The sequence below is a fragment of the Ruegeria halocynthiae genome, from assembly GCF_000743705.1.
Lineage (GTDB): Bacteria > Pseudomonadota > Alphaproteobacteria > Rhodobacterales > Rhodobacteraceae > Ruegeria > Ruegeria halocynthiae_B.
In genome coordinates this window covers 342,345-457,687 of the sequence record NZ_JQEZ01000001.1, presented here as the reverse complement: position 1 = coordinate 457,687, position 115,343 = coordinate 342,345, and the positions used below count along the sequence as shown (strand labels likewise).

At 58.4% G+C, this 115,343-nt stretch carries 108 protein-coding genes and 1 tRNA gene (2 of these 109 cut by a window edge); 55 read left to right on the top strand and 54 right to left on the bottom strand.

Annotated elements, in window-relative coordinates; genetic code table 11:
• From JT51_RS02175 to metG, 3 genes are all read right to left on the bottom strand, one after another.
• A protein-coding gene (locus JT51_RS02175; protein WP_037307291.1) for an efflux RND transporter permease subunit crosses the window boundary here: on the bottom strand, positions 1 to 446 show its 5' portion. 2,692 nt of this gene lie to the left of the window's left edge; the window shows 446 of its 3,138 coding nt (coding positions 1-446); it begins with the start codon at positions 444 to 446; its stop codon lies off the left edge, out of view.
• Between the two features lie 3 nt (positions 447 to 449).
• Positions 450 to 1,628 (bottom strand): efflux RND transporter periplasmic adaptor subunit, encoded by a 1,179-nt coding sequence (locus JT51_RS02170; protein ID WP_037307288.1) that lies wholly within the window; start codon positions 1,626 to 1,628, stop codon positions 450 to 452.
• Between the two features lie 288 nt (positions 1,629 to 1,916).
• Positions 1,917 to 3,635 (bottom strand): methionine--tRNA ligase, encoded by a 1,719-nt coding sequence (metG, locus tag JT51_RS02160; protein WP_037307284.1) that lies wholly within the window; start codon positions 3,633 to 3,635, stop codon positions 1,917 to 1,919.
• A 256-nt stretch (positions 3,636 to 3,891) separates the two neighbouring features.
• Between metG and JT51_RS02155 the strand changes: the two genes are divergently transcribed.
• Both JT51_RS02155 and JT51_RS02150 read left to right on the top strand, forming a co-directional pair.
• Positions 3,892 to 4,608 carry an OB-fold-containig protein gene (locus tag JT51_RS02155; RefSeq protein WP_037307282.1) on the top strand — a complete coding sequence of 239 codons (717 nt, stop codon included), beginning with the start codon at positions 3,892 to 3,894 and terminating at the stop codon, positions 4,606 to 4,608.
• A gap of 33 nt (positions 4,609 to 4,641) precedes the next feature.
• Positions 4,642 to 6,315: a flotillin family protein gene (locus JT51_RS02150; RefSeq protein ID WP_037307280.1), complete on the top strand. Its 1,674-nt coding sequence runs from the start codon at positions 4,642 to 4,644 to the stop codon at positions 6,313 to 6,315.
• 38 nt (positions 6,316 to 6,353) lie between these two features.
• On the opposite strand, the gene JT51_RS02145 is transcribed toward JT51_RS02150, so the two are convergent.
• The 7 genes from JT51_RS02145 to JT51_RS02115 all read right to left on the bottom strand — a co-directional run bounded on the left by JT51_RS02145 (position 6,354) and on the right by JT51_RS02115 (position 13,290).
• Entirely contained in the window at positions 6,354 to 7,574 is a 1,221-nt protein-coding gene (locus tag JT51_RS02145) for an MFS transporter (RefSeq protein WP_037307278.1), read from the bottom strand.
• Positions 7,575 to 7,644: 70 nt separating this feature from the next.
• Positions 7,645 to 8,241 carry a YceI family protein gene (locus tag JT51_RS02140; protein ID WP_037307276.1) on the bottom strand — a complete coding sequence of 199 codons (597 nt, stop codon included), beginning with the start codon at positions 8,239 to 8,241 and terminating at the stop codon, positions 7,645 to 7,647.
• Positions 8,238 to 9,452, bottom strand: a complete 1,215-nt coding sequence (locus JT51_RS02135) for a CynX/NimT family MFS transporter (protein WP_037307274.1) — start codon at positions 9,450 to 9,452, stop codon at positions 8,238 to 8,240. Before JT51_RS02135 ends, JT51_RS02140 begins: the two co-directional genes overlap by 4 nt.
• A 64-nt stretch (positions 9,453 to 9,516) precedes the next feature.
• Entirely contained in the window at positions 9,517 to 10,137 is a 621-nt protein-coding gene (locus JT51_RS02130; protein WP_037307271.1) for an ImuA family protein, read from the bottom strand.
• Between the two features lie 59 nt (positions 10,138 to 10,196).
• A complete protein-coding gene (locus JT51_RS02125; RefSeq protein WP_037307269.1) occupies positions 10,197 to 10,778 on the bottom strand; it encodes a retropepsin-like aspartic protease family protein in 582 nt (193 codons plus the stop codon).
• Positions 10,779 to 10,819: 41 nt separating this feature from the next.
• Complete coding sequence (locus JT51_RS02120; protein ID WP_037307267.1) at positions 10,820 to 11,440, bottom strand: MarC family protein; 621 nt, start codon at positions 11,438 to 11,440, stop codon at positions 10,820 to 10,822.
• Positions 11,437 to 13,290 (bottom strand): ABC-F family ATP-binding cassette domain-containing protein, encoded by a 1,854-nt coding sequence (locus tag JT51_RS02115; protein WP_037307265.1) that lies wholly within the window; start codon positions 13,288 to 13,290, stop codon positions 11,437 to 11,439. Before JT51_RS02115 ends, JT51_RS02120 begins: the two co-directional genes overlap by 4 nt.
• A gap of 107 nt (positions 13,291 to 13,397) precedes the next feature.
• On the opposite strand from JT51_RS02115, the gene JT51_RS02110 reads away from it, so the two are divergent.
• From JT51_RS02110 to rpiB, 3 genes are all read left to right on the top strand, one after another.
• Positions 13,398 to 14,600, top strand: a complete 1,203-nt coding sequence (locus tag JT51_RS02110) for a multidrug effflux MFS transporter (RefSeq protein ID WP_200876055.1) — start codon at positions 13,398 to 13,400, stop codon at positions 14,598 to 14,600.
• A gap of 107 nt (positions 14,601 to 14,707) precedes the next feature.
• Positions 14,708 to 15,130, top strand: a complete 423-nt coding sequence (gene ndk, locus JT51_RS02105; protein WP_037307263.1) for a nucleoside-diphosphate kinase — start codon at positions 14,708 to 14,710, stop codon at positions 15,128 to 15,130.
• Between the two features lie 123 nt (positions 15,131 to 15,253).
• Positions 15,254 to 15,703 (top strand): ribose 5-phosphate isomerase B, encoded by a 450-nt coding sequence (rpiB, locus tag JT51_RS02100; protein ID WP_037307261.1) that lies wholly within the window; start codon positions 15,254 to 15,256, stop codon positions 15,701 to 15,703.
• Positions 15,704 to 15,708: 5 nt separating this feature from the next.
• Here the strand turns inward: rpiB and JT51_RS02095 are convergent, their stop codons facing one another.
• The gene (locus JT51_RS02095) at positions 15,709 to 16,056 is read right to left on the bottom strand and encodes a TfoX/Sxy family protein (protein WP_037309282.1); all 348 of its coding nucleotides are present in this window, start codon (positions 16,054 to 16,056) and stop codon (positions 15,709 to 15,711) included.
• Positions 16,057 to 16,295: 239 nt separating this feature from the next.
• Here JT51_RS02095 and JT51_RS02090 point away from each other — a divergent pair, with 239 nt between their 5' ends.
• From JT51_RS02090 to JT51_RS02080, 3 genes are read left to right on the top strand one after another with little or no spacing between them, the layout of a single operon-like run.
• A complete protein-coding gene (locus JT51_RS02090; RefSeq protein ID WP_152563282.1) occupies positions 16,296 to 17,867 on the top strand; it encodes a CHAD domain-containing protein in 1,572 nt (523 codons plus the stop codon).
• A 2-nt stretch (positions 17,868 to 17,869) separates the two neighbouring features.
• Positions 17,870 to 18,625, top strand: a complete 756-nt coding sequence (locus JT51_RS02085) for a ParA family protein (protein ID WP_037307259.1) — start codon at positions 17,870 to 17,872, stop codon at positions 18,623 to 18,625.
• Complete coding sequence (locus tag JT51_RS02080; protein WP_037307257.1) at positions 18,622 to 19,089, top strand: CYTH domain-containing protein; 468 nt, start codon at positions 18,622 to 18,624, stop codon at positions 19,087 to 19,089. The genes JT51_RS02085 and JT51_RS02080 overlap by 4 nt, the downstream gene beginning before the upstream one ends.
• Here JT51_RS02080 and JT51_RS02075 read toward each other — a convergent pair.
• The 9 genes from JT51_RS02075 to JT51_RS22045 form a co-directional block, all read right to left on the bottom strand.
• Entirely contained in the window at positions 19,086 to 20,456 is a 1,371-nt protein-coding gene (locus JT51_RS02075) for a sensor histidine kinase (protein WP_037307255.1), read from the bottom strand. The genes JT51_RS02080 and JT51_RS02075 overlap by 4 nt on opposite strands.
• Positions 20,449 to 21,129 (bottom strand): response regulator transcription factor, encoded by a 681-nt coding sequence (locus tag JT51_RS02070; protein WP_037307253.1) that lies wholly within the window; start codon positions 21,127 to 21,129, stop codon positions 20,449 to 20,451. Before JT51_RS02070 ends, JT51_RS02075 begins: the two co-directional genes overlap by 8 nt.
• 182 nt (positions 21,130 to 21,311) lie before the next feature.
• Positions 21,312 to 22,748 carry a Do family serine endopeptidase gene (locus JT51_RS02065; RefSeq protein WP_037307251.1) on the bottom strand — a complete coding sequence of 479 codons (1,437 nt, stop codon included), beginning with the start codon at positions 22,746 to 22,748 and terminating at the stop codon, positions 21,312 to 21,314.
• A 748-nt stretch (positions 22,749 to 23,496) separates the two neighbouring features.
• Entirely contained in the window at positions 23,497 to 24,102 is a 606-nt protein-coding gene (locus JT51_RS02060; protein ID WP_037309277.1) for a nucleotidyltransferase family protein, read from the bottom strand.
• Between the two features lie 31 nt (positions 24,103 to 24,133).
• Positions 24,134 to 26,551 (bottom strand): GcvT family protein, encoded by a 2,418-nt coding sequence (locus JT51_RS02055; protein ID WP_037307249.1) that lies wholly within the window; start codon positions 26,549 to 26,551, stop codon positions 24,134 to 24,136.
• Between the two features lie 121 nt (positions 26,552 to 26,672).
• Complete coding sequence (locus JT51_RS02050; RefSeq protein ID WP_037307247.1) at positions 26,673 to 27,980, bottom strand: HlyC/CorC family transporter; 1,308 nt, start codon at positions 27,978 to 27,980, stop codon at positions 26,673 to 26,675.
• Between the two features lie 63 nt (positions 27,981 to 28,043).
• A complete protein-coding gene (locus JT51_RS02045) occupies positions 28,044 to 29,000 on the bottom strand; it encodes a site-specific tyrosine recombinase XerD (RefSeq protein ID WP_037307245.1) in 957 nt (318 codons plus the stop codon).
• Between the two features lie 2 nt (positions 29,001 to 29,002).
• The gene (locus tag JT51_RS02040; protein WP_037307243.1) at positions 29,003 to 30,526 is read right to left on the bottom strand and encodes a hypothetical protein; all 1,524 of its coding nucleotides are present in this window, start codon (positions 30,524 to 30,526) and stop codon (positions 29,003 to 29,005) included.
• Entirely contained in the window at positions 30,516 to 30,665 is a 150-nt protein-coding gene (locus tag JT51_RS22045; protein WP_200876054.1) for a hypothetical protein, read from the bottom strand. The genes JT51_RS02040 and JT51_RS22045 overlap by 11 nt, the downstream gene beginning before the upstream one ends.
• A gap of 79 nt (positions 30,666 to 30,744) precedes the next feature.
• Between JT51_RS22045 and JT51_RS02035 the strand changes: the two genes are divergently transcribed.
• On the top strand, positions 30,745 to 31,332 hold the full coding sequence (locus tag JT51_RS02035) for a shikimate kinase (RefSeq protein WP_037307242.1): 588 nt from the start codon (positions 30,745 to 30,747) through the stop codon (positions 31,330 to 31,332).
• Complete coding sequence (aroB, locus tag JT51_RS02030; protein ID WP_037307240.1) at positions 31,333 to 32,445, top strand: 3-dehydroquinate synthase; 1,113 nt, start codon at positions 31,333 to 31,335, stop codon at positions 32,443 to 32,445.
• Here the strand turns inward: aroB and JT51_RS02025 are convergent, their stop codons facing one another.
• Complete coding sequence (locus JT51_RS02025; protein WP_037307238.1) at positions 32,446 to 33,516, bottom strand: site-2 protease family protein; 1,071 nt, start codon at positions 33,514 to 33,516, stop codon at positions 32,446 to 32,448.
• Positions 33,517 to 33,534: 18 nt separating this feature from the next.
• Positions 33,535 to 34,047, bottom strand: coding sequence for a single-stranded DNA-binding protein (ssb, locus tag JT51_RS02020; protein ID WP_037307235.1), 513 nt, complete (start codon positions 34,045 to 34,047; stop codon positions 33,535 to 33,537).
• Positions 34,048 to 34,254: 207 nt separating this feature from the next.
• Here ssb and JT51_RS02015 point away from each other — a divergent pair, with 207 nt between their 5' ends.
• Positions 34,255 to 34,833, top strand: a complete 579-nt coding sequence (locus JT51_RS02015; protein WP_037307233.1) for a lytic transglycosylase domain-containing protein — start codon at positions 34,255 to 34,257, stop codon at positions 34,831 to 34,833.
• Here the strand turns inward: JT51_RS02015 and JT51_RS02010 are convergent.
• The 6 genes from JT51_RS02010 to miaA form a co-directional block, all read right to left on the bottom strand.
• Positions 34,830 to 36,029, bottom strand: coding sequence for an MFS transporter (locus tag JT51_RS02010; protein ID WP_051927386.1), 1,200 nt, complete (start codon positions 36,027 to 36,029; stop codon positions 34,830 to 34,832). The two genes, JT51_RS02015 and JT51_RS02010, sit on opposite strands and share 4 nt — an antisense overlap.
• 128 nt (positions 36,030 to 36,157) lie before the next feature.
• Entirely contained in the window at positions 36,158 to 38,245 is a 2,088-nt protein-coding gene (locus JT51_RS02005; protein ID WP_037307231.1) for an ABC transporter ATP-binding protein, read from the bottom strand.
• A gap of 94 nt (positions 38,246 to 38,339) precedes the next feature.
• A complete protein-coding gene (locus tag JT51_RS02000) occupies positions 38,340 to 39,803 on the bottom strand; it encodes an ABC transporter permease (RefSeq protein WP_037307229.1) in 1,464 nt (487 codons plus the stop codon).
• Positions 39,804 to 39,815: 12 nt separating this feature from the next.
• A complete protein-coding gene (locus JT51_RS01995; protein ID WP_037307227.1) occupies positions 39,816 to 40,862 on the bottom strand; it encodes an ABC transporter permease in 1,047 nt (348 codons plus the stop codon).
• A 136-nt stretch (positions 40,863 to 40,998) separates the two neighbouring features.
• Positions 40,999 to 42,669, bottom strand: a complete 1,671-nt coding sequence (locus tag JT51_RS01990; RefSeq protein ID WP_037307225.1) for an ABC transporter substrate-binding protein — start codon at positions 42,667 to 42,669, stop codon at positions 40,999 to 41,001.
• Between the two features lie 346 nt (positions 42,670 to 43,015).
• On the bottom strand, positions 43,016 to 43,909 hold the full coding sequence (gene miaA, locus JT51_RS01985) for a tRNA (adenosine(37)-N6)-dimethylallyltransferase MiaA (protein ID WP_051927430.1): 894 nt from the start codon (positions 43,907 to 43,909) through the stop codon (positions 43,016 to 43,018).
• Between the two features lie 97 nt (positions 43,910 to 44,006).
• Between miaA and pyrH the strand changes: the two genes are divergently transcribed.
• The 9 genes from pyrH to JT51_RS01940 all read left to right on the top strand — a co-directional run bounded on the left by pyrH (position 44,007) and on the right by JT51_RS01940 (position 53,738).
• A complete protein-coding gene (pyrH, locus tag JT51_RS01980; RefSeq protein ID WP_037307222.1) occupies positions 44,007 to 44,759 on the top strand; it encodes a UMP kinase in 753 nt (250 codons plus the stop codon).
• Positions 44,760 to 45,009: 250 nt separating this feature from the next.
• Entirely contained in the window at positions 45,010 to 46,236 is a 1,227-nt protein-coding gene (locus tag JT51_RS01975; protein WP_037307220.1) for an aminotransferase class V-fold PLP-dependent enzyme, read from the top strand.
• A gap of 102 nt (positions 46,237 to 46,338) precedes the next feature.
• The gene (locus tag JT51_RS01970; RefSeq protein WP_037307218.1) at positions 46,339 to 47,547 is read left to right on the top strand and encodes an SAM-dependent methyltransferase; all 1,209 of its coding nucleotides are present in this window, start codon (positions 46,339 to 46,341) and stop codon (positions 47,545 to 47,547) included.
• A 16-nt stretch (positions 47,548 to 47,563) separates the two neighbouring features.
• Entirely contained in the window at positions 47,564 to 48,004 is a 441-nt protein-coding gene (locus JT51_RS01965; protein ID WP_037307216.1) for a TrgA family protein, read from the top strand.
• Between the two features lie 30 nt (positions 48,005 to 48,034).
• Complete coding sequence (locus JT51_RS01960; RefSeq protein ID WP_037307214.1) at positions 48,035 to 49,150, top strand: NUDIX domain-containing protein; 1,116 nt, start codon at positions 48,035 to 48,037, stop codon at positions 49,148 to 49,150.
• 68 nt (positions 49,151 to 49,218) lie between these two features.
• Positions 49,219 to 50,253, top strand: coding sequence for a cysteine synthase A (locus tag JT51_RS01955; protein WP_037307211.1), 1,035 nt, complete (start codon positions 49,219 to 49,221; stop codon positions 50,251 to 50,253).
• Positions 50,253 to 52,697 (top strand): DUF3772 domain-containing protein, encoded by a 2,445-nt coding sequence (locus tag JT51_RS01950; RefSeq protein WP_037309272.1) that lies wholly within the window; start codon positions 50,253 to 50,255, stop codon positions 52,695 to 52,697. The genes JT51_RS01955 and JT51_RS01950 overlap by 1 nt, the downstream gene beginning before the upstream one ends.
• A 90-nt stretch (positions 52,698 to 52,787) precedes the next feature.
• Positions 52,788 to 52,877: transfer RNA gene (locus JT51_RS01945), tRNA-Ser, on the top strand.
• Between the two features lie 210 nt (positions 52,878 to 53,087).
• The gene (locus tag JT51_RS01940) at positions 53,088 to 53,738 is read left to right on the top strand and encodes a YrbL family protein (RefSeq protein WP_037307209.1); all 651 of its coding nucleotides are present in this window, start codon (positions 53,088 to 53,090) and stop codon (positions 53,736 to 53,738) included.
• A 23-nt stretch (positions 53,739 to 53,761) separates the two neighbouring features.
• Here the strand turns inward: JT51_RS01940 and JT51_RS01935 are convergent, their stop codons facing one another.
• Positions 53,762 to 54,640: a LysR family transcriptional regulator gene (locus JT51_RS01935; protein ID WP_200876053.1), complete on the bottom strand. Its 879-nt coding sequence runs from the start codon at positions 54,638 to 54,640 to the stop codon at positions 53,762 to 53,764.
• Positions 54,641 to 54,765: 125 nt separating this feature from the next.
• Here JT51_RS01935 and JT51_RS01930 point away from each other — a divergent pair, with 125 nt between their 5' ends.
• Positions 54,766 to 55,020 (top strand): hypothetical protein, encoded by a 255-nt coding sequence (locus JT51_RS01930; RefSeq protein WP_037307207.1) that lies wholly within the window; start codon positions 54,766 to 54,768, stop codon positions 55,018 to 55,020.
• A gap of 49 nt (positions 55,021 to 55,069) precedes the next feature.
• Here the strand turns inward: JT51_RS01930 and JT51_RS01925 are convergent, their stop codons facing one another.
• From JT51_RS01925 to JT51_RS01905, 5 genes are all read right to left on the bottom strand, one after another.
• Positions 55,070 to 55,630, bottom strand: a complete 561-nt coding sequence (locus tag JT51_RS01925) for a sarcosine oxidase subunit gamma (protein WP_037307206.1) — start codon at positions 55,628 to 55,630, stop codon at positions 55,070 to 55,072.
• Positions 55,623 to 58,568, bottom strand: coding sequence for a sarcosine oxidase subunit alpha family protein (locus JT51_RS01920; protein ID WP_037307204.1), 2,946 nt, complete (start codon positions 58,566 to 58,568; stop codon positions 55,623 to 55,625). Before JT51_RS01920 ends, JT51_RS01925 begins: the two co-directional genes overlap by 8 nt.
• Positions 58,565 to 58,852, bottom strand: a complete 288-nt coding sequence (locus tag JT51_RS01915; RefSeq protein WP_037307202.1) for a sarcosine oxidase subunit delta — start codon at positions 58,850 to 58,852, stop codon at positions 58,565 to 58,567. Before JT51_RS01915 ends, JT51_RS01920 begins: the two co-directional genes overlap by 4 nt.
• A 13-nt stretch (positions 58,853 to 58,865) precedes the next feature.
• Positions 58,866 to 60,116 carry a sarcosine oxidase subunit beta family protein gene (locus JT51_RS01910; RefSeq protein WP_037307200.1) on the bottom strand — a complete coding sequence of 417 codons (1,251 nt, stop codon included), beginning with the start codon at positions 60,114 to 60,116 and terminating at the stop codon, positions 58,866 to 58,868.
• 84 nt (positions 60,117 to 60,200) lie between these two features.
• Positions 60,201 to 61,058 (bottom strand): LysR family transcriptional regulator, encoded by an 858-nt coding sequence (locus JT51_RS01905; protein WP_037307198.1) that lies wholly within the window; start codon positions 61,056 to 61,058, stop codon positions 60,201 to 60,203.
• Between the two features lie 107 nt (positions 61,059 to 61,165).
• Between JT51_RS01905 and JT51_RS01900 the strand changes: the two genes are divergently transcribed.
• Genes JT51_RS01900 through JT51_RS01875 form a run of 6 tightly spaced genes read left to right on the top strand, consistent with a single transcriptional unit; the run spans position 61,166 to position 66,854 of the window.
• Positions 61,166 to 61,765 carry an amino acid synthesis family protein gene (locus JT51_RS01900; RefSeq protein WP_037307196.1) on the top strand — a complete coding sequence of 200 codons (600 nt, stop codon included), beginning with the start codon at positions 61,166 to 61,168 and terminating at the stop codon, positions 61,763 to 61,765.
• The gene (locus JT51_RS01895; protein ID WP_037307194.1) at positions 61,737 to 62,516 is read left to right on the top strand and encodes an alpha/beta fold hydrolase; all 780 of its coding nucleotides are present in this window, start codon (positions 61,737 to 61,739) and stop codon (positions 62,514 to 62,516) included. Before JT51_RS01900 ends, JT51_RS01895 begins: the two co-directional genes overlap by 29 nt.
• Complete coding sequence (locus tag JT51_RS01890; protein ID WP_037307192.1) at positions 62,513 to 63,421, top strand: flavin reductase family protein; 909 nt, start codon at positions 62,513 to 62,515, stop codon at positions 63,419 to 63,421. Before JT51_RS01895 ends, JT51_RS01890 begins: the two co-directional genes overlap by 4 nt.
• A 12-nt stretch (positions 63,422 to 63,433) precedes the next feature.
• Positions 63,434 to 64,468 (top strand): LLM class flavin-dependent oxidoreductase, encoded by a 1,035-nt coding sequence (locus JT51_RS01885; RefSeq protein WP_037307190.1) that lies wholly within the window; start codon positions 63,434 to 63,436, stop codon positions 64,466 to 64,468.
• Between the two features lie 8 nt (positions 64,469 to 64,476).
• The gene (locus tag JT51_RS01880) at positions 64,477 to 65,955 is read left to right on the top strand and encodes an aldehyde dehydrogenase (protein ID WP_037307188.1); all 1,479 of its coding nucleotides are present in this window, start codon (positions 64,477 to 64,479) and stop codon (positions 65,953 to 65,955) included.
• A 32-nt stretch (positions 65,956 to 65,987) separates the two neighbouring features.
• Positions 65,988 to 66,854 carry an urea carboxylase-associated family protein gene (locus JT51_RS01875; RefSeq protein ID WP_037307186.1) on the top strand — a complete coding sequence of 289 codons (867 nt, stop codon included), beginning with the start codon at positions 65,988 to 65,990 and terminating at the stop codon, positions 66,852 to 66,854.
• Here the strand turns inward: JT51_RS01875 and argE are convergent.
• The gene (gene argE / locus JT51_RS01870) at positions 66,851 to 68,008 is read right to left on the bottom strand and encodes an acetylornithine deacetylase (RefSeq protein WP_037307184.1); all 1,158 of its coding nucleotides are present in this window, start codon (positions 68,006 to 68,008) and stop codon (positions 66,851 to 66,853) included. The genes JT51_RS01875 and argE overlap by 4 nt on opposite strands.
• A 222-nt stretch (positions 68,009 to 68,230) precedes the next feature.
• Between argE and JT51_RS01865 the strand changes: the two genes are divergently transcribed.
• The 8 genes from JT51_RS01865 (at position 68,231) to JT51_RS01830 (ending at position 77,500) form a co-directional block, all read left to right on the top strand.
• Positions 68,231 to 69,274, top strand: coding sequence for a pyridoxal-phosphate dependent enzyme (locus JT51_RS01865; protein WP_037307182.1), 1,044 nt, complete (start codon positions 68,231 to 68,233; stop codon positions 69,272 to 69,274).
• On the top strand, positions 69,271 to 70,416 hold the full coding sequence (locus tag JT51_RS01860; protein WP_037307180.1) for a M24 family metallopeptidase: 1,146 nt from the start codon (positions 69,271 to 69,273) through the stop codon (positions 70,414 to 70,416). The genes JT51_RS01865 and JT51_RS01860 overlap by 4 nt, the downstream gene beginning before the upstream one ends.
• The gene (locus JT51_RS01855) at positions 70,413 to 71,120 is read left to right on the top strand and encodes an aspartate/glutamate racemase family protein (RefSeq protein ID WP_037307178.1); all 708 of its coding nucleotides are present in this window, start codon (positions 70,413 to 70,415) and stop codon (positions 71,118 to 71,120) included. The genes JT51_RS01860 and JT51_RS01855 overlap by 4 nt, the downstream gene beginning before the upstream one ends.
• Positions 71,121 to 71,269: 149 nt before the next feature.
• Positions 71,270 to 72,361, top strand: coding sequence for an ABC transporter ATP-binding protein (locus JT51_RS01850; protein WP_037309268.1), 1,092 nt, complete (start codon positions 71,270 to 71,272; stop codon positions 72,359 to 72,361).
• Between the two features lie 111 nt (positions 72,362 to 72,472).
• A complete protein-coding gene (locus JT51_RS01845) occupies positions 72,473 to 73,564 on the top strand; it encodes an extracellular solute-binding protein (RefSeq protein WP_037307176.1) in 1,092 nt (363 codons plus the stop codon).
• A gap of 66 nt (positions 73,565 to 73,630) precedes the next feature.
• Positions 73,631 to 74,902, top strand: a complete 1,272-nt coding sequence (locus JT51_RS01840) for an ABC transporter permease (RefSeq protein ID WP_037307174.1) — start codon at positions 73,631 to 73,633, stop codon at positions 74,900 to 74,902.
• A 5-nt stretch (positions 74,903 to 74,907) separates the two neighbouring features.
• Positions 74,908 to 76,119: an ABC transporter permease gene (locus JT51_RS01835; protein WP_037307172.1), complete on the top strand. Its 1,212-nt coding sequence runs from the start codon at positions 74,908 to 74,910 to the stop codon at positions 76,117 to 76,119.
• Between the two features lie 160 nt (positions 76,120 to 76,279).
• Positions 76,280 to 77,500, top strand: a complete 1,221-nt coding sequence (locus JT51_RS01830; protein WP_037307171.1) for an aminopeptidase P family protein — start codon at positions 76,280 to 76,282, stop codon at positions 77,498 to 77,500.
• Positions 77,501 to 77,544: 44 nt separating this feature from the next.
• On the opposite strand, the gene speB is transcribed toward JT51_RS01830, so the two are convergent.
• Positions 77,545 to 78,519 carry an agmatinase gene (speB, locus tag JT51_RS01825; RefSeq protein WP_037307169.1) on the bottom strand — a complete coding sequence of 325 codons (975 nt, stop codon included), beginning with the start codon at positions 78,517 to 78,519 and terminating at the stop codon, positions 77,545 to 77,547.
• A gap of 162 nt (positions 78,520 to 78,681) precedes the next feature.
• Here speB and JT51_RS01820 point away from each other — a divergent pair, with 162 nt between their 5' ends.
• From JT51_RS01820 to JT51_RS01810, 3 genes are all read left to right on the top strand, one after another.
• On the top strand, positions 78,682 to 79,524 hold the full coding sequence (locus tag JT51_RS01820) for a glycosyltransferase family 25 protein (protein WP_160175157.1): 843 nt from the start codon (positions 78,682 to 78,684) through the stop codon (positions 79,522 to 79,524).
• Between the two features lie 129 nt (positions 79,525 to 79,653).
• On the top strand, positions 79,654 to 80,022 hold the full coding sequence (locus tag JT51_RS01815; RefSeq protein WP_037309265.1) for a group I truncated hemoglobin: 369 nt from the start codon (positions 79,654 to 79,656) through the stop codon (positions 80,020 to 80,022).
• On the top strand, positions 80,019 to 81,077 hold the full coding sequence (locus tag JT51_RS01810) for an adenylate/guanylate cyclase domain-containing protein (protein WP_037307165.1): 1,059 nt from the start codon (positions 80,019 to 80,021) through the stop codon (positions 81,075 to 81,077). The genes JT51_RS01815 and JT51_RS01810 overlap by 4 nt, the downstream gene beginning before the upstream one ends.
• 7 nt (positions 81,078 to 81,084) lie before the next feature.
• On the opposite strand, the gene JT51_RS01805 is transcribed toward JT51_RS01810, so the two are convergent.
• The 10 genes from JT51_RS01805 to guaA all read right to left on the bottom strand — a co-directional run bounded on the left by JT51_RS01805 (position 81,085) and on the right by guaA (position 90,496).
• The gene (locus JT51_RS01805; protein WP_037307164.1) at positions 81,085 to 81,699 is read right to left on the bottom strand and encodes a TetR/AcrR family transcriptional regulator; all 615 of its coding nucleotides are present in this window, start codon (positions 81,697 to 81,699) and stop codon (positions 81,085 to 81,087) included.
• Positions 81,700 to 81,804: 105 nt separating this feature from the next.
• Positions 81,805 to 82,674 carry a polyphosphate kinase 2 gene (gene ppk2, locus JT51_RS01800; RefSeq protein ID WP_037307163.1) on the bottom strand — a complete coding sequence of 290 codons (870 nt, stop codon included), beginning with the start codon at positions 82,672 to 82,674 and terminating at the stop codon, positions 81,805 to 81,807.
• A gap of 49 nt (positions 82,675 to 82,723) precedes the next feature.
• Complete coding sequence (locus JT51_RS01795) at positions 82,724 to 83,677, bottom strand: alpha/beta fold hydrolase (protein WP_037307162.1); 954 nt, start codon at positions 83,675 to 83,677, stop codon at positions 82,724 to 82,726.
• Positions 83,667 to 84,584, bottom strand: a complete 918-nt coding sequence (metA, locus tag JT51_RS01790; RefSeq protein ID WP_037307161.1) for a homoserine O-acetyltransferase MetA — start codon at positions 84,582 to 84,584, stop codon at positions 83,667 to 83,669. Before metA ends, JT51_RS01795 begins: the two co-directional genes overlap by 11 nt.
• Before the next feature lie 39 nt (positions 84,585 to 84,623).
• Complete coding sequence (locus JT51_RS01785) at positions 84,624 to 85,496, bottom strand: hypothetical protein (RefSeq protein ID WP_037307160.1); 873 nt, start codon at positions 85,494 to 85,496, stop codon at positions 84,624 to 84,626.
• A gap of 50 nt (positions 85,497 to 85,546) precedes the next feature.
• Positions 85,547 to 86,443 carry a DMT family transporter gene (locus JT51_RS01780; RefSeq protein ID WP_037309262.1) on the bottom strand — a complete coding sequence of 299 codons (897 nt, stop codon included), beginning with the start codon at positions 86,441 to 86,443 and terminating at the stop codon, positions 85,547 to 85,549.
• Positions 86,444 to 86,544: 101 nt separating this feature from the next.
• The gene (locus JT51_RS01775) at positions 86,545 to 87,672 is read right to left on the bottom strand and encodes an OmpP1/FadL family transporter (protein WP_037307159.1); all 1,128 of its coding nucleotides are present in this window, start codon (positions 87,670 to 87,672) and stop codon (positions 86,545 to 86,547) included.
• Between the two features lie 119 nt (positions 87,673 to 87,791).
• The gene (locus JT51_RS01770) at positions 87,792 to 88,685 is read right to left on the bottom strand and encodes a DMT family transporter (RefSeq protein ID WP_037307158.1); all 894 of its coding nucleotides are present in this window, start codon (positions 88,683 to 88,685) and stop codon (positions 87,792 to 87,794) included.
• Positions 88,682 to 88,846: a hypothetical protein gene (locus JT51_RS21940; RefSeq protein ID WP_160175156.1), complete on the bottom strand. Its 165-nt coding sequence runs from the start codon at positions 88,844 to 88,846 to the stop codon at positions 88,682 to 88,684. Before JT51_RS21940 ends, JT51_RS01770 begins: the two co-directional genes overlap by 4 nt.
• A 90-nt stretch (positions 88,847 to 88,936) precedes the next feature.
• Entirely contained in the window at positions 88,937 to 90,496 is a 1,560-nt protein-coding gene (gene guaA, locus JT51_RS01765; RefSeq protein WP_037307156.1) for a glutamine-hydrolyzing GMP synthase, read from the bottom strand.
• Positions 90,497 to 90,586: 90 nt separating this feature from the next.
• On the opposite strand from guaA, the gene JT51_RS01760 reads away from it, so the two are divergent.
• Positions 90,587 to 91,033, top strand: a complete 447-nt coding sequence (locus tag JT51_RS01760) for a GNAT family N-acetyltransferase (RefSeq protein ID WP_037307153.1) — start codon at positions 90,587 to 90,589, stop codon at positions 91,031 to 91,033.
• A gap of 107 nt (positions 91,034 to 91,140) precedes the next feature.
• A complete protein-coding gene (locus tag JT51_RS01755) occupies positions 91,141 to 92,685 on the top strand; it encodes a trimethylamine methyltransferase family protein (RefSeq protein WP_037307152.1) in 1,545 nt (514 codons plus the stop codon).
• Here the strand turns inward: JT51_RS01755 and JT51_RS01750 are convergent, their stop codons facing one another.
• Entirely contained in the window at positions 92,686 to 92,985 is a 300-nt protein-coding gene (locus tag JT51_RS01750; RefSeq protein ID WP_037307150.1) for a DUF6477 family protein, read from the bottom strand.
• Between the two features lie 240 nt (positions 92,986 to 93,225).
• On the opposite strand from JT51_RS01750, the gene JT51_RS01745 reads away from it, so the two are divergent.
• Together JT51_RS01745 and JT51_RS01740 are read left to right on the top strand one after the other, a co-directional pair.
• Positions 93,226 to 94,347 (top strand): DUF6456 domain-containing protein, encoded by a 1,122-nt coding sequence (locus tag JT51_RS01745; RefSeq protein ID WP_037307148.1) that lies wholly within the window; start codon positions 93,226 to 93,228, stop codon positions 94,345 to 94,347.
• A gap of 57 nt (positions 94,348 to 94,404) precedes the next feature.
• A complete protein-coding gene (locus JT51_RS01740) occupies positions 94,405 to 95,328 on the top strand; it encodes a hydrogen peroxide-inducible genes activator (RefSeq protein ID WP_037307146.1) in 924 nt (307 codons plus the stop codon).
• 52 nt (positions 95,329 to 95,380) lie between these two features.
• Here the strand turns inward: JT51_RS01740 and JT51_RS01735 are convergent, their stop codons facing one another.
• On the bottom strand, positions 95,381 to 95,929 hold the full coding sequence (locus JT51_RS01735; protein ID WP_037307144.1) for a peroxiredoxin: 549 nt from the start codon (positions 95,927 to 95,929) through the stop codon (positions 95,381 to 95,383).
• Between the two features lie 262 nt (positions 95,930 to 96,191).
• On the opposite strand from JT51_RS01735, the gene lipA reads away from it, so the two are divergent.
• Both lipA and JT51_RS01725 read left to right on the top strand, forming a co-directional pair.
• Positions 96,192 to 97,142 (top strand): lipoyl synthase, encoded by a 951-nt coding sequence (gene lipA / locus JT51_RS01730; RefSeq protein WP_037307142.1) that lies wholly within the window; start codon positions 96,192 to 96,194, stop codon positions 97,140 to 97,142.
• A complete protein-coding gene (locus tag JT51_RS01725) occupies positions 97,139 to 98,281 on the top strand; it encodes an amidohydrolase (RefSeq protein WP_037307140.1) in 1,143 nt (380 codons plus the stop codon). Before lipA ends, JT51_RS01725 begins: the two co-directional genes overlap by 4 nt.
• Positions 98,282 to 98,466: 185 nt before the next feature.
• Here the strand turns inward: JT51_RS01725 and hpt are convergent, their stop codons facing one another.
• Positions 98,467 to 99,009 (bottom strand): hypoxanthine phosphoribosyltransferase, encoded by a 543-nt coding sequence (hpt, locus tag JT51_RS01715; RefSeq protein ID WP_037307136.1) that lies wholly within the window; start codon positions 99,007 to 99,009, stop codon positions 98,467 to 98,469.
• A gap of 72 nt (positions 99,010 to 99,081) precedes the next feature.
• On the opposite strand from hpt, the gene JT51_RS01710 reads away from it, so the two are divergent.
• Both JT51_RS01710 and JT51_RS01705 read left to right on the top strand, forming a co-directional pair.
• Positions 99,082 to 99,528 (top strand): type II toxin-antitoxin system RatA family toxin, encoded by a 447-nt coding sequence (locus tag JT51_RS01710; RefSeq protein ID WP_037307134.1) that lies wholly within the window; start codon positions 99,082 to 99,084, stop codon positions 99,526 to 99,528.
• A 37-nt stretch (positions 99,529 to 99,565) separates the two neighbouring features.
• The gene (locus tag JT51_RS01705) at positions 99,566 to 100,903 is read left to right on the top strand and encodes an MmgE/PrpD family protein (RefSeq protein WP_051927385.1); all 1,338 of its coding nucleotides are present in this window, start codon (positions 99,566 to 99,568) and stop codon (positions 100,901 to 100,903) included.
• Here JT51_RS01705 and pyrC read toward each other — a convergent pair.
• Complete coding sequence (gene pyrC, locus JT51_RS01700; RefSeq protein WP_037309258.1) at positions 100,857 to 101,894, bottom strand: dihydroorotase; 1,038 nt, start codon at positions 101,892 to 101,894, stop codon at positions 100,857 to 100,859. The genes JT51_RS01705 and pyrC overlap by 47 nt on opposite strands.
• Positions 101,895 to 102,030: 136 nt before the next feature.
• On the opposite strand from pyrC, the gene JT51_RS01695 reads away from it, so the two are divergent.
• Together JT51_RS01695 and JT51_RS01690 are read left to right on the top strand one after the other, a co-directional pair.
• Positions 102,031 to 102,939: an AAA family ATPase gene (locus JT51_RS01695; protein WP_037307132.1), complete on the top strand. Its 909-nt coding sequence runs from the start codon at positions 102,031 to 102,033 to the stop codon at positions 102,937 to 102,939.
• Entirely contained in the window at positions 102,939 to 104,195 is a 1,257-nt protein-coding gene (locus JT51_RS01690) for a vWA domain-containing protein (RefSeq protein ID WP_037307129.1), read from the top strand. The genes JT51_RS01695 and JT51_RS01690 overlap by 1 nt, the downstream gene beginning before the upstream one ends.
• Positions 104,196 to 104,198: 3 nt before the next feature.
• Here the strand turns inward: JT51_RS01690 and JT51_RS01685 are convergent, their stop codons facing one another.
• Positions 104,199 to 104,699, bottom strand: coding sequence for a hypothetical protein (locus JT51_RS01685; protein WP_152563281.1), 501 nt, complete (start codon positions 104,697 to 104,699; stop codon positions 104,199 to 104,201).
• A 234-nt stretch (positions 104,700 to 104,933) separates the two neighbouring features.
• On the opposite strand from JT51_RS01685, the gene JT51_RS01680 reads away from it, so the two are divergent.
• The 5 genes from JT51_RS01680 to JT51_RS01660 all read left to right on the top strand — a co-directional run bounded on the left by JT51_RS01680 (position 104,934) and on the right by JT51_RS01660 (position 110,837).
• Positions 104,934 to 105,902, top strand: a complete 969-nt coding sequence (locus JT51_RS01680; protein ID WP_037307127.1) for an XdhC family protein — start codon at positions 104,934 to 104,936, stop codon at positions 105,900 to 105,902.
• A complete protein-coding gene (locus JT51_RS01675) occupies positions 105,899 to 106,900 on the top strand; it encodes a molybdopterin-binding protein (RefSeq protein ID WP_037307125.1) in 1,002 nt (333 codons plus the stop codon). Before JT51_RS01680 ends, JT51_RS01675 begins: the two co-directional genes overlap by 4 nt.
• A 151-nt stretch (positions 106,901 to 107,051) precedes the next feature.
• Positions 107,052 to 107,537 (top strand): (2Fe-2S)-binding protein, encoded by a 486-nt coding sequence (locus tag JT51_RS01670; protein ID WP_037307123.1) that lies wholly within the window; start codon positions 107,052 to 107,054, stop codon positions 107,535 to 107,537.
• A gap of 53 nt (positions 107,538 to 107,590) precedes the next feature.
• The gene (locus tag JT51_RS01665) at positions 107,591 to 109,951 is read left to right on the top strand and encodes a xanthine dehydrogenase family protein molybdopterin-binding subunit (RefSeq protein WP_037307122.1); all 2,361 of its coding nucleotides are present in this window, start codon (positions 107,591 to 107,593) and stop codon (positions 109,949 to 109,951) included.
• A 94-nt stretch (positions 109,952 to 110,045) separates the two neighbouring features.
• Entirely contained in the window at positions 110,046 to 110,837 is a 792-nt protein-coding gene (locus JT51_RS01660; RefSeq protein WP_037309254.1) for an FAD binding domain-containing protein, read from the top strand.
• 32 nt (positions 110,838 to 110,869) lie between these two features.
• On the opposite strand, the gene JT51_RS01655 is transcribed toward JT51_RS01660, so the two are convergent.
• Complete coding sequence (locus tag JT51_RS01655) at positions 110,870 to 111,769, bottom strand: MurR/RpiR family transcriptional regulator (RefSeq protein WP_037307120.1); 900 nt, start codon at positions 111,767 to 111,769, stop codon at positions 110,870 to 110,872.
• A gap of 88 nt (positions 111,770 to 111,857) precedes the next feature.
• Between JT51_RS01655 and JT51_RS01650 the strand changes: the two genes are divergently transcribed.
• Positions 111,858 to 112,637, top strand: coding sequence for a 3-keto-5-aminohexanoate cleavage protein (locus tag JT51_RS01650; RefSeq protein ID WP_051927384.1), 780 nt, complete (start codon positions 111,858 to 111,860; stop codon positions 112,635 to 112,637).
• Positions 112,634 to 113,950 (top strand): aspartate aminotransferase family protein, encoded by a 1,317-nt coding sequence (locus tag JT51_RS01645; protein ID WP_037307118.1) that lies wholly within the window; start codon positions 112,634 to 112,636, stop codon positions 113,948 to 113,950. Before JT51_RS01650 ends, JT51_RS01645 begins: the two co-directional genes overlap by 4 nt.
• An 89-nt stretch (positions 113,951 to 114,039) precedes the next feature.
• On the opposite strand, the gene infC is transcribed toward JT51_RS01645, so the two are convergent.
• Positions 114,040 to 114,588 (bottom strand): translation initiation factor IF-3, encoded by a 549-nt coding sequence (gene infC / locus JT51_RS01640; RefSeq protein ID WP_037309249.1) that lies wholly within the window; start codon positions 114,586 to 114,588, stop codon positions 114,040 to 114,042.
• Positions 114,589 to 114,747: 159 nt separating this feature from the next.
• Positions 114,748 to 115,343: the 3' portion of a ferredoxin--NADP reductase gene (locus tag JT51_RS01635; RefSeq protein WP_037307116.1), read on the bottom strand. It continues 238 nt past the right edge of the window; 596 of the gene's 834 nt are visible here — the last part of the coding sequence; its start codon lies off the right edge, out of view; its stop codon occupies positions 114,748 to 114,750.

The window sequence follows — 115,343 nt, the reverse complement described above, 5'->3', positions numbered from 1 at the left end:
GTGCCGTTGGGCGAGGTTAGTGTCACCAGCAGCAGCATGTTGGTCGACGCTTTTTGCGTGACCACGCCCGACGAGGTTACCTCGGACGGTAGGGACGACATGGCCTGCGCCACACGGTTCTGCACGTTGACCGAGGCGATATCCGGATCGGTACCCACCTCGAACGTAATGTTCAACGAATACGAGCCGTTATCGGATGATGTGGACGTCATGTAGATCATGTCGTCGACACCGTTCACCTGCGCCTCGATCGGGGCGGCGACGGTGTTTTCCACGGTCTCGGCGTTGGCGCCGGTATAGGTGGTTGTCACGCTGACCACGGGCGGCGTGATGTCCGGGAATTGGGCGACCGGCAAGACCATGTAGCCGATCACGCCCATGATGGTCAGGACAAGTGAGATTACAAGCGCCAGCTTAGGCCGGCTGATGAACAGGGCTGAGAACATCGGTTATTCCCCCGGCTGCTCGGATGCGACGACCGCATCCACTGCGACACCGGGGCGAACCCTTTGCAAACCCTCGACAATCACGCTTTCGCCCTCACGCAGACCGTCCTTGACGACAATGGCTGTGTCCACTGTGTCACCAGTGGTGATATAGCGCTGTTCGACCATCTGCTGATCATTTACCACCAGCACAAATTCGCCCCGTTGATCGCGTTGCAACGCGGCTTGCGGGACCAGAACCTCAAGCGTGGGTTCCAGCGCTTCGATTTGTACGCTCAGGAACGCGCCATCAATGATCAGCCTGTCAGTATTGTCGAATTCAGCGCGCAGGGTGATTGCGCCGGTCAACGGGTCGATCCGGTTATCGACAAAGACGATTTGGCCGGTTTCCTCAAGCTCAGTGCCATTGGGCAGGATCACTCTGACCACCGGGCTTTTATCGCTTTCGGCCAGGGTGGACGCGCTTTCGCCGACGGTTTCAAGAACCGTGGTAAACTGTTTTTCATTCAGGGAAAAATTAACATAGATAGGTGCTTCGCTGACGATATTGACCAGCGCGGGATTGGTCGGCCCGACAACGTCGCCGACACTGGTCGCAACCCGTCCGATGCGGCCGGAAAAGGGCGCGTGGATCTCGGTATAGCTCAGGTCCAGCTTGGCCTGCCGGATCGCAGCTTTCGCGGCCTTGACCTGCGCCTCGGCCACCAGTTCATTGGCGCGCGCAATGTCGCGTTCCGATTCCGGCGTCGCGTCGCGTTTGTACAGTTCTTCCTTCCGGGCCAGATCGACTTTGGCCAGTTCCAGATTGGCTTCGGCACGGTCCAGATCCGCGTTTCTGGCTTCTAAAGTGGCCTGATAAAGATCGGGCTCAATGGTGAAAAGCAGATCGCCCTCTTTCACCAGAGCGCCGTCTTCCACATCCTGACTGTCAAGAAAGCCGCTGACACGCGCAACGATGTCGACCTTGTCCAATGCCTCGGCACGTCCGATAAACACGGCTTCTTCGGTGATTTCCTGAGAATAGGCGGCCGCAATCGACACTTTGGGTGGCGGGGCGTCGCTTTGGTCCTGCGCTGCGGTGGGTTGTGCGAACCCCAGAAAGATCAAAGCGGCAGAGGGGACAACAATTCTGGCGACAGGGCTGCGCTGTCGAAGGAAGGAAAGCGTCGAAACAAGGGACATGGCAATCGCCTTTTTGAAGTAAACTTGCGTACGAACTGAACCGCCGAATGCGGACCGAGTCGCTGGAACTATGCGGCAGGATGGCGGGTTTGGACGTAATTCTCAACCATGTTGATACTTCGCACCCACAGAGAAGTCCTGAAATTATACTGGAAGGTCGCGGGTTTACACACACCGCCCGACAGTTGAGGGCGGCTCAGTGGCGCGATTTCAAGTTGGGGCAGGGCGTTTTTGTGAAAAAAACGGGGGGCGCATGGCCCCCCCCGTTTGCTTAACCTGTGGCGCGTATCAGTCGCGGGTTCCTGCAAACCGCGTCTGCCAGTCTTCGCGTTGTTCGTCGGTGATTTTGGCGAACAGAACGTCCGGCACTGCGAATGCGTGCCCGGCGGGCAGGGCGTTCAGCGCGGCGGCGACATCGTCGGGCCAGCTGGTGTCCAGCGTGTTCATCGCGCTCAGCATCCGGGCCGAGGTTTCGGGGATGAATGGCGCGCTGAGCACGGCATAGAGACGGATCAGGTTCAGGCCCAGACGCACCTGCGCCGCCGCTTGTTCGGGGTCTTCCTTGAAGGTCGACCAAGGGGCAGCGGCCTGAAGGTATTCGTTGCCCGCCACCCAGATCGCCCGCAGTTCCTGTGCGGATTTGCGGACGTTCATCGATTCCATATGTCCTTCATAAGCGCGGACGCGTTTGGTCAGCTCTTCGATCAGGGCCTGCTCGCGCGTGCCATAGCTGCCGCCTTCGGGCACGGCCTCGGTGAATTTTGAGCGGCAGAACTTGGTGATCCGGCTGACGAAGTTGCCCAGCACATCCGCCAGGTCCTTGTTCACCGATTGCTGGAAGTTCTCCCAGGTGAACTCACTATCGCTGCTTTCGGGCGCATGGCTCAGCAGCCACCAGCGCCAGTAGTCGGCGGGCAAAAGCTCTAGCGCCTGATCCATGAACACGCCACGGCCCTGGCTGGTCGAGAACTGGCCGCCGTCATAGTTCAGGTAGTTGAAGGATTTCAGGTGGTCGACCAACTTCCACGGCTCGCCCGAGCCCAGAATGGTCGCCGGGAAGGACAGAGTATGGAAGGGCACGTTGTCCTTGCCCATGAACTGCACGTAACGCACATCGTCGGCACCCTTATCGGTGCGCCACCAGCGTTCCCAATCGGCATCTGTCTTGCCGTTGGCATCGGCCCATTCCTTGGCACAGGCGATGTATTCGATAGGCGCATCGAACCAGACGTAGAAGACCTTGCCTTCCATCCCCGGCCAGTCCTGATCGCCTTTCTTGACCGGGACGCCCCAGTCCAGATCGCGGGTAATCCCACGGTCCCGCAAGCCATCGCCGTCATGCAGCCATTTCTTGGCAATCGACGTGGTCAGGATCGGCCAGTCGGCTTTGCTGTCGATCCAGGCATCCAGCTGATCCTTCATCGCGGACTGGCGCAGATACAGGTGCTTGGTTTCGCGTACTTCCAGATCGGTGGACCCCGAGATGGCCGAGCGCGGCTCGATTAAATCGGTCGGGTCCAGCTGTTTGGTGCAGTTTTCACACTGGTCACCGCGTGCGCGTTCGTAACCGCAGTTGGGGCAGGTGCCCTCGATATAGCGATCGGGCAGGAACCGGCCATCGGTATTGGAATAGACCTGCTTTTCGCTGACTTCGCGGATCAGCCCGGCGTCATCCAGCTTGCCCGCGAAATGCTGCGTCAGCACCTTGTTCTGTTCGCTGGACGACCGGCCAAAGTGATCAAAGCTGAGGCCAAATCGGTTGGCGATGTCGGCCTGAACCGCATACATATCGGCGCAATATTCAGCCACCGGTTTGCCCGCCTTGGCTGCCGCCAATTCCGCCGGGGTGCCGTGTTCATCCGTGGCGCACAGAAACATGACCTCATTCCCTCGGCCACGCTGATAGCGCGCATAAAGATCGGCAGGCAACTGCGAGCCGATCAAATTGCCGAGGTGCTTGATCCCGTTGATATAGGGGATCGCCGAGGTGATGAGAATTCGGGCCATTTTGCGTTTCCACGTAACTGTCTGCGCGCCCGTCTACCTTATGTCACCGGTCAGCAAAAGCCCGGCTTTCGTCAGGATGTCATTTTAAACACGTAAGGTCAGGAAATTCACCGCGACACAGGGTTGCGGATTGCGCGCGTTTTCTGCGCGGTAATACCCTTGGGTTGTAAATTGGAATCACAATCACTTGAAATTTCGCAATCACTTCCCATATTGAGTGTATACAAAAGTATACAATGACGAGGGCTGCTAATCGATGTTCGACTTCTTACTCGAGGGTGCAGTTGCGCCTTTTACTCTGGCGCTTGCGCTTCTGTTCGGCCTCTTGGCGCTGGAACTGATCGCCTTGGTTCTGGGGGGCAGCCTTTTGGCTGGCGAGGGCGAGGTTGATCTGGATATGGTGGATGCGCCGGATCTGGATATTGGTGATCTCGGTCTGGACATCAACCCGAATGTCGATCTGGGTGACTTCGAACTGGCAGAGGTCGAAACCGATGTGCCTGAGACCGGTGCGATAGGTCCTTTGGCGTGGCTGGGTATTGGTAAGATACCCTTCATGATCTGGCTGGTTGTGCTGCTGGCGGGCTTCGGTCTGTCCGGTATGGGCCTGCAACTGACGCTGCGCGATCTGCTGGGCTTTGACCTGCCAAGCTGGATGGCCGCGATCCCGGCTGGTATCTTTGGCCTGTGGTTTGCCCGTGGCTTTGGCGGTGTCCTTGCCCGTTTGTTGCCAAAGGTAGAGACAGAATCGGTGTCCGAGCGGATGCTGGCGCGCCGTCGTGGTGTGATCACTCAAGGTACTGCGACCCGCGGTCGTCCGGCTGAGGTTCGAGTCATGGATCGTTTTGGCAATACCCACTACCTGCGCGCTGAACCGCTGCAGGACAAGGATGCGCTGAACCAAGGCACGGAAGTGCTGGTTCTGCGCGACCGACGGCGCGACCGGTTCGTTCTGGTCGGCTTGTCAGACTAACTAAATTTTAAACCCAATCCTGGAGGATTTTGCATGGGACTTGAGTTCCTGATCACTGTTGTTGCGATTGTAATAGGCGTACTCGTTTTCCTTGGATTAGCGCTAAAACGATTGTACCGCCGAACTACCCGAGAGATTAGCCTGGTCAAAACCGGGGCAGGCGGCAAAAAAGTCATCATGGACGGTGGCACTTGGGTTATCCCCCTTCTGCACGAGGTCAGCCCCGTCAACATGAAGACCTTGCGCCTTGAAGTGCAGCGCAGCGACGAGGCAGCCCTGATCACACAAGACCGTATGCGTGTGGACGTTGGCGTGGAATTCTACGTCTCGGTCATGGCCACGGACGAGGGCATCGCGCGGGCGGCGCAAACACTGGGTGATCGGACCTTCCATGTCGACCAATTGCGCGAGATGATCGAAGGTAAGCTGATCGACGGTCTGCGCGCCGTGGCCGCGCAGATGACCATGGATGGGCTGCACGAAAACCGCGCCGATTTTGTGCAAGAGGTGCAGAACGCGGTGTCCGAAGACTTGCTGAAAAACGGTCTGTCGCTGGAATCCGTCTCGCTGACCGCGCTGGACCAGACCCCGTTTGAGGCATTGGACGAGAATAACGCCTTTAATGCCGTCGGTATGCGCAAACTGGCCGAGGTGATTGCGACTTCGAAAAAAGAGCGGGCGCAGATTGATGCGGATGCCGAGGTCGAAGTGCGTCGCGCGTCGATGGAGGCGCAACGCCAGAAACTGTTGATCGAAAAGGATGAAGAACAGGCGCGCATCGAGCAGACGCAACAGGTTGAAACCCTGCGCGTCGCGCAAGAGGCCGAGATCGCCGCGCGGACCGAAGATTCTGTGCGTGAAACCGAACGTGCCCGTATCGCCCGTGAAGAGGCCATCCGCGCTGCTGAAATCGAACGTGAACGTACGATCCGCGACGCCGAGATTTCGAAAGAGCGCGAGCTGGAAGTGGCCGAGCAGGAGCGTCAGATCATCATCGCGCAGAAATCCGAAGAGGAAAGCCGCGCCCGCGCATCTGCCGATCTGGCCCGTGCCGAAGCGACCAAGGCGACCGAAGCGGTGGTAACCGCCCGACAGGTTGCCGAAGCCGAACGCCAAAAGCAGATCACTTTGATCGAAGCCACGCGTGAGGCCGAGCGTCAGGCAACTGCCATCCGTCTGGCCGCGCAGGCTGATAAAGAGGCCGCCGTCGACCGTGCTGAAGCCCGCCGAGAAGAGGCGCAGGCCGAAGCAGATGCGCTGAATATTCGCGCCGAGGCCAAGAAGAACGACATGCTGGCCGAAGCGGAAGGTAAGCGCGCGATTGTCGAGGCCGACAATGCGTTGTCATCGGAACAGATTCGCATGAAGGTGGACTTGACCCGGATTGAGGCCATGCCCTCGATCATTGCGGAAATGGTCAAACCGGCCGAGAAAATCGACTCGATCAAGATCCATCAGGTCGGTGGTATCGGTGGCGGTGGCGCTGGTGGCACCGCGTCAAACGGCGACAAGCCGGTAGTCAATCAGGCGCTGGATTCGATCATGGGCATGGCGGTGCAGATGCCCGCGCTCAAGAAACTGGGTGAGGAACTGGGCCTGTCGATGGAAAACGGTGTCGGCGGTGTCGTGAACGGCGCGTTGGAGCCGACACCCGAGCCTGAACAAACAGTCGAGATCGTGGAAGACGAGACGCCTTCGACACATTGATCAGCAGAAGGGTCGGGATTTTCCCGGCCCTTTTTGTTTCACCTCTCTCGCGACCGCTTTAGCAACCGGCCAATGGTGAACGACGTGCGGGGGGCATAGACGTAGTTGGTTCGTTCCTCCGGTGTCGGCCGCGAACGCATCCGGGCCAGGCCAAATCCGATCAGGAACACATGCCCGACTGCGACAAAGGCAAATAAAGCACCCGGGCCGAACTGCTGTATCAGCGTCGATGAGATGTAGGGTGAAGCGATCGCACCCAAAGCGAACCAGAACATCAGGGCCGCCGACAGCTCGACCCGTTCTTCGGTGGTGGCGAAATCGTTGGCATGGGCCGAAGACACCGAGAAGATCGGGAACGTCGTCAGCCCAAAGAACACCGCTGCCAGCATGACACCCAATGTGCCGGTGCCACTGGCCGCCATGGTTATCCCGCAACTCAGAACAGCAGCGCCAGAAAGCCAGATCAACACCCAGCGCCGGTCGTATTTGTCGGCAAGCCATCCCACCGGGTACTGAGCCATCGCGCCGCCCAAAACGAAAGACGCCAGAAAGAACGCGATCTGATCGACATCCAGCCCGACCTCCTGCCCATAGACCGGGCCGACCATTCGAAACGATGCAGAGCTGAGCGCGGCAACGATCACTCCGGCTACCGCCAGGGGCGAACTGCGCCACGCCAGCTTGGGGCGCAGGCGCGGAGCGTCCGGTGTTTTGGGCTGGCTGGCCCTTGTCAGGGTCAGCGGCAGCAGGGCAGCGCAACACAGAATGGCCAGTAGATTGTACGAGACGTATGACGCCGGCGGCAGCACCGCGATGATCAACTGCGCACCTAGTGACGCGCCCATATCGACAATGCGATAGGTGCCCATGGCACGTCCGCGCGTCTCATTCGTGACTTTGGCGTTCAGCCACGCCTCGATCACCGTATAGCAGCCAGCGACACAGGTGCCCGATGCGATCCGCAGCGCGGCCCAGATATAGGGGTTGTCGGTCAGCGTATGGCCGATCAACCCCATTGCACCCAATGCGGTGCAGACGGCAAAGGCGCGGGAGTGGCCGACACTGCCCATCAGGCGCGGTGCCCACCAGCAGCCCACGAAAAAGCCGACAAAATGCGCCGAACCCAGCAGGCCGATCTGTTCGGTAGAGAAATCCAGCGTCAGCCCTGAAATCGCATCCAGTGGCCCAACGCCTCCGGTTGAGAGTTGCAGCAGAATGACCGAAAAAAACAGGGCGGCAAATGAAATGAGCGTACGCATGGTGGTCTCAGACTGACTGTATCTGCTTGTATTGCGCGCGACTAATCGACCTTACCGCGTCGTTTTCTGCCTATTCGGACCGTTTGATTTCGGCGCGTATATCCAGACCGACCTGATCCTGGACCAGATCAGGGTATCCGGTGGCGCCAAAGTCCGTTCGATTCAGTGTTCCTGTCAGGTTTATATACAACCGGTCCAGCGCATCAACCGCGCTTCCTGCTTCGCGGTACAAGTTGGCTTGCAGGGTCAGCGGTCTGGTCACGCCACGCACGGTCACGTCGCCTGAAATGCTTGCACCCTTGGAAATGCGTCCACCCGGGCCCAGCTTTACCCCTGTCGATGTAAATCGGATCGTGGGAAAGGTTGCGACGTCCAGAACGCTGGGGCCCAGCATCGGCTTGCGCGCAAAGGGCAGCTTTGTTCGCGCATTGGCGACGTCAAGGACCACATCGACCTTGCTGTTCTGCAACTGCTGGGGGTCGATCAATATGTCTGCCGACCGCACTGGCATTGTGCCGGACTGGGCGATTCCCGACAGGGCAAAGGTAAAGCTGACCGAGGTGCCCTGAGGAACCAAAGCGTATGGGCTGAGCTTGGCAAATGCCGGTCGCGCCAAAACCAAAGACGTTGCACCAGCGATAAATCCACGGCGAGAGAGTACGCTCATGCAATGGCCTCCTGCCTGTGGGGTCGGGATCGGTTCAGCAGCATCAAAAGAATGGCGATGTTCATCCCGTTCCAGAGAATGCCATTGATGAAGGCCAGTTGGTAATTGCCGGTCACGTCGTAAATCCAACCCGACATCCACCCACCCAGCGCCATGCCCATGATGGTCATCATCATGACGAAACCGACCCGTGCGCCTGCTTCTTGTGGCGGCATGTATTCACGGACAACCAAAGCATAGCTGGGCACGATACCGCCCTGTGCCAGCCCGAACATCAGGCTGATGACATAAAGCGAGACCATCCCGTTGTAGGGCAGGAACAAAAACAGCGCGATGCATTGCAGGACCGACCCGATCAGCAGCGTGTAGACACCGCCCAGTTTGTCTGCGACCAATCCGGAAATCACACGGCTGACCACACCCCCCAGCAGCATCAGCGACAGCATCTCGGCCCCGACGGCGGGGCCATAACCCAGCCCGACGCAATAGGACACGATATGAACCTGTGGCATCGACATCGCCACGCAGCAACCGATCCCGGCCAGACCCAGAATGTACTGCAGGGCGCGCGGCGATACACCGACGCTGCGCGCGTTGGTCTGCGCATTGGCGGCGGCGGTGCTGTGGGCCTCGACCGGAACTTGTCGGCGCAACAGAAGGGATAATGGAATAACGGCGGCCAGCGTTATGACTGCCAGTGTCAGATACACCTGTTGCCAGCCATCGCGGGCCAGAATGCCAGCCAGCAGTGTGGGCCAGATCGCCCCTGACAAATAGTTCCCGCTGGCGACCAGCGCGACCGCAAGCCCCCGCCGCCGCATGAACCAGTGTGAAATGTCGGCGATCAGCGGGCCAAAACCGACGGACGTGCCCAGCCCCAGCAAAAGATGTGCGAGGGATAGTAGAACCATATTCGGCGCAAATGTCGCCAGCACATAGCTGACAGCGCTTAGCGTGGCGGCCCCAACCAGGGCCTTGGTTACGCCCAACCGATCGACCATCCGCCCCAGCCACATGTTCCCCAGGGCAAAGCCGATCATCGACAGGACATAGGGCAGGGATGCCTCGGCCCGCCCTGCGCCAAACTGCGTCTCGATTGCGGGCATCACCACGATCACCGCCCACATGCCCACATTCGCCACCGTTGCGATGGCCAGCGTGATCAGAAGGCGTAGCCAGGAATAGCGGCTGTCATGGATTGGATGGCTCATGCCCGAACGCTAGGGCGCGGGTCGGGCTTTGACCAGTCACAACTTCCGTGATCGGTTCGGCGCGTTATGCCAAGGTATCTGTGACCCCGGTCTTTTGCAGGTTCAGCCCGGCGCGCGGTTTGGTCTGTGTCGCCTGCCATGTCACCGGGGGCAGGGCGCGGGCGCGGCGGCGGGTCAGGGTCCAGCGCCGCGCCTCACCCTGATGGGTGGCGGCCATGTGCCAGCGGGTTTCGACCCCCTGCGCGCCGCCATCGCCGGGCGTCAGCAGCAACCCCAGCGGGGCCCGCCCCATCGTGCCGCCCTGTTCGGCGGCCAGATGCATCCGCCGCACCGGCGTCAGGCCCGGCGCACCGGGTAGATCGCCAATGATCAGCGGAATGGCCCCGCTGCGCAGCGCCTCTTCGATACACCACAGCAGATCCTCGGCGCGGGTGGGGCGGACGAAGATGAACCGGGCGGGATCGGCAAAGGCCATCATCCCGTCTGGGTTCATCTGGCCGGGCTCCCATGCGGGGGCAATCCACAGCACCGGCCCCTGCGTCTGACCGGCCAGCCACATGGCAAAGCTGCGCCGGGCAGGGCCGCAGGCCTCGTGCACGCGGGCCAGTTGCAGGGTGATCTGCGGGTGGAGGTTTATCCCCGGCGCCGCACGCGCGGGTTTATGGCCAAGCAGGTGTGTAGACATGCCGTCAGGTTAGCATGTTCCCTCTTTGTTCTCAATCGAGGATTGTCGTCGCTGACCCGTCAACGTGACAGGATCAGGCGGCCATCGGTGAACTGGATATTCGAAAAACGATGCAGGTAATCCATACCCAGCAGCGATTGACGCAATTCCCCCTCGTTGATCCAGGCCGAGACATTGCGGTCGGTAATTGGCCCCAGTTCCAGGCTGTCCAGCCGCACAGGCGCAGTTCGGACCTCTCCGTTTGCGGTGGCGGCGCGACCGAAATAATTCAGTTGATCGGGATCAATGCCAATACGCGTGGCATCCTGTTCGCTCAGGACAATCTGGCTGGCACCGGTGTCGACCAGAAAAGTGATCGGCTCTCCGTTGACCACAACAGGCAGGTAATAGTGCCCATCGTACGAGCGGGGCACCTCGATCGTTTCCCCGATGACAGTCATCTGCGGGGCAGGGCCGACCGTTGTGCGGATGTCTTCCCACAGGCCGACAATGGCAATGACACCGATGAAAATGAACACCCAGGCCATCATATGCTGAAGCGTCTTGTTCAGCGTTTGGCGGTTTTGCGAGATAAACCAGGCCACCATCGCCGCACCAAGCAATCCCAGATACGCGAAACGTGCAATGCTGTCACCGTCCATACCGTTACCTCAACCAGATTACAGGATGATTATATGGGGATTTAGGACGCAAAACCAAAGGCCTTGAGGCCATCCAGAATGAACTGAACCGAAAGGGCTGCCAGCAACATGCCCAGCAGGCGGGTCAGCACGTTCAGCCCGGTTTTGCCCAGAATGCGCGCGATCAGACCGCCGGACAAAAAGAAGATCAGAACCACGGCCATCACCGCCAGCATGACGATGCAGGCCTCGAAGATACCCAGAATACCCGGATGCTGCCCGGCCAGCAGGATGATTGTCGCGATCGAGCCCGGCCCGGCCACCAGCGGAATGGCCAAGGGGAACACCGACGGGTCCGGGTGTTCCTCGACCTCGGCCCGATCCTCGCGCCGTTTGGTGCGGCGTTCGAACAGCATGTCGAGCGCGGTCAGGAACAGCAGTGCGCCGCCTGCCACGCGAAACGCCTCCATCGAGATGCCGACAAAGCCCAGCACCGCCTCGCCAAAGGCCGCAAAGGCGATCAGGATACCCGATGCCGTCAGACATGTGCGAAACGCGATCCTGCGGCGGGTGCTGGCGTCCATATCCTGCGTCAGCGCCACGAAAATCGGTGTCGTGCCGAACGGGTCAATCACCACGAACAGAGTGGTGAAGGCGGTGATGAAAAAGGCGGCGTCGATCATGCGGCGCGCTCGGCGACTTCAAGACGCTCGGCAGCGGCGACCCAAAGTGCCTCGGCCTTTTGCATGGCTTCTGTAACTTCTGCGAATTTGTGGTTCCAGACTTTAAGATCGTTGGCCCGGTCGTCTTCATACAGGGCCGGGTCCGCCAGTTTGGCCGAAAGCTTGTCGTGCATCTCGGTCAGTTTTTCGATCCGGTCTTCGCATTTGCGCAGATCTGCGCGCAGGACCTGCATCGTATCGCGAGAGGTGCGTTTGGGCTTGGCGGTCTGGGGTTTTTCCCTGACCGGCTTGTCGCGGCCCAACAGCATGGTGCGATAAGCCTCAAGATCACCCTCAAACGGCTTGACCGTCTTGTCGGATACCAGCCAAAGGCGGTCGGCGACCAAACTCAGAAGGTGCATGTCGTGGCTGACCAGAACCACAGCACCGGAATAGGCGGTCAGCGCCTCGACCAATGCCTCGCGGCTTTCTATGTCCAGGTGGTTGGTCGGCTCGTCAAGAATCAGCATATGCGGTGCGTCGATGGTGGCGATCAGCAGCGACAGGCGCGCCTTTTGCCCGCCCGACAGGCGACCGACCAGAGTATCCGCCTGATCCGCGTTCAACCCGAATCCGGCCAGACGCGACCGCCATTTGCCCGGCGTCTCGTTCGGGCGCAGGCGGCGCAAATGGTCCAATGGGGACTCGTCCACATGCAGTTCATCCACCTGATGCTGCGCGAAATAACCGATGCGCAGCTTGTTGCTGCGGGCCATTTTGCCCGCCATAAGGGGCAGGCGGTCTGACAGCAGCTTGGACAGGGTGGATTTACCCTGACCGTTCTTGCCCAACAGCGCGATGCGGTCGTCCTGATCAATGCGCAGGTTCAGACCGCGCAGTACCTCGGTATCACCATAGCCTGTGACACCACCTTCGATCTGGATAATCGGGGGCGACAGCTCCTCGGGCTCGGGGAAGGAAAATGCGCGCAGCGCGGCCTCTTGCGGGGTCGAGACCAGTTGGATGCGTTCGATCATCTTAAGGCGCGACTGCGCCTGAACGGCCTTCGATGCCTTATAGCGGAAGCGGTCTACAAAGCTTTGCAAATGCGCGATGCGGGCCTTGGACTTGGTGTTCTCTGCCTCGGCCTGTGCCAGACGTTCGGCCCGGCGTTCGGCAAATTTGTCATAAGGCACCGCGTAATAGGTCAGCTTGCGGTCTTCCAGATGCAGGATCGACCCAACCGCGCGGTTCAGCAGGCCCCGGTCGTGGCTGATGATGATGACCGTGTGGGGGTATTTTGCCAGATAGGTTTCCAGCCACAGCGCGCCTTCCAAATCCAGATAGTTGGTCGGTTCATCCAGCAGCAGCAGATCGGGCTGCGAAAACAGCACTGCCGCCAGCGCGACACGCATCCGCCACCCACCCGAGAAATCGGAACATGGGCGCAGCTGATCCTTGTCGTCAAACCCAAGCCCCTTGAGGATCGAGGCCGCACGCGCCTCGCCCGACCAGGCGTCGATGTCGACAAGCCGGGTCTGAATCTCGGCGATGCGATCGGGGTCAGTGGCGCTGTCGGCCTCGGCCATCAACGCGGCGCGTTCGGTGTCGGCGGCAAGCACCGTGTCGATCAGCGAGACTTCCGAGGACGGAACCTCTTGCGCGACACCGCCGATCCGCGCCCGCTTGGGCAACGTGATATTGCCTGATTCCAGCGCCAGCTCACCCCGGATCAACCGGAACAGAGTGGTCTTTCCGGTGCCGTTGCGGCCCACCAGGCCAACCTTGTGGCCATCGGGAATGGTTGCGTTTGCCCCATCTAACAGGGGGCGGCCTTCGACGGCATATGTGATGTTTTCGATCCGTAGCATGGGCCGCTCTTAGCAGAGCATGTTTGGCGCCGCCAGCGGCTTGGCATTTTCATCGCAAGACCTATGTGCTAGCGCTGATCCGATTGGCATATTCTGGCGGTCTCATAATGCGCGCGGCCTCTTCGCCCCCTTCTTTGGTTACTCTGGTGTTTGCCACGGCATTGTCGGTGCTGTCGCTGAACATGTTCCTGCCGTCGCTGGCCCGAATGGGCGAGGATTTTCAGGCCGATTACGCATTGGTCAACCTGTCCGTCGCCGGCTATCTGGCTGTGTCAGCAGTGCTGCAGCTGATCATGGGGCCACTGTCCGACCGGTTTGGACGCAGGCCCATCCTGTTGATCTGCATGGCGATCTTCGCCTGCGCGTCGGTGGGCTGTGTGCTGGCCGAGTCGATCTGGGTCTTCCTTGGGTTTCGCCTGATGCAGGCAGCGGTGGTCGCGGGGCCGGTGCTGTCCAGCGCATCCATCCGGGACATGTATTCACCAAATGAGGCGGCCAGCAAGCTGGGCTATGTCGCCATGGCAATGGCGCTGGCCCCGATGCTGGGGCCGATGCTGGGCGGGGCTATGGATATGCTGTTCGGCTGGCGCGCGGGTTTTGTCCTGTATTCAGCCTTTGGCGTGGGAATGTTGCTGCTGCTTTGGGCGGATATGGGTGAGACCAACACCAACCGTTCCGCGACCTTTGCCGCGCAACTGCGCGAATACCCGCATCTGTTTCGCGCCCGCCGCTTTTGGGGCTATACGCTGTGTGCCGCGTTTTCGATTGGCGGGTTCTTCAGCTTTATCACCGGCGCACCGCTGGTTGCTGCGGCGTGGTTTGATCTGAGCCCGGCCATGCTGGGGCTGGGCATCGGGATCATCACTGGCGGCTTCATGGTGGGCAATTTCATCACCGGGCGCATTGCGGCCAAAACGCGCCTGACGACGATGATCCTGATCGGACGGATAGTTGCATCCACGGGTCCGCTTTGTGGGTTTGTTCTGTTTCTGGGCGGACAGGGGTCGGTTTGGGTGTTCTTCGGCGCTGCCGTGTTCGTGGGGTTCGGCAATGGGCTGACAAATGCCAATGCCGCCGCCGGTCTGATGTCCGTGCGGCCACAGCTGGCAGGCAGCGCGGCCGGGCTGTCGGGGGCGATGACCGTCGGTCTGGGCGCTGTTCTGACATCGTTGACCGGCGTATTTGTCAGCCCCGAAAATGGTCCGTATCTGGTGCTGGGAATGATGTGCGCCAGCAGTTTCATGGGCCTGCTGGCCGTGCTTTACGTGCGTTGGGTAGACCAGCGCCACCCGCTGCCCGACGCAATATGACCAGGCGTTCCATCATTGCACTTTTCATGGCGTAAATACCGTGTTAGGCGGCGCGCGATGGATTTCGGCGCGGGGCTGTCTGCGCCTTTACTTAAGGAGAGGCCGACATGGCACTGGAACGCACATTCTCGATCATCAAACCTGATGCAACCCGCCGCAATCTGACTGGCAAGATCAACGCCAAGTTCGAAGAAGCGGGCCTGCGCATCGTCGCGCAAAAGCGCATCCACATGACCAAAGCGCAAGCTGGCAAATTCTACGATGTGCACGCCGAGCGCCCGTTCTATGACGAACTGTGCGAATTCATGTCGTCCGAGCCGGTTGTTGTTCAGGTTCTGGAAGGCGAAGGCGCCATTGCCAAAAACCGCGAAGTCATGGGCGCAACCAACCCAGCAGACGCAGCCGCCGGCACCATCCGCGCCGAGTTCGCTGAATCGGTTGGCGAAAACTCGGTCCACGGTTCCGACGCACCTGAAACCGCAGCGGTTGAGATCGCCTACTTCTTCTCGGGCATCGAACTGGTCGGCTAAGCCGGTGATTGCAGTTTGAAAAAGGGCCGTACCCGGAAACTGGTACGGCCTTTTTCGTGGAAAAATGACAGGTGGGGATGCCGGAAACATCTGGCGGACCCAATGGAAAACGGGTGAACAAATATGACCGACAGCAAGCGCATCGTACTTTCCAGTGATCATGCGGCCATCGCGCTGCGCCAGACCATCGCCAAACATATTGCGGCGCAGGGCTGGGATGTGGTCGATATCGGCCCGACAACACCCGAAAGCACGCATTACCCCAAGCATGGCGAAGCCGCCGCACAACGTGTCGCATCGGGCGATTTCCGGTTCGGCATCATTCTGTGCGGCACGGGGCAGGGCATCATGATGGCGGCCAACAAAGTCAAAGATGTCCGATGCGGTGTTTGCAGCGACACGTTTTCCGCCCGCATGATCCGGCAGCATAACGACGCCAACATGCTATCCCTTGGTGCGCGCGTGACAGGCGAAGATCTGGCCCTTGAAATCGTGGACGCGTTTCTGTCCGCCGAATTCGAAGGCGGCCGCCACGGCACACGCGTGGACATGATCAAAGCGCTGGAGCGATAGGCCCGTCAGGCCAGCTTTAGGTCCTGCGGGGTAACACGAACCCCGATCGCGTCCAGATCAGCGATCATCTGCGATTGCAGCGGGGTGCTGACGCTTGCCTTGATCGCATCAAAGCGGTCGCGCAGGGCCATTTTCTCGGCCCCTTTGCAATCGTTCCACGGACGACCCTGCAATCCCATGACCAACACGTAATACCCGATGAAATGCGGCTTGGTCCCGGCCTGCAACAACCGGGTATAGGCAGCATCGGCACCCAGATCGCGCAGCTCTTGCGCCGAATGGATACCGGCGGTCGCGCAAGCCTGTTCAAAGGCCGGGCCCAGGTTTCGGATTGAGGAGACAGGATCTGACATACCCTCACTCTTAGCCACCTCGGCAGGCGCTGTCACCCGGTTGTCGGGGAACAAGTCCACCGCCGTGTGACGTTGCGGGGGTAAGCGGTAGATTGGTGTTGATCGTCTTATGAATATCCGGTCTCATGACCTCATGCTGTCAAGAGGTTATCCATGCCCAATAGCAAGGAAGCCCGGGGGAACTTGGGTGAACGCGTTAACACTAGATTTCTGGCGATGGGTGGCACAACGCGAATGACTTGCAGGATACTGGCACCGGGCATTGGTGCGCCGTCCCGGAAAGGGTTTTGGTGATGGGGCGGGGCAACCGGGTTTTTATCATTTGCGAAGGTTTCGATCTGGGCTCATTTTCCAGATCAATCAAAGACCTGACGCTGATATCCGAAGCTGCACACGCACCTTGTCAGTTCGATCTTTTGGATTGCCACGATCAATCTCTCAGGGCTGGTGGGCGGCTATTGATCGACGCTGGCGACACGCTGCAACTGATGCGGGACGACGGCGAAATTTTGTCTCAGAAAGGTTCAGGAAAAGGGCGGTTCGTCCAGGATTTGCCTGACGGCCCGGTCCGCAGTGCCTTGAGTGGTTTCCCCCGACTGCGCGCGTTGATGAGCATTGGTTCCGGAGCGATTGAATCCTTCACCTTTGCCGGCCTCGACGATCTGCAAAAGACCCAAGTGCGCGGGCGTGTGATGACCTTATCCTCGAACGATGGGCAGGTGACAATCGCTGTGGTGCAGCCGATGCAAGGGTATCGCCACGCGTTCAAAACAGTCTGTGCGGCGCTAGAGCGGGTTGCTATCAAGGAACACGGAATCGCGCCTGTGTTCCAAAACCTGATACCCTTTGCCGTACCCTATCAAGCCAAGCCAAAAATCAGGCTGGAGGCTGAGGAGCCCTCAATTCAAGTGGCTTCGGACATCATTCGCTCTTATCTGGCCGTCGCGCGCCAGAATGAGGCTGGGGTGATCGCTGATACCGACACCGAGTTTCTACACGACTACCGTGTCTCGCTGCGCCGTATCCGATCAGTGCTGAGCCTGTTCAAGGGCGTGTTTACACCCACACAAACGGCCGTACTTAAACAGGAATTCTCGGACCTGATGACACCCACCGGGCGGGTTCGGGATTTGGATGTGTGGCTTCTGAAAAAAGAACAATATTTCAATCTGCTACCGGAAAATCTTCATGCCGGTATGAACGTTCTGTTCGCCCAGTTCGCGAAAGAACGTCTGCGTCTTTGGTCTGAGCTTTTCAACCGATTTCGTAGCGCGCCCTATGAAAAACAGATGAACCGGCTTGCCGCGCAGTTTGCCGATACCGGTACGCTGCACCCCGGGCCCGACGCGGATCGCGGGGCTTATGATTATGCCCGCGCGCTGATTTGGAAGCGATACGGCAAGCTATGCAAACAGGCGCGCCGCATCACCCCGAAAACCCCGGATGAGGCCATCCACGATTTGCGCATCGACTGCAAGAAACTGCGCTATCTGATGGAGTTTTTTGCCCCGCTGTTCGACTCAAAGGCATTCAAGAAGATTATCAAGCCTTTGAAAAAGCTTCAGGAAAATTTAGGTCTGTTCAACGATTGCTCGGTTCAGCAAGACGCGTTGCTAAGGTTTGTGGCGGATCAAAGCAACACCAAGGGCCGCGTAGATGCGCAACTGGCACTGGCGGTTGGCGGGCTGATCGCCGTACTAGGTCAGAAACAAAAAGCTGAGCGCGCTTGTGTGATCGCCAGCTTTCAGCATTTTGACAGCCCGAGTATCCAGCATCTTTTTCACAGCTTGTTTCACAACCCGGAGGACTGAGATTGAAAATCATTGCCTGCTACAGCAACAAGGGTGGGGTGGGAAAGACCGCAACCTCGGTCAATCTGGCGTACGCCTATGCCCATGCAGGGCATACAGTATTGTTGTGCGATCTGGACCCACAGGGGGCGTCGGGGTTTTACCTGCGTGTTAAGCCGTCCAAAAAGCTGACGGATGCGCGGTTTTTCGAAGATGTCGAACGGTTTACAAAATCAATTCGCGCCAGTGATTTCGATGGGCTGGACGTGCTGCCCGCCAATCTGACCTTCCGTGATTTTGATGTGTTTCTGTCGCGGATGCGGAACAAACGCTCGCGGTTGAAAAAGGCGCTGACCATGGCCGGCAGCGACTATGACGTGGTCATTCTGGATTGCCCGCCCAATTTTTCGACCTTGTCCGAGAACGTGTTCAAAGCCGCTGACCAGATCGTGGTGCCGGTAATTCCGACAACCTTGTCCGAAAGGACATTCGATCAGCTTGTCGGATTTTTTGACCAGCGCAAGCTGCCCAAGAAAAAGCTGAGCGCCTTCTTTTCAATGGTTCAGGGGCGCAAGACCCTGCATCAGGATACGATAGAGGCCATGCGGCAAAAGTATCCCAAACGGTTCCTGCAAACATCGATCCCTTTTGCGGCGGATATCGAGCGTATGGGTCAAAACCGAGCCCCGGTCAGCATCTATGCCGGACGCAGTGCGGCAAGTCTTGCGTATCAATCGTTGTATGAAGAGTTAGAAAATACAAAGGGTTCCGCCAAATGAGCACCGAGATTGAACGCAAATTTCTGGTCGCGGATATTCCTGATCTGGATAAAACCGAAAAAGCCGTTGTGCGTCAGGGATATCTGACAGCGCCCGACGATTCCACCGAGCTGCGCCTGCGGCAAAAGAACGACAGGTTCTATCTGACGCTCAAGGGCAGGGGTACTCTGGTTCGGGTCGAGCGCGAGGCTGAAATTTCAGCGGAACAATTCGAAACCTTCTGGCCGGAAACGGAAGGGCGTCGGTTGGAAAAAGAACGTTACACCGGACGGTTGGTCGACGGGCGGATTTTTGAGCTGGACGTGTTTCTGGGCGCGCTTGCGCCGCTGCGCCTGGTTGAGGTCGAATTCGCAACCGAAGCCGAGGCGCAGGACTATACCCCTCCGGACTGGTTCGGGGCTGATGTGACTGCAGATAAACGTTATAAAAACAAGATGATGGCGATCAGCGGTGTACCGTCTTAGGGTTTGCCGGCCAGTTTTATCACCGCCTCCAGCCCCGGATCACGGTTGTGCGCCTCAAACGCCCCGCCATGCATGTGAGAGATGGCAGCAACCAATGCCAACCCCAGCCCGGAATTGCGTTCGGTTCGGGCGGGGTCCAGCGTGACAAACGGCATCTGCAAACGCGACAGGTCTTCCTGCGATACGCCCGGACCGCAGTCGCGGACGCTGAGACAGGTAAAAGGGCCATCGTTAGACAGGTGTATCGTGATTGTCGTATCCTGCGGCGCATAGCGCATCGCGTTTTCCAGCAGGTTGGACAACGCCTGAGACAACAGCGGGCGATGCCCAAGAATGGGCGCCACCGTTCCGGTGACCTCTAACCTGATACCCTGATCGGCGGCGACGGGATCGTAAAGTTCGGCGACGTCTTCGACCAACTGCCTTAGATCAACATGATCAAACTGTTCCCGGCCAACACCCGCCTCTGCCCGCGAGATTTCGGTCAACTGGCCCAAAACCCGTAGTACGTGGTCGATTTCCGCAGTCGCGCGGGCAATATCGACCTCGCGATCCTGATCGGTCTTCACGGGGTCCGACAGCGCTTCGACCCGTTGTTTGAGACGCGACAGGGGCGAGCGCAGGTCGTGCGCGATCGAATTCGATGTGGTGCGCAGATTGCTGACCAATTCCTCAATCCGATCCAACATGGTGTTGAGCGTTCCGGCGACCTGATCGAATTCATCCCCGTTGCCGCGCAGGGGCATCCGGCGCGCAAGATCGCCCGAGACGATGTTTTCCGCGGTGTTGGCGATGTCTGACAGGCGCGAAAACACCAGCCGGGTAAACAGCCAACCGGTCAGAACGCTCAGCGCCAGGGCAATCGCCAATGCGATACCGACCGAACGCAACAAAACCCGGTCGAACTGCTGGCGGGCCAGGGCATCCCGCCCAACCAGCAAGCGTTCGCCGCCGGGCAGACGAACCGAGGCCGCCGAGATTGGCACCAATTGGTCGTTGTCGGCCCGTCGCAGTTCCAGATCGACCCAGCCACTGCCGGCGGTGATATCTTCGGGCCATTGCTTCAGGTTTCCCGCCAATTTGGCCCCGAACCGGTCGGTCAGCAGATACAGTGCGTCCCGGTCGGACGCCGTGGGAATGCGTCTTTCGATCGCCCGCATCAGGCCGATCAGGCCGCGCCGTTCATATTCGTCCGCCAACCCGGTCAGTTCGGCTGAAACAACCGAGCGGGTTTCGCCTTCGATGCTGCGGTTGGCCGTAACATAGACCAATGCAAGCACCGTCGCCGTCAGCAACGTGCTGAGGGCCATGCTGGCCAGTACAAGACGGGTTCGGGAATTGTTGAAGGAAAGTCGCAGGTTATCCATCAGATATCATGTACCCGGCGCCCCGGACGGTTTCAATCAACGGTGCCTCGCCGCCTTCGTCCAACTGCCGCCGCAGCTTTGAGATATGGACGTCAACCACATTGGTATTGGGGTCGAAATGATAATCCCAGACGCCTTCCAGCAGCATGGTGCGCGACACCACGCGATTTTTCCGGCGCAAAAAGAATTCCAGTATCTGAAACTCGCGCGGGGTCAGGGTGACTTCGCGGCTGTTGCGGGTGACCTTGCGGGTCAAAAGATCCATCTCAAGGTCGCGGCATGTCAGGGTCGGGCTTTCCTCAGATTCTTGCGGGCGTCGTAATAGGGCCTCGATCCGGGCGTGCAGTTCCTGAAAGGAAAACGGTTTGACCAGATAATCGTCAGCCCCAGCGTGCAACCCTTTGACTCGCTCGTCGACGGCGCTCATCGCGGTCAGCATCAGAACCGGGGTTTTCACACCTGCGGCGCGCATCGACTTGATCAGCGAAAGACCATCCAGGCCGGGCAACATTCGATCCAGCACCACCGCATCAAATCCGCCATCGGTGGCGTGATACAGGCCCTCGCGGCCGTCAGCGGCCATTTCGACCACATATCCTTCTTCGCCAAATCCCTTGGCGATAAAGTCCCGGGTGTCTTCGTCATCTTCAACGATCAGCAGTCGGCGGCTCATGATCCGAGTTCCTTTCTACCGGGATTTAAACACAAATTTTTGATAATGCACATGGTTTAGGGCAGGGGACATGCCGGGTGCGTCGCAGCGCACCCGGCCGTTCTGGCGGTTTGCGGACAATTCAAACCCGCCAGAGAGGCGCCCGCCAGATTTCCCCATCAGTGGCGCGCGCTGGTGTCAGATCAGGCGATTTCCACCGCCACAAAGATCTGGTTTCCGCCGCGGTTGATCAGCACAAGCGCGGGATCGGTCTTTTCGCTGTCCAGCGCGGCCTTCAATGCGTCCGGCGTCGCGGTTTCCTGACCGCCCAGCTTGACGATCACATCCCCACGCTGAAGACCGGCCTTGGCTGCGGGGCTGTCGGGCTTCAGGTCTGTCACGATCACACCATTGACGTTTTCGCCAATACCCACATCCGACCGGTTCGTTTCCGTCAACGGGGCCACGGTCACGCCCAAAGCGGTGCCAGACACGGTTTCATCCACGGATTTGTCAGCTTCGACTGACGCGCTTTGATGCTGGCCGATGGTCAATTCAAGCTGCTGTTTGCTGCCATCGCGCAGAACGGTCAGAACACTGTCAGAGCCGACTTTGGTCGTGCCGACAAGGATCGGAAGATCGCTGCTGGTCTCGACCGCTTCATCGTTGAACGTCAAGATGACATCGCCTTGCTGCAGCACGCCTTCGGCCGGGCTGCCCGATACGACATCCGAGACCAGCGCCCCGGTCGAGGCGTCGATGCCCATGGCGGCCGCGATTTCCGGGCTGACGTTCTGGATTGATACACCCAACCAGCCCCGGCTGACCTGACCGTCGTCACGCAGATCGGCTGCGATATGTTCGACAATGTTCGACGTCACAGCAAAGCCCAGCCCCACAGATCCGCCGCTGGGCGAATAAATGGCAGAGTTTACGCCGATCACTTCGCCTTGCATGTTGAACAATGGACCGCCCGAGTTGCCCTTGTTGATGGCGGCGTCGGTTTGAATGAATTCGGCATATGGCCCCTGTGAGATATTGCGCCCTTTGGCCGAGACGATCCCGGTGGTGACGGTCGAATGCAGGCCAAACGGGTTGCCGATTGCCACAACGTCTTCACCAACGCGGATCACTTCGCTGTCACCCAACTGTACCGCTTGCAGGCTTTCGTCGGCGTCGATCTTCAGGATTGCGATATCGGTTAATGGATCGGTGCCGATGACTTCGGCCTCGTACGACCGGTCATCATTCAGTCGTACAGTCACAGTCGTGGCGTTGTCGACCACGTGGTGATTGGTGACGATGTAACCGGCTTCGTCCAGCACAAAGCCTGAACCCAGACCTTGTGACGGCCCACGTTGCGGCGTGTCGAACCCTTCGGGTGTGCCAAAGCGCTTGAAGAATTCGCCGAACGGATGCTCGTCGGGGTTAAAGTTTTGTCCTCTGGCCGGGGCAGGCGCGGCTTTCTGTTCGGCGACAATCGTCACGACCGAGGGCGATACGTTCTCGACAAGATCGGCCAACGCCTCATCCGCGAGTGCGGGCAGGGCGGTTGTCGCCAGCATTGCAGCGCCCAACGCGCTGATGCCAACCCAGTTGGATGTGCCTGTAATAAGACGAGGGGATTTGCGGATGCTCATTTTGGTCTCCTGTTTATCTCACGCGAATGGGGCCGCGCGTTGAAACAGGAGATGATGCGTCAGTCTTTTTCTTTCCTGACTAAAAGATTAAGAAATCTTAATTTCGCCATAAACGACCTGTTGTATGCCGCCGACCCACAGAAGGGAATCGGAGGATTTGCGCGAATCAGATACCGCGAATCGGTGGATTGTTGCCGATATGGGCGTCAAATGACGAAAAGCATTGAATTGAATCAGATTTGTTAACAAAACAGCCGTTGATTTTCTGCCTTTCCAGACGATCCACTTTGGGTTGTAGGGGTGTATGCGCGGAGCAGAATATATCCACAACAATTCTTTACATAACCACCAGAACGGACATTAGGTCTGATCATAACATGGGGTGACGCCGGGTCACTTGATGAAATAAATCCCCCTTAGGTTGAGTGACGCATGGTTGCATGTTGCGGAAAAACCATTCTGACATGCTGAAAATTAACCTTTATCTCTAATTTATCGTTGTTTGAACGTAACGGATCGGTGACGATGAATGTGCCCAAGCGAGGGGGAGCCGGCGGCACTAGGGGGTGCCAACGGCTTGTCACAGTTACTGGAAGCGCTGAGCGGCATGTTAACGAGGGGGTCTTGTTTAGGTTCAGCGGCAGATTAGCCGGATTGCGAATAGCTTTTTGGTAGCGCTTTTAGGATTGGTGAAAAGTGGTAGTCCTAATTTGGGCAATCGGCCCGGTCGACTTCGACCGGGCCGTGTTCATTTCTGAGGAGTGTTTACTGTTCGCCACTTCGCCCAATCTTCGGGTGTATCCAAATCCAGCAGAGCGTTTCGGTCGGGCAGAGGGTGCAGGTACACCTTGTCTGAATGCGCGCGCACGACGGCCCGCGCACCATCGTCTCCGGTCAGGCGGCTGAGAGAGGTGAACAGACTGCAATCAAAGATCACCGGATGCCCTGGTTCGCCCGCTGAGGTCGCGCCGCGCCAGATCAGGTTATCCGGATAGGAGCGGACCGAAGCCATCAGCGCGTTCAGATCGTCCGTGGTGAGATCCGGTAAATCCGCCAGCAATACCATAACGGCCCGCGCGTCGGCTGGGACATGCGCCAGCGCCCCTCGCAGGCTGGCATTTATGCCTTCATCTGCATCTGGAATGGCTACTTTCTGGACGGGCAGCCCCAAAAGTGCCTCGTACCGGGGGTGCGGCCGCGATGGTAGGGCAACAATGACCGGTGCACACGCCAACGCTGTCTGCGCCGAGCGCCGCAACAACGGTACGCCGTCAATGGTTTGCTTCAGCTTGTCCCTGGCCCCCATACGGCTGGAACGTCCGGCGGCCAACAAGATGATGGGTATTTGTGTCATGCCGCCACCATGCCGCCGGATCGCGGCCAAGTCATCCCCGCATTCGCGCGCCATCCGCATCAAACAGCGGGGTAGAGATCACACGGGCCTTGCGCAATTGCCCAAGGATTTCGATTTCGACCTTTTGCCCGTCAATGGCGCGACCTGCGGGCAGAAATCCCATGGCAATGGATTTTTGCGCATAATGGGAATACCCGCCTGATGTACAGAAGCCGACGACGCCGCCATCCAGCCAAATCGGTTCATAGGCATTGACGTCCGCGTCATCGGCGTCGACCTCGAACGCGACCAGCTTGCGTTTCGGCCCTTGGGCTTGTTCAAGCTCAACCGCAGCACGGCCGATAAAGTCGACGTTTTTGGCAAGCGATACAAAGCGGTCCAGCCCCGTTTCAGTTGCTGTATAGTCGGGCGAGAACTCTCGCATCCACGAACCAAAGAATTTGTCCAACCGCAGGCTCATCATGGCGCGCATCCCAAAGGGTGTCATTCCGTGGGCTTTGCCTGCCTGCCACAATGTCCACCACAATTGCCGCTGGGCCATCGGATCGCAGTAGAATTCATACCCAAGATCGCCTGTGTAGCTGACCCGCTGCACAGTGCATTCTGTCATGCCGACAGTCATGCGCCTTACGTCAAGGAATTTGAACCCTGAAAGGTCTGCACGGGTGCACGCGGCCAGCACCTTAGTGGCGTTGGGGCCAGCGATCTGAAATCCGTTCAGGCGGTCGCTGATGTTTGCAATGTTCACCCCGTCGGTTTGGTGTTGCTGAAACCAGCGCATGTGAAAGGCCTGGCTGCCATACGATGCGGTAAGCTGAAATTCGGTTTCAGCCAGACAGAACACAGTGAAATCCCCGATCAGTTTGCCTTTGGGCGACAGCATGGGCGTCAGCGACAAACGCCCCGGTTGTGGAATGCGCCCGGCCATGATCCGGTCCAGCCAGCCACGGACACCGGGGCCAGAGATGCGGTATTTTCCGAAATTGTGAACCTCGTTTATACCGACGCCGGAACGTACGGCCCGCACCTCGCGCCCTGTGGCGTCAAAAGCGTTAGAGCGCCGGAATGACGGTGTTTCGTACCCGGGCTCATTATCCTGTGCAAAGTAATTGGGGACCTCAAGACCATATTGCTGACCCCAAACCGCGCCCAGATCGCTGAAGATGTCATACATCGGGGTGGTCCGGTTCGGGCGTGCGGCGGGTAACTCTTCGTTCGGGTAGGCGACGCTGAACCGCTTTTGATAATTTTCGATCACCTTGGGGCGCGTATAGCCGGGGCTGATCCAGTCCCCGAACCGGGCCACGTCCATGGCGAAAACGTCGCGTTCAGGCTCACCTTCGATCATCCATTGTGCCAATGTCAGGCCAACACCGCCGCCCTGGCTGAATCCGGCCATCACGCCGCAGGCTGACCAGTAATTGCGCAGACCCGGAACAGGTCCAACCAAAGGGTTGCCGTCGGGCGCAAAGGTGAACGGCCCGTGGATCACGGATTTCACACCTGCCTTTTCCAATACGGGAAAGCGTTTATAGGCGAATTCGATGCTGTCGGTGATCTTGTCGTAATCGTCGGGCAGCAGCTCGTGGCCGAAATCCCACGGCGTGCCATCCACGGCCCAGGGCTTGCAGGGCTGTTCGTAGAATCCGATACACAACCCGCGCCCTTCTTGCCGCAGATAGCTTTCCCCGGCCGGGTCCATGACGTGCGGGTGCTCGGCGCCGGTGTCGATGATGGCTTCAATTTCGGGGATGGCGTCAGTCACCAGATACTGATGTTCCATCGGATGCAGCGGGAAGTAGACGCCCGCCATTGCTCCGACCTCGCGCGCCCACAGGCCACCTGCGTTGACCACATGTTCTGCGTGAAGCGTGCCCTTGTCCGTCACGACGTCCCAGGTGCCATCCGGGCGCTGGTTGGTTTCGCGTACCATGCAGTGGGTTTCGATGGTCGCGCCGCCCATACGGGCCGCTTTGGCATAGGCATGTGTGGTTCCGGATGGGTCCAGATGCCCGTCCAGCGGATCGTACAGCGCGCCGATAATCCCGTCGGTGTTGGTGATCGGAGCGATTTTCTTGATTTCGTCCGGCCCGATGATTTCAGTTTCCAGACCCATGAAACGATGCTTGGCACGCTCGGCCAGCAGCATGTCGAACCGATCCTGATTATCGGCCAGTGTCACCCCGCCAACGTGGTGCAGGCCACAGGACATGCCAGTGATCTCTTCCAGTTCCTTATACAGCCGGATTGTATAGCCCTGCAGTGCGGCCATATTGGTGTCGCCATTCAGCGTGTGAAATCCGCCCGCAGCGTGCCAGGTTGATCCGCTGGTCAGCTCGGACCGTTCCAGCAGGGTTACATCCGTCCAGCCCAGCTTGGTCAGGTGATACAGAACCGAACAGCCGACAACGCCCCCGCCAATCACAGCTACCTGAGTTGTGGTTTTCACGACATACCTCCGTGGATTTTGGAAAATCCTGCAAGAGCGTCGGGGGCATTACTGCTCTGTTCACGACATCAGCTGTCGTTGCTTTTGGTTTTCCCTGAACGCCGTGCGCTTGGGTCGCTGGTTACAACGGGCGGATTTTCAGCTCGGTTATCCGGTTCCCAAGGCGGTCTGTCACCTCAAAGCGGAAGCCGTGGAAGGCAAAGACCTGACCGACCGTGGGGATCATCTGTGCCTCATGGATGACCAGACCGGCGACGGTGTTGGCCTCATCATCGGGCAGGGACCAATCCATCGCGCGGTTCACGTCGCGGATTGTCATCGCGCCTTCGACCAGAAACTGCCCGTCCTCGGTGCGTGTCACGGGAACGTCTTCGTCGATGTCAAATTCATCGGCGATCTCGCCCACGATCTCTTCAAGGATATCTTCAAGCGTGATGAGCCCGCGCAGCGAGCCGTATTCGTCAACCACCAGCGCGAAATGGCTGTGCATCCGCAGGAATTCGCGCATCTGATCGTCCAGAGTGGTGGTCTCTGGTACGAAATAGGGGTCGTTCGCCACCTTCGCGATGTCAAACTTTTGCAGTCGCCCGGTGTCACGTTCACTGCCGCCGGCATGGGCATACATGGCGCGGAACAGATCCTTTGCGTGGACAACGCCCACGATGTTTTCCTGTTCGTCCCGGAACACGGGCAGCCGGGTGTGCGGGCTTTCCAGACATTGCTGCAGGATCGCTTCTGGCGCGGCATTCGCATCAATCATCTCGATGTTTGAGCGGTGCAGCATGATCTCTTCGACCGTTCGGTCACCCAGGTCCAATGCGCCAAGAATGCGGTCGCGATCTTCTTTTTCGACCACGCCTTCGGAATGACCCAGTTGCAGGGCACCGGCAATTTCCTCGCGCACGGCAAGGATATTGCTGTCGGGGTCAATCTGGACGCCAAACAGGCGCAGCACACCGCGAACCAACAGGCGCACCGCTGCAACGACCGGCGAGAATACAGTGACCACAACGCCGATAATCGGAGCCACAAGGGCCGCGGCTTTTTCGGCATTGGTGATGGCGTAGGTTTTGGGCAGAACCTCGGCAAAGATCAGAACCAGCAGTGTCATCACCAGCGTCGCCAGCGCCACACCGCTTTCGCCGAACAGCCGCGTGAACATGGCCGTCGCCAATGAGGCGGCAAGGATGTTCACCAGATTGTTGCCCAGCAAAACCGAACCGATCAGGCGTTCATTGTCGTCGGTGATGTCCAGCGCCTTTTGCGCGCCGCGCGACCCCTTGTCGGCCTGCGCACGCAACTTGCCGCGCGATGACGCGGTCAATGCCGTTTCAGAACCCGAGAAAAAGCCCGACAGGACGAGCAAAAGCAAAATAGCGCCGGTGGTAAACCAGAATGCGCCGTCGATCAGAGAAGAAGAGGGTTCCATCGGTCCTTGGTTGTTCGTGTTGTTGCATCCGTTATGGAGGCGCGGCCCCGCCGGATCAAGGGGTTAGCCCTTATCGTTTTTGCTGTCTTTGGCCAAAGGGTGATGCTGCAACACCAACTCTGACAACCGTTCGTCCAGAACATGTGTGTAAATTTCGGTGGTTGCGACATCGGCATGGCCCAGCAATGTCTGGATCGACCGCAGATCAGCCCCATTGGCCAGCAAATGCGTGGCAAAGGCATGGCGCAAGGTGTGCGGGGTAACTTTATCCGGCGATACACCGCCGTGAACTGCCAGATCCTTGATCAGCAGAAAGAACATGTGCCGTGTCAGATGTCCGGATTTACCGCGCGAGGGGAACAGGAACCGCGAGGGATGCCCGCCATCAGCCACCAATTGTTCTTCGGCCTGATCCCGGGTTTCCAGCCAGCTGGCCAATGCCTCACGCGCAGGGGGCGACAGCGGGACCATGCGTTCTTTGCCGCCTTTGCCCAGCACCAGCAGCATACGCGGATCACCCCGCGCGGACGAAACCGGCAGCGACACCAGCTCAGTCACGCGCATCCCGGTGGCGTATAGCAGCTCCATCAAACAGGTGTTGCGTATCCGGTCCGACGGCGTCCGCCCGGTTTCGCGGGCGGCCTGCAACAGCCGGTCAACCTCGGGGACGTCCAGCGTTTTGGGCAGGCGTTTTTGTCGTCCGGGGCCTTTGATCTGAATTGCGGGATTGGCCTCGCGCCAGCCTTCCTCGAACGCGAAGCGATAGATTTGCTTGATCGCTGACAATCGCCGCGCGCGGGTGGACCGCGAAAGACCCTGTGCGTCGCAATCAATCAGATAGGCTTCGATCTGATCCCGGTCGGCCTCGGCAAATCCTGTTTTGCGACGGTCCAGCCAGGCGGCGAAATCCTTCAGGTCGCGGCCATAGGCCAGCAGGGTGTTGGTTGCGGCCCCCAATTCGGCGGCTTGTGCCTGCAAAAAGGTGGAAATCCACAAGTCCTGAGTGGCCGGGGGCGTCATGGTCAGGTGCCCTGTAAAATTAGCAGGTTCAGCGCGGCCCGGCGGGCGGTGTCTTCAAGCCCGACGCGGCGCAGCGTTGCGATTGCTGCGGTCAGGTCCACCAGATTTCCGCGCGATCCATGGGCGAAACGTTCCATGGTTTCCAGAATGGCCTCACCAAGTTGGCCGTTTTCCAGCATCGTCTCGATATCTGACGGGACGGGTGCGGCCCAGATGAACCCTTCGGCCACCGCATCCGCCAATGGCGAAGGCGAGGGCGAACGCCCCGGATCACCCTGCGCCAGAGCGGCCAGAAACTGGCTTTCCACAGATTTGTCAGGCGCAGACAGGGCGGCGGTCTCATAAAGGTCAGACAGCAGAAGAATACGCCAGCGCAGGGTTTCTGCAGTGGGGTCCTGTAATGTGATCTCAGACAACTGTTTGGCAAAAAGTTCGGCAAAGGGAACTTCCAGCCCAACTTTGCGCATCTGATCCCAGACGGGGCGCAGTGTTTTCGCGATCGCCTGAGTATTTCCAGTGTTCAATGCACCTTCGAACCGTTGAACCGCGTCGACCCTGTCCCACACCGCGCCGGACGCCGCCGGATCGCGTTCGGTATAGAGACCCAGCAATTGATTGGGGGTAATGGCACCAACACGGGTCAGACGTTCGGCGGCTTCGATCTGTGCCTTCCAGCCGGCAACATCCCGAAGGTCCGCGTTGGCAAAGGCACGGGGCAGGGGGGCCGAGGGCAGACGCTCGCCAATCGCCTCGAACAAGCGAAAGCTGAGCGGGTCCGGGTCATCCGGTTGGGGCAGGTATTCGGCCCCCTCGAACAGTTCCGGGCTGAGAAAACGATCCAGAACGGCCAGTTTCTCGGGCGGCAGGATTTCAAGCGCATGAGCGGCCTCAAGCGTCAGCGCGGCAGAGGTCCAGTCCCCGCGCCGGGCTTTGCAGAATATCTGCGCCGCGTAATCCTGCGACAGATGCGGTTGTGCGATCAACGCGGTGCAACTGCGATCTTCGTCCCCGGTCAGAAGGGTGGCATCGAACCAACGCTGAAACCGCTCGGACGTGTCGGTGGGGCCGGCCAGTTGCACAAGCGATTGCGCCGGGTCGGCCGCCCCCAGTTGCAAGAGCCGGTCAAGACGGGCCAAAAGCAGTGTTTCACCGGCGTGCGGGCCCGAAGGTGCCCGGGCCTCGGACAAAAGCAGCGTGAACAGCAGGCGTTGCATGGCAGGGTTGTATTTGACCGGCACACGATTGATCAGTTTGGCCAGACGGTTCGGATCACTGTTCTGCCACAGATCGACAGGCAAACCTGTCACCGAGGAAGACACAAGACCCAGCGGCTGGGACAGCGCCTCAAGCGGGGTGACCTCGACCTCGGGCTGAATGCCGGATTGCGATACCGGTGGTTCTAGCAATACCATACCGGGCAGGTTTGCGGGCGGGTCGTTCAGCCAGTCGATAACCGAAAGTGGTTCCTGTTGCGCCTGTGCCGAACCGGCCAAAAACAGAGCGGCAACTGCGGTTTTATTCCACATTCAGGATGACCGGCTCTCGGATTTCGTCTTGAGGTGCGGAAAAGTCCGCGCCAAAGAACGGACCCAGATAGGCATATCCTGCCAGCCCAATAAAACACAGGCAAACCAGATATAACAAGAACTTGATCAGACGACCCATTGCTCAACGCTGCCCCAATTTTCTCTTTTGCCATAGTTATAGCTAGCATTTTCCCTAAGATCACGTCATTCACGATGAAATGAGCGAAATTAAGCATAACACCAACGACTCTGACCCTGTTACGGGCTTTGAACTGCACAAAACAGTGGTTCTTGTGGGCATGATGGGGGCCGGTAAGACGGCTGTGGGCCGGGCATTGGCCGCAAAGCTGGGTGTTCCCTTCCTCGACAGCGACGCCGAGATCGAATCGGCGGCCAATATGACCATCCCCGAGATTTTCGAACGCGACGGTGAGCCGTTCTTTCGTGCCAAGGAAAGCCAGGTTATCGGGCGTTTGCTGGATGAGGAAAAAGGCATCCTGTCAACCGGTGGCGGTGCTTTTTTGGCAGACCAGAACCGCATGATGATTACAGACCGCGGCGTGTCTGTCTGGTTGCGGGCTGATCTGGAGGTGCTTTGGAACCGCGTCAAACACAAGGACACGCGCCCGTTGCTGCGGACCACCGACCCTTATGCGACTTTGCGCGCCCTGTACGAAGCCCGCGTTCCGGTTTATGCGCAGGCCGATCTGACGGCCGAGTCCGATGGTGAGACCTCGATTGAGAATATGGTGAACCGGGTGGTGGATGCGCTAATGACACGCCCAGATGTTTTGGAACGGAAATAGATGCTTCAAACCGTACATGTTGAGCTGGGCGAGCGGTCCTACGACGTGGAAATTGGCCCCGATCTGCTGAAACAATCCGGGGCGCGTATCGCACCGCTGTTACATCGGCCCAAGGTTGCCGTGCTGACAGATGAAAATGTGGCCGACTTGCATCTGGATGCGCTGCGCGACGGATTGGCCGCTGCGGGAATTCAGATGTCGTCGCTGGCTTTGCCTGCGGGCGAGGCCACCAAAAGCTGGCCGCATTTCGAACGCGCGGTTGAATGGCTGCTGGCCGAAAAGATTGAACGCCGGGACGTCGTTGTTGCCTTTGGTGGCGGAGTCATCGGCGATCTGGCGGGTTTCGCGGCGGCAACCTTGCGCCGGGGTGTGCGGTTTGTACAGATTCCGACCTCTCTGCTGGCGCAGGTCGACAGCTCTGTCGGGGGCAAAACGGGGATCAACGCGCCGCAGGGCAAGAACCTGATCGGGGCGTTTCATCAACCGTCCCTGGTGCTGGCCGATACATCGGTTCTGGGCACCATGACCCAGCGGGATTTCCTGTCAGGCTATGGTGAGGTCGTGAAATACGGGCTGCTGGGTGATGCGGCGTTTTTTGAATGGCTCGAAGCCACCGGAACGGATGTCTTTGGCGGGGACATGGCAGCACGGGTGCGCGCCGTGACCCGTTCGGTGCAGATGAAGGCCGATATCGTGGCGCGCGATGAGACCGAGCAGGGCGATCGTGCGTTGCTGAACCTCGGGCACACATTCTGCCATGCCCTGGAGGCCGCCACCGGGTATTCCGACCGTTTGCTGCATGGCGAAGGTGTGGCCATCGGATGCGCGCTGGCGTTTGAGCTGTCGTCACGTCTGGGCCTGTGCTCGCAAGAGGACCCAAGCCGCGTGCGCGCGCATCTGCGCACGATGGGGATGAAAACCGATCTGGCTGATATTCCGGGTGATCTGCCTGGGGCCGAAGCTCTGGTCGATTTGATGGCACAGGATAAAAAGGTGATCGACGGGCAGCTGAGATTTATTCTGGCGCGCGGTATCGGACAGGCCTTTGTCACCTCGGACGTCCCGCGCGAGGCCGTGTTGTCGGTGCTAGAGGACGCTCTGGCGACGGTCTGATCAACGCCCGCGAATAACCATCAGTTCACCGATGTTTTCGCGGGTGATATAGCCGACCATGCGTCCGGACGGAGTGCAGACGGCGATGGCAGGGGCCCCTTGGTGCAGCCCGTCCAGAACCATCTCAAGACCACTGGTCAATTGCACTTGCGGGATATCCGTCACCATGAGCGTGGTAGCCGGTTCAGATCGGGGGCCGTCCCCGGCCAGTGTCCTGAGCAATTGATCCCGGGTCACGAAGCCTAGCAATGTGCCATCAGGGCCCAGCATGGGAAATTCGTGCTGGGTGGTGTGAATGACAGCCTGTGCTGCCGTGGCCAAGGTGTCATCAGGGGACAGGGCGTGAAACTCGGTTATCATCGCGTCCCGCGCCAGCACCCGCCGCGCGACCGAGCGCATGGCGACTTCCTGGCTTTCCGAACTGGCGGCCACGAATACGAAAACGGCGATCAGTACCAATAGGGGGTTGCCTGCGCTAAGCCCCCAAAAGCCAAACGCCACAGCAACGATCTGCCCGCCGGTCGCCGCGATTTTGGTGGCTTTGACACGATCCATTTTCAAGCACAGTAGGGCGCGGAACACGCGTCCTCCGTCCATCGGAAAGGCCGGGATCATGTTGAAGGCGGCCAGCAGCAGATTGACATAGGCCAGTCGGTTCAGCAGCCCGTGCCCGGTGCTGTCGATCTGCCCCAGGGTCTCATAGGGCATTCCCGCCCCCAATGCGAACAGAACAACCCAAATCACGATGTTCACTGCAGGTCCGGCCAATGCGACCCAGACCTCTTGCATTGGCTTTTCCGGCATCCGTTCCAGCCGGGCCAACCCGCCAATCGGCAACAGGGTGATGTCGGGGGTTTTGATCCCATAGCGCCGCGCCATTAGTGCGTGACCGAATTCATGCGCCACGACGCAGGCGAACAGGGCCAGCACAAAGATCAGATTTTCGATTGCGGCCGGTATTCCGCCGCTGGAATAGGCGGCAAATCCAACCCAGGCCAACAACAGGAAAAAGGTGACATGGACCCTCAGTTCCGACCCTAGTAAGCGGCCGAGTGAGAAGGACCATGTCATGATGTTTCTCCGCTTCGTTTAGAACGGAATCTCGTCGTCGTCGATTCCACCGGATGCCGGGGCAGGCGCGCTGGAGGGGGCGCCGTATGGGTCGTTGCCATAGCCGCCACCGGCCTGACCGCCGCCATAGCTGCCTGATTGGCCGCCACCAAATCCACCGCCACCGCCGCCGCCTTCGCCGCGGCCATCCAACATCACGAGTGTCGAACCAAATCCCTGAAGAACTACCTCGGTGGAATAACGATCCTGGCCGGATTGGTCCTGCCATTTGCGCGTTTGCAATTGCCCTTCGACATAGATTTTCGAACCCTTGCGCAGGTATTGTTCGGCCACGCGGACAAGTCCTTCGTTGAAAATCGCAACCGAATGCCATTCCGTACGTTCGCGGCGCTCACCGGTGTTGCGGTCTTTCCAGTTTTCGGATGTGGCGATGCGCAGGTTGCAAACCTTGCCGCCGTTCTGGAACGACCGGACCTCGGGATCGCGGCCAAGATTCCCGACCAGAATGACCTTGTTGACTGAACCCGCCATAAATTTCCCCGTTCTTGACTGACTAGAATGCGCCCGAATCTGGCGCTGTGTATCTATGAGACCCTATACGGCCTGTGTCATGGTTAAAACACAGTTGATGCGGGCCACGCCGCGCAAGAAATCCCAGAGATTTCATTTACCAAGCTTTCATTTTTTACTGAAATACCTATACTCAGTCGGGTTCGTGAACGAGCGGGATAGGCATTAATGCGTTTTCTGGTTGGGTGTTTTTCTGGTTTGTGCCTCGCGCTGGTTTCGATTCCGGCTGCGTCTGACACGTTGTCTACGAAAAACCGCAGGGATATTTTTCTCAAACAATCGAAGATTCTGGATACGCGTGCGGCGACCCAGTATCGCGACTCGGAACGGTTAAAGCCGAAGACGGTCGAGCCTACGGTGACCAAGCGTTATAGCGGTAAATATCGCGGACAGTACCTGACGTTGGCCAGACAAGCGGCACGCAAGCACAACGTTCCAGAGGAACTGTTTTTGCGTCTGGTGCAGCAGGAAAGCGGCTGGAACCCCCATGCGAAATCGCACAAGGGTGCTTTGGGTCTGGCGCAGTTGATGCCGGGCACCGCGCGGTTGCTGGGTGTGAACCCACATGATCCGAAACAGAATCTGGAAGGTGGTGCGCGCTATCTGTCCTGGCAGTACCGCAAGTTCAAATCCTGGCGTCTGGCGCTGGCGGCTTATAATGCCGGGCCGAAAGCCGTTGAAAAACACGGCGGCGTGCCACCGTACAAGGAAACCCAGAACTACGTGAAGGTGATCTGGGGCGGTTAGCCTGAACTTTCCGGTTTTACGTGGCCAGTCCCGGCAAGCCTGCGAATCCGGTTTGTGGCCGCCAGGACGATCAAGGCGCAGACCATCGGCAGACATGCTGCAAGAATGGCGGTCTGAAAACTGGCAAACTGTGCGATCATCCCAACCGACGGACCAGCGACAAGCGCCCCGATAAACAGGCTGTTGACATACAGCGCATTTGCCCGCGCCATCCGCCCATTCGCAAAGTTTTGTACATAGGTCATGCTGACTCCTGCAAACAGACCATAGTATGCGCCTTCAAGCGCGGCCCCAAAGACCATGGCGGTCACCCCCGTGACCTGTGACAGCATAAGAAACGCACACAATCCAAGACCGCCCGAAAGGGTCAGCACGGACAAGGGGGCAAGACGGCGCAGCAAGGCCGGAGTAGTCAGGATCATGACGATCTCGGTCCCGGTCTTAATCGAAAAGGACAGGCCCGGCGCGTAAGCTGGCAATCCAGCCTCGCGTACATAGAACAGCGGCAGGGCACTGGTGCACAGAACATGGGCGGCGGAAAAGAGCAGACACGCGCCAACCGCCAACCATAGCGCCCGCTCAGCGTATGCTGAATCCGGTGGCGTCTTATCGGCGGCCTCGGCCCGGGCGTCGCGGGGCATCGCGTACCATCGCAGAACCGCCCAGATCAGCGCCGCCCCAAGGGCAAAGCAAAACGTCCAGCTGGCGCCCCATTGTCCAGCCACAAAGAACGCCAACGCTGGCCCCATCATCCAGCCCAGCGACGTCATCGCCCGCAGCCATGCGTTGAATGCGGTGATATCGAATCCATAGCGTTCGGCGCTGATCCGGCCAAAGCTGTACATTGTCGACAGAGAACTGCCGCTGAGGCTGAAGCCAAGAACCCCCACGGTGATCAACGTCCAGTAGGACGGCCAGATCAGCACCGATATCAGCGCGGTCATGTACCCCGCGATCGAGGCATTCACCAGCGGCGCGAAACGGTGCCCGCTGTCCAGCCGCGCAGCAAACGCACGGTTGAGCGTGACTGTCAGCAGGATCGCCAACGCGCTGTAGATGCTGATCTTCCAGGGCGGATGGCCCAGTTCCTGCACGATGTAGAACGGAATGAATGGGGCTGTCAGGCTGGCGCAGAACGAGCCGCACAAGTGCAGACCCAAAATGGCCCGTGCACGCGCGTCAGTCAAAAGTGTCATAAAGGGCTCGCTTGCAAATACTTGGCCGCCAAATTCACATCAGCAGAGCCGCAAGCGCTATCCGAGCCATGATTCAGATTTATGACACAGGGCGCCGCTTTAAATTCGGCGCCCTGTGGTCGGGGTGTTTATTCAGCCGCGATTTTGATAACCGGCTCCATGCGCGCCAAAATGTCATCGGCCAGGTGGCATTTGACCTGATGCCCCTCAGCCACGGTTTTCACGGGCGGCACGTCTTTTTCGCACAGCCCACCGGGCACTTCGGATTTCCATCGGCATCGGGTCTGGAACGGACACCCCGGAGGCGGGTTCATGGCAGACGGAATATCGCCCTCCAGAACAATATGCTGCTTTTCAACCGACGTGTCGGCGATGGGCACCGCGCTTAGCAGGGCCTCGGTATAGGGGTGATAGGGCGGGCTGAAGACCTGATCGGTGGTGCCCAGTTCGACCACATGGCCCAGATACATCACCATCACCCGGTCGCTGAGATAGCGTACGATGGACAGGTCATGGCTGATGAACAACAAAGTGGTCTTATGTTCGCGCTGAATTTCCATCAGTAGATCGGTCACCGCCGCCTGCACGGAAACGTCCAGTGCCGAAACCGGCTCATCCGCCACAACGATGCGCGCGTCGCCGGCAAAGGCGCGTGCGATACCCACACGCTGTTTCTGCCCGCCCGACAATTGCCGTGGCATTCGCTCGGCAAACGCTCGGGGTAGTTTCACCAGATCCAACAGTTCCAGCATCCGCTTTTTGCGCTCGGCCTCGGAATTGCCAACGCCAAAAATCTCGAGCGCGCGAATGATTTGACGGCCTACGGTCATCGAAGGATTCAGCGTGTCAAAGGGGTTCTGGAACACCATCTGAACCTCTCCCACAGTCTTGGCGTCGCGCTCTTCGATGGGCACGTCCTCGATATTGCGGTTATCCAGCAGGATTTGGCCGTCCGTGGCCGTCTCCAGCCCCATCAACACCTTGGCGAAAGTGGATTTGCCGCATCCGGATTCACCCACAATGGCCAGCGTTTCGGATTCATGCGCCTCAAAGCTGAGGGTTTCATTGGCTTTCACCACCTTTTTCTCACCACCACCGAACAGGGCATTCGCGGCCACCTCATAGTATTTCTTGAGGTTGTCCATCTTTAGAACGGTTTTGCCAATCTCGCCCTTTTCCTTCTTATCTGCCAGAATGATTGGCGCGTTCCAGTCGATCTCATTGAATTTCAGACACCGTGTGTGGTGACGATCATTACCCGGAACCGTGTCCATCAGGATATCCTGCGCGTCACAGCGACCTTCTTCGAAATAATCGCAGCGTGGCCCAAAGTTACAGCCCGAGGGCCGCTCATGCGGCAGTGGAAAGTTCCCCGGAATCGCCACCAACGGGCGCGAGTTCTTGTCCGCCCCGGGCAACGGGATCGACCGGAACAGCGCCTGCGTATAGGGGTGCTGCATCTCATCGAACACGTCATGGATCGAGCCGCGCTCGACCGCCTCACCCGAATACATCACGCACAGCCGGTCGCAGGTTTCCAGCACCAGACCGAGGTTGTGCGAGATAAACAGCATCGAGGTGCCATATTTCTTACCCAGATCCCTGACCAATTCGACCACGGCGGCCTCAACGGTCACGTCCAGTGCCGTTGTCGGCTCGTCCAGGATCAACAGCGCCGGTTTCGACATCAGCGCCATCGCAATGACGATCCGCTGCTGTTGACCACCGGACAACTGGTGTGGAAAGGAATTCAGCATCCGTTCGGGGTCGGGCAGGCGCACATCGGTCACAACCTCCAGCGCGCGGGCATAGGCCTCTTCGGTGCCGACCCCCTCATGGATCATCGGCACTTCCATCAGTTGCCTGCCGATCTTCATCGCCGGGTTCAGGCTGGCCATCGGCTCCTGATAGATCATGGCAATTTCGTTGCCGCGAATATCGCGCAATTCATCTGCGCTCATCTCAGCCAGATCGCGACCCTTGAATTTGATCGTACCGCCCACGACGCGGCCATTCTTGCCAAGGTCCTGCATGACACCCAACGCCACAGTCGATTTCCCGCATCCGGATTCGCCCACCAATCCGACTGCTTCGCCAGGTTGAACGCTGACCGAGAAATCCATCACTGCGGGGATTTCCCGCAGACGGGTAAAGAATGAAATCGACAGTTTGTCGATCTCAAGGATCGGGCCGTCATATTCCGCCAGTTTGTTCATCTTGCTTACTCCTCACCAGATCGCGGGGGTCCGCTTCATCTGGCTACAAATATCCCGGGGGGTCCGGGGGGCTGGCCCCCCGGCCTCGATCACATCAGTCCTTCAGACTTTCTTCGCGCAGCCCATCCGCCAGCAGATTCAAACCCAGAACCAGCGAGAGCAATGCAAAGGCGGGCGGCAGGGCAGGGTGCAGATAGATCGACAACAGCTTGCGCCCCTCGTTGATCGTGGATCCCCAGTCCGGGCTTTCGGGTGGCAGGCCCAGACCAAAGAAACCCAAGGTGCCCAAAAGGATGGTGGTATAGCCAATGCGCAGACAGAAATCGACGATCAGCGGGCCGCGTGCGTTCGGCAGGATTTCCCACAACATGATGTACCACGGACCCTCGCCACGGGTTTGCGCCGCAGCGACATAGTCCCGTGTCTTGATGTCCATCGCCAGCCCCCGCACGATGCGGAACACCGTGGGTGAATTTACGAAGACCACCGAAACAAACACCACAAGAATACCGCCAGGGATATCGAACAGATCCAGAAAGGTCGGCAATCCCCAGATCTTATAGGCATCGGTGTTGATGATGTATCCATCTGTGGAAATCAGCGACAGATATAGCCACAAAGCGATACCCAGAACACCGATCAACAGCGGCGTACGGAAATTCGGGCGGGTATAATACCGCGAGTTCAGCAAAACGCTGATGAACAGAATTGGAAACACGAACAAAACGGCTGCCATATAGTTTGGCACCCCGGTTGCAACGATTTCGGGCGTGACCAGCAGGTAGAACAGCAAGATCACCGGGAAGGCCAGGATCAGGTTGGCCAGGAACGACAGGAACGTGTCCAGACGGCCGCCATAGTATCCCGCAGGCAGACCCAGCGTGATCCCGACCATAAAGGCGAACATCGTCGCCAGCGGCGCGATCTGCACCACGATCCATGCACCTTTGACCATTCGGCTGAATACGTCGCGGGCCAGATTATCCCCACCCAGCAGATACCAGGCGTATTGGCCTTCTTCTGCATTTGGCAGGGGCGTGCCCGGAACCTTGTTCTTCATTCCCGACACCTGCGACAACGAATCATGCGTCACGATCAGGTCCATCGCCCCGAAGATGCCGGTGAAGACCCAGAACATGACAAGGCCAAAGCCGATCATGCCGATAGGGCTGTCGAACAGCTTGCCATACAGGCCAAGACGACGCTTGAAGGCGATCGACATGGCAAACAAGATGATCAGCGACAGCCACACGGGCAGAAACTGCTGCGAGATCGCCCCGATGATGCCAGCGCCTGTGCCCATCAGGATACCCAGCACGACATAGGCCAGCGCAAGGGCGACACAGGCAACAAAGCTGTATTGCAATGCTGTTTGGGTCAGAACTCGCAGGCCCGAGCCGGAACTTAGGGTCCCGTCGGCATTCACGGTCATCGGTGCCTCTGGCAGCACGATGCTGCCAAGAATCCAAACGACAATGGATATCACCAGCGCGGCTAGCGCGATCATCAGGATGGGGTTCAGAAAGGCGATAGAGCCGGTCCAGCTAAGAGGTTCCATGTTCTATCTCCCTTAAGAAATGCGAATGCGCGGGTTGAGGTAGACATAGCCGATATCCGAGATCAGCTGCGTCACCAGCACCACAAAGACCGACACGACCGAAATCGCCAGCAACAGCTGAATGTCATTGTTGCCCGCCGCCTGAACCAGCGCCCAGCCAAAGCCCTTGTAGTTGAACAGGGTCTCGACGATCACCACACCATTCAGCAACCATGGGAACTGCAACATGATGACGGTGAACGGCGCGATCAGCGCGTTGCGCAGCGCGTGTTTCGTGACGATGTTGGTAAAAGACACACCTTTCAGTCGGGCAGTCCGGATATATTGCGCGGTCATCACCTCGGTCATCGAAGCGCGGGTCATACGTGCAATGTATCCCATGCCGTACAAGGCGATGGTCAGAACCGGCAGGAAAAAGTTTTCGAACGTCGGGTTGTCCATCGCCTGTGTCGCGGTGCCCTTGAACCACTTCAGACCTACGGTCGACGAGGTGAAAATCGCAATGAAGATCACGCCCGAAACATATTCCGGTGTCGCCGTGGTGATGATCGAAAACGTCGACAGCGACCGGTCCAGCGCCGAACCTTCGCGCATCCCGGCCAGAACGCCCACCAACAGCGCGGTGGGCACCATCAGAACAAGAACCCAGAACATCAGATAGCCGGTGTTGGCCAGACGCTTGCCGACAATCTTGCCGACCTCATCCTTGAAGACGGTCGAATATCCCCAATCGCCCTGCAAAACACCGCAGAACCTGGGGGTGTTCTCAGCCGTCGATCCGGGGCGGGTACAGGTGCCCACCACATTGCCGTCGTTCATGACCTTTTGATAGCCAGGCGCGACGCCCAGCCACTGACCGTATTTGACCAGCGTGGGCTGCAGATAACCGCGATTGTCAAGCCACGCCTCGACCTGTTCGTCGGACATACGCTGGTTGCCTTGCGTTTTGGCAAGCTTTTCAAGGTTCGGATAAAGATTGGTCAGAAAGAAGACCACGAAGGTCAGACATAATGCTGTTAACAGCATGACGCCAAACCGTCGGAGGATGAATAGTCCCATGATGGCCCCTGTTGTTCGGGTGTTCCGCAGATCATTGGACCATATTCTGGCCTCGGACACCCGACCCCATGTCGGCCTGTCTGCGGCTGGAAAGGGGCGCCCGTATCAGGCGCCCCCGTTAATTGACTGGCAGGACTTAGGCTGCCCAGCCCCACTTATAGTGGTGATGTTCGAAAGACACGTGCTGGGCTGTGCCAACCAGACCTTCCTTCATGTGGCGATAGGTCGAGCGCCAGTAAGGTTGGACAGAGATGCCTTCCTCCTGGATCATTGCCTCACCTTTGGCGACGATCTCGCGGCGCTTGTCTGCATCTGCGATGGACAGCGCCTCGGCGAGAAGGGCATCAAATTCGGCATTGGCCCAACCGAATTCGTTCCAAGCTTCGCCAGATTTGTACGCCAGCGCCCAAATCTGAACGCCAAGCGGGCGGTGGTTCCAGTTGGTCGAGCTGTAGGGGTATTTTGCCCAATCATTCCAGAACGTGTTGCCCGGCAGCACGGTCCGCTTCACTTTGATGCCTGCATCACGAAGCTGTGCCGCCACTGCATCAGTGGTGTTCCGGCGCCAGTCGTCATCGATTGACAACAGCTCATGCTCGAAATCGGCCATACCGGCCTCTTCCATCAGCGCGCGTGCGCCCTCCGGGTCAACCTTCTGCTTGGGCAACTCGTAGTAATCCGGGTGGATTGGACCGACATGATGGTTCTCGGCAGGCACGCCGCGTCCGCCATAACCCAGCTCAAGACAGATCGAATTGTCGACAGCCATCTGCAGCGCCTGACGAACACGCTTGTCCTCGTAGGGACGTTTGCCATCAATTTCGGCCAGCTGGTTCGGACGGATCACGATGGTGTTCATGGTGACCACTTCGGATTTCTCATATCCAAGGCTGTCCATCACGTCGATGAATTCACCAACCGATTCATACAGCATGTCAACTTCGTCGGATTCCAACGCCGCCAACCAGGCCGACGGGTCGGTTCCGTAGTCGATATAGACAATGCTATCCAGCGCCGGGCGACCAAATACCTCTTCGCCCCACCAGGTGTGGTCTTCATTGCGAACCAGCGTTGCCTTAACGCCGACTTCCAGTTCGTCAACCAGATATGGACCGGTGCCCACGTTATTGAGAAGGTCGTTTTCGCTGAACGAGCTGTGAACGATTGCGGCCGGATAATCCGACATTCCCGCGATCAGTGAGATGTCGGACGTCGGCAGGTTCAGTTTGACGGTGGTCGCATCAACAACTTCGATTGCGCCCTCAATCGCCTGACCTGAATCCGCGTCGATCAGGGTCGCGAAACGACCGGCCATAGAGTTGGTTTCCGACGTCTTGTCGCACCAGCGTGCGATATTTCGAGCCACATCATCAGCGGTAAAGTCGTCGCCGTTGTTCCACGTTACGCCAGGACGAACCTTGAGGGTATATTCGGTGGCGTCGTCGTTGACTTCCCAACCTTCCAGCAACATGCCGCGAAATGTCCCGTCCGAGTTGTATTCGACCAGGTATTCCAGCGTGCCGCGTGTGACGTTGGCGATCTGCGACCAATCATAGGTGCGCGGATCCTTCAACGCGCGCACTTCTTGCTGAACGCGCAGGGTGCCGCCTTCTTTTCTGACGTCTTCCCCGTCGGCGCGGACAGGCGAGGCCATGCCGATCAGACCATAGGCTGCGGCGGCTGTTACCCCCAAGCTGGTGGAGCGGGTCAGAAACTCGCGTCTGCTCAGCTTTCCGTCCCGATACTCTTGGGCGTGCATTTCGGCCGCCCAGTGCACCGGTGCTCCGGTCATGGTTTGATTTTCCATTAATGTTTCTCCCTGTGACAGAGTTTTTTTCTTGATGAAGCGTTGAACCTATCAAGCCCGTTTACGCCGGGCGGCAGGTTCGTGGGTTTGCTTTTCTTGGATTCTGATTATCCCCATCCGCCTATTCCGCACCAGAAACTGGGTGACGTCAATGTTCGAAATCGTCATCCGTGGTACAAAAACGACATTGGGGATATGAGTTTATCGCCCAATACACTGGCGAATACCGGCAGCTTGTTTGTTCTTCATGGAAATACACCCACGGATTCGGTCAGAATCCATGGTGTCCGAGCACGGGGTTTTGGTGCAGATTATCTTCAGAACGATGACGTGAGTATGACTTATATCACTTTGATATCTCTAACTGATACCAGTTCTTCATCCGGGCGCGAAACCATGTGCGTTGGCGTTTGGCAAACTGACGGGTCGCGATGGTTGCACGCTCTCGGGCTGCGTCCAGCGTCATCCGGCCATCCAGATGGGCCATCAATTCGGGCACGCCAATGGCCTTGAAGGACGGTAGCGACGGATCATAGAGCTGGCGCATCGCCTCGACCTCTTGCAGCGCGCCATTGTCCAGCATCTGATCAAAGCGGCGGGTGATACGGTCCAAAAGCCATTGTTTGTCCACGTCAAACACGATCGGCACGGTGTCAGCGGGGTTCAATACCGGCGGTGGCGTCTGGGCCTGCCACGCGGCCAGGCTGTGTCCGGTGGCTTGCTGCACCTCCCACGCGCGCTGAACGCGGGCACGGTTGTTGGTGTCGATACGTCCCAGCGTCTGGGCATCCACCCCGTCAATCAACGTTTGCAGGTCAAGCTGATCCCCCTGGGCGCGAATGGTGGGCGGCGTGGCGGGAATGTCCGCCATCCCTTCGGTCAGCGCAGTAAAGTACAATCCGGTGCCGCCAACGATGATCGGGCGTTGACTGCCAGACAAAAGCGGCTTCACCTCGCGCAGCCAATGACCCGTGGAATATTCCTGATCATAGGCGACATGGCCATACAGCAGGTGCGGCGCGCAGGTTTCTTCCGCGACCGATGGTCGGGCCGAGATCACGCGCCAGCAGTCATAGACCTGACTGGCATCCGCGTTGATGATGACACCGCCGAAATTCTCGGCGATCTGCAAGGCAAGCGCGGATTTGCCGGACGCAGTCGGCCCCGCGATCAGAACCGGTACGCCGTCGGGAATGGGGGGCAGGCGGTCCCAAATTTGCGTTGTTGCGGTACTGACCATCTGGGGTTGCCTCAATCCTGACCATCCGCATTGAACCTGCGGCGGTTTTGCTTCATTTTGCGCCGGAAAATAAACCCGTGCCAGCCCGGAGCGCAATATGAGCCTTTCCCCCACAACCGACACGACCGAAACCCCTAAAACAACGTATAAACGTGTGATGCTAAAGATTTCCGGCGAAGCATTGATGGGGGATCAGGGATTCGGCCTGCATCCGCCCACCGTCCAGCGCATCGCGCAAGAGGTCAAATCGGTGCACGATCTGGGTGTCGAGATCTGCATGGTGATCGGCGGCGGCAATATTTTCCGGGGTCTCAGCGGCTCGGCGCAGGGGATGGAGCGGACCACCGCAGACTATATGGGTATGCTGGCAACGGTCATGAACGCGCTGGGAATGCAATCCGCGCTGGAAGAGGTCGGCGTGTTCACCCGTGTCATCTCGGCCATTCGCATGGATGAGGTTTGCGAGCCCTATATCCGCCGTCGCGCCGTCCGCCATCTTGAGAAAAAGCGGGTTTGTATCTTTGCCGCCGGGACCGGCAACCCGTATTTCACCACTGACACCGCCGCGACGCTGCGCGCCAATGAAATGGCGTGCGAGGCGATCTTCATGGGCAAAAACGGGGTGGACGGCATCTACGACAAAGACCCCAAGGAACACGCGGACGCGGTGCGGTACGACTCAGTCAGCTATGACGACATTCTTGCGAAACGCCTGCGGGTCATGGATGCCTCGGCCATCGCGCTGGCACGGGATAACAACCTGCCGCTGATCGTCTTTGGGCTGGACGAACCCGGCGGTTTCCGTGGGATCCTGGCGGGTGAGGGGACCTATACCAAAGTCCAGGGCTAAGCTGCGCTCAGCACGTTCTGTAAAGCCGGGTCATCGCGCCCGGCTTTTTCTTTTTCAACCGTCGCATCGGGTGCTTGACGAATGCAAAGCGGCTGGGCAATTTGACGCCGTTCCCGCGATGACGGCGCGTGAACTGCGGGCACCAAACAAGTGCCCGCTCGGCTGGAAGACCTGCCATGGTTTCTGAGGGTTCCGAAATCATGCTCGGGCACCTCATGGATTGACGCGCATGATCAAGGAGAGACGTGCCATGAGCATTCTGGATATCAACTTTGTCAGGTCCCAGTTCCCTGCCTTTTCCGAGCCCACACTGCAAGGTCAGGCATTCTTTGAAAACGCTGGTGGCTCATATACTTGCAAGCCGGTTCTTGATCGGCTGACGCGGTTCTACACGCAACGCAAAGTCCAGCCATATGGCCCCTATGACGCCAGCCGCCTTGCGGGCAAAGAGATGGACGAGGCCCGGATACGCATGGCCGCGATCCTGGGCGTGGACACCGATGAGCTGAGCTTTGGGCCATCGACCACGCAGAACACCTATGTTCTGGCACAGGCTTTTCGTCAGTGGATGCAGCCGGGTGAGGTCATCGTCGTAACCAATCAGGACCACGAGGCGAACTCTGGCCCGTGGCGGCGGTTGGCTGATGATGGCATCGAGGTGCGCGAATGGCAGATTGATCCGGAAACCGGATCGTTGAATCCGCGTGATCTGGAAAACATTCTGGACGAAAAAGTGCGGCTTGTCTGTTTTCCGCACTGCTCCAACGTGGTCGGAGAGATCAATCCGGTCACCGAGATCACCGCGATCGCCCACGCTGCGGGGGCATTTGTATGCGTTGACGGCGTGTCATATGCGCCGCACGGTTTTCCGAATGTAGGCGACCTTGGGCCGGATATCTACTTGTTTTCAGCCTATAAAACCTATGGCCCGCATCAAGGCTGCATGGTGGTGCGCCGCGCCCTGGCAGAGCTGCTGCCAAATCAGGCGCATTCCTTCAACGGCGACGTTTTGTACAAACGGTTTACACCGGCCGGACCGGACCATGCGCAGATCGCGGCCAGTGCGGGAATGGCCGATTATGTTGATCAATTGTGTGATCATCACAACGGCCCCAAGACCAACGCAACCGAACGCGGGGCGTTCGTACATGATCTGATGCGCGCGCAAGAGGTCGCTTTGCTGCAGCCAGTGCTTGACGCGGTCAAAGATCGTAACGCGGTGCGTTTGATTGGCACATCCGACGCCTCCCGGCGCGCGCCCACGGTTGCGCTTTCACTTGACCGAAACGCTGAAACAGTGGCCGCAGAACTGGTACAGCACGGGGTCATGGCAGGCGGAGGCGATTTCTATGCCGTTCGCCCGCTTCAGGCCATGGGCGTCGATCTGGGTCAGGGCGTGCTGCGCATCAGCTTTACCCATTATACGTCCCGGCAAGAAGTTGATCAGCTGCTGAACGCGCTTGACGACGTTTTGTAACCTGCCAGCCTGAACTGGCCGAAAAGCCGGTAAGGAACTGAAAACTTGCCAGAAACGGAAACTCGCCCTAGCTTTATCCTACAACCGCAAATGGGAGGGCGGATGATCCTTACGAGCACCGAAGGGCAGAAAGGTCTGCCCAGATATTTCTCGCAGGTTCTGAAAATGCTGAACCGGATGGAATCCGGTCGGCTGGACATTGCGCTGCCCGATGGACGCGTGTTCCGCAGCGAGGGCGTCAAACCCGGACCCATGGCGCGCATTGACGTTCACAATCCGGATGTCTTCGCCCGGTTGATACGCGAAGGTGAGCTTGGGTTTTCCGACGCCTATCTGGAGGGGGATTGGAGCACGCCCGACCTGCGGTCCTTCATGGATCTGGTGCATCTGGGGACAGAGACCGTTTACGATGATTTTACGGGCAAGCTGTTGGTGCAGGCCTACGAACGCCTGCGGTTCTGGCTGCACCGCAACAACCGCAGACAGGCGCGGAAAAATATCTCGTACCATTACGATTTGGGTAATGATTTCTATGCCTTGTGGCTGGATGATACCATGACCTATTCCAGCGCTCTTTTTGAAACGGGTCAGGAAAGCCTGGAACGCGCGCAAACCGCCAAATACGCCAGCCTTGTCGATGAAATGGGCGTGAAACCGGGCGATCATATCCTTGAGATTGGCTGCGGGTGGGGCGGGTTCGCCGAATACGCCGCAAAAGAGCGTGGCCTTAGGGTCACAGGTTTGACGATCAGTCAGGAGCAGTTAAAGTTTGCCCAGCAACGTATAGAAAACGCAGGGCTTTCTGATATGGTTGAATTCAAGTTGCAGGATTATCGCGACGAACGGGGCCAATATGACGGCATCGCCTCGATCGAGATGTTCGAGGCCGTCGGGCAAAAGTACTGGCCGGTCTATTTCGAAGCCGTCCGTGAGCGGTTGAAGCCCGGCGCGCAAGCCACTTTGCAAATCATCACCGTAGCCGAGCATAGATGGGATATCTATAGGAACGGCGTTGATTTCATACAGAAATATATCTTTCCGGGTGGCATGTTGCCTGCGCCCTCAGTCCTGAAAGAACAGGTTGCACAAGCGGGTCTGAGCGTTGTGCAAAGCAAGGAATTCGGCAAAAGCTACGACCAAACACTGCGCCGTTGGTACGAGACGTTCAATGACAAGTGGGACGACATAGCTGAAATGGGCTTTGATGAGCGTTTCCGCCGCATGTGGAATTATTATTTGACGGCCTGCGGCGCAGCCTTTGACACCGGTAACTGCGATGTGACACAGATTACGGTAGCAAAACCTAGTTAACTAACGGAAATTCCGAATGCCCACCGCCCCGCGTCTCGTTGCTGCCCTGTGTCTTCTGGTGGTGGCCTTTCTGGTTTCAAGCATGATCATCAGCAACGGGGAAGAAGGTAAAGCCTATGGCTGGTTCACTTATGTGAACATGGCCCTGGGGGTAATCTGCGGCTGGAAGATCATGGGCAAACGGGTCGGGCGTGGCTGGGTCGCGGCGATTAACAATGGTTTGACAGGGATGGTATCTTTGGTGTTCTGGGGCCTGTTTGTTCAAGGCGCCTATGAGATGTTCCGCCAGGCCATGCGTCACCGTTATGACGGCCCGTTTGAAGCTCTGATCGCTATATTCCGGATCGGCGTGGATTACGGTCAGTTGCTTGTGGTGCCGGAAATCCTGTGGACATTGGTTATCGGAGCTCTTATCGCGGGGCTCGCAACCGAAGAGGCTGGCCGCCGCTGGCGGTAATGCCGTAAAATCAAAGCGAGATTTACATCTGTGTCTGATCTTTTCTTCTACGGCACGCTCAGGCATCAGCCTTTGCTGGAGCTGGTGTTGGGTCGTCCGCAATCGCAACTAACCTTATCCGAGGCCACGCTTCGCGACCACGCGGTTTATGGGGTGAAAGATCAAGCCTTTCCCATGATCGTCGAAGAGCCTGGCAGCTTGGCACCCGGGGTGCTGGTGAAAGGCCTCAGTCAGGATGACCTGGACAGATTGGCGTTTTACGAGGGTGGTTTTGACTACGACCTGAGCCCGCAGGTCGTGGATCTGGTCGACGGGTCGCAGGCCAAGGCCCGGGTGTTCTACCCTGAACCGGGCCTTTGGACGCCGGGCAAGCCTTGGTCGTTACAGGAATGGTCAGGTGTTTGGGGCGACCTGACCCTGCTTGCCGCGCAAGAGGTGATGGCCTATTTCGGCAAGGTCGACACGGGCACGATCGCCCGCAGCTTTCCGTCGATCCGAACCCGCGCATGGGCCAAACTGGCGGCACGCCAACGCCGCACCGATGATCCGCGCGACATAGAAAAAGACGTGATCGTTCATCGCAGAACGCGGGCCTATGTCGACTATTTCGGTATTGAAGAAATCGACTTGCAGCACCGTCAGCACGATGGTTCGATGGGGCGGGTTCTTAACCGAAATGGTTTGATGCAAGGCAGCGCTGTGGTTGTTTTGCCCTATGATCCGGTGCGTGACACGGTTTTGCTGTTGGAACAGTTCCGCACCCCGGTGTTTTTGATCGACGATCCGGAACCGTGGATGTGGGAGCCTGTCGCAGGCATGATTGACCCCGGTGAAACGCCCGAGGATGCCGCCCACCGCGAAGCGCAGGAAGAAGCGCAAGTTACGTTGAACGGGCTGGAATATGCGGGTGGGGCGTATTCGTCCAGCGGGTCATCGACCGAGTATATTCACCTTTATGTCGGGTTGGCAGATTTGACCAAGGTGATCGACAACGGCGGGCTCGCCTCTGAGGGCGAGGATATCCGCACACAGATCATGCCCTATGCGACGTTCATGGGCAGGGTGGACAATAACGAATTCAAGGATTTGCCGCTGTTGTCGCTTGCGCATTGGCTGGCCCGGCATCGCGACCGCCTGCGCGGGTGATTATCCCCGCTTGTGGTTGTCGCACTGCATCTGTAAATCTTCGTTATCCGTAATGAAATGAGGGCGCCATGCGCATTGCACGAGACCTTGCCGACGCAGTAGGAAAAACCCCGTTGATCCGGCTACGCCGCATCAGTGACGAGACAGGGTGCGAAATTCTTGGCAAGGCCGAGTTTATGAACCCGGGCCAATCGGTCAAGGATCGCGCGGCGCTTTACATCATCCGCGACGCCATCGCGCGCGGTGAACTGAAACCCGGCGGCACCATTGTCGAGGGTACGGCGGGCAACACGGGGATCGGCCTTGCGCTGGTTGGTGCGTCGATGGGGTTCAAGACAGTGATCGTGATCCCCGAAACCCAGTCCGAAGAAAAGAAAGACATGCTGCGGCTGGCGGGCGCGCAATTGGTACAGGTTCCGGCGGCCCCGTATCGCAACCCGAACAACTTCGTCCATTATTCGCGCCGTCTGGCCGAAGAACTGGCCCAGACTGAGCCCAACGGCGCGATCTGGGCCAACCAATTCGACAATGTCGCCAACCGTCAGGCGCATGTGGAAACCACAGGCCCCGAAATCTGGGAACAGACAGGTGGCAAGGTCGACGGTTTTGTCTGTGCCGTGGGCTCGGGCGGTACGCTGGCCGGGGTGGCCGATGCGCTGCAGCCCAAGGGCGTCAAGATCGGTCTTGTCGATCCGATGGGGGCGGGTCTGTATTCTTATTACACCACCGGTGAATTCGCGATGGAGGGCAGCTCGATCGCTGAAGGGATCGGGCAGGTACGTATCACCAAGAACCTTGAAGGGTTCACGCCGGATTATTCCTATCAGATGACCGACAATGAAGCGCTGCCGCTGATCTTTGATCTGCTGCGCGACGAAGGTCTGGTCATGGGGGGGTCGACGGCGATCAACATGGCGGGCGCAGTGCGTCTGGCCAAGGATCTGGGGCCAGGTCACACGATTGTGACCATCCTGTGCGACTTTGGCACGCGGTATCAGTCCAAGCTGTTCAACCCCGAATTCCTGCGTGAAAAGGAACTGCCGGTTCCTGACTGGATGACCGAAGCCCCGCGCAGCATCCCCGGCGTATTCGAGGACGTATGATGTTGCGGCAGGTTCGCCTGTTTCTAACCCTTGTATCGATTTGTCTTGCCATGCTGGTCAGCCCTGCGGCTGCCCAGCTTTCGGAACGGCAAAGTGAATATTACCAGGGGTGGGTCAAAACAGCGGACCGTGCCGAAGCCGTGATCGAGGCCGACCGTGCCTCGAACGCGTCGCTGGATAATCTGCGCTCGGAAATCCATGACTACCGGGATGATTTCAACCGTGCGCGTGGGGCGAATACGGATCGTATCGGCACGCTGGAAGGTCAGATCAAGGCGCTTGGGCCCAAACCCGAAGGCGACGCGACAGAGCCTAAGGATATCGCGGCGCTCCGCGCTCATCTGGAAGAGCAATTGAACACCCTTCGGGTTCCGCAGATTATCTCGGAAGAGGCGTTCAGCCGCGCCAATGGGCTGATCACCGAGATAGATCAACTGCTCAGGAACCGTCAGACAAAAGAGCTGTTGCAGCGTGGCCCATCGCCGCTGAACCCGGCCCATTGGGGGCCGGCCTGGGTGGATGTGACCGAAGCGGCACGTGGTCTGTTCAATGAGGTTCGCCAAAACCTGAGTACGGATGTGGTGAACGACCGGTTGCAACACCGCGGTTTGGGAATTCTGTTTCTGGTCGCGATTGCCGGTATTTTGTTGTTCTACGGAAAGCGATGGTCGGAAGCTGCGGGGGCATATTTGCGCCTTATAGCCGGACAAGGAAGCGGTGTCTGGACATTTCTGACCTCGCTTTTGCGGATCGTTCTGCCTTGGTTCGGAGTTTGGATACTGGTGCAGGCCGTGGTGCTGACCGGGGTTTTGGGCCTGCGCGGGACGATGGTGATTCAAAGTGTCCCGTATTGGGCTGCGCTTGTCCTGTTTTATGACTGGATTGGTCGTCAGATCTATTTGATGCAGGCGGCGCAGGGCTTTAAGCGCCTGACACAACAGCGCGTAACCGAGATGCGCGTGTATCTCGACCTGCTTGCGGCCTTGTTGATCGCACACGAGTTGGTCGATCTGTTCGAACAGATCGAGAATATATCGGACGCCACACGCTCTGTTGTGGCCTTTCCTGTCATCGTTGCGACCTCACTGGTGTTGCTGCGCGTCCGTCAGATTCGCAGTGCAGATGTTCCAAGTGACCCCAACGACACCTCGGCAACCATGCGCGGTGAAGGCCTGAGCAAACTGATCGAATTCTTGCGCCGGGCGCTGTTCCTGCTGGGTATCGTAAGTCCGATCATGGCGGTATTCGGCTATACCAATGCAGCCGAAGAAACTGTTTTCCCTGCGGTGAAAACTTTGGTTCTGATTGCTGCGTTGGTCATCGTGCACCGGTTCCTGACCTCGGCTTACGGTTGGATCAGCGGGCAGGGCGAAGCTGCCAAAGATTCCTTGTTCTCGGTCCTTGTCGGTTTTGCCATGGCTATTCTGGCACTGCCGATTCTGGCGATCTATTGGGGCGCGCGCGAAACAGATTTGCTTGAGGCATGGTCGCGCCTTCTGTTGGGCTTCGATATCGGTGGCGTAACGATCTCGCCCAGTAATTTCTTTACCTTCCTTGCAGTGTTCGCAATAGGCTATGGGTTGACGCGGATGCTGCAAAGCGGGCTGCGCATCTCGCTATTGCCGAAGACCAGCATTGATCCAGGCGGTCAGAACGCGATTGTATCCGGCACCGGCTATGTCGGGATTTTCCTTGCAGCGCTGGCCGCGATCATGGTCGCGGGTTTTGATCTGTCTTCGCTGGCGATTGTTGCGGGTGCGCTGTCGGTTGGCATCGGTTTCGGTCTGCAAACCATCGTTTCGAATTTCGTATCTGGTATCATCCTGCTGGTCGAGCGCCCGATCTCGAAAGGCGATTGGATCGACGTAAACGGGATGATGGGCTATGTGCGCGACATCTCGGTCCGGTCCACGCGGATTGAGACATTTGACCGGACCGATGTGATCGTGCCGAACTCGGACCTGATCAGCGGCGTGGTCACCAACTATACCCGCGGCAACACAATTGGCCGGGTCATCGTGCCGGTGGGCGTGGCCTATGGCACGGACACCAAACTGGTCGAAAAGATTCTGGGTGAGATAGCCAATTCCCACCCTATGGTTCTGGCCAATCCAGCGCCCAGCGTGGTGTTTCAGGGGTTCGGTGCGGATTCGCTGGATTTCGAAATCCGCGCCATTCTGCGCGACGTGAACTGGGTGCTGTCTGTCAAATCGGACATGAACCACGAGATCAACAGCCGCTTTGTCGCAGAGGGGATCGAGATCCCGTTTGCACAGCGCGACGTTTGGCTGCGTAACCCCGAAGTTTTGCACGGTGAATCACCCAAAGCACCTGAACAGCCGCCAAAGAAAACCCAGGATAAACCGGTGTCAAAGACCCCTGCGGCAACGCCCGTTGAAATGACCGAGGCTGATCTGTCAGACGCAGATGGAGATGAGCTGTGACAACATTTTCAACAACGTTGCAGCCTCCTGAAATTTCGCGTTAATCACCTCTTGCAAATCCCCCGGCGATGGTTCAAATATCGCGCCCACGGAGAGGTGGCCGAGTGGTCGAAGGCGCACGCCTGGAAAGTGTGTAGGCGGGAGACCGTCTCCAGGGTTCGAATCCCTGTCTCTCCGCCATTTACCCAAATGAATGGCATTTCGAGCCGCGCCGTAACAGCGTTGATGCGGCCCTGGTTTTCCTGTCCCAGACCTTGTTCAAAGCGACAGGAACTTCTGGTGCCTTGGGTATGTCCTTATATCTGGGCCAGGGGGGCGTTCACCCGATCCGAGTCGGCGCAAAGGTGAATTGTAACTGAAATAAGAACGTTCTAAGAATGACACTCAATTTTGCCCCTGCGCCGGTGCGCGACGTCCGAGAAACTGGAACAGCGATACATGATTGACCTGAGCGATTTCAGCCCCTTGCGCACAAGCCGCAACTACCTGATTTTTCAACACCCCGAGATTGAGCGCGCGCTGCTGAAGGTTCGTACGGATGAACCCGCCAGAAATCACACCATCCCTCGGTACGCCGAATGGCGGTATGGCAACCTGCGGCAGTGGAACCGCGAGGCGAATGAATACCTGGCAGCATTGAGCCGGGGTTGCCCGGAAATCGACCGGTTGGCGCGTTTCATGGGATATGCCGCGACCTCATCGGGGCCAGCTCTGGTCATGGAAAAGCTGACCGGGCCTGACGGTGATCTTGCGCCCACCCTTCATGCGGAACGGGTGGCCATGGCCGACGATCAGGAAGGGCGCAAACGTTTGCATGCGGATTTCATGGACCTGTTGGATGATCTTGAAAAGGGTCAGATCATCGTGGGTGACATGGGGTTTGAAAACATCGTGCGTGCGCAGGAACGCGGTGGAAAACTGACCGTGATTGACGGGCTGGGTGAGCGGGTCATGTTCCCCCTGGCCTTGTTCAGCAAATGGGCGTTCCACAAATCGATCGAACGACGGCGGACGCGCATGTCCAAAGGGTTCGGCCTGTAATCGGGCTGACGTGGTCGACCCTGCTAGCTGACTGCCTTCAAGGGAATGGTGCTTTGACCTTCTTGGTTGATTTCCTCAATCAGGGCCGTGACCACAGGATTGCGGCGGCTCGTTGCGGTGCGTGCAACAAAGGCGATGGCGGGCGGTTGTGGAAATTTATCTGCGATCACTTCGATGTCGGGGGTCACGTGCAGGCCGTTCAGCAGCGCCACACCTAATCCCGAACGCACCGCCGATTGAATGCCTGCTGCGCTGGGGCATTCCAGAACAGTGTTCAGCCGATGGCCTTGCGATTGCCCATCGGTCAGCCCCCATTGTCTGTAGAAACACTGGCTGTCGAAAGACAGGAACGGGATCGGGGCCGACACATCCAAATTAAAATCCGGGGATTTGACCCAATGCAGCGTATCTTCGAACAGGATCATGTCATCCGGTTGAATGTCGTGGTGAAAAACCTGCATCACCGCCACGTCCAGCTCTCTGGCTTTTAGCCATGCTTGAACGTTCAAGCTCTGACTGGTGCGAATGCGGACCTGAACATCCGGGTACAGGCGGGTAAAGCGCCCCAGGATGCGTGCGATCCCGCTGGTGGCAGTGTCCTCGGTCATGCCCAGCCGGATGATCCCGGACAGGGGTTTCTTGCCCAATCCGGCCAGCGCCTCGTCATGCAGGGCGACGATTCGCCGGGCGTAGTCGCACAGGCGCAGACCCGCCTCAGTGAAAAGGGGGCCACCCGCGCGTCGGGCCAGCAGGTCGCAATCCAGAGCCTGTTCAAGACGTCGGATTTTATGGCTGACTGCCGATTGTGACAGCGCCAGATGTTCCGCAGCACGTGTCACGCCGCCGTGGGCGGCAATGGCCAACAAGGCGCGCAGAGCATCTATTTCCAGTCGTTCATTCATTTGGCCGTCCATGACAAAGCAGAATTGAAACATGACAATCATTCATTTGAGTCACATTCTAATTCTGGTCTACCCACAAGGAAAGGCAAATCTCAGGTGCCGCATCAAAACCGAAAGGCTGAATTATGAAGGAACAAACAGGAACTCTGAGCAGGCGCACCCTGACCACAACGTTTGAGGTCACGGGATCAGTTCTCGCAATGGCCTACGCCTTGTTGATTGCCTCGAACATCGGGGCCGAGGTTTTGGGGTTCACCTTGTTGTTGGTGTCGTCGGGCTTGTTCGCCGCCTGGGCTGTAATTGACCGACGGTGGACGTTCCTTTTGCTACAGGGGTTCTATGCGACCTCGGCGATCATCGGATTGATACGGTGGGCCTGAATCGAAATCCCCGCACCGGGGAATAATAACGGCTCCGCCAAAAGATCACCTATAGCGCCGAACGCATCGCGGTGAGGATCGCGTGATGCAGCGACCCGGCCGAGGATCGCGGTCCGTAGATGCTGAACAACTCTGGCGTGCGGAACAGGACGAAACAGCCGATATGGTGGATGGAGCTGCGCGTAACGCTGCCCGTCGTAGCTTTGCGTAAATCAAGCGAGGATAGCAGTTCCAACACTGCCGTCAGGTTGGGGCCGCTCAGGTCGAACCGGGTCCAGCCGTCTGTTTGTTCCGTGACCGAGGCGGCGTTACCGACAGCCGACTTTACCTGCGTGGCGATGCCTTCATGACTGTCCTGGGGCGCCTCTATCATCCACTGATCCGGACCCGCCCAGAATGCGCAGATCACCGCGCCCGCACTTTGCCCCACATCCGGAACGGGGGTCTCAATCAACGCTTCCAATGCTTTGATCACGTTGTTTTCCTGCCCCATGCGTGCCGCGACCGAGGCCAGCGCTACGTCTGGAACTTCGGAACATGTGACCCCGGCAACGGTATCCATACGCGGTTCGGTCCCGCCAAGGGCGGTTATCGCAACAAGATCATGCACGAAGGCGTTCTCCCTTAGGATCAACAAAATGGGCCGAGACGATTTCGACTTCGATTGTCAGGTCGGTTAACGGGGACACAAGGCGCATCCGTTCGCCCATTCTGGCGTGGCCGTTTTTCATAAGACCCAGGCCGATACTGCTGTTCAGAATGGGCGAATACACAGCCGAGGTCACATAGCCCTGATCATGGGCGGTATCCACAGGGCCATCAATGTTCATCAGATGCCCACCCGCCGTTACTTTCTTTTCGGGTTCCAGTGGTTTGATCCCCACCAGCGCCAGAGCGTCGGGTTCGTTCAGCGCCGCGCGTTCCGATAGGGTCGATCCGATGCCATCTTTCTTTTTCGACACCATTTTGGCCATACCAAGGTTCAACGCTGTCGTTGTGCCGTTCAGCTCATTCCCGGCCGCGTGGCCCTTTTCGATGCGCATCACACCCAGTGCTTCGGTGCCATAAGGTACCACGTCGAACTCTTCGCCCATGTCCATCAGCCGCCGCATAAGTGCATCCCCATATCTCGAAGGGACCGCGATTTCATAGGCCAGCTCGCCCGAGAAAGAGATCCGGAACAGCCGTGCGCGCAGCCCTTGGCAGACGGTGATGTTACCGCAGGCCATGAAAGGAAACGCTTCGTTGGAAATATCAAATTCCGGGTCCACAATCTTTTGCAACAGTTTGCGCGAATTGGGTCCGGCCACCGCGTATTGCGCCCAGACATCGGTGGTCGAGATCAGTTGCACATCCATGTCCGGAAACAGACATTGGCGCGTGAATTCCATGTGCCGATAGACACTTACAGCGTTGGCTGTGGTCGTGGTGACGACGAAATGATCGTCGGCCAGCCGGGCGGCGGTGCCGTCGTCCATAACGATCCCATCTTCGCGCAGCATCAGGCCATAACGGGTTTTACCAACGGCCAGTTTGGCAAAGCCATTGGCATAGATGCGGTTCAAAAACGCGGCTGCATCCGTGCCCTGAACATCTATCTTGCCCAGCGTCGTGCAATCACACACCCCGACCGAGGCACGGGTCTGGCGCACCTCGCGGTCCACCGATTGCCGCCAATGCGTCTCGTCCGGCAGGGGGAACCATTGCGCGCGCAGCCAGTTGCCAACCTCGACAAACACCGCGCCGCGTTCCTTGGCCCAGTGGTGCGACGGCGTCAGGCGGGTGGGGTGGAATTCCTGACCCTTCATCCGACCCGCAAATGTGGCGATTGGAACGGGCGTATAGGGCGGGCGGAAGATGGTTGTGCCCGTTTCGGGAATCGACTTACCGGCCACTTCGGCCATGATCGCCAACCCGCCTATATTCGAGGTCTTGCCCTGATCCGTCGCCATGCCCAACGTGGTGTAGCGCTTCAGGTGCTCGACCGAGCGGAACCCCTCCTGATAGCTGAGTTTGACGTCCTTTACGGTCACGTCGTTCTGCTGATCCAGCCAGGCGCGTTTGCAGCCTTGAACGTACCAGAATGGCGTCTGTGTGACCGGGGCATCCTCGGCATCGGGAAGGTCGGGCAGGGCGCTGGTCAAGTCCAGTGCCTTCGCCGCTCCTTCCGCGCCGGATTGCAGCGCACCATATGTGGACATGACGCCGTTTGCTGCCCCCGCGACCGTCAAGCCCACAGGCAGGTCAGCGCCGGGGACAAAGGCCGCCAGTGCCTCGTTCCAGATAGGGCGTCCGCGTTGATGGCAGGTCAGATGCACATTCGGGTTCCATCCGCCGGATACACCCAGCGCGCCGCATTCCAGGGTGCGGGTCTCGCCCCCCGGCATTGCCACCTCGACAAAGGTCAGCCCGTGACGGCCTTTGGTATCAACTACCTGCGCGCCCTTTAGAACCTCATAGTCATAGCTGGAGGGCGCGTCATCCCGGACGTCAATGACCGCCGCAACCTTGATGCCCTTGGCGTGCAGATCGACGGCAGTGCGGTGGCCGTCATCGTTATTGGTAAAGACCGCCACGCGCGGCGCGGCTATGACAGCGAACCGGTTGGCATAGGTCCGCAGGGCGCTGGCCATCATGATACCGGGCCGGTCGTTGTTTTCGAACGCTATCGGGCGTTCGGTGGCCCCGGCGCACAGCAACGCCTTTTGGCTGTAGATGCGCCACAGGATTTGGCGGGGTTTACCTGCGGGCAGGGTGGGCAGGTGATCCCCGGTGCGTTCAACCGCACCATAGATGCCGTGGTCAAAGGCCCCGATCACGGTTGTTCGCGTCATCAACCGGACGTTGGGCATTGAGGTCAATTCTGCCACGGCCTGCGCGGCCCAAGCGGGCGCGCTGTGATCGCCCAGCGCGTATGTCTCGCTGTTCAGACGTCCGCCGGGGGTGAAATCCTCGTCCGCCAGAATGACGTCTGCACCCGCGCGTCCTGCGGTCAGGGCTGCCATCAGACCGGCGGGACCGGCCCCGATGATCAGCAGATCGCAATGGCGAAAGCCCTTGTCATACTCGTCCGGATCGGCCTCCATCGACAGGGAACCCAGCCCGGCAGCGCGGCGGATGATCGGTTCGTACAGCTTTTCCCAAAATGCAGCGGGCCACATGAAGGTTTTGTAATAGAACCCGGCGGACAGAAAGTTCGAAAACAGATCGTTCACGGCCAGCGCGTCGAATTTCAGGTTGGGCCAGCGGTTCTGCGAATGCGCCTCTAACCCGTCGAATATCTCGGCGGTTGTGGCGCGGGTGTTGGGTTCCTTGCGGCTTCCGGTTCGCAGTTCGACGATCCCGTTGGGTTCTTCGGACCCGGCGGTCAGCAGCCCGCGCGGGCGGTGGTATTTGAACGATCGCCCGATCAACCGCACGTCATTGGCCAGCAGGGCCGAGGCCAACGTGTCGCCCGGATGGGCGGTATAGCTGTGATTGTCGAAGCGGAAATTCAGCGTGGTGTTGCGGTCGATTTGCCCGCCGCTCAGCCTGTTGGTCTGGGTCATTTGCTTCGCCCCCGCGCGCGGGCCACGTCACGGGCCAGTTCCACCTTTGAAATCTCATGCGTCAGCGTATTGCGGGTGACGACCAGCCACGAGCGGTCTCCGGCCTCGTGATACCACAGCTCTTGATGCTCACCGGCAGGGTTGTCGCGCAGATAGCCATATTCATAGAATGCCTCGGCTGCGTCGTCGGCTTGCCAGTCGGGACGGTCAATCAGGGAGGCGTCGCCCAGATAGGTGAATTCCGAGGCGTCGCGCGGGCCCAGCATGGGATGGTCGATGATCATGTCCGTGGTCCCCTCAGTGCAGGTTGGGCTGATTGCCCACACCTTTTTCGTCGATCATTCGCCCGGTGCGGAACCGGTCGAGGCGATAGGCCGTGGCAACAGGGTGCGGCGCGTCGCGCGCCAGCAGATGTGCGAAACAATGGCCCGAGGCCGGGGTCGCCTTGAACCCGCCGTAACACCAGCCGCCATTGAAATAGAGGCCATCAACCGGGGTGCGGTCGATGATGGGCGAGCCATCCATGGACATGTCCATGACCCCGCCCCACATTCGCAACAGACGCGCGCGTCCAATTATGGGCATCAGCGACATGCCGCCTTCGCAGACATCCTCGACCACGGGCAGATTGCCGCGTTGGGCATAGGAGTTGTACCCGTCCAGGTCGCCCCCGAACACCAGCCCGCCCTTGTCGGACTGGCTGACATAGAAATGGCCTGCGCCATAGGTGATGACGCTGGGCAACACGGGCTTCAGCCCCTCGGACACAAAGGCCTGCAACACGTGGCTTTCAATCGGCAGGCGCAGTCCGGCCATGCCCATCACGCGCCCCGAACTGCCTGCCACCGCACAGCCGACCTTGTCCGCGCCAATAAACCCTTTCGAGGTCTCAACCCCCAGACATTTTCCGTTTTCGATCCGCAGCCCGGTGACTTCGCAGTTCTGAATGATGTCCACGCCGTGGCTGTCGGCGGATCTGGCAAACCCCCAGGCCACCGCATCGTGACGCGCCGTGCCGCCGCGCCGCTGCGCCAGCCCGCCCTTGATCGGAAAGCGCGCGTCGTCAAAATTCAGATAGGGGTGTTCCTTGCGAACCTGATCGGCATCCAGCAGTTCTGCATCCGCCCCGTTCAGGATCATCGCATTGCCGCGCCGGATATAGGCGTCACGCTGCCCGTCGGAATGATACAGGTTAAGAACCCCGCGCTGGCTGATCATCGCGTTATAGTTCAGGTCCCGCTCCAACCCTTCCCACAGTTTCAGCGAGAATTCATAGAAGTGCTCGTTCCCGTCCAGCAGGTAGTTCGAGCGGATGATCGTCGTGTTGCGCCCGACGTTGCCACCGCCGATCCAGCCTTTTTCAACCACCGCCACCCTGCGCTGACCATACACCTTGGCAAGGTAGTGCGCCGTCGCCAGCCCGTGCCCGCCACCGCCGATGATCACGATGTCATAATGTGATTTTGGGGCCGGGTCCCGCCAGACCGGTTTCCACCCTTTGTGACCGGTTAGCGCCTGCTTGATGACCTGGAAGCCAGAATATCGCATGAATCGGACCTTTTTTGCCAGAATTCACGAAAACGGTGCGTTATGAAATCCCCAGATGCGACATCAACTTGTCTGTTTCAGACGTTATTCCGGCGCAGCCCCATGTGTGGTCCGGGAAAACCACGCCACAAAGGCGTCAACCTCGGGTGAGGAGCGCTGAATTGCCAGAAAATACCCCTCACTCGCCGGGGCAGAGGTATCCGCGGCCAGTTCGACCTGTCCGGTGCGCAATGCGTGATCTGCGACCAAAGCGTTCACAAGCGCCACGCCGTTTCCCGTGGTGGCAAGTTGCAGCGCCAGCCCGTAGGAATCCACAAACAAAGATGGGGGGTGGACAGGGTGCCCGGTTGCGTCGGACCAGGACACCCAATTGTCCGAGGTTCCTACGGATTCGATCAGGGGCAGGTCGTGAAAATCGCCGCTCAGGCCGGGTGATTTCACGGCGATAAGCTGATTGGGCATCAAAGGGGTCGCACCCTTGCCCACCTGTTTCGTCGACCCGAACCGGATTTCCACATCCGCCCGAGAGGCTGCGTATTCATCCGGCCAGATCGTGCTGACAAAGCGCAATGACGTTTCGGGATGGTGGGATTGGAAGTCGGGCAGGGCGGGGGAAATCACCCATTCGATAACACTGATAGACGCGGCGATGGTGACATGGCTTGCCCGTTTTTCGGTCAGATAAGGCGACGCGGCTGCCTGCAAAATCCCAAGTGCTGCCTCGACTTGCGGCAACAGCTTGCGCCCTTCATCCGTTAAGGACAACCCCCGCGCATGGCGGTGAAACAGGGCGACGCCCAGCCGCGCCTCCAACGATCTGATCTGTTGACTTACGGCCGATTGCGTCAGCCCTATTTCATCGGCCGCCGCCGTTGAGCTGAGCCGCCGAGCAGCGGCCTCGAACGATCTGAACCATGTAAGGGGCGGTAGGGTTTTCGACATCTGCAATCAACCTATTAGTGTTATTAATACCTAAGACCAAAGTTCTTTCGTTTGTCAAAATGCATCTGGCCCGCAGATAGTGCCCCAACCAAATATGAGGGGATGCCGTGCAGCCGAATATTCGAAAAATCGTGACTTTCGACGAAGAAGTTCTGGTCGAAGGGTTTCGCAAGGCCGAACGCCCATGGCGCATGTTCGCCGTCGCCGCCGTGGTGTCCAACCCGTGGGCGGGGCGATACGTCGATGACCTGAGGCCCGAGATACTGGCCTATGGCCCGGTTCTGGGTGAGGCTCTGACCAGCCGGATGATCGCCTTGGCCGGAAGCGGTGAGGCGATCGAGGCCTATGGCAAGGCTGCAGTGGTGGGTCTGGACGGAGAGGTCGAGCACGCCTCGGGCCTGATCCACACGTTGCATTTCGGGAATATCTTCCGGCAGGCGGTCGACGCGAAATCCTATCTTTCGTTTACCAATACACGGGGGCCAGCCAACACGCCCATCATGGTGCCGCTGATGGATAAGAACGATGCCGGGCGCCGATCGCATTACCTGACGCTGCAATTTGCCATACCGGACGCGCCGCGCGCGGATGAGATCGTGGTGGTGCTGGGCGGTGCAACATCGGGGCGGCCACATCATCGGATCGGAGACCGCTATCAGGATTTGAAGGATCTGGGTCATGACGTGGACAACCCGGCCTCGGTCTGAGATTGGCAGGCTGGCCGCCATAGACGTGGGCGCGGGGCCTCTGGTCGTTCTGTTGCACGGCGTCGGTCTGCGGGCCGAGGCGTGGAGCGGGCAGATCGACGCGCTGGCCTCTGCCGAGTATCGCGTCGTGTGTCCGGATATGGCCGGGCACGGCGAGACGGCTTTTTCCGCGCCGGACGGGTTGGGCAGCTATGCCGCCCCCGTCGCGGCGCTGTTGCGGGAACCGGCGGTCCTTGTCGGGCATTCGATGGGTGCGCTGATCGCGATGCATATCGCGGCGTCGGGAAACCCGAATGTCAAAGGCATCGCGGCCCTGAACGCCATTTTCCAACGACCGGCCCCGGCCCGTCAGGCGATCTTGTCACGGGCGCGCGCGTTGGATGATGGCCGGCCGAATGACCCATCGGTCACGCTGCAACGGTGGTTTGCCGATCACAAGTCGGACGAACGCGCCGCCTGCGCGCGCTGGCTGCAAGAGGGTGATCCGCGCGCCTATAAGGCGGCCTACACAGTCTTTGCAGAAAGCGACGGCCCGAGCGCAGCGCAACTGGCCCGGATCATGTGCCCCGCCTTGTTCCTGACTGGCGCGGACGAGCCGAATTCGACCCCCCGGATGTCACGGGATATGGCCGCGCTGGTGCGACAGGGGCGGGCCGAGATCATCCCAAACGCGGCGCATATGATGCCGATGACCCACGCAGCCAAGGTCAACGCCATCCTGTTGCGCTTTCTACAGGAGTGTCTGCCATGACCGAATTGGACCCACGCGCCCTGCGCGACGCATTCGGCAGTTTCATGACCGGCGTGACCGTGGTGACGACCCGCGATGGGATGGGGGCGCCGGTCGGGTTTACGGCCAATTCCTTTTCATCCGTTTCCCTGGACCCGCCGCTATTGCTGGTCTGCCCCGGCAAGTTCCTGTCTAGTTATGAGGTTTTTGCCGGTTGCCGTCACTTTGCGGTCAACATTCTGGCCGAGGGCCAGCAAGAGATATCGAACACTTTCGCGGGGTACAAAGGAGACCGGTTTGCAAAGGTTGCACATCACTCGGGCGCGCATGATCTGCCGCTGATCGACGGGGCGCTGGCGCAGTTTTGTTGCGAAACGCACAGCGCGGTTCCTGCCGGTGATCACACCATCCTGCTTGGCCGCGTCGTCGCCTTTGCTCGCGCCGCAGGTGACGGTCTGGGGTATGTTGGTGGATCGTACTTCAGCCTTGGGCTTGAACGGGAAATGGATGCCAAAGAGCCGACGCTCTGCGGGGCGATCATCATCTCGGATGGCAACGTGCTGTTGGAACATCACGACGGCTGGTTTCACCCCTTTCAGGTCGCCGGTGCCGAACGTGGCGGTCAGCGGAACCGGCTGGCACAAGGGCTGTCCGAACGGGGCATTCATGCGCGGATTGAACAGGTCTATTCCGCGTTCAATGATGCGCAGACCCGCCAGCATTACACGTTCTTTCTGGCCACGGCAGAACAGGTTGCACATCCGGACACGACCCGTTGGGTTCGGATCGAAGATCTGCCCGGCCTGACCTATACCGCCCCCGGCATTCACCACATGATGACCCGTTTCGCGCGCGAGGCTCAGACCGGGGATTTTGCCCTGTATCTGGGCGACGTGGAACAGGGCGACATTCACAGTTTTCGCTAGAGGAGCCAGAGAATGGAGTTTTCGCTGTTTGCCCATATGGAGCGTCTGACGCCGGATCAGCCCCATGATGTTTTGTACGATGAGTTCGTGGGTCTGGTGAAAATGGCGGACGAGGGCGGTATGCGCGCAGTCTGGACCGGTGAACATCACGGAATGGAATTCACGATTGCGCCCAATCCGTTTTTGTCTCTGGTCGATCTGGCGCATCACACACGCAACGTACGCCTTGGAACCGGAACGGTGGTGGCACCGTTCTGGCATCCGATCAAGCTTGCGGGTGAGGCCGCGGCGGCTGATCAGATCACCAAGGGGCGGATCGAACTGGGCATTGCCCGCGGGGCTTATTCCTTTGAATATGAACGCCTGATGCCCGGAATGGACGCATGGGAAGCCGGGCAGAGGATGCGTGAAACCACGCCGCTTTTGCCGCAGATATGGCAGGGCGACTGCGCGCATGAAGGAGAGTTCTATTCTTTTCCCGCCACCACCTCGGCCCCGAAACCCTTGCAACAGGGCGGACCGCCGATCTGGATCGCCGCGCGGGACCCCAACAGCCATGAATTTGGTGTACACAACGGGTTTAACATTCAGGTCACACCGCTGTGGCAGGGTATGGATGAGATTGAAACCTTGATGGGGCGGTTCAACGACGCCTGTGAAAGCCATACGGGGCCACGCCCCAAAATCATGTTGCTGCACCACGCTTATGTCGGGAAAGACGACGAAGATGTGGCGCGCGGGGTGCAGGATTTGCGGCGGTACTACAACTATTTCGGGGCGTGGTTCCTGAACAAACGCCCGATCCAGCAGGGCCTGATCGAGCCGATCTCGGACGCCGAAATGGATGCCAACCCGATGTATACCTGCGAAAAGCTGGGTCGCGACCTGACCGTTGGCACGGCGCAGCAGGTGATTGATCGGATCAAACGTTACGAAGATCTGGGCTATGACGAGTTTTCGTTCTGGATCGACAGCGGCATGAGCAATGACCGCAAGCGCGCCTCGCTGGCGCGGTTCATCGACGACGTCATGCCAGCCTTTCAGTGAGGACCACCATGGGACATCTTCCACATTTCCAACTGTTCATTGATGGCGAATGGTCCGAAGGATCAGACGCTCGGGTCCTGACCTCAGAAAACCCTGCGACCGGGCAAGGATGGGCCACGTTCGCCTGCGCCTCGGCCGGGGATGTCGACCGCGCGGTGGCTGCCGCCAAACGCGTTCTGGACGATCCGGCGTGGCGCGATATGACACAGACCGCACGCGGGAAACTGTTGTATCGGCTGGCTGATCTGGTGGCGGAACACGCCCCCCGGTTGGGAGAGTTGGAGACGACAGACAGCGGTAAACTGCTGGCCGAAACGGCGGCGCAGACGGGGTATGTGGCGGATTACTATCGCTATTTTGCCGGGCTGGCTGACAAGGTCGAGGGCACGGTTCTGCCCATCGACAAGCCCGACATGCATGTCTTTACCACACGCGAACCGATCGGTGTGGTTGCGGCCATCGTACCATGGAATGCGCAGATGTTCCTGACCGCGACCAAGCTTGGCCCGGCCCTGGCGGCGGGGTGTTCCGTGGTGTTGAAGGCCTCGGAAATTGCGCCCGTGCCGATGCTGGAATTCGCCCGGTTGATCGAACAGGCGGGATTCCCGCCCGGCGTGGTCTCGGTCATCACTGGAGACGCTGAAAACTGCGCCATCCCGCTGACCCGTCACCCGGATATCGACCGGATCGCCTTTACCGGCGGGCCGGAAACGGCGCGGCATGTGGTGCGCAATTCGGCCGAAAACTTTGCGGTTACTTCGCTGGAATTGGGCGGCAAATCCCCGATTGTGGTCTTCGATGACGCCGATCTGGACGGCGCGGCCAATGGTCTGATCGCCGGGAACTTTGGTGCCTCGGGGCAAAGCTGCGTTGCGGGTACACGTGGGTTGGTGCATCGGTCCATTCTGGAGCCCCTGATCGCGCGGATCGAAGAAAAAGCCCAAGCCATCCGGCTGGGTGACCCTTTGCAGGCCGATACGCATGTGGGGCCGCTGTGTACCGCAGCGCAGGTACACCGGATCGAGGAAACGCTGAGCAAAGCGCAGGGGCAGGGTGCGGTGATCCGCTTTGGCGGCAAAGCTACGGATCGCCCGGGGAATTACATGATGCCTACGTTGGTGCAATGCACGTCACCCGAAACAGAAACGCTGCAGGTCGAGATGTTCGGCCCGGTCATGTCCTTGCTGCCGTTCGATACCGAGGACGAGGCAATTGCACTGGCCAACAGCACGCCGTTTGGGTTGGGTTCGGGCGTGTTCACGCAGAACCTGGCGCGGGCGCATCGCGTGTCGAAACGGATCAGGGCGGGGATTTGCTGGGTGAACACCTATCGCGCGATATCACCGATTGCGCCCTTTGGCGGGTTTAACCAATCGGGCTATGGGCGCGAGGCCGGGATCGAGGCGATGCTGGACTATACCCGAACCAAAACCACCTGGATCAGCACCGCGCAAGAGCCGATGGCGAACCCGTTCATTATGCGCTAATCCTGTGCGAAGGCAGGGATGGGAGAGCACTGATGAAGCTGGAAAAACCGAATTTCGCGGCACCTCTGGATGCGGCTGAACGCAAGGCCATCCCTCCGGTCATATGCTATCCGCCCGAGACGCTGAAACAACCGGACCTGACCGTTCTGACCAAGTTGCGGCAGGGGGCCAGAAAGACGGCCGAGGCCACCGCAGCCCCGCGCGATGCCGCCTGTATTGACGTTCCCGCAGGCGCTTTTGTCCGTGTTGTGTCGGTCGATGGCCCACAGGTCGGGGACCTGAACATGTGGAGCAAGCATGACCTGACCGAGCGGTTCTACTCGGGCAAGACCCGCGCGCTGCATGGCACGCATTTGTCGACCGGAGACCGTATGTGGTCGAGCTTTCCCAACATGCGCCCGATGGCGACCGTCGTTGCGGATACGCTGGACTGGTACGGGTTCGACGCCTTTGGCGGCTCGGTCCATGATGTGATCGGGACGCGTTGCGATCCTTATACGGGGCGGTTGTTGTCAGGGGATGACTACCACTATTGCTGCCATTCCAACCTGACGCGCGCATTGACCAGCCATTGCGACCTGCCGCTGCATGAGGCTGAAAAACATGTGCATGACGTGCTGAACGTGTTCATGTGCACCGGTTTCACCCGTGACACCGGGCAATATTTCATGAAAGCCAGCCCGGTGCGCCCCGGCGATTATCTGGAGTTCTATGCCGAGATTGACCTGATTGTCGGGCTTTCGGCCTGTCCCGGCGGAGATTGTTCGTCGGAACATTCGTCCGACGCGGCGGCCTGCTATCCGCTGGTGATGGAAGTTTATGATCCGGGCGAAGACGCGCGGGCGGCGCATGTGCAGCCCGAACGCTCGGCCTATGACCGCACGCACGGCACCGGCTAGGCGGTCAGGCGGCGCCCTAAACGGTTCAGCATCCTGCAGCACAGGTCAAGCTGTTCGATCTCGACATATTCGTCAGCCTTATGCGCCTGTGTGATCGAACCCGGACCGCAGACAATCGCGTGAACGCCCAATTGCTGGAACAAACCAGCCTCGGTGGCGAAGGCGACGACGCCGGTGCCGTTCGCGCCGGTCAGTTCGGCCACCAGATCGCGGGCGGCATTTTCGTCCATCGGCTCCAGCCCTTCGACCTCGGCCACGGTGTCCTGAATGATGCTGGCATCGGCAAACACCGCCTGCATTTCGGGCAACAGGGAATGCTGCGCGTAGTCCGACATGGTTTTGCTGACCAGTTCGGCATCGCTGGATTGGACCGGGCGAACTTCCCACGCAACTTCGGCCTTGCCCGCAATGACGTTATGGGCAACCCCGCCCGAGATGCGCCCGACGTTGACCGTGCTCCAGGGCGGTTCGAACCGGCTGCCCGCTGGGGCGCGAGATTTCAGGATGTGCCGCAGTTCCAGCAACTTACCGATATAGCGCGCCGCGTATTCGGCGGCGTTGACACCATCCTCAGGTGCCGAGCTGTGACCTTCGAGGCCGACAAACCGTGTGGTGTATTCAAAGCATCCTTTATGGCCGTCAACGACGCGCATTTCGGTCGGTTCACCGATGATTGCGATATCCGGTACAATGCCGCGCTCGGACAGATCGTTGACAAGATTTCGCGCGCCGATACAGCCGGTTTCCTCATCATAGGTAAAGGCAAAATGCAGCGGTTGAACCAGTTGGTCGGGATCCAGCGTTTCCGCAAAGGCCAGCGCGGTGGCGATGAACCCCTTCATGTCACATGTGCCGCGGCCAAACAGCTTGCCGTCACGTTCGGTCATCTGAAACGGATCGGTGGTCCAGTCCTGATCGGCCACCGGAACCACATCCGTGTGACCCGATAGAAGAATACCGCCGGGCATGTCCGGCCCCAGCGTGGCAAAGACGTTAGCCTTGGCCCCGGTTTCGTCACGCGTTTCGATGCACCGCGCCCCCAACGCCCCGAGCTTGTCAGTCAGATAGCCGATGATCTCAAGGTTCGAGTCCGCCGAGACCGTTTCAAAGGCAATCAGGTCAGCGAGGATTTCGATGGATCGTTGCAAGGTCATAGTTTTGTAAACTGCTTTCCGGGTTGGCTTGAAGGCGGAGGCTATACCGGGATCTCTCGAATAACCACATCGCACTGCTGCCCGCAACGCGGAGGCAGGACATAAGACCCCGTTGGCCATGCCTGCGGGCCTACCGAAAACTGCGCCAAAGGGGATCAAGATTTATTGACAGAACTTGGGGAATGCGGTCACGTCAATTCGTAGCTCAGGAAAGACACTCAATTGAAAATCTCATCCAATCCCCATCGCGGCGGGCACAAGCTGATCGACAGCGCCCCGTACCCCTCAACCAATGTCGAGCGTGCGGCAGAGTTGATACAGCGCTGTCTTTCTGCGGATGAAACACCGCTGGTCGAGGTCGATGGTCTGGCCCAGGTTGCAAACCTGTGGATCAAGGATGAACGCGGTCGGATGAATCTTGGATCATTCAAAGCGCTTGGCGCGGCATATGTCATTGCGCGTCACGCGGCGGATTTGGCCGCGAATCCGGATAACACCACCTTGACCGGCCGAACCTATGTCACTGCCAGCGCGGGCAACCACGGGCTGAGCGTTGCCGCCGGTGCGCGCAAATTTGGTGCCGACGCCGTTGTGTACATCGCCGAAACGGTGCCCGAAGGTTTTGCCGATCGTCTGCGCGCGCAAGGGGCGCAGGCCGTGCGCGCGGGCAGCGACTATGCCGCCAGCATGGTGGCCGCCGCTCAGGCGGCGCAGGACAACGGCTGGATACTGCTGTCGGACAGTTCATGGGACGGGTATTATGATCTGCCTCATACCCTGATGGAGGGGTATCTGAAGATGGCCGCCGAGGCCGCACAGCAATGCCCGCAGGTGCCCACACATATCATGTTGCAGGCCGGTGTCGGCGGGCTGGCCGGTGCGGTTGCGGCCTATGCGCGAAAGGCCTGGGGGGATGCGCCGCAAATCATCGTGGTCGAACCCGACGCGGCGCCGGCGTTGCAGGCAAGTATTGAGGCCGGTGCCTGTGTATTCGCGGATGGACCCGACAGCGTCATGGGGCGTTTGGACTGCAAGGAACCCTCGCAGATTGCCCTTAACGGGCTTGCGCGGGACGCCGACAATTTCCTGACGCTGACGGACCCCGAAGTGACGGATCGCCTTGCGGCCATGGCGGCGGCGGGCGTGGCCACAACGGCCTCTGGCGGGGCGGGGGTGGCTGCGGTCATGAATGACGATGTGCGCCGGGCGCTGGGTATCGGTGCGGATGCGCGCGTTTTGTGCTTTTTGTCCGAAGTCGCTGAATGAGGGGGTATGACACCTCTGAATTCCAGTCGCGGACAGAGCGCGCCCAACGCAGGATGTCTGAAGCCGGTCTTTCAGCACTGTTGCTGACCACGGAACCTGAAATTCGTTACTTTACAGGCTATCTGACCCGGTTTTGGGAAAGCCCGACGCGGCCGTGGTTTCTGATCGTCCCTGCATCCGGCAAACCAATTGCTGTCATTCCCTCCATCGGGGCCGCTTTGATGGCCCAGACATGGGTTGACGATATCCGCACCTGGAGCGCACCAGACCTGTCGGATGACGGCGTCAGCTTGTTGGCGGCAACCCTGCGCGAAATCTGCCCAAGGGATGCGGTAATAGGCTTGCCCGATGGCCACGAAACCCATGTGCGTATGCCATTGGCAGATTTTCAGCGGCTGCAGGATCTGCTGGAAGGGCGACGTCTGGTCAGCGATCAGGGTATTCTCCGAGGTCTGCGAATGATCAAGTCGCCCGCTGAAATTTCCAAGATCGAAATGGCCTGCGATATTGCCGGACGCGCGTTTCAACGCCTGCCCGAGATCGCAAGGGAAGGCGTTGCCCTGGACGAGGTGTTCCGACGCTTTCAGATGCTTTGTCTGGACGAGGGCGCGGATTGGGTGCCCTACCTTGCCGGTGGCGCAGAGCAGGGCGGTTACACTGACGTGATTTCCCCGGCGCGGTCATCACCTTTGATGCCAGGGGACGTGTTGATGCTGGATACCGGTCTGATTTGGGATGGCTATTTCTGCGACTTTGATCGCAACTGGTCTGTCGGACCCGCCAGCGTTCAGGTGCGCGATGCCTATGCCACATTGATCGAAGCATCCGATGCAGCATTCGAAGCGGCGCGCCCGGGGGCAACAGCGTCCGAAGTATACCATGTGATGAACACGGTCTTGTCGCGTGTCAGCAGCGAAACCGACGCGGGGCGGCTGGGGCATGGATTGGGCATGTCACTGACGGAATGGCCGTCGCTGATCCCAACAGATCATACGGTGCTGGCGCCCGGAATGGTTCTGACGCTGGAACCCGGCATCGCTGTCGGCGGCAAAATTCTGGTACATGAGGAAAATATCGTCATAACCGAAGGATCGCCGCGTTTCATCAGCCCCCGAGCGGGCGCGGAGTTGCCACAGATATGAGCTATTTGCCTTACGCACTGGACAAGGATGATCCTTCGGCCTCACCGCTGGGGTTGATCGTCCTGCAAACCGACGAAACGATCGAGCCGGAATTCAACGCTTATTTCGCGGATCGGACCTGCCCGATCTATGTCTCGCGCATTCCCAGCAACGCGCAGGTGACAACTGACACGCTTGCCGAGATGGAAAAGGCGTTGCCAGCGGCGGCTGATCTGCTGCCGAAAATCCGCCCTTACCGGGTGGTTGGATACGGCTGTACATCGGCCAGTTCGGTCATCGGCTCCGAGCAGGTTGAAAGGATGGTCCAGAAAACCTGTGACACCGCAATCGTCACCAATCCGTTGCGCGCGGCGTCAGCCTGTGCGGCGCATCTTGGGGTCTCGAATTTTGCTTTGCTGTCGCCATATATCGAAGAAGTGAACGAGCCGCTGCGGCAGGCTTTTGCCCGCAATGGGGTATCTATGGATGTATTCGGATCCTTTGGTGAGGCCGAAGAATCCAAAGTTGTGCGGATTTCTCGACAATCGGTTGTCGACGCGGCGCTGGCGCTTGGGGCTGATTCGGCGGTTGAAGCTGTTTTCTTAAGCTGCACAAATCTAAGAACTTTTGACGCAATCCCCGAGATTCAGGACCGTCTGAAAAAGCCGGTTCTATCAAGCAATCAAAGCCTTGCATGGCATATGAGAGAGCTGAACTCTGACTGAGGACCCCACACGCCGAAAGATCATTGTGGGGCTTCGGGAACATTTTGGTTGCGTGTCGCGCCCTGCATATCCTTTAATGGCCCGGACTGGTCTTTGAGACCCGGATGAACCGGGCAGCCAAAGACCGCACAGGGGAGCCAAGTTGGTATATGTCTAATGACGCAGCGTTCGTCGAGTTTCAGCGTGTCCAAAAATCTTATGACGGCGAAATACTTGTCGTAAAAGATCTAAACCTTTCAATGCCAAAGGGTGAGTTTCTGACAATGTTGGGCCCATCAGGGTCCGGCAAGACAACTTGTCTGATGATGCTGGCCGGATTTGAAACCGCGACGCATGGTGAAATCATGCTGGATGGACGCCCGATCAACAACATCCCGCCGCACAAGCGCGGCATTGGGATGGTTTTCCAGAATTACGCTTTGTTCCCGCACATGACGGTGGCCGAAAACCTGGCCTTTCCGTTGGAAGTGCGAAACATCGGCAAAGATGCGCGTGAGGAAAAGGTCAAACGCGCGCTGGACATGGTTCAAATGGGTGCCTTTGGCAGCCGTCGTCCGGCGCAGCTGTCCGGTGGTCAGCAACAGCGGATCGCTTTGGCGCGGGCGCTGGTATTCGAACCCGAGCTGGTTCTGATGGATGAACCTCTGGGCGCGCTGGACAAGCAGCTGCGCGAGCATATGCAGTTCGAAATCACCAGACTTGCACACGAACTGGGGATCACGACCGTTTACGTGACGCACGACCAGACCGAAGCGTTGACGATGTCGGATCGCGTCGCGGTGTTTGACGACGGGCGCATTCAACAGCTGGCCCCGCCAGACCTGTTGTATGAAGAACCCGAAAACAGCTTTGTTGCCCAATTCATCGGTGAAAACAACACGTTGGAAGGGGTTGTGAAATCCATTGACGGCGACTCCTGCGTAGTTGCGCTGGATGACGGGTCTGAGATTGACGCCATGCCGGTCAATGTTAAGGCAGCGGGTGAGCGGACAAAGGTTTCGATCCGCCCTGAACGGGTAGAGTTCAACAAAGACCGTTTGCACGCGGATGCGCATACCCTCAAGGCGACGGTGAAGGAATTCATCTATATGGGCGATGTGTTCCGCTTTCGGCTGTCAGTGGCCGGAAATGACGACTTCATCATCAAAACCCGCAACGCCCCGGACGCAGTCAGGCTGTCGCCCGGTCAGGAGGTTGAGATCGGGTGGTTGGCAAAGGATTGCCGGGCGCTGGACGCCTGAAGTTAGAACATCCCGCGTGGTCCGCCCGAGCACGCGGGAATTCAGATGATCGGGTTGCCCCGTGATCCGGTCTTCAAAGTTAAAATTTACGGGTATAACAGGGAGTTAACTATGAAAGTAACCAAGACCACTCTTATGGCGAGTGCCATTGCTGCTGTTGCCGGTGGTGCGATGGCCGAAGAGATGACGATTGTCTCTTGGGGCGGTGCATACTCCAAATCGCAGCTGAAAGCCTATCACGAGCCCTATTCGGAAAAAACAGGAGTCACCATCCTGAACGATGACAGCTCGGCCGAAGGCGTTGCCAAACTGCGCGCCATGAATGAAGCCGGAAACATCACGTGGGACGTGGTTGATGCTGTGGCGGCGGATGCCATCCGTCTGTGCGACGAAGGTCTGGCGATGGAAATCGACCCAGATACCATGCTTGCCCCGGCACCCGATGGCACACCTGCATCCGAAGACTTTGGCGACCTGCTGGTCAGCGACTGCTTTATCCCGCAGATCGTTTACTCGACCACATTCGGCTATCGCACCGATCTGGTTGGCGACAATCCTCCGACAGAAATCTGTGCGGTTTTCGATCTTGAAAACTATCCGGGCAAGCGCTCGCTGGAAAAGCGTCCGATCAACAACATGGAATGGGCGCTGCTGTGCGACGGTGTGGCCAAAGACGACGTCTATGACGTTCTGGCGACGCCAGAAGGCCAGGATCAGGCGTTGGCCAAGCTGGGCACCATCAAGGACAGCGTTGTCTGGTGGTCTGCCGGTGCCGACACACCGCAGCTGCTGGCTGATGGCGAAGTCGTCATGGGCTCGACCTATAACGGCCGTCTGTTCAGCGTGATCGAAGAGCAGAAGCAACCCGTTGCCATGCTGTGGGACGCGCAGGTGTTTGACCTGGACGGTTGGATCATCCCCGCCGGTCTGAGCGAAGAGCGTAAGCAGCGCGCGCTGGACTATATCATGTTCGCGACAGACACACAGCGTTTGGCGGATCAGGCCAAGTACATCTCGTACGGCCCGGCCCGTGCCTCGTCGGCGCCGCTGGTTGGTCAGCACGCCGAACTGGGTATCGACATGGCACCGCACATGCCGACCGATCCGGAAAACGCCAAGAACACGTTCCTGTATAACTACGAGTTCTGGGCTGACTATCGCGACGACATCGACGCCAAATTCCAGGCGTGGCTGGCACAATAAGCCGGTTCTGAAAAACATGGTCGGGGCCACTTTTGGCCCCGGCTTACCTAAGACCAAGGGACGCAGATGACTGACGCTACTCAATCAGGTCCGATGCTGGCTGCTGATGGCACGCCGCTGAAGAAATCTTTGGCGCGGTCTTTGCGTCGTCGCAAGCTTCGGGCTTTGGCGCTGATCTCGCCCTTGTTGTTATTCGTACTGCTTTCCTTTGTGATCCCGATCGTTTCGATGCTGTTCCGGTCGGTTGAAAACGGCATTGTGTCCCAGACGATCCCACTGACAGTGGTCGAGCTGCAAAACTGGGATGCCGAAGGCGGAGAGTTGCCGAACGAAGCGGTATACGCTGCCTTTACCAAGGATATGCTCGCCGCGATTGAGGCCAAGCAACATACCAGATTGGGCTCTCGCCTGAACTATGAAAAGACCGGTATGTCGTCCATGTTCCGCCGGTCCGGACGTCAGATCAAAAAGCTGGACCCCGAAGCGGATGCGCCGTTCAAGGACAAGCTGATCGAAATTCATGATGGCTGGGGTGACGTTGATACCTGGCGTACGATCAAGACCCACGCGGTGCCGATCACCAATGGGTATTTCCTGAATGCGGTCGACATGCGCCGTACGCCGGAAGGGGCCCAAGCCCAGCCCGATGACAAAAAGATCCTGATCAAGCTGTTTGGCCGCACGTTGATGATGTCGCTGATCATTACCGGATCTTGCGTCTTGCTGGCTTACCCAATTTCCTACCTGCTGGCCAACCTTCCGATGCGTATCTCGAACCTTTTGATGATCTTGGTTTTGTTACCCTTCTGGACATCGCTTCTGGTGCGAACCTCGGCCTGGAAGGTGATGTTGCAACAGCAAGGTGTGATCAACGAAACCCTGGTCTGGCTGGGTCTTGTGGCCGATGACGCGCGACTTGTGATCATCAACAACCAGTTCGGCACGATCATTGCGATGACGCATATCCTGCTGCCGTTCATGATCCTGCCGATGTATTCGGTCATGCAGACCATACCGCCAACCTATACCCGAGCGGCCAAGTCAATGGGCGCGACCAATTGGACGACCTTCTGGCGAATATATTTTCCGCAGTCCATTCCGGGTATCGGGGCGGGGTCGATCCTCGTGTTCATTCTGGCGATTGGCTATTACATCACGCCTGAAATCGTTGGCGGCACCAAAGGTGTCTTTATCTCGAACCGGATTGCTTACCACATCTCATCCTCGCTGAACTGGGGACTTGCGGCTGCACTGGGGACGATTTTGTTGGTGGTCGTTCTTGTTCTCTACTGGGCCTATGACAAGATCGTGGGCATCGACAACGTTAAGCTGGGATAAAGATCATGGCAGCACTTACTCCTATATCCCGCAAACCGATGTCGATGGTCCTGCCGGCTGTTGCAAGCGCCGGTGGCTTTGTCGGCATGTTCGTCGGGGCCGGGCAGGGCAATGTCCTGCTGGGTATCCTGGCGGGCGCGGCGCTGATGGCAGCGCTGGCATGGGTTTACATCGCGGTTCTCGATAATGAACGGGTGGCGCGCTGGATAACGATCCTTGGCATGGGGGCGGGCGGTTTTCTATTCGCCGGTTTGACCGGCATGATCATCGGATTGCTGGCCGGGTGGTTCTTTGCCTTCTATATATTCTGGCTGTTTGAAGGGCGTTATCGGCGCAAGCTGCTGCCTTATCTGACGGGTCGTCAGGTGTTCTGGCATTATGCGTTCCGGGTGACCTGCGGCGCGATCTTTGTGTTCCTGATCACGCCGATCCTTGTGGTTCTGCCGCTGTCGTTCAACGCGCAGGATTTCTTTACCTTCACCCCCGAGATGCTGCGCTTGGACCCCGAGGGGTATTCGCTGAAGCATTACCGCGACTTCTTTACCAACAATGAATGGCAGCGCAGCTTCAAAAACTCTCTGATCATCGCGCCAATTGCGACTATCATTTCGGTGACGCTGGGTACGCTGGCGGCCATCGGCCTTAGCCAATCGCATGTACCGGGTCGGCGGGCGATCATGGGTATCCTGATCTCACCGATGATTGTTCCCCTGATCATCTCGGCCACGGGTATGTTCTTTTTCTACAGCGATATCGGCCGTTTTCTGGAAGGTACGCTGGGTATGAACAAGAACTTTGTGGGTTATGTGAAGGTTGTTCTGGCCCACGCGGTTCTGGGAATTCCCTTTGTAATCATCACGGTGACGGCCACGCTGGTGGGATTCGATCAGTCGCTGACACGCGCGGCGGCAAATATGGGCGCGGGTCCGGTTCGGACGTTCTTCAAGATTCAGATGCCGCTGATTTTGCCGGGTGTGATCTCAGGCGGGTTGTTTGCCTTTATCACGTCGTTCGATGAGGTTGTCGTGGTGCTGTTCGTTGGCTCGGCAAGCCAGAAAACGCTGCCATGGCAGATGTTTACCGGCCTGCGTGAACAGATCAGCCCGACCATTCTGGCGGTTGCGACCATCCTTGTGGTGCTTTCGATCGCGCTGCTGACCACGGTTGAGTTGCTGCGGCGGCGATCTGAACGGCTGCGGGGGCTCACTCCGGCTTGACGCAGGGCGCAAGCTGATTTAGCGATTTCAATGTACATCCCGGTCACGATGGCGTCGTGACACCTAAGTGGGTGTATGGCTCTCGGATCCCGAGGCCGCTTGTCCTGAACGCCGGGGCTTGTGGCCGGGCTTTGCCTGTCCGGCATTGAGGAGAGACCATATGACTGACCTTCAAAACCGCCCCGAATTTTTCACCTGCCACAACGGCGACAAGGCACCCTTGCCATTCAGCAAGGCGGAATATGAACGGCGCCTTGCCAGCCTGCGCGCGACCATGGCCGCGCGTGACGTTCCGGCGGTTTTGCTGACGTCCATGCAAAACATCGCTTATTATTCCGGATTTCTGTATTGCTCGTTTGGCCGTCCCTATGGCTGTGTCGTGACGCAGGACGCCTGCACGACCGTATCAGCGAATATAGATGCGGGGCAGCCGTGGCGACGTTCGGTCGACGAAAACGTGATCTACACCGATTGGAAGCGGAACAACTACTGGCGCGCTGTTGCCGGCCTGATTGGTTCGGCACGTCGGATCGGGATTGAAGGCGATCACATGACGCTGGCGATGCGCGACACCGCGCTGGATATGCTGGGTGCGCCAGAAATGGTCGATATCGCGCCCGATACGATGGCCGCGCGCATGGTGAAATCCGCTGAAGAAATCGAACTGATCAAAGGTGGCGCGCGAACAGCGGATGTTGGCGGCGCGGCCATACACGCCGCAATCCGCGAAGGCGCGACCGAGATTGAAATCGCGATGGCTGGCCGGGATGCGATGGAGGCTGAGATTGCCCGCGCCTATCCCGATGCCGAGTATCGGGACACCTGGGTCTGGTTCCAGTCCGGCCTGAACACCGACGGCGCACATAACCCGGTCACCAAGCGGGCGCTGCAAAAGGGCGATATCCTGTCATTGAACACATTTCCGATGATCTCGGGCTATTACACCGCGCTGGAGCGCACCTTGTTTCTGGGCGAGCCTGATACCGACAGCCTGCGCATTTGGAAGGCCAACGTCGCCGCGCATGAGCTGGGGTTGAGCCTGATCAAACCCGGCGCGACATGTTCGGGCATTTGCGATGAGATCAATCGCTTTTTCGCTGACGAAGGGCTGCTGCAGTACCGTTCGTTCGGGTACGGGCATTCATTTGGTATTCTCAGCCACTACTACGGCCGCGAGGCTGGGCTGGAACTGCGTGAGGATATCCATACGGTTCTGGAACCGGGAATGGTCGTGTCCATCGAGCCGATGCTTTGGATTCCCGAAGGTCAGAAAGGCGCGGGCGGATATCGTGAGCATGACATTCTGGTCGTCGAGGAGACCGGTGCCGAAAACATCACCGGTTTCCCCTATGGTCCGGAGCACAACACGATCAGCACCTGATCTTAGGGTGCGTTGGTGGGAAGGGCGTGCAGCCCTTCCTGCAGTCAGGTTGTCTGCGCGCGTTCGTGAAAGATAAAGCCGATGAAGTTCAACAGCACCTGAGCCGCCAAAACCTGTGTGCTTTCGGTCGGATCATAGCTGGGCGCGACTTCGACAAGATCAATCCCGGCGACATCGCCGCGTTTTGCCAGACCCTGCAAAATCTCCAACACATCGTAATACAGGAACCCGCCGTGGCTGGGCGTGCCGGTGCCGGATGCGATTGAGGGGCAGAATGCATCAATATCAATTGTCACATAGTACCGCGCGCCTTCTGGAATGCGCTCCAAAACACCCTCGGTGCCCAGCTTGCGCACCTGCCGCACGGACAGGATGTCCGATCCACGCGCGCGCGCATCCTCATACCCTTCTTTGGCGGTGGAGGACACGTTGCGAATGCCCAGTTGGGTCATTCCTGAAACATAGGATTTCTCAATCGCGCGCCGCATCGGGTTGCCGTGTCCGGCGGTCACCCCATGCCGTTCATCAACGAAATCCAAATGGGCGTCGATCTGAACCACATGTATCGGCCCGTTTTTCGCGCAATCAGCCTCAAACGCATTGATGCAAGGAATATTGATCGAATGATCGCCGCCAATGGTAACCGGCAGCGCGCCGGAGTTCAGGATCTTTTCGACGCCGAATTGAATGTTAGCATGGCTCTCATCGGTTTTGGTGTGAATGATATCGGCATCACCGATATCGACCATCCGCACTGAGGAATCCAGATAGGTGGCGTCATCCTCATGATCATAGGCGCCGGCATGACCAAAGCTGAACAGGGTTGATGCCTCGCGCACAGCGCGCGGTCCAAATCGCGCCCCCGATCGCCATTGGGTTCCAAAATCAAATGGCGCGCCCATGATGGCTACGTCCGCCTCGATCTGGTCCCAATCTTCGACATAAGGGGATTTGCCGAAGGTCGAGATGCCGACAAAAGGCAGGTTCAGACGCCCACCTGAATACCCATGAGATGACATTGCGTGATTCCTGTTTCTTGTTCTTCTGGTGCAGCTTAGACGGGTTACCAAGATCTGGATAGGCCGCCAAGCAATGCCTGACGCGGTTGTCAGGTCAAGGCGTGGGGTTGATTGTCCGGGTGCGGGATGCGTATCTGCCGGGGGCGTTGGAAAGGATATGCTTTGGGACATCACGCACTGCCATCGGGAACGGGTGTCTATTACATCAACCTGGATCGGGTGCCAGAACGACGAGACTTTATGGAGGCGCAGTTTGCGCACACAGGTCTGGTGGGTGCCACGCGGTTCAGCGCGACAGATGCGCAGCGCGCCGGGGCGCTTGACGGGAATGGATACGTCCCCGGAACCGGCAGCCGTTGGGGGTTGAAACAAAGCGAGATCGCTTGTTTTGAAAGCCACCGCGCCGTGTGGCAATCTGCCGTAGATCAGGGCCTGAAATCCGTGGCGATATTCGAAGATGACGTTGAAATGTCCTCCAAGGCGGGCGAGGTCATCGTGGCCCTGCTTGGGCAGGCAACAGGGTACGATTTCCTAAAGCTCGACTTTTCACCGCGATCCCTGCGTTTCGGCGCTGAGGTACAGATGGGGGGCGTTCCGGTCAGGCCGATGCTAGAGATGGCACCCAGCGCCGCCGCCTATATCCTGTCGCAAGAGGCGTGCCGCAAATTGCTGACCTGGTCCGAGCGGTACTCGGATCATCTGGACGATTTCGTCTCAATCCCGCGTGCGGACTGGCGCATGTATCAGTGTTTTCCCGCTGTTGGCGTACAGATGATCTGGTCAAAGCAGCAAGATGCCACCGTCGAAACCGTAAAGGTCAGCGAACGATCACAGGACATGAAGATCAATAGTGGGCTGGACAAAGGCCCACTGTGGTTCCGCGTCAGGCGGGAAATTCTGGCGGCCCGGCGCAAGCTGTCTTGGCGCATGGGCGGGCAGGTGCGTTTGTTGGAACAGGGCGGTTACGTGGGTTTCATTCCCTGTGCCGATGACCTGAGCGTTTGAGTTAAGCTTGCGGTCAGAAGGCCAGGTTTCCCGAGCTAAGATATGCCTCATCCCTCATAAGCGTTAACAAAACTGTCATTTTGATATAACCTTCCAGTGTTGTTGTTGGTTAACGCTTGGGTTTGTGTTGTGGGTCAGACAATTTACGAAAAGTACGGTGGCTTCAAAACGATCAGCCGGATCGTGATGACGTTCTATGAAATGGCCTTGGATTCCGAGCAAATCGGCGGCCATTTCGAAGATATCGACATGCCGCGCCTGATCGACCACCAGACCAAATTTGTGTCTTCACTGGTTGGCGGCCCAGCCTCATTCAGTGATGACCGTATAGAAGCGGTGCATCGTCACCTGAATATCTCTCATGCCGATTTTGATGAGATGGCGGAATTGTTCGGCGAAGCACTTGCCATGCATGGGATGGAAGAGGGGCATATCAAAATCGCGTTGAACGCCATTGAAGCAAAGCGTTCCATTATCGTAGCGCGGGACGCCGCATGAGTATTCTGGCCATTAATGAACAGTTGCTACGTGCAATCGGTGTCGGCATAGCGGTCGTACGCGCGTCGGATTTGACCTTTGTGTTTCACAATGGGCCGTTTGCCGAATGGTTCGGTTCGCCGGGCGAGGGGCAGACGTTGCTGGATTTGGTTCCGGATTTTGATCCTCGCGAGTTGGAGGACGTCAAACAATCGGGGCTGCGATATTCGGTCGAGTTGGAGATTAAGCCCAAGCGCCGGACGTTGATCTTTGCTGCGGCCGTATCGCTGGCAAATGGGTTGTCCGAACAGGTGCTGGTCATTGAGTGCCAGAACATCACCAGAATCCGCGAGCTCGAAAGCATGATCGACAGCTACTCGACCATGGTCGAGCGTAACACGCGCGAATTGGAGCGTGAAAAAGAGCGGGTTGAAAGGTTGTTACTGAACCTGATGCCGCGGGCCGTATACGAAGAGTTCAAGACCTTTGGCGTCGTAACTCCGCAGTTGTTCGATCAGGTGTCGGTTGTGATGTTGGATTTCGTGGGCTTCACGGATTTCGCGGCCAAAACCGACCCGACCGTCACGCTGAGCGAATTGAATGACATCTTCACGGCTTTCGACCGGATCGTCGAACAGTACGGATGCGAACGGATCAAGACCATCGGCGATGCCTATCTGGCCGTTTCGGGGATGCCCGACGCGACCCCCGATCATGCGACCGCGGTGGCCCATTGCGCTGTCAGATTCCTTCGATATCTAGAACGGCGCAACGAAAGTCATCCGCACAAATGGCAGGCGCGTATCGGTCTGGGTATGGGGGCCGCAGTGGGGTCTGTCGTGGGGATTCAGAAATACGTGTATGACGTTTTCGGTCCCGCCGTGAACATTGCGTCCCGGCTGCAAGTCTTTGCAAACCCAATGAATATCGTTGCACCAGAAGAGATGAAATTTGCCCTGATTGACGAATTTCAGGTTTCGGACATTGGAAGTGTGGAAATCAAGGGAATGGGCGAGATGGAGTTGATCAACGTCACCTCGGGCCTCAGCGCGCCGCAGCCACGGGTCAGAATCTGAAGCCTACTCAATCGTCCTGCGGCACCAGGCCCAATCCCCGCAAATAAATCCCGATACCGCTCTCCAGTAGGTCTTCGGGCGGGAAGGGGGAACTGGCGCCTGTGTTGCGGGCATACAGCTCTACGACGCCGTGGCTCATGGCCCAGATATGGGCGCTGAACATCGACGCGGGCGGGCGTTTTTCAGGGGGGATGTGTTGCGACAGATCGGCGGCGGCTTTTTCCAGCACGTCCTTTGCCCGGTTCGCCGCCAGCGACAGTTCCGGCGTTCGGTTAAGGGAAATGCCGCTTTCGAACATGGCGATGTAATGCCCGGGATGCTTGCGCGCAAATGCTAGATAGGCGCGGCCCGTAGCCTCGAATGCGGCCAGCGCCGAGGGCTGGCCCGTGTCATAGGCATATTGCATCAGGTCCGCGAACATATCGAACCCTTGCCGGGCGGCTTCGGCAATGAGATCCTCGCGACCCTGAAAATGCCGGTAGACAGCCGCAGGCGTGACACCTGCGGTTTTCGCTGCCTCGGACAGTGTAAAGCCAGTCGGTCCCTTGTCTTCGATCAACGACAAGGCAGACTCGATCAAGGCTTGCTTCAGGTTGCCGTGGTGATACCCGCGTTTCGTCATCCCTTGTCCAGATGCTTTCGTTGTTTCGGTCTTTGGAGGCAAAGACATAGTCCACGCGCAGGCATCCGTCCAACGATCTTGGCGTCACGTTTCAACTGCATCCGGTCAGGCATCCCAGATTTCCGGCCCACCACAGATGCTGGGGTCATTCTCGCCGATGGCTTTTTGATCTTTCTCATCATAGTCGAGCGCGTGCAGAACGGTGCGGATGGCTGCCAGACGCGCCCGTTTCTTGTCGTCCGACCGAACGATGGTCCAGGGGGTGTGTTCGGAATGGCTGCGGGTCAAGGTTTCGGAAATGGATTGCGTATACTCATCCCATTTATCCAGGCCCGCGACGTCAATCGAGCTGAGCTTCCATTGTTTCAGGGGATCAGTTTCGCGCGATAAAAAGCGGTTCAACTGCTCGGCCCGGCCGACGTTCAGCCAGAATTTGAACAGCACAATGCCATCGTTGACCAAACCGGTTTCCAGAGGCCGGACTTGCCGAAAAAACCGTTCCCGTTCCTCTGACGTGCAAAACCCGAATACGTTTTCCACCACACCCCGGTTGTACCAGCTGCGATCGAAAAAGACGATTTCACCCGCAGCGGGCAGATGATGGATGTATCGCTGAAAATACCATTGGCTGCGCTCCGTATCCGAAGGTTTCGCAAGGGCAACGTTCCGAGCACCACGCGGGTTCAGGTTTTCCCGGAACCGTTTGATCGTACCCCCTTTACCAGCGGCGTCGCGGCCCTCAAAAATCAGGGCGACACGGTGCCCCGTCTCCTTGACCCAGGATTGCATCTTGACCAGTTCAATTTGCAGCTTTTCCATTTCCTTTTCGTAATCCTTACGCTTCATACGTTCGGAATACGGGTAGGTATGGTTCAGAATATCGCCTTTTTCCGCAGAATCGATTGCGCCGCGCACCTCTTTTGGGGCGCCTTTGCGATAGTACTTTTCAATGGAACCTTTTTCGGAACGGGCCATGGGTTACCTCGCCATAAAATCCATATCTTACTATGGATTAGCTGGGGGCCTAACGCAAACCCGCACGCTGCGCTGCGCGTTCGATTGCTGCGGCGACTTCAGGTGCGGCCACGACTTGGGGCATATGTCCGATGCCTGGCAGTTCGATCAGCTCTGCATCAGGGATTTCGTCGATTAACCGTTCCGAATGCCAGCCCAACCCCACTGTGGTGTCGGCGGATCCGTGCACAATCTCGGTCGGTACGTCGATCTCACCGTACCGGGGTTGCAGCGCGCGGATTTCTTCCAACAGGTTGGCGCGTTGCCTTGCGTTGGCATGCATCGAGGCACGGCGGATGGTCAGGCCGGGGCCAAAATGATCCAGATACCCCTCGGGCGCGGTCTGAGGGGCAAACACCTGATCCAGGGTTTTTTCCACATACCAGTCCGGTACAAAAGCGGTGATCAACGGCAAGGCCAACGTGTTGCCCGTCGCCGTGGCTGCCAGCTGATTGAACGCGTCCAAAGGAGTCTCCCACGGGATGGCAGCAGGGGCGATCAAGACCAGAGCAGAGATGTTTTCGGGGCGAGTGACCGCCCAGGCAAGCGAGACTGATCCGCCATAGCTTTGCCCGGCCACGATGGGTTTGTCCGCACCCAGTTGGGACGCAGCCTTCTGTAAAATTTCTGCTTGTTCATCAATTGTTTCGCCAGAGATATTAAAGCTATCGCTATACCCCAGACCGGGTCTGTCAAATACGATGACACGGAAATTTTCGGCAAGGATCGGGGCCAGCGCAAATGTCATATCGCGCGTGTTGCCGCTGGAACCGTGGATCAACACGACGTCCGGCCCTTGGCCCATTACGACGGCATGAACCGCCACACCGTCGACATCCACGATTTCGCCCTCGGGCGGAAAGGCGGCTTCGGCGCGTGCTTCGTTGTGTGACGCGCGTCTGGCCGTGACGAACGACAGGGCCAACAGTAAAAGACCCAGGAATATGAGCGCCTTAACTGCCAATGTCAGCCTGATTGAACGGTGTGGTCTGATAGATCTGATTTATCCAATTTCCATACAGCAGGTGCGCATGACTGCGCCACCGGTTCTGCGGCGGACGGGACGGATCGTCGTCCAGATAATAGTTTGCAGGCACGTTTATGGATGTGCCGTTGGCGATGTCACGGTCATATTCCTGTTTCAGCGTGTCGCTGTCATACTCGAAATGGTTGAAGATATAGATCGCACGATGGGCGGGGTCTTCGACAAGGCAGGGACCGACCTCATCACTGCCCAAAAGCGTGACCAGATCAGGCACATCGTCGATCTCATATTGTTTCATTTCGGTCCAGCGGCTGACGGGGATGACGCAATCATCCGAAAACCCGCGCAAAAACGGTGAGGCCGGAGCCATATTCTGATGGCGAAAACAGCCAAACGCCTTGGCATCCAGAATATGTTTCCGAACGCCGTGGAAATGGTTGATCATCGCCATTCCGCCCCAGCAAACGCCAAATGTGGAATGCACATTCGTCTGGGTCCAGTCGAAGACCTCGCTGATTTCATCCCAATAGGTGACATCATTGAATTCAAGATGTTCGATCGGCGCACCGGTGATGATCAGCCCGTCAAACTTTTGGTCCTTCACCTCCTGAAAGGGACGATAGAACTCGGCCATATGCGCGGCGGCTGTATTCTTGGTGCGATGTTCGGTCATCCGGATCAGGGACAAGTCGATCTGCAAAGGTGTCGCCCCGATCAGACGCGCAAACTGGTTTTCGGTTTGAATCTTCTTGGGCATCAGGTTCAGCAACCCGATCCGCAGGGACCGGATATCCTGACGCATGGCCTGATCCTCATCCATGACCATGACGCCCTCTTGGGTGAGAACGTCAAATGCGGGAAGGTCGGAGGGAATCTTGATTGGCATCAGGTGCAAGCCTTTGGAACGTCAGTGTAAGAGCGGTAGTTAAGCGCGGATTGTCCGGGTCTCAAGGGTGCGTTCGATCAACTCGTCGAAATCCCCCGCGTCCCGGACTTTGTGCATGTCGTTGGCGGTGACGGTTATGCCCCAATTGTCGGCCATCGCACGATAGCGCGGCTGGCGATGCGCCAACGCCTGCGCATAGGTCCAGCGAATAAAGGCATCGGGGTCAACCTCTTCGGCTGCGCAATCATGTTGGGCAAGGTAGTCAGCCCAGACCCTGGTCAGGAACTCGGGCTGATAGGACATCGGTTTTGGTGCCTTGTCGAACCGGCGGATCAATTCCGCAGTGTGATCATCATCGCCCTGAATCCAGATCATCAAGGTCTGGCGTGACAACTCGGACAGTACGTGATCGGCGGGATCGTCGGGGTCAACCCATTCGCAGATCGACCCGCCCGTGTCGCAGATGAAATGGGGGTATTGGTACAGGCGTTCGGCGCGGTCGACAAAGTAATCAGTGTCGAGCAACGCGTGAATTTCCGCCAGGCGGAACTGTTCCTGTCGGCGGCGATATTCCGGCAGTTCCAGACCACCAAGCGCGGGGTTTCCGGGTTTACCAAGATAGGCGGAGACAGGCGTCAGGTTTTCGAACGAGATATTTGAGCCGATAAATATCGAATCCGACAAAAGCAGATCACGCAAAAACGGAACCTTCATCGCCTCGGCCTTGGCGTTGTCGGTGATGTATTCGCCCATGTATCGGGTGCCGATACGGTAATCGATCGAATAGTGAAACCAATTCCCGGAATCGCGCAGAACGTTTGATACATAGGTCTTGCCCAGCCCGGACATGCCGAAGAACAGCACCTTCTTACGCGCAGCAGAGCGCCAGTCATTTGCCGAGCTGTAGATCATCGTCCGCTATCCCTTTTTTCTGACCTAGCTAAAACGGGCAGAGGGCGGCGTCAATCGCGCGGACGAGACCGGTTTAAGATCACAAGACCTAATGCCAACACGGCAAAACCCAAAAAAGCCTGCGGGGGCAGGGCCTCGTCCCGCAGCAGTGACCCCAGAATGATCGCCACCGGGGGGATGACCAGTGTCACAAGCATCAGGTTTCCGGCACCTGCCATGGCCAGAACGCGGTAATACAGCAGATAGGCCCCGGCTGTGGCAATCAGCGCGTAATATGTGATGGCGGCCCAGGTGATCAGCGGCAGGTTCAGCGTCGGCACACCATCGACCAGTAAGGTAATCGGCAAGATCATAACGGTTGAGCCGGTCAACATTCCGGCGGCGGCAACAACAGGTGACAGTTCAGACAGCATGGCCCGTGCCCAGGCACCGGCCAACGCATAGGAAATCGTGCCAGCGATGATCGCCAGTTGCGCGATGCTTTGCAGGTTAAAATTGGCGAAATTCTGTAGCCCGATTGCAATTGTCACGCCCGCAAACCCAAGCCCGACCCCAACGGCGCGCGCGCGTGTCAGCCGTTCATCCCGGAAGAAAAACGCGGCAATCAGAACCCCGAATACGGCCGTTGCCGCGTTCAGAATCGAGGTCAGGCCGGTTTCGATGTAAAGCTGCCCCCAAGCCATCAACGAAAATGGGATCGCGTTGTTCAGCAAACCCATGAACAGAAAGGCGAACCACACGCGAGGGCTGCGTGGTATGGTCATTTTTCGCATCCAGACTACCAGCCACAGGGCCAGCATCGCCCAAAATACGCGATGTAGCACCGATGTCATCACGGGTATCGTGTCCAGTGCGATCCTGATGGACAGAAACGAAGCGCCCCAGATGACGCCCAACAGCAAAAGTTCGGCCCACGCTTGGGGAGAGAGATGTTTTTGATCAGCCATGCCGCGTTTTCGCATTCCTGTGATACCCGCGCGACCCGGAACTTGCGCAAAGAAAAACCCCGCCGAAGGGCGGGGTTTGACGTTCATTTCGGAAGAGACGTTCAGCCCAGAGAATAGGTGATCTGGAAGCCCACGCTCCATGCGCTATTGCCAGAGAAATCCGCTGTCTGACCAAAGGCGCCGTCAGCCGTTGCATCGCCGATATCAGTGTATCGAACGCCGAGGGACACTTTCGCTTTTTCCAGCGAGTAGGTCCCGCCAAGGCCAATGCTCCAGAAGCCATCGGTTGGGCCCAGATTCGACACTGGTTCACCTTCGTTGGTTTCGTAGCCAAGGGTCACAGCGCCAGAGAATTCTTCGGTGAATTGGTACCCAACGCCAAGCGAATAAGTAAAGGTCGCATTGTCGTAATCAACCAGCGGGTTGCCTACGATGCCGTTGTAGATCGGTGGCTCATAGCTCAGCTGAGGCCAGTCGACCCAGCGGATCGAACCAAACACCAAAGTCTTAGGCGCAACGCCAGTCTGAAAGTCCAGATTGATGGACTGAGGCGTTTCGATCTCCGAGTCGGTTTGGAACGAAAGCGGGCCTACAGTTTCCGTCTGTGACAGATCGTGGGTGATTTTCGAGTTGTACGTCAGCGCAACGCGTGCAGCGATTTCAGGCTTTTCCCATGCCACGCCAACTACATAGCCAAAATCGATCTCTGCATCTGTATCGACAGTATAGTTGCCGACAATTGGAACGCCCACTTCGGCCTTAACACGCTGTGCCCGCAAGCCGCCGATGGCGCTGAAGCCATTGTCGAATTTATAACGTAGCAAGGCGGTTATTGCATCGGTGTCCGCTTTGGCCCGCAAAACATTATTCTGCCCCGGCGCCAGCGGGTTGATCGACAACGGGTAACTCTGTGAATACGCGATGTCGGCACCGAACGGCTGATCGTACATGATCGCGAAATCAAGCTGATCTGTCAGAGCGGTTTTGTACCCCAGATGCGGCGTGAAAAAGTCATTTGCAACATCGCCTGAGTCGACCGGTTCACCCGATCCGAAAATGTTCGGCATGGTGCCACTGACATCCGGGTTGGTATACCCAAGCCGGAACTGAACCACCGATCCTTCTTCGAACAGGATGTTCACACCCTGGCCGCTGCGATCCAGTCCGCCTGCGTAAGCCCCTGATGCTCCAACGCAGATCGCACACGCCTGTAGTAGCGTTTTTTTCATTATGTCCTCCCATTTAGTCTCCAGAAGGTCAGTGGTGATTGGTTTTAGCTGACCTGACCTGCTGTGCTATGCCCAATACTTTCTGAAGGAACATTCTACCGTCAATCGTTGACCGCACGTTACCTGCGTTGAGTGTCTCGCGAGACTGTTGCCAAAGTGTTACGATTTTCGGAATGGACATTAAGAAAAATTCCGGCGCAAATCACAGCGGCCCCAAGCAGCGTCCAGTGGTCCAACGGCTCGTGGTACAAAATCATGCCAACGATGGCGATGGTAGGTAATCGCGCGAAATCGAAGGGTACAACCACGGTTGTCGGTGCAATCGCCAAAGCGTTCGTGATGCAGTAATGCGCCAACAGGCCCGCCAGGCCGACCAGTATCAGAAACGGTGCGGTCTTGATTGTCGGCAATGCGATTTGGCCGTCAAAACCGGCCGCCGTCAAACCCAGCACCGCTTGCATAACGGTCAGCCAGAACATGATACAACCGATGCTGGCGAACCGGGTCAGAGTCTTCGTGGAAATATTGGTGAGAGCAAAGAAGATAGCCGAAGCCGCCGCTGCCATGACGCCTGCGCCAAGCGGAACCGCGCCCGGGCGGGCAACAATCAGAACCCCGGCGAACCCGATCAGGGCCGATAGGACACGCACCGACGTCAAACGCTCGCGCAGTAGCAATGGCGACAGCAGGATCACCCAGATAGGCTGCGTAAACTCCAGCGCGAAAACCTGAGCCAGCGGGATGGCCGTGACGGCAAAAAACCACAGGTTTTGCCCGACAAAATGCAGGGTATTTCGAATCCCGTGCAAGCCCAGCTTGTTGGTTGAAACCTGATGCCACTGACGCGACAGCGTCAAAATCAGCGCGACAACGCAGATGCCGACAAGGCTGCGGTAGAACATGATTTCAAACGTATCATGCGTCACGCTTAGTTCGCGACCCGCAACAGCCATTGCGGAAAAAGAGGCGATTGCCCCTGTCATCCAAAGTGCCGCTTTGGAAATCGGGTTCATTGAGATTGTGAACGCGCGTTGCGGTTCAATGCGACCTTCAGCAACAGGTCTTCACCGTTTGCTTTGGCAAAGTTCCTGCGGTCCCATGGGGCGAAATCATCGGCCCGGTATCCAATTTCCTTCAGTTGCGCGACAATGGTTTCATGCGTGTTTTCAAGCATTTCACCTTCATCTCCCTGAATGTCAGAGTGTTGGAGTCAGAATGGCCCAGCTTGCTGGCCACATGACCCCATTGATCGAGAATAAGTTCTTTATTCCCACTCGATGGTTCCGGGTGGTTTTGAGGTGATATCGTAGGTGCATCTGTTGATGCCTTTGACCTCGTTGATGATCCGCGTGGCCGTTTCGCCCAGGAATTCGTGGCTGAACGGATAATAATCGGCGGTCATTCCGTCCACCGAGGTCACAGCGCGCATGGCGCAGGCAAAGTCATAAGTGCGACCGTCGCCCATCACACCCACCGTGCGAACAGGAAGAATGGCAACAAATGCCTGCCAGATTTCGTCGTAAAGCCCGTGTTTGCGGATCTGGTCGATATACACGGCGTCTGCTTCGCGCAGGATTTCCAGCTTTTCGCGGGTGATCTCACCGGGGCAGCGGATGGCCAGCCCGGGGCCGGGGAAGGGGTGGCGGCCAATAAAGCTGTTTGGCAGGCCCAACTCGCGACCCAGCGCGCGGACTTCGTCCTTGAACAGCTCTCGCAGGGGTTCGACCAGTTTCAGGCCCATTTTCTCGGGCAGCCCGCCGACATTGTGGTGCGATTTGATTGTGACCGACGGCCCGCCCGAGAAGGAAACGGATTCGATCACATCGGGATACAGCGTCCCCTGGGCCAGGAACTCGGCCCCGTCGATGGTGTCGGCATGTTTCTGGAACACGTCGATGAACAGTTTGCCGATGATCTTGCGCTTGGTTTCCGGGTCGCTCTGACCTTCCAGCTCGCCCAGGAACAGATCACTTTCGTCCGCGTGGATCAGTTGAATGTTATAGTTGTCGCGGAACATGCCAACGACTTCGTCGGCCTCGTTCTTGCGCAGCAACCCGTGGTCGACGAACACGCAGGTCAGTTGATCGCCAATCGCCTCGTGGATCAGCATCGCCGCGACCGAGCTGTCGACGCCGCCGGACAGGCCGCAAATAACCTTTTTGTCGCCCACCTGTTCGCGGATCTTGCGGATCATCTCATCGCGATAGGCACCCATGTTCCAGTCGCCGCTGAAACCGGCCAGTTTTACAAAGTTCTCGTACAGCTTCGCGCCTTTGGGCGTGTGGTGAACTTCGGGGTGGAACTGTACGGCATAGAAATGCCGGTTGGTGTCTGCCGTGATTGCAAAAGGCGCATTGGGCGAGGTTCCGAAAACCTGGAACCCAGGTGCAATTTCACTGACGTGATCGCCGTGGCTCATCCAGACTTGTTCGTCGCCCTCGGCGAACCAGTCGTCCAGAATATCCAGCTGTCCATTAGGTGTCACAAAGGCGCGTCCGAACTCTGCCGTGCCATGCCCGCTTTCGACCTTGCCGCCCAGTTGATGCATCATCACTTGCTGGCCATAGCAGATGCCTAGGATCGGAACGCCGTAATCAAAAATCTCTTGCGCAACACGCGGAGAACCCTCACGCGTCACGCTATCCGGACCGCCCGAGAAAATAACGGCTTTAGGAGCCATTTTCCGAACGAAGTCCATCGTGACATTCTGATAGGGGTGGATTTCGCAATAGACATTCAGCTCGCGCAATCGGCGGGCAATAAGCTGCGTCACCTGGCTGCCGAAGTCGATAATCAGAAGGCGGTCATGGGATGTCTGGGTCATGCTTGGCTATTAGGTCGCAAGCCTTGCATGTGCAAGCGCTATGACGTCATTTGTGCAAAACTGCCTCGGGATGCAGGGGGAATACACACAATGTCGCAAGTTCAAATCCGCAAAGCCAGGCAATCAGATGTCGAACCGATCCGCGTGTGCATCGCGCAAGCCTATGCGGATGCGATACGGGACATTCCCGATCTGCCCGACGTCACCGCAGGCATTTGTCAGGATATTGAAATGCACGAGGCCCTTGTCGCGGTTCTTGGGCCCGAGGTCGTGGGCTATGTCGTCTTTGGGCCGGATGGTGACGCCCTGAAGGTCTTCAATCTGGCTATATCTCCGCAGGCGCAAGGGCGTGGCCTTGCCCGCGAGTTGTTGAAGGCGGTGGAAACTGCGGCACAGGATTCCGGGTTGCGGCGTCTAAGATTGCGCACACATTGTCTGATGCAGGGAACTGTCGCAATGTATCAGCATTTGGGATGGGTCGAAAAAGGCCGCAACGGAAACAGCGTGTTAATGGAAAAGCCGATAAGTGCCGGTTAAGGGCGTCAATGTCGCTTTTACCCCTATAGCGCCGTAAATCAGATGCTGGCCGGTCGCGTGGTCCTGTAACAAATTGACCAAACTAAACAGTCAGACGGGATTTTCTGATGACAGAGGCAAACACCCGGCGCAGGGCGAGAGGTGGCGGTGGCGCCGCCCGCCGGGCCGAACGCACCGCAGTTCGTATTGAAACTGCGAAATACATTGAACGTAACATCCCGAATTTCGAGATTCTCAACGAAGAGGCGTTGGAAATCATCGAAACCAACGCGGAAACGGTTCTGGCCGAGGTCGGCGTCAATTTCATTGACAACCCCGCCGCGCTGGAGCGCTGGAAAAACGCCGGGGCCGACGTAGAGGGCGAACGCGTGCGCATTCCGCGTGGTTTGGCGCGTCAGCTGATCAAAACTGCGCCAAGCCAGTTCACCCAACACGCCAGAGATCCTGAGAAATCGGTTGTCATTGGCGGTCGGAACCTTGTTCTTGCACCGGTTTATGGTCCGCCGTTTGTGCGCGACATTCACGGCGGGCGTCGCTATGCGACCATGGATGACTTCAACAAGTTCGTGAAGCTTGGGTATATGTCCAAGTGGTTGCATCATTCCGGCGGCACCGTTTGCGAACCGACGGATGTACCAGTGAACAAGCGCCACCTGGACATGCTGATGGCGCATATGACCTTGTCGGACAAGCCGTTCATGGGGTCGGTCACTGATCCCAGCCGCGCGCAGGATTCGGTCGAAATGTGCGAGATTCTGTTCGGCAAAGAGTTCGTTCAGGAAAACACGGTCATGACCTCGCTGACCAACATCAACTCGCCGATGACTTTCGACGATGTGATGATGGGCTCGCTGGAAGTCTATGCAAAGAACAATCAGGCCTGCATCATTTCGCCCTTTATCGTTGGCGGTGCGATGGCGCCGGTTTCCGTGGCGGGAACACTGACGCAGGTACTGGCCGAAGTTCTGGCCGGTGTCGCCTATAGCCAGCTTGTTCGCCCCGGTGCCCCTGCGATTTTCGGTGCGATGGTGACCTCTATCGACATGAATTCGGGTGCGCCAACTTTCGGTACGCCCGAGGCTTCGCACGTTACCTATGGTGCTGGTCAGTTGGCGCGGCGATTGAACCTGCCGTTCCGCTCGTCCGGGTCGTTCTGTGGCTCGAAATTGCCTGATGCACAGGCGGCTTATGAGACCGCGAACTCGTTGAACATGGGGCTGATGTCGGGTGTGAACTTCATGCTGCACGCTTGTGGATGGCTCGAAGGCGGCCTTGTTGCGGACTTTGAGAAATTCGTCATGGACGCGGATCAGCTTGGGGTACTGCACGGGTTGGCCAAAGGTGTGACCTATGATGAAAGCGCCCAGGCCATGGATGCAATCCGCGAGGTTGGTCCGGGCGGTCACTATCTGGGCTGCGCACATACCCAGGCGCATTTCAAAGAGGCCTTCTGGAAATCCGATCTGCTGGATTACAAGCCGTATGAGACCTGGGAAGACGAAGGCGCGCGTGACACGCGGACGCTTGCATCCTCGCGGGTCGAGTATCTGCTGGCGAATTACCAGCAGCCGCAACTCGACCCCGAGATTAACGCCGCGCTGAATGAATACGTGGCTGCAAAGAAAGACTCGATGCCGGATGCGTTCGTCTGATCATGGACTTAGCGGGGCGCGGCTGGCCTGGAACAGCTGCGCCTCGCCCAACAGTGCAATCAGCAGGTCCAGATGCCGGACCAGCGAATAGGTGGCATCCTCGGCCAGCCTTTGCGCGTTAACTTCTTTTTCCATTTCCATCAGCCGGACCAGCGCCGTGCCCGTGCCGGGCAGGGAACCATACCCCAGTGTCCGCTGCAAATGCCTGTCCCGATCGTAATCCTGTGCGCCAAGCTTTGCAGCCCGCACCAGCAGGCGGGGACGGCGTAGGGTTTTGATCATGGTCATCAGGTCTTGCATATTCGGGTCCTCTTTTCCGAGTGGAAGGACCCTGTTTGTCACACAACCTAGGCGGGTGTTGCCTCAATTTAGTTCTCGCCGAACTATGACTTCATGACTGTTTATGTTTTTGAATCAAATCTGGTCCTTGTCTCTGCGGGTTAACGAACGAGTAACGAAAGCGACTCTAGTTAGAATTGGTTAACAAATTCACCGGGGGCGATTGATAGCAGATTGTTTTGTCGACGAGGGCAACTAACTATGGAAAATAACATGGCTTTCACCATTCCGGCTTGGGTACCTGAGGGGGCGCAACGATATCTGGCCCACACGGAAACCGGCCAGTCGATCCGCGATATAGCGCGATCCGCAGGGTGCCATGCTTCAACCATACTCAGACAAATTCGACGTATCGAAATGCGCAGGGATGATCCGTTGGTGGATGCTGCGCTTCAATCGTTGGCCGAAACGCATTTTGCCGAAGCTGGGGATCGGACCGAGGCTTCGGTCAGGGGGGCTGTGTCCACATCCCCCGAAGAGGCGGCCGCCGCGAAAGATGAGGAATTCAACCGCGAAGCGTTACGGATTTTGCGCCGGCTATGCGAAACCGGGTCGGTTCTGGCCGTCGCCGAGGAAATGGACAAGGCCGTGGTGGTGCGCGACACAGGCGACAGCGGGGCGACGCGAACGGCTGTGGTCGAGTGCGGGATCGCACAGGCACTGGCCCTGAAAGACTGGATTTCCTGCGACAATCCGGGGCGCATTTCCCGTTATCGAATTTCGACGTCGGGACGTACGGCCCTTAGCCGTCTGGTCGCCGAGGCGGAAAACAAGGCGCGGGCGCGCAGTGAGTTTGGCATGGCCGAAGCGCAAACGCCGTTTCACCCTCAAATGGACCGGGTGGGCGGGACCGGGGAAAAAGCCGAACGGCCAAGACGCATCCGATACAGCGTTGCAGAAAGCCCGCTGATTGCATTGGCGCGCAGACGGGACCGGGACGGAAAGCCATTTCTGGATGAAACGCTTGTGGCTGCAGGTGAACGCTTGCGCGAGGATTTTGAACTGGCGCAGATCGGTCCTCAGGTTGCGCAAAACTGGGATCATTTTCTGACCGCCGGAGGGCGCGGAAGTTTTGACAGCGACTCGCACGGGGGGCGGGGGTCTTCTGACGCGCGTGACCGGGTGGCCCACGCGCTGTCGGATCTTGGTCCGGGGTTAAGTGATGTAGCCCTGCGGTGTTGCTGCTATCTTGAAGGTCTGGAACTTGCGGAAAAACGCATGGGGTGGTCGGCCCGTTCCGGAAAGATCGTACTGCGGATCGCATTGCAAAGGCTCAATCGGCACTATGAGACCCAGTCAGAGCGCAATCGCCTGATCGGGTAGAGACACGCGGTGATATGTTGCCGTTGCGATTTCGGGGGTAAGTGATAATCAGGGGTTATGAACTTTACCCTCAGGCAACTCCAATATTTCAACGCCGTCGCCGAGCAGCGTAACTTTGGCAGGGCGGCGCAGGTCTGTCATGTCTCGCAACCCGCTTTGTCGGTGCAAATCAAGGCGCTGGAGGAAACGCTGGGCGGCGCGCTGTTCGAGCGTAAGGCCCGCGATATCCTTCTGACGCCGTTGGGGCGCGATGTGTTGGACCATGCCCGTCAGGTTCTTGGGGCGGCCAATAGTCTGGATCAGTTTGCCAAGGACCACTCGGGCGGGCACAGGTCGCTGTCGATCGGGATTATTCCAACGATTGCGCCGTACCTGCTGCCCGGTGTGCTGGCGGGATTGCGGGCCACCGACGTATCGCTCAGGGTGCAGATACGTGAGGCCAGGACAGAGCGTCTTTTGTCGATGCTGCGCGCCGGAGAGATCGACGCCGGTGTCGTGGCATTGCCAGCGGGGGGCAGCGAGCTGTTCGAGGTGCCCCTGTTCGAAGACCGCTTTCTGCTTGCTGGCAGTTCCACGCGCATTCAGAATATGGCCAGCGACCCCGAGGCCTTGCGCCCGTTGGATTTGCAGACAGCCCAACTGATGCTGCTGGATGATGGTCACTGCCTGACCGATCAGGCCCTTGAAGTCTGTGGTCAGGACCGAAGCAGCGGCTTGATCAACATGGGCGCGTCTTCGCTGGCGACCCTGTCGCGGCTGGTGGCCGAGGGGTTCGGCCTGACCCTGATGCCGGAACTTGCCGCGCGCGCCGAAGCGGACGCAGTGCCCGGGTTGAAACTGTTGCGCTTTACCGCCCCGCAACCGGCCCGAACCGTGGGATTGGTGCGCCGTTCCTCTACTGGTGAGGAAGAGTGGTTCAGGGGGCTGGCAGACGTCATTCGCCAGGTCGGGGAAGGCATCGTTTCAGCGACCCGAGGCTGAAAAGGGAAAAGCCCGCCAAAAGCGGGCCTTTCGATTTCGAAACTCAGCGCGCTTACGCCAGCGCTGGTTCTTTGGCGTCTGCCAGATGCTTCATCACGTTTTCCGGGGACGACACGCCATAGGGGTCTTCGGGGCAGTTATCCATCAGGCCGGGTTCCTCGAACCATGCCTCGACAACTCCGTCGTTGATGATTGCGGCATAGCGCCAGGACCGCATACCGAAACCCAGATTGTCCTTGTCGACCAGCATACCCATCTTGCGGGTGAACTCGCCCGAACCATCGGGGATGACCTTGACGTTTTTCAGACCCTGATCCTGCGCCCATTTGTTCATGACAAAGCTGTCATTCACCGACATGCAATAGATATCGTCGATGCCCTGTGCGCCAAAATCGGCATAGCCGTTTTCAAAACCGGGCAGTTGGTAAGTCGAACACGTGGGCGTGAACGCGCCGGGAAGCGAGAACAGAATGACACGCTTGCCTGCGAAGTAATCCGCGGTTGTCTTGTCTTCCCAGCGGAACGGGTTCGGTCCTTCGACCGCCTTGTCGCGCACGCGGGTGTGAAAGGTGACGTCCGGCAATGTGGCGCCAGTTTTCATGCTCAAGCTCCTGTGATTCATGTGTGAACTCAGGGGGGCTTAAAACAGTTCTAAAAGGGCTTCAATGGTGGATATGCCGCGATTGCAAAACCGGAAAATTTCCGCCAGAGCGTTGATAATATTGAAATCTGGTACGTCCTTTGGATCAATATACTGCATATGCACAGTCGGTGGTCATAGCTGGTATGCATGGCTGGCGTAGTTCCGGCGCTCGGTTTATGTTAGGCAAAAGCAAATTGACCCAAAGTCAGGAAAGCCGACCGTGCGTGATCTGAAGATCCCCGAACAACGTCACCCCGAAAAAGCGCATCGTCCCGACAATGCGCAGCCAAAAAAGCCAAGCTGGATTCGCGTCAAAGCCCCCGGCGGCAAGGGATATGCCGATACGCGCCGGATCATGCGTGACAACAATCTGGTCACAGTATGCGAAGAGGCCGGGTGCCCGAATGTCGGCGAATGCTGGAGCCAGGGTCACGCCACGATGATGATCATGGGGGACATCTGTACGCGCGGTTGCACCTTTTGCAACATCGCCACTGGCCGTCCTGATATGCTGGATACCTTTGAACCCGGTCGTGTTGCCCATGCAGTGCAAAAGCTGGGGCTGAACCACGTTGTTATCACGTCGGTCGACCGTGACGATCTTGGCGACGGCGGGGCCGAGCATTTTGCGCAGACCATTCGCGCGGTCCGGCACCGGTCGCCCAAGACTACGATTGAGATTCTGACGCCGGATTTCCTGAAATGCGATCCTTCGGTGCTTGAGGTCGTGGTCGAGGCCAAGCCGGACGTCTTCAATCACAATCTGGAAACCGTTCCCGGCCTGTACCCCGAGGTCCGCCCTGGCGCGCGCTACTTCCTCTCGCTGCGTCTGCTGCAGCGCGTCAAGGAGTTGGACCCGTCGATCTTTACCAAGTCCGGTATCATGGTCGGTCTGGGTGAGGATGCACAGCAGGTCCGGCAGGTCATGGACGATATGCGCGCCGCCGACATCGACTTTTTGACCATCGGGCAATATCTGCAACCGACCCCCAAACATCATGGCGTGGATCGGTTCGTCACGCCTGAGGAATTCGCATCCTACGAAAAGGCGGCCTTTGGCAAAGGGTTCCTTATGGTATCTGCGACGCCGCTGACCCGGTCGTCTTATCATGCGGGTGACGATTTCGCCCGGTTGCGTGATGCGCGTCAAAAGAAGTTGGAGCAGGGGTGACGCCGGAAACGCTGGCGCGGCTGACCAAGCTGCGCCACGAGTTGCACCAGACCCCCGAACTTTCGGGGCAGGAACGCGAAACTGCGGCCCGTATGGCAGAGCAGTTGCAAGAATTCGGTGCAGATCAGGTGCTGACCGGGCTTGGGGGGCATGGCGTTGCGGCTGTATATGACAGCGGGCAGGCCGGACCGACCGTAGCTGTTCGTTGCGAACTGGACGGGCTGCCGATCCAGGAAATCACGGATGTACCCTATGTATCGCGGGTCACCGGGCACGGTCATCTGTGTGGCCACGACGGGCATATGGCCATGGTGCTGGGCGTCGCCGAAGAGCTTGGGCGCAATCGCACTTTGAAGGGTCGGGTGGTTCTGATCTTTCAGTCAGCCGAAGAAACCGGGCAGGGCGCAACCGCCTTTCGCGCGGACCCGCGGTTTGAACAGATTGCGCCGGATTACGTGTTTTCACTGCACAACCTGCCGGGGCTGGAACTGGGCACGGTTGAGGTCTGCGAAGCGGCGGCCAATTGCGCCTCGCGCGGGATGAGGGTGATCCTGACCGGCAGGACCTCACACGCGGCGGCCCCCGAGGATGGGGTTTCCCCGGCGATGGCGCTGTCCACGCTGATACCGCAATTGGCACAGTTGGGTCGGGGCGGTGATTTGGACGCTGAATTCGCGCTGACCACAGTGACACATGCCAATCTGGGCGAGCGGACATTTGGTGTAACTCCGGGCCGGGCCGAACTGTGGGTGACTTTGCGCACGGTTTCAGACGCGTGCATGCAACGTCTGATCCTGGCGGCCGAGGCTTTGGTGATGCAGGCCGCGAAAGCGACAGGGTTGACCGCCGAGATCACGTATGACGATGTTTTCGAAGCATGTGTCAATCATGGCGAAGCGGTTGAAACAGTCGCAACCACCTGTGCCCAGCGTGGCGTTTCTTGTACCCTTACGCAGTACCCACAAAAGTTTTCCGAGGACTTCGGGCAATTCGCCAAAGGCGCGAAAACGGCGATGTTCTGGTTGGGGGCAGGGCGGGATCAACCGCAGCTACACAACCCCGATTATGACTTTCCGGATGCGTTGATACCCGTGGGCAGCGGGATTTTTCTGACGGCCATTCGGCAGGTGTTGGGCTGATCAGGGCTTGAACCTTGTCCATTCGCCCTTGGCCCAGTCCGGCCACCAGCCCATGTACTCGATACCGCCAATCGCAAGGCACAGGAGTATAATGCCGAACACCAGCTTGACCCGCTTCTCTGACGGAGGATTGCGGGCCCATTGAGACATTCGAAGTAGGTGACGCGGGTTCATGCGGGTCTCGCTCAGTCCTCGGTAAAGCGCACCTTGCCAATGAACGGCAGGTTTCGATTACGCTGAGCGTAGTCGATACCATAGCCCACCACAAACTCATCCGGGATCTCGAACCCGATCCAGTCCGAGCGGAAATCAACTTCGCGCCGGCTGGGCTTGTCCAGCAGGGCGATGGATTTCAGACGCGCGGGTTTGCGGCTGCGCAACAGTTTGGTCACGTGGTTCAGCGTGTGACCGGTGTCGACGATATCTTCGACGACCAATACGTCACGCCCTTCAATTGCGCCGCGCAAGTCCTTGAGAATGCGAACCTCTCGGCTGCTTTCCATCGAATCGCCATAAGATGACGCCTCAAGGAAATCCACTTCGATCGGCAGGTCCAGTTCGCGCACAAGGTCGGCGATGAAAACAAAGCTGCCGCGCAACAGGCCGACTACGATCAGCTTGTCCGTATCCCCGAATTCTGCGGTGATTTCGCGACACAATTCTTCGATCTTGGCGGCGATTGCCTTGGCCGAGATCATCTCATCTATCACATATGCGCGGTCGCTCATCGCTGCCCCCTTGATCTTTGGCGCGCAACATACGACATGACGCGCCATTGTCACCTTTTAAAACCGGACGCCATGCCTACACATTCCGAAACCCGTCGCATGCCGTACACTGCTCAGCAGATGTACGACCTGATCGCGGATGTGGCCAAATACCCCGAGTTTCTGCCCTGGTGCGCCGCCGCCCGAATTCGCCGGACCTATGCGGCGGGCGAGGCGCAGGTGATGGAGGCGGATCTGGTGATCTCGTTCAAGGTGTTCCGCGAAAGATTCGGCAGCCGGGTGACGCTGTTTCCCGATCAAATGAAGATCGACACGGAATATCTGGACGGCCCGTTCAAATACATGAAATCCGACTGGCAGTTTCAGGATGCGCCCGATGGGGGCTGCAACGTGTCGTTCCACGTGGATTTCGAATTCAAGAATGCCATCCTGCAAGGCATCATCGGGGTTGTCTTCAACGAGGCCATGCACCGGGTCGTGCAGGCGTTCGAAACCCGCGCTGCGGATTTGTACGACTAGGCCTTTACCCGATAGGGTCGCGCGCTAAACTGCCCTTATGAACGATTTTTCCATATCTTTGGCCGGGTTCGCCGCAGGACCTGTCACGACAACGCAACAGACACGGATCGTCACCTGTCTGTCCGTTCTGGACTGGATGGCCGTTGGGCGTGCCGGAATTGATGAGCCGGTCGCGAAAGCTGTGCGCAACCTTGTGTTGGGCGAAGAGGGTGCCGCACAGGCACATCTGTTCGGCGGCGGTGCGGCCCCGTTGCGCGGTGCCGCTTTGGTCAACGGCACCGTGTCCCACGCGCTGGATTATGACGACACCCATTTCGCCCATATCGGCCACCCCTCGGTGGCGGTTCTGCCCGCCGCGCTGGCGCTGAGCGAATGGGATGATCGCATCCTGGTCGATTTCCTTGAGGCCGCGTTGGTGGGGATGGAGGTTTCGGCCCGAATGGGGCTGTGGCTGGGGCGCAATCACTATCAGGCGGGGTTTCACCAGACTGCCACTGCCGGTGCGTTTGGCGCAGCAGTAGCAGCGGGGCGCATCCTGAAGTTTGACGTTGAACAGATGCGTAAAACGCTTGGGTTGACGGCGACGCGTGCGGCGGGGCTGAAGGCGCAATTCGGAACCATGGGCAAACCTTACAACGCAGGGCTTGCGGCCTCGGCCGGGGTTGAGGTGGCGTTGCTGATCGCCAAAGGGTTTGAACCAAACATGGATGCGCTGGAAGGACCTTACGGGTTCGGCGCAACCCATATGGGCGCAGGGGACAGTCAGGCCGCGCTGGATGGGTTGGGCGATGAATGGCTGTTCGACAGCGTCAGCCACAAGTTCCACGCCTGCTGCCACGGTCTGCACGCCGCGCTTGAGGCGGCGCGGGATCTGGATGTTGCCGGCCCTGAAGTGGCCGAAATCAGGGTCAAGACCCATCCGCGCTGGATGAGCGTGTGCAATCAGGTGTCTCCGACCACCGGGCTGGGGGCCAAGTTCTCGTATCGCACTGTGATCGCCATGCAGGCGCTTGGATATGACACGGCGTTGCCGGGCAGCTACACCGATATGGTCTGCGCCGACCCGCGCCTGAAATCTCTGCGCGACCGAGTTTCTGTTGAGGCAGATGAGGCCCTGTCGGAAACGCAGGCGCATCTGACCTTGCTGCGCCGGGATGGTGCCCGGCCCGAGGCAACACATGACCTGCTGACCCCCATGACCCTGTCGGATCGCGAGGATCGCGTGCGTGGCAAGGCGACCAAGCTGATCGGCAGCGATCAGGCGGACGCGATCTGGTCGATGCTGCGCACCGGTGGCCGCGCCCGCGACCTGTCACAAATGCTGGCCGCTAAACCACGCGCCAGTACAGTGGAAAGCCCGGCTCAAATACCGTGACGGGGCCGTCTTCAGTTTCGATTTTGCTGGGGTATTCCACCGGGTCGCCCTTGGTCAGAGTGATCGTGTCCTCGTTAACCGGCAGGCGGTAAAAAGCCGGGCCGTTCAGCGAGGTAAACCCTTCCAGCTTGTCCAACGCGCCTTCGCGTTCGAACATCTCAGCCACGAGGGACATGGTGTTCGTCGCGGTGAAACATCCCGCACACCCGCAGGCCATTTCCTTGTTGGCATCCGTATGCGGCGCACTGTCGGTGCCCAGGAAATACCGCGCATCGCCCGAGGTCGCGGCAGCCAACAGGGCCTGACGGTGTTCTTCCCGCTTGGCGACAGGCAGGCAATAGTAATGCGGTTTGATGCCGCCAACCAGAATGTGATTGCGATTGATGATCAGGTGATGCGCCGTGATGGTCGCGCCCAGATCAGTGTCATTGGATTTCACGTAGTCCACGCCGTTGGCGGTGGTGATATGTTCCATTACCACGCGGAGACCCGGCGTTGCCCTGCGGATCGGATCAAGAACGCGGTCGATAAACACCGCCTCGCGGTCAAAGATGTCGATCTCGGCATCGGTGACTTCGCCGTGCACGCACAGGGGCAGGCCGATCTCGGCCATCTTCTCAAGCACCGGGCGCACTTTTTCGAAATCCTGCACACCTGAAGCCGAGTTGGTGGTGGCCCCGGCCGGGTACAGTTTGACGGCTTTGATCAACCCGCTGGCATGGGCGGCGGCCACGTCTTCGGCGTCGGTATCTTCGGTCAGATACAGGGTCATCAGCGGCTCGAACGCCTGGCCGTCGGGCAGGGCGGCCATGATGCGGTCGCGATAGGCGACGGCCTGATCGCCGCGCACAACGGGCGGCACCAGATTCGGCATGATGATCGCACGGGCAAAATGGCGCGCGGTTTCGGGCAGGACGGCCTGCAACATCGCGCCATCGCGCAGATGCAGATGCCAGTCGTCGGGGCGGCGGATCGTGATGCTATCGGTCATGGCGCCCCGGCTAACACACAGGCGGCTGCCGGAAAAGACCTTGTCAACGCGTGCGATCGCCGTAAATCCCGGAAAGACCATGGTCTTGACGCGCGCGTACAGCCATGACCTGTTGTGGCGAGGGAGAGACAAGAACATGACACAGCCAAATTCCATCGACGCCGTTCAGACCATGCTGGGCGCGCAGGGCTATGTCTGCGGGCGGGCTTTGGCCACGGTCGTGTTCCTGTCGCTGAAACTGGGCCGCCCGCTGTTTCTGGAAGGTGAGGCCGGCGTCGGCAAGACCGAGATTGCCAAGGCCCTGTCCGCCGGGCTGAACCGGCGTCTGATCCGGCTGCAATGCTACGAGGGTCTGGATGCCTCATCAGCCGTCTACGAATGGAATTTCCCGGCGCAGATGGTGGCAATCCGAACCGCCGAGGCTGCGGGCGGTGCCGAACGCGGCGCCCTGCAATCCGAGCTGTTCTCGGACGAATACCTGATCGAACGCCCCTTGTTGCAAGCGATGCGCCCGGACGAGCATGGCGCACCCGTTTTGTTGATTGATGAGCTTGACCGCACCGACGAACCGTTCGAGGCATTCCTGCTCGAAGCGTTGAGCGATTTTCAGGTCACCATCCCCGAATTGGGCACGATCAAAGCGTCAGAGCCGCCCATCGTGATCGTCACGTCGAACCGCACGCGCGAGGTGCATGATGCGCTGAAACGCCGGTGTCTTTATCACTGGGTCGATTATCCCGATTTCGACCGCGAGATCGAAATCCTGCACGCCCGCGCCCCCGAGGCCGCCGAGGCGCTCAGCCGCGAGGTTGTGGCCTTTGTTCAACACCTGCGCACCGAGGATCTGTTCAAGAAACCCGGTGTGGCCGAGACCATAGACTGGGCCAAATGCCTGCTGGCGCTGGACGTGATCAACCTCAGCCCCGAGGTGATCGGCGACACGTTGGGCGCGATCCTGAAATACCAGGACGACATTCAGAAACTTCAAGGGTCCGAGGCCAAGCGGATTCTGGATGATGCCAAAGCCTCGTTAGAGCCGGTCTGATGACCGAGCAGCTGGTGCTTGATGTTCCGGGCGACCCCAAGCTGGCGCAGAACATCACCCATTTTGCACGCGCCTTGCGCAAGGCGGGGTTGCCCATTGGAACGGGGCGGGTGGTGGATGCGATCCGGGCCGTGCAGGCCGCCGGGTTTACTGAAAGGCGCGATTTCTACTGGACGCTTCACGCCTGTTTCGTGAACCGGCCGGAACATCGCATGGTGTTTGCGCAGGTCTTTCGCCTGTATTGGCGTGACCCGCGATATCTTGAACACATGATGTCCATGATGCTGCCCGCCCTGCGCGGCGTACAGGAAGAGCGCAAGGCCGATGCAGCCGAAAAACGCGCGGCTGAGGCGTTGCTGGACGGGGTGGATCGCGATCTGCCCGAAACCACCGAGCAGGAGGACGGCACTGACCTTGAAATCGACGCCTCGCAAACCGCGTCGTCCGAGGAACGTCTGCGCAGCCTCGACTTTGAACAGATGAGCACGGCCGAGGTCGCGCAAGCCAAGCGTCTGCTTGCACGTCTGACCTTGCCGGTGAAACCGATCGAATCGCGGCGCGGGCAGGCCAGCCATCTGGGGCATCGCATCGACCGCGCCCGCACCCTGCGCGCCGCAATGCGTCAGGGGGGTGAGCTGCGCGACATCGCCCGTCTCAAACCAAAGCCGCGCTGGCCGAACCTTGTTGTGCTTTGCGATATCTCCGGCTCGATGAGTCAATACAGCCGGATCATCCTGCATTTCCTGCACGCGGTCTCAAACGCCAAAGGCGCAGGTTGGGCCAGGGTCCACGCGTTCACCTTTGGCACGCGGCTGACCAACGTTACCCGGCATCTGCAACAGCGCGATGTGGATGCGGCACTGGCCGCAGCGGGTGCCGAAGCGCAGGATTGGGAAGGCGGCACCCGGATCGGCGAATGCCTGCACGCCTTCAACCGCGACTGGTCGCGCCGTGTCATGGGGCAGGGGGCTGTGGTGCTGTTGATCTCGGACGGTCTGGACCGGGGCGAGCCCGAGGCGCTGGGAAAAGAAATGGAACGGCTGCACCTGTCGGCGCGCCGCCTGATCTGGCTGAACCCGCTGTTGCGTTGGGATGGGTTTGCGCCCAAAGCGCAGGGTGTGGCGGCGATGCTGCCACATGTGGACAGCTTCCGCGCGGGCCATTCGATTGCGTCTTTGGAGGATCTGGCCGCCGTCATCTCGAAACCCGATGACGTGGGTGAGAAAGCGCGGCTGATGACCGCGCTTTCGGGCTGAACCTCAGCTCAGTTGTTCTTCGTTGCACTTGCGGGCCATTTCCATGGCCTTGTAGGTGCCGGTCAGATCGACGGTAAAGGCAAATTCCTTTTCCGGGAACACAACCATGACCTTCTTTTTCGCGATGTCTTCGGCGAACGCAGGATCATCGGACAGGACATAGCCGCCGGAATACCCTTTGGTGATGTTGCCCTTCATGCCGGTGGCTTCGCCAAGATAAAGGTTGTCACCCAGCAGGATCGCCACAGCTTCCTTGTCACCGCGTTTGATATCGGTCTTGGCTTTGGTGAAAACACCGACATAGCCAACGCCACGGTCCTGAGTCAGACCCATCTGCACCACGTTTTCCGCGTCATCCACGGCCTCGATCAAGCAGGATTTCTTGTCTTCGTCGATGAATACCTTCCAGCCCTCGACCTCACCATAACGCAGGTATGTGTCCGCGCTAACCGCGGTCGATGCCAGCAGCCCAATTGCCATTCCGAGTGAAAAAATACGTTTCAAGTCTTTGTCTCCCTTTTGAAAAATATATATGCGCATACTGGAATGCAGCAGTCGCGCGTGTAAGCTAGAATCAGGTTCACTGACAATCAATCCTTTGCGTAAACTGCGGAAATCTCGGCTTAATCGCGCCGAATGTTCAGTTTTTCCGCCCCTGCACGGCGGGACCGGTGTGCGGATTCCTTTTCATCCGGTTAAACCTGCCTATGTTGAACCAGAACGCTTGGGGAGGGTGCAATGGATAGATTCGACAACAGCCCGGAAACGGCGCTTCGCTGGTATGGCCTAGGTCGCCCGACGGCCCTGGCCACGGTCGTTGAAACCTGGGGCAGCGCTCCGCGTCGCGTGGGCGCACAGCTGGTGATCGGCGGGGATGGCCGCATCGAAGGTTCGGTTTCGGGGGGCTGTGTCGAAGGCGCGGTCGTGGTCGAGGCGCTTGAGGCGATCGACGAAGGCGAGGCGCGGCTGCTGGAGTTCGGCGTCAGCGACGATGACGCCTTTGCCGTGGGTCTGGCCTGTGGTGGCACGATCCGCGTTCTGGTCGAACCGGTGGGCAAGGTGCTGCCTGAACCCATGTTACGCGAATTGGTTGATGCTCGCGCGCGGCGCGAACCCGTGGCCTATGAGGTCAATATCGAAACCGGTCACCGGGCCTTGCGCCGCAATGCGTATGCAGGCCGCTTGCGTATGGATCGGTCAGGGTTCGAGGACGATGGCCAGACATTTGTGGCGGTTCACAACGCACCTTTACGATTGATTGTCGTGGGTGCGGTACATATCGCGCAGGCGCTGGTGCCAATGGCCCGGATTGCCGGATATGACCCGGCGATAATCGACCCGCGTGATGCCTTTGCATCCGGCGCGCGTTTTCCTGGCGAAAAGATACTGACTGATTGGCCGGACGAGGCGGTTGATAAACTGGGTCTGGATTCGCGTACAGCCGTCGTTCTGTTGACGCATGATCCAAAGCTTGACGACCCGGCATTGATATCCGCGCTGCGGGCCGAGGTCTTTTATATTGGCGCTTTGGGGTCCACACGCACCCATGCCAAGCGGCTGGCGCGCATGAAAGAAGCGGGTTTTAACGATGACCAGCTTGCCCGAATTCACGGCCCCATCGGTCTGGATATCGGCGCTGCGGGGCCATCGGAAATCGCGGTCGCTGTATTGGCGCAAATGACTGCGGTTCTGCGGGGCAAGGCGTGAAATTCGGCCCCGTTCCTCTTGGCGAAGCAGTTGGCGCCATTCTGGCCCATTCGGTGCAGGCGGATAAGGTCAAGCTGCGCAAAGGCATGGTCCTGACGCCCGAACATCAATCCCAGTTGGCGAAGGCGGGTTACAAATCGGTCACCGTGGCCCGACTTGATCCCGGCGATTGCCATGAAGACGAAGCCGCCCGAATGCTGGCTGATGCACTGACACCCGATCCGGTTACAGCCAAGTTGAGGGTGACCGCACCGTTCACCGGGCGCGTGAACCTGCTGGCAGACGGACCGGGTGTTGCGGTGCTGGACATAGGCGCGCTGGAAGACTTCAACCGGGTCAATCCGATGATCACCGTAGCGACAGTGCCGCAGTTTCAGCAGATGAACGCGGGCGGGATGGTGGCGACGATCAAGGTGATTTCATATGCGGTGCCGGGGGCCGATGTCCTGCGCGCTGCGCGTCTGGCGCAAGGGGCCATCCGTTTGGCCGCACCCGTTTACCGAAACGCCGCGTTGATCGTGACTGAAATTCCCGGCGGACCACCCAACGAAAAAGGTATCACCGCCATTCGTGGGCGGGTTGAAGCGTTGGGTATGGAGTTGAGCGAAGTTCGTATCGTTCCGCATCAGACCGATGCGCTGACAAGCGCAATAACCAGCGCGCAGGGCGATGTGGTGATGATCCTGACTGGTTCGGCGACCTCAGACGTATTTGACGTGGCGCCTCAGGCCGTGCGCGCAGCGGGCGGGCAGGTGGACAGGTTCGGTATGCCTGTTGATCCAGGTAATTTGTTGTTTCTTGGCGCCCTTGGGATGCAGCCGGTGATCGGGTTGCCAGGGTGCGCGCGGTCTCCGGCGTTGAATGGCGCGGACTGGGTATTGTCGCGCGTCGCTTGCGGGATCGAAACCACAGGTGCGGATATTGCCGGAATGGGGGTTGGTGGGTTGCTCAAGGAAATCCCGACCCGGCCACAGCCAAGGGCCTCGCGCAAAAGTTGACGCAGCAAGAATTTGCTTTCTTGGTGCATCGCTTTATCTCAAAAAAGTTAGGCGCGTAACCGGCTGAAATAATCGGTAAATATTTTTGTTCTCAAACAAAAATTCCCGTGCTTAACTCGGAGCAGGGAGAAATACCAATTGGGAGGAGCTAATGACACAGGTCTCAATGACCGTGAACGGTAAACCCGTGAGCGGAGACGTCGAGGGCCGGACATTGCTGTCCGGTTTTCTGCGCGAACACCTGTCGATGACTGGCACACATGTTGGCTGTGATACAGCACAATGCGGTGCGTGTGTGGTGCATGTGAATGGCGAGGCGATAAAGTCCTGCAATATGCTGGCGATGGAAGCTGACGGCGCAGATATCGGCACGATCGAGGGGCAGGCCAATGCTGATGGCTCGCTGAACGTGATCCAGCAGGCGTTTCAGGATCATCACGGTCTGCAATGCGGGTTTTGCACGCCGGGCATGGTGATGAGCACGGCGGCGCTGCTGAAAGATAATCCGCGCCCGACCGAGGCCGAGATTCGAAAGTACCTCGAAGGGAACCTGTGCCGCTGTACCGGTTACCACAACATCGTCAAGGCGATCATGGCCGCATCCGGTCAGGACGTAAGCCAAATCGCCGCCGAGTAACGCGGCCACAAAGAATTTTCGACGAAAATTCTTTTCAGGGAGGAGAACAAGCAATGCCCAAAGACAGTGGCATCGGAGCCAGTTCCAAAAGGCGCGAGGACGTGCGCTTTCTGACCGGAGCAGGCAATTACACCGACGACATCAATGTACGTGGTCAGGCCTATGTGCATTTCCTGCGGTCCGACATCGCGCATGGCCGGATCAAGAGCGTGGACACTTCGGCGGCCGAAGGCATGCCGGGCGTGGTCAAAATATTCACTGGCAAGGATTTTGAAGGCGTGGGCGGGATACCCTGCGGCTGGGAAGTCACCGACAAGCATGGCGCGCCCATGCAGGAGCCTCCGCATCCGATTCTGGCGCAGGGCAAGGTTCGCCATGTGGGTGACCCGATTGCCGCAGTTGTGGCCGACAGCCTTGAACAGGCGCGCGATGCCGCCGAAGCCATCGACGTGGATATCGAGGTTCTGCCCGCCGTCATGAATATGAAAGCGGCGGCGCAAGATGGCGCGACGCTGGTTCATGACGATCTGAAAAACAATATCTGCTATGACTGGCAGCTGGGCGAGGCTGACGACGCCAAGGTCAACGAGGTCTTTGCCAATGCGGCCCATGTGACCACGCTGGATCTGGTCAACAACCGCCTTGTCGCCAACCCGATGGAGCCACGTGTGGCGGTGGCCGAATACAGCCGGGGGACCGAGGATTATACGCTTTATACCACCTCGCAGAACCCGCATGTGATCCGGCTGTTGATGTGCGCCTTTGTGCTGGGTCTGCCGGAACACAAGGTCCGCGTTGTCGCCCCGGATGTGGGCGGCGGTTTCGGTACCAAGATATTCCACTATGCGGAAGAGGCATTCTGTACCTTCGCGGCCAAGGCGTGTAACCGCCCGGTCAAGTGGAGTTCCAGCCGGTCTGAGGCCTTCATGTCGGATGCCCATGGCCGTGACCATGTCAGCACGATTGAGCTGGCACTGGATGCGGACAATAACTTTGTCGGTTTGCGCACGAATACCTATGCAAACCTCGGCGCGTATCTGTCGACGTTTTCCAGCTCGGTTCCGACCTGGCTGCACGGTACGTTGATGGCGGGCAACTACAAGACGCCGGTCATTCAGGTGAACGTAAAGGCGATGTTCACCAATACGGTGCCGGTGGATGCCTATCGCGGCGCGGGTCGCCCCGAGGCGACCTATCAGCTGGAGCGTGTCGTGGACAAAGCCGCGCGTGAGCTGGGCGTCGATCCGATTGCCCTGCGGCGTCAGAACTTTATCACTCAGTTTCCTTATGACACGCCGGTTGCACTGACTTATGACACCGGCGATTACAACGGGACGATGGACAAGCTTGAGGCTGCGGCCGATCTGGCGGGTTTTGCCGCGCGCCGTGCGGAAAGCGAAGCCAAAGGCAAGCTGCGCGGTCTGGGCATCAACTGTTACATAGAGGCCTGCGGGATTGCTCCGTCGAACATCGTTGGCATGTTGGGCGCGCGCGCGGGTCTTTACGATGCGGCGACGGTGCGGGTGAATGCCACTGGCTCGATCAGTGTCATGGTCGGTGCGCACAGCCACGGGCAGGGGCATGAGACTGCCTTTCCGCAAGTGGTGGCCGACATGATCGGCATCGACGAGTCGATGATCGAAATCGTGCATGGCGACACTTCGAAAATTCCGTTTGGCATGGGCACCTATGGCTCGCGGTCTTTGGCCGTTTGTGGCTCGGCCATGGTCAAGGCGACCGAGAAGGTGATCGAGAAGGCCAAGAAGATCGCGGCGCATCTGCTTGAGGCGTCAGAGGCCGATATCGAGCTGAAGGACGGTCAGTTCAGCGTGGCAGGTACCGATAAATCGGTGGCCTGGGGCGATGTGACCCTGACGGCCTATGTGCCGCACAACTATCCGCTGGAGGTGGAGCCCGGTCTGGAGGAGACCGCGTTTTATGACCCGGCGAACTTTACCTTCCCGTCGGGGGCTTATGCCTGCGAGGTCGAAATCGACCCCGAGACCGGGCAGGTGAGTGTTGAAAAGTTCACCGCGGCGGATGATTTTGGCAATATCATCAACCCGATGATCGTTGATGGTCAGGTTCATGGTGGCATTGGTCAGGGCATCGGCCAAGCTCTGCTGGAGAACTGCGCCTATGACGAGAATGGCCAATTGCTGAGCGCGTCCTTCATGGATTACGCGATGCCGCGCGCCGATGATCTGCCGTTTTATGCGGTGGACCATTCCAGTCAGACACCCTGTACGCATAACCCGCTGGGCGTGAAAGGCTGTGGCGAGGCCGGTGCAATCGGATCACCGCCGGCGGTGGTCCATGCGGTGCTGGATGCGATGAATTCGGGGGGCAAGGCGGTCGATCAAATCGATATGCCGGTGAGCCCGTCGCGTGTCTGGGCAGCGATGAACGGGTGAGACGTGGGGAAGGCTGGGGGCTCTGCCCCCAGACCCCCGGGATATTTATAGCCAGATGAAGGGCGGATCCGCGCCTTTCGGAAAGGAAGACGAAATGTATAATTTCGAGTTTGAGAAGCCCTCGACCATTGCTGACGCGGTTGCGGCGCTGGGGTCTGAGGACGCGCAGGCGCTGGGTGGCGGGCAGACCTTGATCCCGACGCTGAAGCAACGGTTGGCGTCGCCATCGGCGCTGATATCGCTGAACGGTATTGCCGAGATGCAAGGTGTTTGTGTCGACGATGATGGTTCGGTTTCCATCGGTGGCGCAACGACCCATGCAACTGTGGCGGCTGAGGCGGCCAGTAGTTATCCAGCGCTGGCGGCGCTTGCCGGGCAGATCGGTGATCCGGCGGTGCGCAATCGTGGCACCATTGGGGGGTCGATTGCGAATAACGATCCGGCGGCCTGTTATCCGGCCGGCGCGCTGGGGTCGGGGGCGACGATCGTCACCAATACACGCCAGATCGGCGCGGATGATTTTTTCGAGGGTATGTTCTCGACCGCGCTGGATGAGGGTGAGATTATCACCGCAGTCCGGTTTCCGGTGCCGCAGGCGGCCAGCTATCAGAAGTTCCTGCAACCAGCCTCGCGTTTTGCGCTGGTGGGGGTGTATCTGGCGCGGTTTGCCGATGGTGTCCGCGTCGCCGTCACCGGTGCCAGCGAGGACGGTGTTTTCCGGTGGTCTGAGGCCGAGCAGGCATTGAACGGGGCATTTCGTACAGATGCCCTGATGGGGTTGAGCATCAATCCGATGAACATGATCAGCGATCTACATGGCAGCAAGGAGTACCGCGCGCATCTTGTAGGCGTTATGACCAAACGGGCTATCGAAGCCTGTATGTGAACATCAAAGCCCCGGCTAAATACCGGGGCATTTTATTTGCGTCGTATTTTCGGCGGTTTTGCGGGTTGCCAATATGCCCCGGTGTCCTCGCGCGCCTTTTGGTAGTCATCAACCCGTCTGCGCGCGGCGTCGCCACCGGCATCAAAGAGATGCCCCAGCAAACAGTCCAGAACGGCCATGGCTCCAGTAAGACAGGAAAAGTGATGTAAGGCTCTGGTGCTGACCGTAAACAACACGTCGGGATCGACCCCGGGCGCGATAACTTCGCTGTCCGAGATAAGAATGATCTTGAGCCCCTGTTGTTTTGCAAAGCGCACGGATTGGATCGTGTCGGCAGAATAGGGGTGAACTGTGATGGCGATCAGGCAGTCTTGGGAATCGGCATCCAGAAGATCGTCGGCTGCTGATCCCACATGTCTGGGAACCAATTGAATACCCGGATGCGCCATACGCCCGGTATAGGAAAAATAATATGCCAAAGCATAACTTGCGCGTGTCGCCGTCACAAAGCATCGGCGTGATGAGGTGATATGATCAACCGCCTGGTGGACGGCTTGTGGTTTCATAAGTCGCAGGGAACGCGCAACGACGTTTTGTTCGTTCTGCGCGAACCTGGCCTGCGCTTTGCTGAACTCATCAGACGTTTGCAATGTGGTCAGCCAGTCCTGGCCCAGATCAGCCTCGCGATCTGTTACCAGCGCATTCCGAAAGGGCGCTCGGAACGCTTCGAAGCTGTCAAATCCCAGCCGCTGCGCCAGACGGACCAGCACGTTTGAGCTGACACCGATTTTTGAAGCGGACACACGGATCGGGTCCAGACCGAAGTCACCGGGATTGTCGATGATGTATTTCGCTGCGGCCTGCAGGCCAGACGGCATCTGGTCGATGGTTTGGCGTAGGTGGTCGGTCAGCTGGTTGGATGTGTTCTTCATACCGGAAGAAAAACAAATGTTATGAAAATAACAACTAAAAAACAACACCACCTGAATTAGATGAGAAAGGCATTCCAGAGGTAAGCCGATGTCAGGAACTTTGACGCAACGCGTAACCGCCCAATCCCCTTATGTTTTGGTGGCGCCGAATGGCGCGCGGCGGGGTCGGGCCGACCATTCAGAGATTCCGGTCTCCATCGGTCAGATTGTGGAAACTGCGCGGGTCTGTTTCAAAGCGGGTGCCGGGGGAATTCACCTGCACGTTCGCGACGGCAATGGGCAGCATTCTTTGGATGCGGGTCTTTATCAGGAGGCGATGGCCGAGCTGCGGCAGGTTGTGCCAGACATGGATATTCAGATCACAACCGAAGCAGCGGGCGTGTTCGATGTTCCTGCGCAGATCGCCTGTGTACAGAATGTACGCCCGGAGTGGGCCTCAATCTCGGTGCGTGAGGTTGCGCGTAGCCCTGAATTGGCGGGACAGATTTATGGCCTGTGTGCCGATCAGGGAACCAGGGTTCAGCATATTTTGTATGATGCGGATGATGCCGCGCTGTTGGCACGTTGGTACGAGGTCGGGATTGTCCGCAAGGAACAGACGGATCGCTTGTTGGTGTTGGGCCGCTATGCAACGGGTCAGGAATCCAATCCGCAAGACATGGATCAATTCCCCGCCGACGCGTCGCGGTGGATGGTTTGCGCGTTTGGGACGCAGGAACACGCCTGTCTGGAACAGGCCGCCCGGCGCGGCGGGGATGTTCGGGTCGGGTTTGAGAACAGTTTGACGGATAGAAACGGAAACGCTTGGGACAGCAATGCGGCGTCGGTATCGGCGCTGATTGCTTCGTTGGAAAGGGTATTGAAATGAGTCACGTATTTCCGCGTCATACCAAAGCTGACCTGCCTGTGGCGGCAGGCGGGGACGGGTGTTACCTGATTGACGCGCAGGGAAAGCGCTATTTGGATTGCGGCGATGCCGCCGTCTCGTGCCTTGGTCATTCCAACCCGGCCGTCATCCGGGCTGTGCAGGATCAGGTTGAACAGATCGCTTTTGCGCATACGGGGTTCATGACCTCGGAACCGGCCGAGGCTTTGGCGGACCTGCTGATTGAAAATGCGCCCGGTGATCTGGACCGGGTGTATTTTGTTTCGGGCGGGTCCGAAGCGACCGAGGCGGCGATCAAGCTGGCCCGGCAATATTATCTGGAAATCGGCCAACCCGACCGACGGCGTGTGATTGCGCGGCGGCAGAGCTACCACGGCAACACTTTGGGCGCATTGTCCGCAGGTGGGAATGCGTGGCGGCGGGCGCAGTTTGCGCCGATGCTGATCGAGATGACCCATATTGCGCCCTGCTATGAATATGCGGAAAAGCCCGAAGGTGAGAGCAGTCAGGACTACGGTCAGCGCGTCGCCAATGAGTTGGAGGCTGAAATCCTGCGGCTGGGCCCCGAGACGGTCATGGCTTTTATCGCTGAGCCGGTTGTTGGCGCGACTTTGGGGGCAGTGCCCGCGGTCGAGGGGTATTTCAAACGTATCCGCGACATCTGCGATCAATATGGTGTGCTGCTGATACTGGACGAGGTGATGTGCGGCATGGGGCGCACCGGGCATCTGTTTGCCTGCGACCATGATGGGGTGGCGCCAGATATCCTGTGTATCGCCAAGGGGTTGGGGGCCGGGTATCAACCGATTGGCGCGATGCTTTGTTCCAGCCGGATTTTTGACGCCATCCGCGATGGCTCGGGGTTCTTTCAGCACGGGCATACCTATATCGGGCATCCGGTTGCCACGGCGGCGGCATTGGCGGTTGTGCAGGAATTGACGGATCGGGAATTGCCTGCGCAGGCGGGTTTGATGGGGGAAAAGCTGCAGCAAGCGCTACAGGCGGAATTCGGGCAACATCCCAATGTGGGCGATATACGCGGCCGGGGGCTGTTTCGCGGGGTCGAGTTGGTCTCCGATCGGGATCGGAAGGTGCCATTTGACCCAGGCGCGGGGATTGCCGGTCAGATTAAAAAGGCCGCGATGGCCGAAGGGTTGATCTGTTACCCAATGTCCGGCACCCGCGACGGGCGGCTTGGGGATCACATCCTTTTGGCACCGCCCTTCATCATCGAAGAGCATCAGATTGAAGAATTGATTGGAAAACTAAGCAAGGCACTGGCGGCGGTAATTTAAAAAGGCCCGCGCAAAACAAAAGCCCCCTCGGGCAAAACAAAAGCCCCCTCGGGTTGAGGGGGCTTAATCGTCTTGCGTAGAAGACAAACTTACTTTTGCGGAAGGGGGCCGATCATCATGATCATCTGACGGCCTTCCATCTTGGGCATGTTTTCGACCTTGCCGATTTCCTTGGTGTCGACGGCCACACGCTCCAGCAATTCGCGACCCAGATTCTGGTGCGCCATTTCACGGCCACGGAAACGCAGGGTCACTTTGACCTTGTCGCCGTTTTCCAGAAACTTGAACACGTTGCGCATTTTGACATCATAGTCATGCGTGTCGGTGTTGGGCCGGAACTTGACCTCCTTTACTTCGATGATCTTCTGCTTTTTACGCGCTTCGGCTTCGCGTTTCTGCGTCTCGTACTTGAATTTGCCAAAATCCATAATCTTGCAGACTGGTGGGTTCGCGTTGGGCGAAATCTCGACCAGATCAAGGCCGGCATCAGCAGCAAGTTGCATGGCTTTAGCGGGATGAACCACCCCGACATTTTCACCTTCGGCGCCGATCAGGCGAATTTCGGGGGCACGGATCTTGTCATTGACGCGCGGTCCGGTGTCTCTTTGCGGCGGCGCGTTGTGAGGTCTGCGAGCTATGGGTTCATTCCTTTGATGATTGCCGAATTTCAAGCCCGGAATTTAGACTGCCACGTCAGTTGTTTCAAGCGCCAACCGCGCCGAAACCACTGAAATTCACATGTTTCAGAACAAGTATGCGCGCCGGTCACGATCATTCCGGTGACCGGCGCAGTCAGATCAGCCCACAAAGGCCTTTTCGATCACAAATTCCTTGGGCTCGGAATTGGCACCTTCGCGCAGGTCGAACCCTTCCAGAATCTCCTTGATGTCCAGGTTGAACGCCAGCGAACCACAAACCATCGCCCGGTCGGTATCGGGTTTGATGCCGCCGTCGATTCCCAAATCGGCAAAGACGGTGCCGTCTTTCAGCAACTCGGTGATGCGGCCCATCTTGGGGCTCTTTTCCCGGGTGGTGGTCGGGTAGTAACGGATTTTATCCGCAAAACCTTCGCCCATCAACTCGGCCAGCATTTCGTCCTGGCGGATGTCTTCGATCAGGTGACGGCCATACTCCAGCTCGTCCACTTCGCGGCAGGTATGGGTGATGATGATTTCGTCATAATCCTCATAGGTCTGCGGCTCGCGCAGCAGCGAGGCGAACGGGGCAAAGCCGGTGCCGGTGGCAAAGAACCACAGGCGCTTACCGGGCAGCAGCGCGTCATGCACCAGCGTACCAACGGGCTTGGGCCGCAGGATGATCTGATCGCCAGCCTTGATGTGTTGAAGTTTCGAGGTCAGCGGGCCGTCCTGCACCTTGATCGAATAGAACTCCA

Bases quoted from the DNA above. Each gene is read 5' to 3' on its own strand.
- JT51_RS02170 (WP_037307288.1), bottom strand. From the start codon at position 1,628: ATGTCCCTTGTTTCGACGCTTTCCTTCCTTCGACAGCGCAGCCCTGTC.
- metG (WP_037307284.1), bottom strand. From the start codon at position 3,635: ATGGCCCGAATTCTCATCACCTCGGCGATCCCCTATATCAACGGGATC.
- JT51_RS02155 (WP_037307282.1), top strand. From the start codon at position 3,892: ATGTTCGACTTCTTACTCGAGGGTGCAGTTGCGCCTTTTACTCTGGCG.
- JT51_RS02150 (WP_037307280.1), top strand. From the start codon at position 4,642: ATGGGACTTGAGTTCCTGATCACTGTTGTTGCGATTGTAATAGGCGTA.
- JT51_RS02145 (WP_037307278.1), bottom strand. From the start codon at position 7,574: ATGCGTACGCTCATTTCATTTGCCGCCCTGTTTTTTTCGGTCATTCTG.
- JT51_RS02140 (WP_037307276.1), bottom strand. From the start codon at position 8,241: ATGAGCGTACTCTCTCGCCGTGGATTTATCGCTGGTGCAACGTCTTTG.
- JT51_RS02135 (WP_037307274.1), bottom strand. From the start codon at position 9,452: ATGAGCCATCCAATCCATGACAGCCGCTATTCCTGGCTACGCCTTCTG.
- JT51_RS02130 (WP_037307271.1), bottom strand. From the start codon at position 10,137: ATGTCTACACACCTGCTTGGCCATAAACCCGCGCGTGCGGCGCCGGGG.
- JT51_RS02125 (WP_037307269.1), bottom strand. From the start codon at position 10,778: ATGGACGGTGACAGCATTGCACGTTTCGCGTATCTGGGATTGCTTGGT.
- JT51_RS02120 (WP_037307267.1), bottom strand. From the start codon at position 11,440: ATGATCGACGCCGCCTTTTTCATCACCGCCTTCACCACTCTGTTCGTG.
- JT51_RS02115 (WP_037307265.1), bottom strand. From the start codon at position 13,290: ATGCTACGGATCGAAAACATCACATATGCCGTCGAAGGCCGCCCCCTG.
- JT51_RS02110 (WP_200876055.1), top strand. From the start codon at position 13,398: ATGCGCGCGGCCTCTTCGCCCCCTTCTTTGGTTACTCTGGTGTTTGCC.
- ndk (WP_037307263.1), top strand. From the start codon at position 14,708: ATGGCACTGGAACGCACATTCTCGATCATCAAACCTGATGCAACCCGC.
- rpiB (WP_037307261.1), top strand. From the start codon at position 15,254: ATGACCGACAGCAAGCGCATCGTACTTTCCAGTGATCATGCGGCCATC.
- JT51_RS02095 (WP_037309282.1), bottom strand. From the start codon at position 16,056: ATGTCAGATCCTGTCTCCTCAATCCGAAACCTGGGCCCGGCCTTTGAA.
- JT51_RS02080 (WP_037307257.1), top strand. From the start codon at position 18,622: ATGAGCACCGAGATTGAACGCAAATTTCTGGTCGCGGATATTCCTGAT.
- JT51_RS02075 (WP_037307255.1), bottom strand. From the start codon at position 20,456: ATGGATAACCTGCGACTTTCCTTCAACAATTCCCGAACCCGTCTTGTA.
- JT51_RS02070 (WP_037307253.1), bottom strand. From the start codon at position 21,129: ATGAGCCGCCGACTGCTGATCGTTGAAGATGACGAAGACACCCGGGAC.
- JT51_RS02065 (WP_037307251.1), bottom strand. From the start codon at position 22,748: ATGAGCATCCGCAAATCCCCTCGTCTTATTACAGGCACATCCAACTGG.
- JT51_RS02060 (WP_037309277.1), bottom strand. From the start codon at position 24,102: ATGACACAAATACCCATCATCTTGTTGGCCGCCGGACGTTCCAGCCGT.
- JT51_RS02050 (WP_037307247.1), bottom strand. From the start codon at position 27,980: ATGGAACCCTCTTCTTCTCTGATCGACGGCGCATTCTGGTTTACCACC.
- JT51_RS02045 (WP_037307245.1), bottom strand. From the start codon at position 29,000: ATGACGCCCCCGGCCACTCAGGACTTGTGGATTTCCACCTTTTTGCAG.
- JT51_RS02040 (WP_037307243.1), bottom strand. From the start codon at position 30,526: ATGTGGAATAAAACCGCAGTTGCCGCTCTGTTTTTGGCCGGTTCGGCA.
- JT51_RS22045 (WP_200876054.1), bottom strand. From the start codon at position 30,665: ATGGGTCGTCTGATCAAGTTCTTGTTATATCTGGTTTGCCTGTGTTTT.
- JT51_RS02035 (WP_037307242.1), top strand. From the start codon at position 30,745: ATGAGCGAAATTAAGCATAACACCAACGACTCTGACCCTGTTACGGGC.
- aroB (WP_037307240.1), top strand. From the start codon at position 31,333: ATGCTTCAAACCGTACATGTTGAGCTGGGCGAGCGGTCCTACGACGTG.
- JT51_RS02025 (WP_037307238.1), bottom strand. From the start codon at position 33,516: ATGACATGGTCCTTCTCACTCGGCCGCTTACTAGGGTCGGAACTGAGG.
- ssb (WP_037307235.1), bottom strand. From the start codon at position 34,047: ATGGCGGGTTCAGTCAACAAGGTCATTCTGGTCGGGAATCTTGGCCGC.
- JT51_RS02015 (WP_037307233.1), top strand. From the start codon at position 34,255: ATGCGTTTTCTGGTTGGGTGTTTTTCTGGTTTGTGCCTCGCGCTGGTT.
- JT51_RS02010 (WP_051927386.1), bottom strand. From the start codon at position 36,029: ATGACACTTTTGACTGACGCGCGTGCACGGGCCATTTTGGGTCTGCAC.
- JT51_RS02005 (WP_037307231.1), bottom strand. From the start codon at position 38,245: ATGAACAAACTGGCGGAATATGACGGCCCGATCCTTGAGATCGACAAA.
- JT51_RS02000 (WP_037307229.1), bottom strand. From the start codon at position 39,803: ATGGAACCTCTTAGCTGGACCGGCTCTATCGCCTTTCTGAACCCCATC.
- JT51_RS01995 (WP_037307227.1), bottom strand. From the start codon at position 40,862: ATGGGACTATTCATCCTCCGACGGTTTGGCGTCATGCTGTTAACAGCA.
- JT51_RS01990 (WP_037307225.1), bottom strand. From the start codon at position 42,669: ATGGAAAATCAAACCATGACCGGAGCACCGGTGCACTGGGCGGCCGAA.
- miaA (WP_051927430.1), bottom strand. From the start codon at position 43,909: ATGGTCAGTACCGCAACAACGCAAATTTGGGACCGCCTGCCCCCCATT.
- pyrH (WP_037307222.1), top strand. From the start codon at position 44,007: ATGAGCCTTTCCCCCACAACCGACACGACCGAAACCCCTAAAACAACG.
- JT51_RS01975 (WP_037307220.1), top strand. From the start codon at position 45,010: ATGAGCATTCTGGATATCAACTTTGTCAGGTCCCAGTTCCCTGCCTTT.
- JT51_RS01970 (WP_037307218.1), top strand. From the start codon at position 46,339: ATGATCCTTACGAGCACCGAAGGGCAGAAAGGTCTGCCCAGATATTTC.
- JT51_RS01965 (WP_037307216.1), top strand. From the start codon at position 47,564: ATGCCCACCGCCCCGCGTCTCGTTGCTGCCCTGTGTCTTCTGGTGGTG.
- JT51_RS01955 (WP_037307211.1), top strand. From the start codon at position 49,219: ATGCGCATTGCACGAGACCTTGCCGACGCAGTAGGAAAAACCCCGTTG.
- JT51_RS01950 (WP_037309272.1), top strand. From the start codon at position 50,253: ATGTTGCGGCAGGTTCGCCTGTTTCTAACCCTTGTATCGATTTGTCTT.
- JT51_RS01935 (WP_200876053.1), bottom strand. From the start codon at position 54,640: ATGAATGAACGACTGGAAATAGATGCTCTGCGCGCCTTGTTGGCCATT.
- JT51_RS01930 (WP_037307207.1), top strand. From the start codon at position 54,766: ATGAAGGAACAAACAGGAACTCTGAGCAGGCGCACCCTGACCACAACG.
- JT51_RS01920 (WP_037307204.1), bottom strand. From the start codon at position 58,568: ATGACCCAGACCAACAGGCTGAGCGGCGGGCAAATCGACCGCAACACC.
- JT51_RS01915 (WP_037307202.1), bottom strand. From the start codon at position 58,852: ATGATCATCGACCATCCCATGCTGGGCCCGCGCGACGCCTCGGAATTC.
- JT51_RS01910 (WP_037307200.1), bottom strand. From the start codon at position 60,116: ATGCGATATTCTGGCTTCCAGGTCATCAAGCAGGCGCTAACCGGTCAC.
- JT51_RS01905 (WP_037307198.1), bottom strand. From the start codon at position 61,058: ATGTCGAAAACCCTACCGCCCCTTACATGGTTCAGATCGTTCGAGGCC.
- JT51_RS01895 (WP_037307194.1), top strand. From the start codon at position 61,737: ATGACGTGGACAACCCGGCCTCGGTCTGAGATTGGCAGGCTGGCCGCC.
- JT51_RS01890 (WP_037307192.1), top strand. From the start codon at position 62,513: ATGACCGAATTGGACCCACGCGCCCTGCGCGACGCATTCGGCAGTTTC.
- JT51_RS01885 (WP_037307190.1), top strand. From the start codon at position 63,434: ATGGAGTTTTCGCTGTTTGCCCATATGGAGCGTCTGACGCCGGATCAG.
- JT51_RS01880 (WP_037307188.1), top strand. From the start codon at position 64,477: ATGGGACATCTTCCACATTTCCAACTGTTCATTGATGGCGAATGGTCC.
- JT51_RS01875 (WP_037307186.1), top strand. From the start codon at position 65,988: ATGAAGCTGGAAAAACCGAATTTCGCGGCACCTCTGGATGCGGCTGAA.
- argE (WP_037307184.1), bottom strand. From the start codon at position 68,008: ATGACCTTGCAACGATCCATCGAAATCCTCGCTGACCTGATTGCCTTT.
- JT51_RS01860 (WP_037307180.1), top strand. From the start codon at position 69,271: ATGAGGGGGTATGACACCTCTGAATTCCAGTCGCGGACAGAGCGCGCC.
- JT51_RS01855 (WP_037307178.1), top strand. From the start codon at position 70,413: ATGAGCTATTTGCCTTACGCACTGGACAAGGATGATCCTTCGGCCTCA.
- JT51_RS01850 (WP_037309268.1), top strand. From the start codon at position 71,270: ATGTCTAATGACGCAGCGTTCGTCGAGTTTCAGCGTGTCCAAAAATCT.
- JT51_RS01845 (WP_037307176.1), top strand. From the start codon at position 72,473: ATGAAAGTAACCAAGACCACTCTTATGGCGAGTGCCATTGCTGCTGTT.
- JT51_RS01840 (WP_037307174.1), top strand. From the start codon at position 73,631: ATGACTGACGCTACTCAATCAGGTCCGATGCTGGCTGCTGATGGCACG.
- JT51_RS01835 (WP_037307172.1), top strand. From the start codon at position 74,908: ATGGCAGCACTTACTCCTATATCCCGCAAACCGATGTCGATGGTCCTG.
- JT51_RS01830 (WP_037307171.1), top strand. From the start codon at position 76,280: ATGACTGACCTTCAAAACCGCCCCGAATTTTTCACCTGCCACAACGGC.
- speB (WP_037307169.1), bottom strand. From the start codon at position 78,519: ATGTCATCTCATGGGTATTCAGGTGGGCGTCTGAACCTGCCTTTTGTC.
- JT51_RS01810 (WP_037307165.1), top strand. From the start codon at position 80,019: ATGAGTATTCTGGCCATTAATGAACAGTTGCTACGTGCAATCGGTGTC.
- JT51_RS01805 (WP_037307164.1), bottom strand. From the start codon at position 81,699: ATGACGAAACGCGGGTATCACCACGGCAACCTGAAGCAAGCCTTGATC.
- ppk2 (WP_037307163.1), bottom strand. From the start codon at position 82,674: ATGGCCCGTTCCGAAAAAGGTTCCATTGAAAAGTACTATCGCAAAGGC.
- metA (WP_037307161.1), bottom strand. From the start codon at position 84,584: ATGCCAATCAAGATTCCCTCCGACCTTCCCGCATTTGACGTTCTCACC.
- JT51_RS01785 (WP_037307160.1), bottom strand. From the start codon at position 85,496: ATGATCTACAGCTCGGCAAATGACTGGCGCTCTGCTGCGCGTAAGAAG.
- JT51_RS01780 (WP_037309262.1), bottom strand. From the start codon at position 86,443: ATGGCTGATCAAAAACATCTCTCTCCCCAAGCGTGGGCCGAACTTTTG.
- JT51_RS01775 (WP_037307159.1), bottom strand. From the start codon at position 87,672: ATGAAAAAAACGCTACTACAGGCGTGTGCGATCTGCGTTGGAGCATCA.
- JT51_RS01770 (WP_037307158.1), bottom strand. From the start codon at position 88,685: ATGAACCCGATTTCCAAAGCGGCACTTTGGATGACAGGGGCAATCGCC.
- JT51_RS21940 (WP_160175156.1), bottom strand. From the start codon at position 88,846: ATGCTTGAAAACACGCATGAAACCATTGTCGCGCAACTGAAGGAAATT.
- guaA (WP_037307156.1), bottom strand. From the start codon at position 90,496: ATGACCCAGACATCCCATGACCGCCTTCTGATTATCGACTTCGGCAGC.
- JT51_RS01760 (WP_037307153.1), top strand. From the start codon at position 90,587: ATGTCGCAAGTTCAAATCCGCAAAGCCAGGCAATCAGATGTCGAACCG.
- JT51_RS01755 (WP_037307152.1), top strand. From the start codon at position 91,141: ATGACAGAGGCAAACACCCGGCGCAGGGCGAGAGGTGGCGGTGGCGCC.
- JT51_RS01750 (WP_037307150.1), bottom strand. From the start codon at position 92,985: ATGCAAGACCTGATGACCATGATCAAAACCCTACGCCGTCCCCGCCTG.
- JT51_RS01745 (WP_037307148.1), top strand. From the start codon at position 93,226: ATGGAAAATAACATGGCTTTCACCATTCCGGCTTGGGTACCTGAGGGG.
- JT51_RS01740 (WP_037307146.1), top strand. From the start codon at position 94,405: ATGAACTTTACCCTCAGGCAACTCCAATATTTCAACGCCGTCGCCGAG.
- JT51_RS01735 (WP_037307144.1), bottom strand. From the start codon at position 95,929: ATGAAAACTGGCGCCACATTGCCGGACGTCACCTTTCACACCCGCGTG.
- hpt (WP_037307136.1), bottom strand. From the start codon at position 99,009: ATGAGCGACCGCGCATATGTGATAGATGAGATGATCTCGGCCAAGGCA.
- JT51_RS01710 (WP_037307134.1), top strand. From the start codon at position 99,082: ATGCCTACACATTCCGAAACCCGTCGCATGCCGTACACTGCTCAGCAG.
- JT51_RS01705 (WP_051927385.1), top strand. From the start codon at position 99,566: ATGAACGATTTTTCCATATCTTTGGCCGGGTTCGCCGCAGGACCTGTC.
- pyrC (WP_037309258.1), bottom strand. From the start codon at position 101,894: ATGACCGATAGCATCACGATCCGCCGCCCCGACGACTGGCATCTGCAT.
- JT51_RS01695 (WP_037307132.1), top strand. From the start codon at position 102,031: ATGACACAGCCAAATTCCATCGACGCCGTTCAGACCATGCTGGGCGCG.
- JT51_RS01690 (WP_037307129.1), top strand. From the start codon at position 102,939: ATGACCGAGCAGCTGGTGCTTGATGTTCCGGGCGACCCCAAGCTGGCG.
- JT51_RS01680 (WP_037307127.1), top strand. From the start codon at position 104,934: ATGGATAGATTCGACAACAGCCCGGAAACGGCGCTTCGCTGGTATGGC.
- JT51_RS01670 (WP_037307123.1), top strand. From the start codon at position 107,052: ATGACACAGGTCTCAATGACCGTGAACGGTAAACCCGTGAGCGGAGAC.
- JT51_RS01665 (WP_037307122.1), top strand. From the start codon at position 107,591: ATGCCCAAAGACAGTGGCATCGGAGCCAGTTCCAAAAGGCGCGAGGAC.
- JT51_RS01660 (WP_037309254.1), top strand. From the start codon at position 110,046: ATGTATAATTTCGAGTTTGAGAAGCCCTCGACCATTGCTGACGCGGTT.
- JT51_RS01655 (WP_037307120.1), bottom strand. From the start codon at position 111,769: ATGAAGAACACATCCAACCAGCTGACCGACCACCTACGCCAAACCATC.
- JT51_RS01650 (WP_051927384.1), top strand. From the start codon at position 111,858: ATGTCAGGAACTTTGACGCAACGCGTAACCGCCCAATCCCCTTATGTT.
- JT51_RS01645 (WP_037307118.1), top strand. From the start codon at position 112,634: ATGAGTCACGTATTTCCGCGTCATACCAAAGCTGACCTGCCTGTGGCG.